We start from the raw sequence: 111786 nt of genomic DNA, 5'->3' as shown, positions 1-111786 counted from the left end.
GCACCAGTCGCGGGCGTTCAACTCCACCTCCGGCCCAGCCGCGGGGGCGATCGGTTCGACGGCGTCGTTCGGCGGTGTCTCCCCGGACGGCAACGTCTCCGCCGGACCGCTCGGCGGCGCCTCCGGCGAAGCGCTCGGGGGGCACTGCCGGGCGACCTCACTCAGCATCTCCGTGAAGGACGTGCCGGGCCGGGCGCCGGCGGTGTCAGCGGGGCTGCTCTGCGGTCCGCCGACGGAAGCCTTCTCGGTGCCGCAGGCAGTGAGCGTCAGTGCGGCGAGAGCTGACATCACGAGCATGGGCCTTGCGCGGCGCGGGGAACGGGTGGCCGTGGTGGTCGGGGCGGGGGTTCGTCTCATGCGCCAAGTCTTCGAGCCGGCCGTCGCCGCGACTTGAGTACGAATACTCAACCCGGCAGGGGCACTTGCTCAACCGCGAGGAGACTTGACCGGACTTCAGCGGGCGGGGTGCCCGGTGCTGTCGGCTGTTCGGCCGCCGGGTCGTGGGCGGCGGACGACGGCTCACCATCCGTAAGTTACCGGCCAGTTGGCCGGATGGGCTCGTATGTCGTACTGTTTCGCTGCGCCGGGGGGGCGAGCCGCCTTCCGGGCTGCGTGAATGGAACCGGGGGCGGGTCGATTCCGCCCGGCTGTGAACATAGGGGAGAATGTGGCTTTTCTTGCACCTCGGGTGAAGAAGGCGCTGATGACCGCGGCGGGGGCCGCGGTGCTGGTGATCGGAGCGCAGGGACAGGCGTCCGCGTCCTCCGACATCTTCGTCAGCTACGGCGCGGGCAGCGAGGGCTTCTGGACCGCCGACCCGTACCGCGACCTGACCGGTGACACCGTCATGGCCTGCGACAGCAACGCGGACGGCTGGGGGGTCCAGGCCGAGCTCGACATCAACCCCCTGCCCGGCAGCTTCAGCGCGGACCGCATCGCCAGCACGCGCGGCCACGCCTCCCCGTACTGCGACAAGCAGTCGGGGGACCTCAAGGAAGACACCCCCGTGTCCCTCCGGGTCTGCCTGGTGAAGGGCGCCGAGAAGAAGTGCACGCTGCCGAAGTACGGCAGCGCCTGACCTTCCCGCACGGGCACGGGACCGGTGCCGTGGGATGCCGGTCCCGGCCCGCGTGGGGAGTCACTCGTTCCGTGACCTGACGGAACGCCACGGTCAGTTGCCCGCAAGCGAAAGACGTCAGATCTTTCCGATGCCGAGCGTGGTCTCGCGGGGCAGCATTCCCGAGCCGAGGACCTCCAGCCACAGCGGGCCGAGGAGGTCGGCGAGCCGCGCGGTGTCCTCAGCGCCGAGTGCGCGCCAGGGGGCGGCGGCCAGTTCGTCGGTGCGGCGCTCGACCTCGGCGCGCAGGGCGCGGCCCGCGTCGGTCGCGCCGCCGTCGGCGTCCAACAGCCCCCGCACCACCAGCCGTTCACGGGCGGCCGCCCACTCGTGCGCGCTCCAGCCTCGGCTCGCGAAGACCTCGACCGGCGCCGCGCCGATCGCGGCGAAGGACACCAGCGCCTCCACCGGGTCGAGCCCCGCGGTCAGCAGAGCGGCGAGATGGCCGTCCCCTCGGTGCTCCCGCAGGATCGTCGCGGCCTGCCACAGCACGAGGTGGGGCTCCCGGGACCAGGGCAGCTCGGCGTTCGCGGCGGCGAGCGGGCGGCCCTCGGTGTGTGCCACCTCGGCCGCCCGGCGGGCGAGCGCGGCCGCCTCGGCGAGATCAGGAGTGTCCGTCCGGTCACCGAGGAGCGCACGGTACGCCCGGTCCACGCCGCGCGTCCGGGCCGCGAGCACCTTGTCCGGTGCGGCGACGTCCCAGGCCGCGGGGATGTGCTCGGCGACCATGCGCGGGCTGAAACTGTAGAAGGCCGAGGTCACTTGACCGGCTCCGGGCGCCCCTAGCGGCGCCGCCCGCAGGGCGAAGTAGCTCGGCCAGCGCTCAGTGGTGTCGTAACCGAGCGCCGCCACTTCTTCGATGACCTCGGGGGCGTAATAGAGGACCGCGTGCAGAGGCTCCAGGAGGTGCCACATCTGCCGTACGCGTCCGTCGTCGTTGCTCATGTGGCGATCCCTCTTCCCGCGGCTCCGCACATCTTGTCACCGACTAGATTCCCTTCGGCGACCGAACTTGTCAACGTCTAGATTGCGCGTAACCTGCTGGGCATGACCGCTGAACGCGCCTACCATCACGGCGACCTGCGACGGGCCGTGCTCACCGCGGCCCTCGACGTCATCTCCGCCGAAGGGCCGGGGGCCCTGTCCCTGCGCGACCTGGCACGCCGCGCGGGCGTTTCCCACGCCGCGCCCGCACACCACTTCAAGGACCGCGCCGGCCTGCTCACCGCCATCGCGGCCGAGGGCTACGGCCTCCTGTCCGCCGAGCTCGGCGAGGCGGAGGACCTGCGCGGTCTGGGCGTGCGGTACGTGCACTTCGCCACCGCCCATCCGGCGCACTTCCAGGTCATGTTCCGTCCGGAACTCCTGCGCGCGGACGACCCCGAGCTCCTCGCGGCGCGCGAGCGGACGCGCAGCCGGCTCCGTGCGGCGGTGGAGGGCTACGCCGACGACCCGGCCATCGGTTTCATGGCCGCCTGGTCGATGGCCCACGGTTTCGCGACACTGCTGCTCTCCCGCAACCTGGACGGCCCCCTGGACGGGCGGGACCCGGAGGAGGCCTTCCGGGAGCTGACGTACGAGATGTTCGGGAGTACCGGGAACCCCCCGCCGCGTTGAACCGGCCGGCCGGGGCTGTTCTCGATCATCAGGCCGCAGGGAGCGGCATGCCGGCTTCTGCCGGTTCCGGCGAGGCCGGGGCGGGCGGTCCGGGCTCCGGCAGTTCCTGTTCCGTCCAGATGCACTTGCCGTCGTGGAGGTAGCGGGCGCCCCAGCGCCGGGAGAGGGCGGCCACCAGCTGCAGGCCGCGTCCGCCTTCGTCGGTGAACGCCGCGCGCCGGATGCGGGGCGTGGTGAGGCTGCCGTCGTACACCTCGCAGACCAGGGAACTGCTGCGCAGCAGACGCAGGCGGATGGGTCCCTTGCCGTGTCTGATGACGTTGCCGACCAGTTCGCTGACGATCAGCTCGGTGGTCATCAGGCAGTCGTCCAGCCCCCAGAGGGCGAGCTGTTTGCGGGCGTACTCGCGGGCCTGTCCGGCGGCGGAGGGATGTTCCGGAAGGTTCCAGGACGCGATGTCCTCGGGGGCGGTCGAGCGGGTGTGGGCGATGAGCAGCGCCGTGTCGTCGCTGGTCTGCTCCGTGTCGGGCAGCAGGCCCGAGATGACGAGGTCGCACAGGCGTTCCAGACGCCGCTCCGCCGGGTCGTCGCGGTGCCCGGCCGGTCCGGCGAGGTCGTCCCCGAAGTACGTCGTTCGCGTCACCGCGTGCGCAAGGGTCCGCTGGAGTTGGGCCAAGCCCTGGTCGATGTCGCGCGTGGGCGATTCGACCAGTCCGTCGGTGTAGAAGACCAGCAGGCTCTCCTCGGGCAGGTGCAGTTCGTGGAGCTTGAACGGGGGCACGGCCGCGCCCAGTGGCGGGTCGGCCGCGAGTTCGGGGCAGCGCACCGCGCCGTCGGGGGCGACGACGACCGGCGGGGGGTGGCCGGCCAGGGAGAACGAGCAGGTACGGGCGACCGGGTCGAAGACGGCGTACAGGCAGGTGATGTAGCAGTCCTCGCCGAGGTCGCTCGTCAACTCGTTGAGGTGGTAGAGGAGTTCGTCGGGGGGCATCTCCAGGTCGGCGAGAGTGCGTACCGCGGTGCGGAGACGGCCCATGATGGCGGCCTCGGTGATGCCGTGTCCCATGACGTCGCCGATCACCATGGCGACGCGCTCGGCGGACAGCGGGATCACGTCGTACCAGTCGCCGCCCACCTTCTCGCCCTTGCCGGCGGGCAGATACCGGGCCGCGGCGCGGACGGCGGGCAGGCGGGGCAACGCCCTGGGCAGCAGGCCGCGTTGGAGTTCCTGCGCGCGGGCGTGTTCCACGTCGTACAGGCGGGCCCGCTCCAGGGCCTGGGCGAGCAGTCCGCTCAGGGCCAGGATCAGGTTCCGCTCCTCGTCGCCGAAGGAACGCTGCTGCGTGAACGAGATGACGCAGCATCCGATGGGACGCCCCGAGGCGATCAGGGGCGCGAAGACCCATGCGTGCTTCGGCGACGCGTCCGTGAGGAACTTGGCCTCCGGGTAGAGCCGGAGGTACTCGGCCTGGGATTCGACGAAGCGAGGTGTGCCGGTGCGGAGCACGGCGGCGACCGCGGGGCTGGCGGACAGAGGGGAGAGCCGTGTGCCGACCACGTCGATGAAGCTCTGGGGGTAGCCGACGCAGCCGATCAGGCGCAGCCGGTCCTCGTCGAGGGCCTGCACGAGGAGCCCGTCGGCGCCCAGGGCGGGCAGGACGCGCTCCTCCACGACCCGCACCACGTCCGCGGCGGTGACGGCCTTGGCCAGCGCGGCGGTGACCTCGCTCATCCGGACGGGACGCTCGGCCGGGCCTCTCCCGGCGGCCTCGGCGGCCGGACTCCCGAAGGCGTCCACCGTGGGGGTCGTGACGTCGGACAGGTGGATCGCCAGGCCGCCGCCCCCGGACGCGGGGACCAGCCGCACCTGGTGGAGACGCTGATCGGCCGGCGAGTGGGCGAGGAAACCGACCGGCTGCCCCTCGGCGACCGCCCGCCGGCACGGTCCCTCCAGTCCGGGCAGACGGCCCGCCGGCCCCTTCCACAGGACGGTGCCGGCCAGCGGCGCGCATCCGTCGCCGAGCAGTCGTTCGGCTTCTTCGTCGGCGAAGACGATCCGCCAGTCGTCGTCGACCGTCAGCAGACCCTCGGGCATGCCATCGGGCATGCCCAGGACGGGGAACGGCTCCAGGCGGGCGGCGACCCAGGTCGCGAGGGTCCGCAGGAGGGAGCGCTGCGTCGGGTCCGGTCCCGCGGGCCCCGCCGTGAGGACGGAAAGCGCCCCGACCGGCCCGTCGGGTCCGGACAGCGGCACCGCGGCCGTGCCGTAGGCCCCGGCTATCGCGCTGTCCCCGGCGGTCCAGACGTACGCGTCGCCGCGCACCGCACGCGCGGGTGCGGCCCGATCGTCCAGCCGCAGCTCCGCCCACGCCTCGACGCTCGGAGCATCGAGCCCGCTGACGGCCACCAGCCGCAGCCCGTCGGCAACGCGACGGTGCGCCAGCGCGCCCAGCCCGTCCACGCACGCCGTCGCCTGCCGCAGGGCCAGGCTCAGCGTCCGCGACCTGGACAGCTCCTCGTTGGCGGGCATCTCGCCTCCTGCCGGTCGCGGATCCGGGCTGCCCTGCCGCTGCCCTGCCGAGCTGCTGTGCACGGATCACGCGATTTGACCTCGGTATGAACACAAACAGACTAGTACCGCCCATTTTGAGTGTGTTGTGATCAAGCCGTCGCGGCTTCCTCATGCCTTCCGGGTCGCGGCCGCCTCGTGGAGGAGGGTGGTGAAGGTCCGGGCGGCCGGGGTGAGGGAGTGGTCGGACATGCGGACCAGGAGGATGCGGCGGACCGGGGCCGGGGGCTGGAGGGGCAGGGCGGTGACGCCGGGGCGCGTGCCGTCCAGGGCGAGGGTCGGAGCGAGGGCGACGCCGATGCCGGCGGCGACCATGGCCTGGGCTTCCTGGTAGTCGTGGGCCTCGTAGGCGATGTGAGGCTCGAAGCCGGCGGCGCGGCAGCCGCGGACGAGTGCTTCGGCCACCGGATGGCGGTCGGCGCGGGTGATCCAGGGATCGTGGGCGAAGTCGGCGAGCGAGGCGGAGTCTCGGCCGGCGAGGGGATGGCGGTCGGCGACGAGCAGGGCCGGCGGGTCGTCGAGGAGCGGGGTGATGGCGATGTCCTCGCGGTCGATGCGACTCCAGTCGTAGTCCCACATCAGCGACATCTCGATCTCACGGTTCTCCAGCATCGTCCAGAGCCCGGCGATGCGGGCGCTGCGGACGGTCAGCCGTACGTCGGGATGGGCGTCCCGGAAGGCGATCACAGCCTGCGGGAGGAGCGAGGCGCCGACGGTGGGGAACGTGCCGATGCGCAGGGTGCCCGCGCGCAGGCCGGCGAAGTCGGCGAGTTCGTTCTCCGCGGCCCGCAGTTCACGTTCGATCCGCTGCCCCCGTTCGGCCAGCGCGCGCCCCGCGTCGGTGAGGGTCACGCCCCGGGCGTGACGTTCGAGGAGGGGCTGGCCCGCCTCCGCCTCCAGGCGGCTGATCTGCTGCGACACCGCTGACGGGGTGTAGCTGAGGGCGCGGGCCGTCGCGGTGACCGAGCCCCGCCGGGCGACCTCCGTGAACAGCAGGATGCGCCGGACGTCGAGCATGCCACCACCTCCAGCGTTCACCACAGCTTAATAGCCATGCAGATTTCCGAGATTGTACTTCACGCTGCCGTAACCCACCGTGGAGGAACCCCGCACGGCGAGACCGTCGGCGGACCCCCCTTTCCACGTCCGTGAGGAGTCGGTTGTGCTGCGTCTGATGGGCGAGATGATCCGCGGAGGAACCAGCAAGTGCTGGATCTTCGAGCACGGCGACGTGGCCGCCACGGGCGTGGACGTCGACACCCTCCTGCTCGCCGCGTTCAACGCCGCCGACCCCCGCCAGATCGACGGAGTGGGCGGCGCCTCGTCCACCACGTCCAAAGCCGCCGTCGTACAGGAGTCGACGCGGTCCGGTGTCGACGTCGAGTACGCCTTCGCGCAGGTCGGCATCGGCGACGAGCGTGTGGAGTGGGCCAGCAACTGCGGCAACTGCGCCAGTGCCGTGGCCCTGTACGCCGTCCACCACGGTCTGGTGCCGATCACGTCGGACACGACCACCGTCCGCATGCTCAACGTCAACACCGGCGCCCGCCTCACCGGCACGATCCCCACGCCCGCCGGTGTGGCCCCCGAGGAGGGCACGGCCGTGGTGCCGGGCACCTCGGCGCCGGGCGTGCCGGTGCTGCTCGGGTTCCAGGACCCGGCGGGATCGACGACCGGGCGGGCCCTGCCGACCGGCCGGGCGCTGGACGAGCTGGCCGGCCCGGCGGGTCCCGTCGAGGCGTCCCTGGTGGACGCCGGCGCGCCGGCCGCGCTGTTCGAGGCCAAGGCGTTCGGCCTCGACGGCACGGAGTCCGTCACCGCGTTCGCTCCCGCGGTCCCCGCCCTGACCCTGCTGCGCCGCCGGGCGGCGCTGGCGATGGGTCTGGCCCGCGCGGGCGATCCGGTCAGTCACGCGGTGCCGAAGGTGGGCGTCGTGGCCCGCCCCGCCCCCTATCGCACGTCACATGGCACACTCGTCGACCAGGACGAGTACGACCTGGCCGTCCGCATGGTCTCCATGCACGCGCCGCACCCGGCGATCGGCCTGACCTCCGCCGTGGCCCTGGCCACGGCAGCCGCCACCCCCGGCACCCTCGCCCACCGCGTCGCCCGGCAGACCGCCGACGGCACGCTGCGACTGGGCACCCCCGCCGGCGTGATCACCACCCGCGCCGTGCCCGCGCCCGGGAGCGCGTCCCCCACGGTGCTGCTGCACCGCGCCGCCCGGCGTATCGCCCGAGCCGAACTCCTCGTCCCCGTTCTGGAAGGACGCCCCGCATGAGCCGCAACGAAGCCGCCCCGGGTACCGTCACCGCACCGCCCGGCCGTGTCCGCCGGACGCTGTCCCACCTCTACGTGCAATGTCTGGTCGCCGTTCTCCTCGGCGCCGCCGTGGGCTGGCTGTGGCCGTCCGTCGGCGCCGAACTCAAGCCGCTCGGCGACGGGTTCATCGCGCTGGTGAAGATGTTCATCGCGCCGGTCGTCTTCTGCACGGTCGTCCACGGCATCGCCTCCATGGGCAACGCCCGCGCGGTCGGCCGCGTGGGCCTGAAGGCCCTGGTCTACTTCGAGGTGCTGACCACGGTGGCCATGGTGATCGGCCTGGCCGTCGTCAACGTCGTCAAGCCGGGCAGCGGTCTGCACATCGACCTGTCGACCCTGTCGACGGAGGGCCTGCCGCCGGAGGCGACCGCGACGCACGAGGGCTTCGCCGGGTTCCTCCTCGGCATCGTCCCCGACACCCTGGTCAGCGCCCTGACCGGCAACGAGATCCTGCCGGTGCTGCTGGTGTCGGTGCTGTTCGGCTTCGGCCTGCACGCGAGCGGGGAAGCCGGGCTGGGCATCGCCGGGGGCATCGAGAAGTTCTCCACGGTCCTGTTCACCCTGATCCGCTGGGTCATGCGGCTGGCCCCCGTCGGCGCGTTCGGCTCGATGGCGTTCACCATCGGCAACTACGGCCTGGGCACCCTGCGCCATCTGGCGCTGCTGGTCGGCTCGTTCTGGCTCACCGCGCTCTTCTTCGTCCTGGTCGTCCTCGGGACGGTGATGCGCCTGAACGGGCTGCGGCTGCTGCCCTTCCTCCGTTACATCAAGGAGGAGCTGCTGATCGTCCTGGGCACCTCCTCCACCGAGCCGGTCCTGCCGCGCATGATGGCCAAGCTCCAGCACGCGGGCGCGTCGAAGCCGGTCGTCGGCATCACGCTGCCCGCCGGGTACTCCTTCAACCTCGACGGCACCGCCATCTACCTGACCATGGGCTCGGTCTTCCTCGCCCAGGCCCTCGGCATCGACCTCAGCCTCACCCAGCAGCTGACCATGCTCGCCGTCATGCTGCTCACCTCCAAGGGCGCCGCGGGCGTCACCGGCTCCGGCTTCATCGCCCTGGCCGCCACCCTCAGCGCCGTGCCCCATGTCCCGGTCGCCGCCCTCGCGTTGATCTTCGGCATCGACCGGTTCATGTCCGAGGCCCGCGCCCTGACCAGCCTGGTCGGCAACGGTGTCGCCACCCTGGCCGTCGCCCGCTGGGAGGGCGAGCTCGACGAGGACCGCGCGAAGGCCGTGCTGCGCGGCGAGATCCCCTACGCCCCCGCCCCTTCCGCGGCGACGGCCGAGCCCGGCCCGAAGACGGCGCCCGCACCGGCCCTCGACCCGGTCCCCGCGGCGAGCTGACGTCCCCCTGCGGGCGGGCCGGCCGGGAGCGCACGCTCCGGGCCGGCCCGCCGCACGCAGGAGGCAGGGGTTCACCGCTGTCCGGCCGCCGCACGGCCGGTCGGTGCGATCGGTCACCATGACGGCATGGACGTACCCGAACTGCTCGAAGCGGCAGGCCTTCTGATTCCGGAAGGGGCCGCCACCGCGAACGCGATCACCGTGAGCGACGTCTGGGACTACCTCGCCCACGACGAGTGGGAGGTCGCCCTCGGTCTGCTGGAGGAACTCGGGGACGACCGCCCGCAGCCGCCGGCCTTCTGGCGGACGCTCGCCGAAGCGGCCGAGCAGCTCCGTCTGGAGCGGAGTGCGGCCTGGTGCCGTTGGCGCTGCTCCGAGACACGTCAGGGTGTGGTGCGAGCGGAGCTGACGCTCCGGCCGGCCGGCTCGACGTTCCGCAAGGGGCCCGTCCCCGGCCCCGGCGTGCTGCGGCCCATGTGGGACATCGGACGCCGGCTGCCCACCGGGGAGGCGTCGCTGTGCATCGGCGGTCTCTGGGTGGAGTGCACGCCCTTCCTGAAGCTCGGCGAGCGGGCCACGGTCCGCATCGTCCCTCTGACGCCCTCGCTGTGGACGGACGTCCACGTCGGCCAGGAGATCACCATGCACGAAGACCGAACGGTGACCGCCGGCGCCGTCGTCCTGGAGGTCCGGCCGCCGGCGGTCGGCGCGCCGGGCGGCTGACGGGCGCACCGCCTCCGCGCGTCGAGCGGAGGCGGCGGAATACCGCGCCGCCGGACCTGGTTGTCTGCCGCGAAGGAGGTCACGAGTGGACACGACATACGAGGCGGCGTACGACTCCGCGTACTACGCCCACGGGACGCCGGCCGAGCGGTGGGAGCGGGCGCAGCTGTTCTTCGCGGCGAAGGAGTACGCCGCCGCGGCACGCGTCCTCGCGGGGCTCGTCGAGGAGGCGCCGGAGGAGACCGGGCCGCGGCTGCTGCTGGCCCGCGCCTACTACCACTCGGCCCAACTGCGGCGCGCGGAGACCGAGTTGCGGGTGATCGTAGAGCGTGACCCGGTGGAGGGGTACGCCCGGCTGATGCTGGGCCGCACCCTGGAGCGGCAGGGGCGGCACGCGGAGGCGCGACCGCATCTGCGTCTCGCCTCGGCGATGGCGGGCGACTTCCCGGAGGTCTGACATACGCGAGGGCGGCCCGGCGGTGGACTCCACCGCCGGGCCGCCACACGTGTGCGGGCGTCTCAGACCGCCGTCCGCCGCCCCCGCCGGTGCGCGATCTCGCCGAGGACGACGTCCACGACGAGGAACGCGGCCAGCGGTATCCCGAGCAGCGGCACGAAGTAGCCGAGCGCGGCGATCACCGCCATCAGCGGGACGAGGACGTACGGCGGGACCTGCGCCCACGCGCCGCGCGGGATCGGCCGGCCGAAGGAGTTGCCGCGGCCGCGCTGCCACCACATGCGGTAGCCCCAGACGATGAGCAGGATCAGCGCCAGCGCGAGCAGCATCAGGGCGATCTGGTTGACCAGGCCGAACAGCACCCCGGTGTGCAGGTCGATGCCCCAGCGCGTCAGCTTGGCGAGCACCGGATGGTCGTCGAACCTGAGCACGTCGGTGACCTCGCCGGTGGACGGGTCGACCGCGACGGCGTCCTGCTTCGTGGGCCAGCTGCGCTGCACCTGCTTGACGACGTACGCCGACCCGGCGTCCGCGGGCGGCACGATCTCCACCGGGTCGCCCAGGCCCTCGGCGCGGGCGGCGGCCAGAACCTTGTCGAGGCCGACGCCGTGCTCGCCGTTGCCGCCGTCGCCGCCGGCGGCGTCATGGCCGGCGTGGTCGCCTCCGCTCGCCGCCGCCGAGATGGACGGCGTGGCGCCGCCGAGCGAGGAGCGCAGGTCGTCGATGCTCGTGCCTGCGTACTGCGACCAGGTCAGACCGGTGGCCGACAGGAAGAGGAAGCCGGCCGCGGTCCACACGCCGACCGTGCCGTGCAGGCCCAGGGTGCGCCGACGGCCGCTCGTGCCGCGGACCTTGCGCAGGGCGCGGCGGCGGGAGAACCACAGCACGAGGCCGCCGCCCGCGATCACCCACAGCCAGCTGGCGGCGAACTCGCTGTAGAGGCGGCCGTTCTCACCGAGGTGCAGGTCGCGGTGGAACTCGTCGATCCAGGTGCGCAGCGGCAGCGCGCCGGTCGAGCCGTACTGTTCGAGGCCGCCGCGCACCTCGGCGGTGTAGGGGTCGACGAACACGGCGAAGGTGTGGGTGGCGGCCACGCCCTCGACGCCGGAGAGCATGACGCGGGTGGTGGCGTCGTCCTCCGGGGAGGGCCGCACCGCCGTGACCGTGCCCTCGGGGTACGCCTTGCGGGCGGCGGCCACCTGCTCGGAGATCGGCCGCTCGGTCCCACCGGCCGGCACGGTCAACTCGTGGGCGTAGACGAACTTCTCGACTTGGAACGCGCCCGCGTACAGGAAGCCGGTGACGGCGGCGACGAGCAGGAAGGGGGCGACGAACACACCGGCGTAGAAGTGCAGTCGGAGCACCAGAGGGCGCAACGGTGCCCAGGGGCCACGGGGCTTGGGTGCGGGCGCCGAGGACTGCGGGGCCTCGTCCGTGGTGTGCGGAGGTGCGGTGGACATCGGCGGGCTTCTCCGGGGGTCGAGTACAAGTTCGAGGGCACGGTCGGCGAGGTGATCGGCAGACACGCCGTCGGCCGTGACGTAACCAGTGGTCGGGCCGGGGACGCGCCGAGTTCCCGCGCGCCGAAGTGACCTGCGTCACAAGGGAGTCGAGCCGTGGCATGCTGGTGTGATGGCATCTCCCAGCCCCCGCGCTCCCCTTGCCGAGCGGGTCGAGGAACTCCTCGCCCCCGGCGGCCCGTTGCCCATCGTCGCGGCCGGCGACCCGGTCCTGCGCGCCGGCGCCGAGCGCTACGACGGCCAGTTGGGCCCCGCGTTGCTGGCCCGCTTCGTGGAGGCGCTGCGCATCACCATGCACGCGGCGCCCGGGGTGGGTCTGGCCGCGCCGCAGGTGGGGGTGGGGCTGCGGATCGCGGTGATCGAGGATCCGGCGCCGGTGCCCGAGGAGGTGCGGGTGGCCCGGGGCCGGGTGCCGCAGCCGTTCCGGGTGCTGGTCAATCCGTCGTACGAGCCGGTCGGGAGCGTCCGCGCCGCGTTCTTCGAGGGCTGTCTGAGCGTGCCGGGCTGGCAGGCGGTGGTGGCCCGGCCCGCCGAGGTGCGGCTGACGGGCGCGGACGAGGCCGGCCGGCCGCTGGACGAGGTGTTCGGCGGGTGGCCCGCCCGTATCGTCCAGCACGAGACGGACCACCTCGACGGCGTGCTCTACCTCGACCGGGCCGAGCCGCGCTCGCTCGCCGCCAACCAGGCGGTGCTGGAGCGCTGGGCGCAGCCCACGCCGGAGAAGGCGGCGCGGGAGCTGGGCTTCGACCTGCCCTGAGGCCCCGTCACCGATGCGACCTGCCCTGAGGCCCCGTCACGGGGTCTCAGGCGTCCCGGAAGGCCTCCAGCAGGCGCAGCCACACCTCGCTGATCGTCGGGTAGGACGGGACGGCGTGCCACAGCCGGGAGAGGGGGACTTCTCCGGCGACCGCGACCGTGGCCGAGTGGATCAGTTCACCGACGCCGGGCCCGACGAAGGTCACCCCGCGCAGGATCTCCCGTTCCAGGTCGACGACCATGCGGGCGCGGCCCTTGTAGCCGTCGGCGTACAGGCCCGCCCCGGCCACGGAGGAGAACTCGACGTCGACGGCGCGGACGCGGTGGCCGGCCTGTTCCGCCTCGGCGAGCGAGAGGCCCACCGCGGCGGCCTCGGGGTCGGTGAAGACGACCTGCGGTACGGCGTGGTGGTCGGCGGTGGCGGTGTGCGGTCCCCACGGTTCGCCGTCCTGGCCGGTGCCGGGGGCGGGCGCTCCGCCGGCGCGGGCCGCGATGGCGGCGCCGGCGATCCGGGCCTGGTACTTGCCCTGGTGGGTGAGGAGGGCGCGGTGGTTGACGTCGCCGACGGCGTAGAGCCAGTCGGTGCCGTTGACGCGCAGGCTGTCGTCGACGGACAGCCAGGAGCCGGGTTCCAGGCCGACCGTGTCGAGGCCGAGGTCGTCGGTGCGCGGGGCGCGGCCGGTCGCGAAGAGGATCTCGTCGGCCTCGAAGCGGTCGCCCTGGTCGGTGACGGCGACGACGACGCCGTCCTGCCGGGTGACCGACTGCACCGAGGCGCCCGTGCGCAGGTCGACGCCGGCTTCGGTGAGCGCCTCGGCGACCAGCTCGCCCGCGAAGGGCTCCATGCGGGGCAGCAGGCCCTTGCCGCGGACCAGGACGGTGACCTCGGAGCCGAGGGCGCGCCAGGCGGTGGCCATCTCGACGGCGACGACGGAGCCGCCGACGACGATCAGGCGGGCGGGCGCGGTCTTGGCGCTGGTGGCCTCCCTGCTGGTCCAGGGCCGGACGTCCGCGAGGCCGGGCAGTGGGGGCAGCTGGGCGCGTGTGCCGGTGCACACCGCGACGGCGTGCCGGGCGGTCAGGGTCCGCTCGCCGCCGTCGGGCGCGGTGACCGTGACCGTGCGTTCTCCGGAGAGGCGGCCGTGTCCGCGGTAGAGGTCGGCGCCGATGCCGTCCAGCCAGGCGACCTGGCCGTCGTCGTTCCAGCCGGAGGTCTTGTGATCGCGGTGGGCGAGGACCGCCGCGGTGTCGAGGGGGCCGTGGACCAGGTGGGCCAGGCCGGGCACGCGGCGGGCGTCGGCGCGGGCGATGACCGGTCGCAGCAGGGCCTTGCTGGGCATACAGGCCCAGTACGAGCACTCGCCGCCGACGAGTTCGCTCTCGACGACCGCGGTGGTGAGGCCGGCCGCGCGGGTGCGGTCGGCGACGTTCTCCCCCACGGGTCCGGCCCCGAGCACAACCACGTCGTACAGGTTGGTTTCCGTTTCCGTCATGGGGTCAGTCTGGTGGGTGGTGTGCGAGGTGGCCACACGGGTAGGGGCGCGGAATATCCGACCGGCCGGCCGCGTTGTGCGGGCGGCTTCACCCCATGTCAGGACGCACCCTGGCAGAAGACACCGGGAAGAGGTAACACGCCATGAGCAGCACCGTGGAGCTCACCAAGGAGAACTTCGACCAGACGGTCCTGGAGAACGACTTCGTCCTGATCGACTTCTGGGCGACTTGGTGCGGGCCGTGCCGTCAGTTCGCGCCGGTCTACGAGCAGGCCGCCGAGGACAACCCGGACCTGGTGTTCGGCAAGGTGGACACCGAGGCGCAGCCGGAGCTGGCAGCGGCGTTCGGCATCCAGTCGATCCCGACGCTGATGATCGTCCGGGACCGGGTCGCGGTCTTCGCGCAGCCGGGCGCGCTGCCCGAGTCCGCCCTCACGGACGTCATCGGGCAGGCCCGTGAGCTGGACATGGACGAGGTCCGCAAGTCGATCGAGGAGCAGCAGGCCGCACCCGAAGGCCAGTGACCTCGGGACGGCCGCCCCTCGCGAAGGGTGCGGCGGCCGCCCGAGCCGCCTGCCGGCACGTCGTCTCTAGAAGGGGTACGGCGCCACGTCGCCGCGTACCGTCGTCCAGCGCACGTCGGTGAAGGCCTCCAGGTTGGCCTCGCCGCCGAAGCGGGCGCCGGTGCCGGAGGCGGCGATCCCGCCGAAGGGCGCGACGGCCTCGTCGTTCACGGTCTGGTCGTTGATGTGGACGATGCCGGTGGGGATGCGCTCGGCGAGGTCGAGTCCGCGGGCGGCGTCCCTGGTGACGATGCCCAGGGAGAGTCCGTAGGAACTGGCCGCGGCCAGGGCGGCGGCCTCGTCGGGGGTGCTGAAGGCGCGCACCGGGGCGACGGGGCCGAAGACCTCCTCCGCGTAGGCGGGGGTGTGGTCGTCGACGCCGGCGAGGACGGTCGGGCGGTAGAAGCGTTCCTCGTGCGTGCCGCCCGCGGCGAGCTTGGCGCCGGCGGCGGTGCTGGCCTCCACCAGGCCGTGGACCTTGGCGAGTTGGCCGTCGTCGATGAGCGGGCCGAGGTGGACGTGCGCGCGGTGCGGGTCGCCGACGGCGAGTGACTCCGCCTTCGCGGCGAGCCGTTCGACGTACTCCTCGTAGAGCGAGGCGTGCACGAGGTGGCGGCCGGTGGTCATGCAGATCTGGCCCTGGTGGAAGAAGGAGCCCCAGGCGGCGGTGGAGATCACCGCGTCGAGGTCGGCGTCCTCCAGCACGACCAGGGCGGAGTTGCCGCCGAGTTCGAGGTGGGCGCGCTTGAGGTGGCGGCCGGCGGCCTCGCCGACCGCGCGGCCGGCCGCGGTGGAGCCGGTGAAGGAGATCACCGGGACGAGCGGGTCGGCGACCAGGGCCGCGCCGGTCTCCGCGCCGCCGGGCAGGACGTGCAGCAGCCCTTCGGGCAGTCCCGCCGCGGCGAAGACGGCGGCCAGGGAGAGGCCGCCGCAGACGGCGGTGCGCGGGTCGGGCTTGAGCACGACGGCGTTGCCGAGCGCGAGGGCGGGCGCGACGGAGCGGATGGACAGGATCAGCGGCGCGTTGAACGGGGATATCACGCCGACGACGCCGACCGGGACCCGCCGGGTGTACGACAGCCGGGGCGCCTCGCTGGGCAGTACCTGGCCGGCCGGGCGGGAGGCGAGGGCGGCGGCCTCGTAGCACTCCTGGGCGGCGACGTGGAGCTCGAAGTCGGCCTTGCCGGGGACGGATCCGGACTCACGCACGATCCACTCGCGCAGTTCCCCGGCGTGCTCGGTGAACAGGTCGCCCGCCTTGCGCAGCACGCCGGCGCGGACGAAGTGCGGCAGACGGGCCCACTCGGCCTGGGCGGCGCGCGCGGCCTCGGCGGCCGGGGCGACGTCCGCGGCGTCGGCCAGGGCGACCGTGCCCAGGGTGTCGCCGGTGGCGGGCTCGGTGACGGTGTGCCGGGGGCCGGACAGCGCGCGGGGCTGCCAGGACGTGGGGTCGAGCAACGGCATGAAGGCTCTCCGATCAGTGACCCGCGGGACTCACTCGGGGAGCTGAAGTCCCGTGTAGTTCGCCGCCTGTTCGGCGGCCGCGTGGCGGGATGAGGTGATCCGGCGCAGCCGTGCGAGCTGCATCCGGTGGTCGAACGCATCCCCATCTAGTTGAGCGTGCAACATCCTAGTCATGCGCGGGAGAAGTACGGTGCCTTCCGTACGCGTTCCGGACAGGGGCGTGGTCGCGTCGACGGCCGTGTCCGTGACCGGAGTCGGACCCCGCACCTGCGCGGTGTCCGTGGATCAGGTGGAGTCGCGGTGCACCACCGTGGCCTCGAAGAGTTCGTGCGACTCGGGCGCCGCGCCGGGGTTGCGGACGGCCCGGTCGACCAGTTCGGCGAGGTCGCGTCCGGAGGGCAGCGCGATCCGGACGGTGCTGAGCCGGGGGCGCAGCAGCCGGCCGAGCATCAGGTCGTCGGCGCCGATGACCGCGGTGTCCTCGGGGACGCGTACGCCCTCGTCCTGAAGGGCGCGCATCAGCAGCATGGCGTACTCGTCGTTGTAGGCGTAGACCCCGTCGACCCCGAGGGCGGCCCAGCGGGCGGCGAGCGCCGCCGCGGACTCCTCGGTGTGCGCGAGGGGCAGCTCGACCACGGTGGCGTCGGTGCCGTCGAGCGCCTCGCGGGCGCCGCGGAGGCGGGGCCGGGAGAACATCTCCAGGCCGCGTTCCCGGGGGACGACCACGCCGATGCGGCGTCGGCCGCGGGCGTGGAGGTGCCGGGCGGCGCTGCGGCCGACGCCCGCGTGGTCCAGCAGCAGCGCGTGGGCGCCGTCGACGGCCTCGGAACCGACGGTGACGACGGCCCGGGCGCCGGAGCGCTTGAGCACCGCCACGCCTTCGGGACCGAGCCCGGGGCCAGGGACCAGGACGGCGACCGGCCGCAGCTCGGCCCAGGCGCGGGCGGCGTCGTCGCCGCGCATCCCGTCGGCGCCGTACTGCACGACGATGTAGTCCAGGCGGCTGAGTGCGCCCTGGAAGTCGTGCACGAACTGGCTGTAGAGGGGGCCCGCCGGGACGGGCGGGGCGGGCATGAGGACCATGCGGCTGTGCCCGGCGCGCAGACTGCGGGCGGCCGCGTGCGGCACGTACCCGAGGTCCTTGGCGGCCTGGTGGACGCGGCGGCGGGTGGGTTCGCTGATCCGTACGGCGCTGGTGTTGTTCAGCACGTAGGAGACGGTCGCGCGGGAGACGCCGGCCAGGCGGGCCACGTCGGCGCTCGTGGGTACGGAGCCCGGCGCCGGCGATCCCGGCACGGGCGCGTTCGGTAATTGCACCATGACGAGCGCATTTTGACAGAAGCGGTCACTCCGCGACCCGGCGGGTCCGCATGGGTCCCGCCGGACTCCCCACGGAGGGAAGGCATATGACGTCCGGTCAGCTCCCGGTGACCCGGTCGACCAGGTCGCTCCAGCCGGCCTCCAGCCGCTCCTGCGGCATCCCGCACTGGCGGGTCAGGTGGTGGATCAGGACCGGGTTGAGGTAGCCCAGCAGCGTGTGGGCGAGGAGTTCGGCGTCGGCGCCCGGGACGGCCTGCCTGAGCAGCAGCACGACATGGCCGTGGTGCAGACGGCGCACCCCCACCGAGTACCTGCGCTCCGCGCCCGGCTCGGCGGCCAGCTGGAGGTCCAGCTCGTCGGCGGCGCGCCGCAGCATGGCCACGCCGAACGCGCGCAGCCGCTCCACGGGCGGCGCGCCGGGGCCCAGCGGCGGGGGGCCGGTGAGGAAGGCGGCCTGGAACTTCCTCTCGGAGTGGTCCAGGAGTGCCGTCAGGAGTCCGGTCCGGTCGCCGAATCGCCGGAAGACGGTTCCCTTGCCGACGTTCGCCGCGGCGGCCACGGCCTCCATGGTCACCGCGGCGGCGCCGTGCTCGGCGATGAGGCGGGCGGCCGCGTCCAGCAGCCGGGCCCGGTTGCGGGCCGCGTCGGCGCGCAGACAGGGCTCGTCCTCGGCCGGTCCGAGCTGCAGCAACTCGGGCTCGCCGGTGATCTCCTCGGGACTCGGGAAGGGGGTGAGAGCGGCGGACATGAACTCAGCGTAAAGCACCGGGAATGAAACTGGACCGCGGTCCGGTTATGGTGGTACAACGATAAACGGACCCCGGTCCGGATCGTTACGGCAATGTTTCAGCCTCTGGGAGAGTCAGTCATGTCTGTTCGCATCCTCGCGCTCGTCGGCAGCCTCCGCGCCGGTTCGACCAACCGCCAGCTCGCCGAGGCGGCCGCCAAGCTCGCCCCCGAGGGCGCCGAGGTCGAGCTCTACGAGGGCCTGGCCGAGATCCCCTTCTACAACGAGGACATCGACGTCGAGGGCAGCGTCCCCGCCGCGGCCGCCAAGCTGCGTGAGGCCGCCCAGGCCGCCGACGCCTTCCTGCTCTTCTCGCCGGAGTACAACGGCACCATCCCGGCCGTCCTGAAGAACGCGATCGACTGGCTGTCCCGGCCCTACGGCGCCGGCGCCTTCGCCGGCAAGCCCGCCGCCGTGGTCGGCACCGCCTTCGGCCAGTTCGGCGGCGTCTGGGCGCAGGACGAGGCCCGCAAGGCCGTGGGCATCGCCGGCGCCCGGGTCATCGAGGACCTCAAGCTGTCCATCCCCGGCTCGCTGACCCGCTTCGCGGAGACCCACCCGGCGGACGACGCCGAGGTCGCCGCGCAGCTGACCGAGGTCGTCGCCCGTCTGCACGGCCACGCGGGCGAGGTCGCGGCCGCCTGAACGGCGTGACGGCGCGGCACAGCCGTGGAAGGGCCCGGGAACGCCTCCGGGCCCTTTTCCGTTTCCGGTGACGGGGAACGCCTCCAGGCCCTTTCCGGTGCCGGGGAACGCCTCCGGGCCTCGTCCCGTTCTCGGTGACGCCGCCGCGGTGTCCTGCGCGGTCACCCGCCGGACGGCGGGCAGCTCCCGCCGGACGGCGGCGGTGCGGCGGGCGGCACCGGGCGAATGATGGGTCACGGAAAGCCACCGGCGGCACCGGCCGTCGGGGCCGTGAGCCGCGTGAGCCGACGCGTGCGTCCACGAGTCTGCGCGTGTCCGTGTGACGCGGCGCGTGTCGTGTGAGGAGAAGCCATGACGTCCACCCCGCCGCCGTTCGACCCGGAACTCGCCGCCGCGTTGGAGCTGATCAAGGACGTGATCCAGCCCGGCATGAACCCGGAGGACATCGACGCCGTCCGCCAGGGCCCCGGCATCGCGCTGCTGGCCGACCTGGACCTGACCCAGGGCGGCGCGTTCGAGGCCGAGGACCGGACGGTGCCGGGGCCCGAGGGCGCGCCCGACGTCTCGCTGCTGATCTGCCGCCCCGCCTCCCCCGCGCCCGACCGCCCGCGCCCCGTCGTCTACCACGTGCACGGCGGGGGCATGGTGCTCGGCGACAACCGGGTCGGCGTGGACGTGGCCCTGGACTGGGCGCGCGAACTGGACCTGGTCGTGGTGTCCGTGGAGTACCGGCTGGCACCGGAGAACCCGCACCCCGCGCCGGTGGAGGACGTGTACGCCGGGTTGCTGTGGACCGCGGAACACGCCAAGGAGCTGGGCGGGGACCCCGAGCGGATCGTGATCGCCGGGGCGAGTGCGGGCGGCGGGCTGTGTGCCGCGCTCGCCCTGCTCCTGCGCGACCGGCGGGGGCCGCGCCCGCTCGGCCAGCTGCTGATGTGCCCGATGCTGGACGATCGCAACGACACGCCCTCCGCCCGTCAGATGGCGGGCCTCGGCGTCTGGGACCGCACGGCCAACGAGACCGGATGGGGCGCCCTGCTCGGGGCGGAGCGCGGCGGCCCCGGCGTCTCCCCGTACGCGGCGCCGGCCCGCGCCGAGGACCTGTCGGGACTGCCGCCCGCCTTCCTCGACGTGGGCTCCGCCGAGACGTTCCGCGACGAGGTCGTCGCCTACGCCTCCCGGATCTGGCAGGCCGGCGGGGTGGCCGAACTGCACGTGTGGCCGGGCGGCTTCCACGGCTTCGACGGCTTCGCCCCGCAGGCCGCGCTCTCCCGGACGGCCCGCACGGCCCACGTCGACTGGCTCCGCAGACTGCTGGCGGAGTAGAGCGTCCGGCCGGCCCCGCAGGTTCGGCGCTCCCGACGGCGGGGCGGTCGCACCCCTCCTGCTCCGGGGAGACGTGGCGCATGATGACCGTATGAAAGAGCTGGCCGGACGGCTGACAGCGCTGGATCCCGACGCCGGCGCCGCCGTGCGGGTGATCGCCTACTTCGACCGGCTGGCCGAGGCCCGGGCCGGGGTGGAGGCGCTCGTGCGCGGGGCCGCCGTGCTCGCCGGGGTCCCCGCGCGGCTCGTCGACGCCGAGCGGCGGGTGCGGGTCCGGGTGGAGGCCGACGGCGCACGGCGGGACTCGGCCTCGCCGCCCGACGCCGGCTGGCCCTCGGCCGGGCTGACGCCGGGCGGGTCGCCGGCGCTCTGGCTGGAGCGGACCGGGGCGGCGCCCAGCGTCGTCGACGCCGTGATCCTGGAGCGGGCCGCCGGCGCGATCCGGCTCGTCCTGGACCGTACCCGCGGCCGGGCTCCGCTGGAGGACCCGGCGCTGGTCGAGACGCTCCTGGACGCGACGGCGTCCGACGCCGCCCGGCTGCGCGCGGCCCGTGCGCTCGGTCTCGACCCCGCCGCGCCGGCCCGTGCGCTGGCCACGCCCGACGGGCGGCCCCGCGTGCTGCCCGCCACGGCCGGTGGGCCGGTGGCGTCCACGGGGCGCGCGGGTGTCGGCCCGGCCGTCGCCGTGCTCGACCTGCCCCGCTCGTGGACGGCCGCCAGCACCGCGCTGCGCTTCGCCGCGGAGGGCACGCCGCAGGATCCCGGCCCACGGGTGGTGTACGCCGACGAGCTCGGCGGGCTCGCCCTGCTGGCCGACCTCGCGGCGCCCGGGGCCGAGACCCCGCCCGATGTGAAGGCCCTGGAGGCGGCCGCCGTGGACGCTCCGTGGATGCTGGCCACGCTGTACGCCGTCACCGCCACGACGAGCCTGCGGGCGGCCGCCGCCGAGATCACCGTCCACCACTCCACGCTCCAGGACCGGCTGACCCACGCCGAGCACCTGCTGGGCTGGCCGGTCCGCAGTCCGCAGGGCCGTCTGCGTCTCCACCTCGCGCTGACGATGCGCCGGCTGCTGACGCGACCGTAGGCGACGAACTCTCCCGGCAGGCCTCGCTGGTCAGGGAGCGGGGCGCAGGCCCGTCCCGCCCGCGCGTCAGGTGGGGTGGAGCAGGAGGAGGGCGATGTCGTCGCTGCGGGGCGCTGAGCGGCGGGCATGGTGGACGATGCGGTCGGCGAGGGCGTCCATGGCGCCGGGTCGGGCCCGGGCGAGCTCGCGGGTGAGGTCCTCGACCGCGTCGTCGAGGTCGATGCCGGGCGCCTCGACGAGTCCGTCGGTGTAGAGGACCAGGACCGAGCCGGGCGGCAGGCGCACCTCGGTGGACGTGTAGCCGGCGTCGGGGTCGATGCCCAGCAGGAGTCCGGGCGGCGGGCGCAGGACCTCGGCGCCGCCGTCGGGGCGGCGCAGCAGTGGCGGCGGGTGCCCGGCGGCGGCCAGGCGCGCGCGGTGCTCGGCGAGGTCGAGGTGGACGTAGAGACAGCTGGTGAAGAGCCCGGGGTCGAGGTCGGTCAGCAGCCGGTTGGTGCGGGCGAGCACCTCGTCGGGAGGCGCGCCGGCGGTGGCGTGGACGGCGGTGCGGACTTGGCCCATGAGGGCGGCGGCGCTCACGTTGTGCCCCTGGACGTCGCCGATGGCGGCCGCCGCGGTGGCGTCGCCGAGCGGGATCAGGTCGTAAAAGTCGCCGCCGACGTCCATGCCGCGGGTGGCGGGGAGGTAGCGGGCGGCCACCTCCAGGCCCCGGACGCGGGGCAGCGTGTGGGGCAGCAGACCGGCCTGGAGGTCGTGGGCGAGCCGGTGCTTGGTGTCGTAGAGCCGGGCCCGGTCGAGGGCCTGGGCGATGAGTCCGGCGGTGGAGCTGAGGGCGGCGCGTTCCTCCGGGGCGAAGGGGCGGGGACGGTCGTAGGCGAGGACGAGCGAGCCGACGGGGCGTCCGGAGGTGATCAGGGGCAGGAAGGCCCAGGCGCCCATGCCGTCCTGGTGGACCGCGGGCGGATACGCGCGCCTCAGGTCGGCGAAGCTGGCGAAGAAGGCGGGGACGCCGGTGGTCAGGGCGTGCACGGCGGGGGTGTCGGAGGTGAGCGGGGCGGCGTCGAAGCGTTCCATGAGCTCGGGGGTGTAGCCGCGGTGTCCGATGATGTGCAGCCGGCCCTCCTCCGCCGTCATCAGGGCGAGGGCCCCGGCGCCGAAGGCGGGCAGGACCTGGTCGGCGACCTGGTCGACCACATCGCGTACGCCGACGGCCTCGGTGAGCGTGGCCGCCAGATGCATCAGGTGGTACAGCGTCGCCGCCCGCCCCGGCGTGGCGGGGACCTGCGCACGCGGCCGGGGCGGGTCACCGGCCGGAGCGTGGGCGTGCGCCGAGTGCGCGGGGTTGATGCGCACGCTGATGCCCGAGGCGTCCGGGTCCAGACGGAAGGAGAGCCAGCGGTCCGGTGGGCGCAGCGCGATGAAGGACACCGGCTCCCGGCTGAGCACGGCCGCCCGGTAGCTGTCCTCGGCGGTCGGCTCGTCCAGCCAGGGCAGGGCCTCCCACGGTTTGGCGCCCAGCAGTCCCGTGACGTCGGCGCCGAGCAGGGCGGCGGCCCCGGTGCTGACGAAGGTGACCCGGCCCTGCACGTCCAGCGAGCAGCATCCGCCGGGGACGCGCTCGGCGAAGTCGACGGCCGCCTGCGCCTCGTCCGGCCCCGCGGTGCGGGCCCGCGGCGCGGGCAGCATCGACGGCTCGGCGGCGGGCCGCATCGGGCGGCCGTCGGCGGCGGCCCGCCGCAGGCGCCGGCCCAGACGGTCGCAGACGGTCCCGATCGCCTCCCGTTCCGCGGGAGTGAGCTGGGGCGGGTGCGCGGCGGGCCACTGCAGGACCAGGCCGCCCCAGGCGTCCGCGCCGGTGACGACGGGAGCGGCGGCGAGCGCGAAGCGGTACGGCACGACGAGCGCCAGGCGCGGGTAGCGGCGGGCCAGTTCCTCCCGGCCGCTCACCCACACCAGTCGTCGCTCGCGCACGGCGTCGGACACGGGCGAGGCCGACGCCAGGGGCACCTGCGCCCAGGACCGGGAGATGTCCCAGGGGACGCCGCCCAGCACGGCGAGCCGCAGCACGTCCTCGCCGGCTTGCAGCAGGTACAGCGCGATGACGGAGGCGCCGGTCCGGCGGGCGGCCTCGACCAGGCAGGGCTTCAGCGCCTGCGGACCGCTGTCCCGGCCGACGGCGCCGGCCTCCGGCACTGCGTCACCCTCGTCCCCCATGTACGGACCATAAGCCCGTGGCGGAGCGGCGGCATCCGGTGCCGGGGGCGGCGTGACGCGGGCGGAGCGGGGCGGGGTCCCGGCCGCGTCGACACCGCGTGGGGCGTTCCGCCTCCCCCCGGCAGACGTTACCGTTCGGTAGACAACGCGCTCCCGGAGGTGTCCCGCAATGACGCTCGACCGTTCCGCAGGCCTGGTGGAGACCGCCCGCGCGCTGGCCGCGGGCGAGGTGTCGTCCCGCACGCTCGTCGAGCGGTCGCTCGCCAGGATCGAGGCCACCCAGGACTCCCTGAACGCCTTCCGGATCGTCCGCGCCAAGGCCGCGCTCGCCGAAGCCGAGGCGGCCGACCGGGAGCTGGCCGACGGAGTGCGCAAACCGCTGCTCGGGGTGCCGGTCGCGGTGAAGGACGACATGGACGTGGCGGGCGAGCCGACCGCCTTCGGCTGCCGGGGCGAGCACCCGGCGGTCGCCGAGGACGGAGAGGCGGTACGGCGGCTGCGCGCGGCCGGCGCGGTCATCGTCGGCAAGACCAACACCTGCGAGCTCGGGCAGTGGCCGTTCACCGAGGGTCCGGCCTTCGGCGCGACCCGCAACCCGTGGAGCACCGGGCACACCCCGGGCGGCTCCTCCGGCGGTTCGGCGGCGGCCGTGGCGGCGGGACTGGTACCTGCCGCGCTCGGCTCGGACGGGGCCGGCTCGGTCCGCATCCCGGCCTCCTGGACCCATCTCGTCGGCGTCAAACCGCAGCGCGGGCGCATCTCCACCTGGCCGCGCGGCGAGTCGTTCCAGGGCATCACCGTGAACGGCACCCTGGCCCGGACCGTGGCCGACGCGGCCCTCCTCCTGGACGCGGCGAGCGGCAACCACGAGCGGGACCCGCACCGGCCGCCCGCCGTCGAGGCCTTCGCCGCGGTGGGCCGCGACCCCGGCCGGCTGCGCGTCGCGCTCGCGCTGAAGCCGCCGTTCACCGCGGTGCCGGCCCGGCTGCTCCCCGAGGTCCGCGCCCGCGTCGTCGAACTCGCCGAGAAACTGGCGGGGTTGGGGCACTTCGTCGAGGAGGCCGACCCGCCGTACGGGCAGATCGGGCTGGCCTTCGTGCCGCGGGCGACCGCGGGGATCGCCGAGTTCGTCACCGAGTCGCCCTTCCCCGCCCTGCTCGACCGGCGCACCCACGGCGCCGCCCGCCTGGGCCGGCTCCTGGGCGGCGCACCGCTGCGGGCGGCGCGGCGCGCGGAGGCGGTCCTGCACCGCCGTATCGGCGGCTTCTTCGACGGGTACGACGTCGTCCTCGCGCCGACCACCGCCGCGCCGCCGCCGCGGATCGGGGCCATGGCGCGGCTGAGCGGGTTCGCCACCGACCGCGCGATGATCGCCGCGTGCCCGTACGCCTGGCCGTGGAACGTGCTGGGCTGGCCCGGCGTGAACGTGCCGGCGGGCTTCACGCCCGGCGGGCTGCCGGTCGGGGCGCAGCTCCTCGGCCCGGCGAACAGCGAGCCGCTGCTGCTGTCGCTCGCCGCGCAGTTGGAGGCGGAGCTGCGCTGGCACGAGCTGTGGCCGCCGCGTCCGGAGCCGGAACCGGCCATGGACGTCACGGCCGGATGACCACGTTCCTCACGGCCGGATGACCACGTTCCGCCCGTACGCTGGCCGTATGGACGATGCGTCGATGGTCGGGCTGATGGGGCGGGTCACCGGGACGGTCGGGCCGGGCCTGGTGGGCGAGGTGATCGTCCGGGTGCGCGGCGGCGCCGAGCACTTCCTCGCCCATCCGGCGAACGGCGCCGGCCGCATCGCGCCGGGCACGGTGGTGATGGTCGTGGAGTATCTGCCGCCGAGGACCGTCTACGTGACACAGGCGTACGACGGCTGAGCCGCTCGCGGCGTGTTCGGGCAAGGCGGTCGTCAAGACTGCGACAAGGATCCGTCAGCGGCTTCATAACGGGCTCGCGCAGGCGCACACTCCCTTCGTTCGGCGCTGACAGGGCGCCATTCGAAGGGGGCGTATGCCGATGTTCATCGGCGTCGTGGCAGGGGCGGCGGTCGTCGCCGTCCTCGTGCTGATCGGTCTGTTCAAGATGATGTGGCGGGTCGCGGAACCCAACGAGGCACTCGTCATCTCCGGCTCCACCCACCGTACGGAGGGGCTGGAGGCGGGGATGGGCTTCCGGATCGTCACCGGCAGGGGCACGCTGGTGCTGCCCGGCGTGCAGGTGGTGCGCAAGCTGTCGCTGGACCTCAACGAGACGGAACTGCACGTGGATTGCGTCACGCACCAGGGCATCCCGCTCAAGGTGAGGGGCGTGGTCATCTTCAAGGTGGGCGACGACTTCGTGTCCATCGCCAACGCGGCGCGGCGGTTCCTGGACCAGCAGAAGCTGATGTCGGAGCGGGTGCACAACGTGTTCGCCGGTCATCTGCGGTCCATTGTGGGCGGGTTGACGGTCGAGGACATGATCCGCGACCGGGAGAAGCTCACCGGGCAGACGCGGGCCGCGTGCGGCACGGAGATGGAGAAGCTGGGTCTGATCGTGGACTCGCTGCAGATCCACGAGATCGAGGACCCGACCGGGTACATCCAGAACCTGGCGATGCCGCACGCGGCGGCGGTGCAGCGGGACGCGCGCATCGCGCAGGCGGAGGCCAACCGGCTGGCCACGGAGGCGGAGCAGCAGGCGTCGGCGCGGATGGCGGAGGCCACCCGGGACAGCGAGATCCTCCAGGCCGGCTACCAGGCCGAGCGGGACAAGGCGGCCGCGGCGGCGCGCCAGGCGGGCCCGCTCGCCGAGGCGGGCGCCCGTCAGGAGGTCGTCGTCCAGGAGACCCGGGTCGCCGAGCTGGAGGCGCACCGACGCGAGCAGCAGCTCCAGGCGGACGTCCGCAAGCCCGCGGACGCGAAGGCGTACGAGAAGCGGACGCTGGCCGAGGCCGAGCGCGACGCCCGCATCTCGGCGGCGCAGGCCAAGGCGAGGGAGACGGAGCTGGCGGCCGCGGCGGAGGCGACGCGGGTCAAGGCGGCCGCGGGCGCCGAGGCCGAGGCGACGAAGTCGCGGGGCGCGGCGACGGCGGCGGCGACCCGGGCCACCGGTGAGGCCGAGGCGGCCGCCGCCCAGGCCAAGGGGCTCGCGCAGGCCGAGGCGGCCCGGGCGAAGGGCCTCGCGGAGGCGGAGGCGATCAAGGCGCGCGCCGCGGCCCTCGCGGAGAACCAGGAGGCCGTCGTCGCCCAGCAACTCGCCGAGAACTGGCCGGAGATCGTCCGCGCGGGCGCGTCCGCCTTCGGCAGCGTGGACAACATGGTGCTGCTGAACGGGGCTGACGGCATGGCCGAGTTGTTCGCCAAGGCGCTCACGATGGGCGGGACGGGTCTGGGGCTGGCGCGTCAGCTGCTGGCGTCCATGAACCAGCCCGGGACGGCCGCACAGACGGCCTCCCTCAACGGCGTCCCCGCGCCTGCGGCCCCGCCGTCAGGGCAGAAGGTGCCCGTGGACGGAGTGTGACACGTCGCGCCACGGGGGCCGCCCAGCGCCCGGAAAGGGGCACGGCCTAGGGTGCCCCCGTGAGCGCCTTCACCGATGAACACGTCCCCGGCCGTTCCGGCCCCTCCGCCACCACGGAGGCCGACCCCCGTGAGGTCGGCCGGGTGCGCACCGAGTACTCCCCCGCCCACGACGGCGACCCCGATCCGGGCGAGATCGTCTGGACCTGGGTGCCCTACGAGGAGAACGACGGGCGGGGCAAGGACCGGCCGGTGCTCGTCGTCGCCCGCGAGGCGGCCGGGACGTTCCTCGCCGTGCAGTTGTCGAGCAGGCGCCATGACGGGGACCGGGAGTGGGTGCCGATCGGGAGCGGGCCGTGGGACCGGTCCGGGCGCGAGTCGTGGGTGGACGTCGAGCGGGTGCTGCGCCTGCACGAGGGCGGCATGCGCCGCGAGGCCTGCGCCCTGGACCGCATGCGGTTCGGCCTGGTCCGCCGCCGCCTCCACGAACGCTACGGCTGGACCTGAAACGCCTGCTCGAAGGCGCCCAGCGCCCGCTGTCCCGGCGTGCGGTCCAGCACGGCGAACACGATCTGGCCGAAGGCCCGCTCGAACCGGCCGCCGGGGCCCAGCAGCGCCCGGAACGCGGCGGCCACCTGCGCGGGGTCGTTGCGGAACACCCCGCAGCCCCAGGCGCCGAGGACGAGCCGGTCGTAGCCGTACGCCACGGCCGTCTCCAGCACCCGCTCGGCCCGCACGGCCAGCGCCCCCGGCAGTTCCCCGGCCCGCTCCGGTTCCGTGCGCAGCACCACCCCGGCGTTCGGCGCGGCGGCGGCGAGGAAGCCCACGGTGCGGGGCTCGTCCAGGAGCCGGCCCCGGTCGTCCCGGAAGACGGGCACCGCCGGCGCGTGAATCACCCGGTCGGAGTAGAACGGGTCCCGGTGTGCCCGGTGGTGGTCGTAGAACCCGCGGGCCTGGAGCAGACATGTGTGGAGCGCCGAGGCCCGGCAGAGGGCCTCCTCCTGCGCCTGGGCGCCGTTGAGGTAGCCGCCGCCGGGATTGCGGGCCGAGGCGAAGCCGAGCACGGCGACGGACGCGCCCGTGCCCTCCGCCTGGTCCGCCCCGTCCGTCAGGCGGCGGGCGGCCCGCAGGCTGCTCTCGCCGGTGACCTCGATGTGCGGCCGCCGGGCTCCGGCGGCGGGCAGGGCGGAGGCGGGGAGCGGGACCGGGCCGGGGCCGGTCATCCGGGTCCCGGCCCGCGCGGCCTCGACGGCCGCCGCCAGCGGCACCTCGCGTCCGTCGGACGCGCGGTAGGAGCCCGCCGCGACGATCTCCTCCGTCTCGCGCGCGATGCCGCGCAGCCGCGCGCTCATGGCGCCACCCCCGTGGACGCCACAGCCGCGGGCCGCGCGGCAGCCCGCGCCCCGCACCTCTCCCCCGTCGTGCTCACGCACGCATCGTCAGCGATGCTTGACGGGTGGTGCAACCGGGTTTTCCGGGCAGGTGAACTCCTCGACGACAACCGCGCGAACGCCCCGGAAACATCACGGAAGCAGAGGTTCCCGGTCACCGATGCCCCGATTTGCACCCTTGTGCGAATGAGCGCGAGGGTCTTGGGTGGGACGAGTGATGCCGGTCGGGCCCACACCGACGCCCGACCGGTGGCATGGTGGAATCTCAGGAGGATCCTGGCATGTCCGACATATCAAGCGCCTCTTCGCTGGGCGACTGTACGCAGCCCCTCGGGCCCCGTACGCCGCTCACCGAAGCGGAGGTCGAGGCCCTGGTGAGGGGCATCTGCTTCAAGACCGGACCGCCCCGCACCCTCGGGGTGGAACTCGAATGGCTCGTCCACGACGCGCGTGAGCCCCGGCTCCCCGTGACCCCCGAACGACTGGAAGCGGCCTACGCCGCTCTGCGCCCCCTGCCCCTCCGCTCGGCGCTCACCGTCGAGCCCGGCGGCCAGCTGGAGCTCAGCTCGCAGCCCGCCGCCTCCCTGACCGAGTGCGTGAACGGCCTCCGCGCCGACCTGGACGCCGTCCGCGCGGTCCTGCGCCGGGAGGGTCTGGCCCTCGCCGGGTCCGGCACCGACCCCTGGCACCCGCCCCGCAGGTTCCTGCACGAACCCCGCTACGACGCGATGGAGACCTGCCTGGACCGCACCGGTCCGGCCGGCCGGGCCATGATGTGCTCCTCCGCCTCCGTCCAGGTCTGTCTGGACGCCGGCCACGAGGAGCCCGGCCCGCTGGGACACGGACGGCGCTGGCGGCTGGCCCACACCCTGGGCGCGGTCCTGGTCGCCGCGTTCGCCAACTCCCCGCTCCTCGAGGGCGTCCCCACCGGCTGGCGCTCCACCCGGCAACTGCTGTGGACGCGGATCGGCCCCGGCCGGGCGGGCGCCCCCGCGCCGGACGCCGAGCCGCGCGCGGCCTGGGCCCGGCACGTGCTGGACGCCCCGGTGATGTGCGTACGGCGCGAGCACGGCCCCTGGGAGGTGCCCGACGGGCTGACGTTCCGGGAGTGGACGCGGACGGGGTCGCCCACCCGGGCGGACCTCGAATACCACCTGTCCACGCTGTTCCCGCCGGTCCGCCCGCGCGGTCATCTGGAGCTGCGCATGATCGACGCGCAGCCCGGCGACGACGGCTGGATCGTGCCGGTGGCGGTGACGGCGGCCTTGTTCGACGACCCGGAGGCCGCCGAGAGCACCTACCGCGCGGTGAAGCCGCTGGCGGAGCGGGGGATGTCGATGCCCGCCCCGCACAACCCGCTGTGGACCGACGCGGCCCGCGACGGGCTGGCCGACCCGGAGCTGCGGGAGGCCGCCGTCGCCTGCTTCACGGCGGCGCTGGAGGCGCTGCCCCGGCTCGGCGCGGCGGACGCCGTGCTGGACGCCGTCGCCGCGCACCTGGACCGCCACGTCCTGCGCGGCCGCTGCCCCGCCGACGACCAGCTCGACCGACTGCGCGGCACCGCCCGCGCCCACGGGAAGGACACCCCCGCATGACCGCCCCGGCCTACCGGTCCCCCGCACCCCGGTCCCCCGCGTCACGGGCCTCCGACGGCGAGGCGCTGCGCGAACGGGCGCTGACCACACTCGTCGCGGCCCGCGAGCGCACCACGCTCCTGACCACCTGCGTGGAGGACCCCGACCTCACCGCCCAGCACTCCCCGCTGATGTCCCCGCTGGTGTGGGACCTCGCCCACATCGGCAACCAGGAGGAGCTGTGGCTGCTGCGCGCGGTGGCCGGCCGGGACGCCATACGCCCGGAGATCGACGGCCTGTACGACGCCTTCGAGCACCCGCGCTCCGAACGGCCCTCGCTGCCCCTGCTGCCGCCCGCCGAGGCCCGCGCCTACGCGGCCGAGGTGCGCGGCCGGGCCCTGGACGTGCTGGAGTCGGCCGACTTCCACGGCACCCGGCTGACCGAGGCCGGCTTCGCCTTCGGCATGATCGCCCAGCACGAGCAGCAGCACGACGAGACGATGCTGATCACCCATCAGCTGCGCACCGGCCCGCCGGCCCTGACCGCCCCCGACCACGACCCGGCCCCGCTGTTCACCGGCCCGGCCGAAGTCCTCGTCCCGGGCGGCCCGTTCACCATGGGGGCCACCGCCGAACCCTGGGCGCTGGACAACGAACTGCCCGCGCACGAACGGGAGGTGGCGCCGTTCCACATCGACACCACTCCGGTGACGAACGCCGCCTACCAGGCGTTCATCGAGGACGGCGGCTACGACGACGAGCGCTGGTGGGCACCGCGGGGCTGGGCCCATGTGCGCGCCCACTCCCTGCGGGCCCCGCTGTTCTGGCGCCGTGACGGGAAGCAGTGGCTGCGCCGCCGCTTCGGCGTCACCGAGGTCGTCCCGCCCGACGAGCCGGTGCTGCACGTGTGCTGGTACGAGGCGGACGCCTATGCCCGCTGGGCCGGACGCCGGCTGCCCACCGAGGCCGAGTGGGAGAAGGCGGCCCGCCACGACCCGGCGACGGGCGGCTCCCGGCGCTACCCGTGGGGCGACGCGGACCCGGGGCCCGAGCACGCCAACCTGGGCCAGCGGCACCTGCGCCCGGCTCCCGCGGGCAGCTACCCGCAGGGCGAGTCCCCGCTCGGCGTACGGCAGTTGATCGGGGACGTGTGGGAGTGGACGGCGAGCGACTTCCAGCCGTACCCGGGCTTCCGGGCGTTCCCGTACAAGGAGTACTCGGAGGTGTTCTTCGGGCCCGACCACAAGGTGCTGCGCGGCGGTTCCTTCGCGGTAGACCCGGTGGCCTGCCGGGGCACGTTCCGCAACTGGGACCTCCCGATCCGGCGGCAGATCTTCGCCGGCTTCCGCACGGCCCGTTCGGGGGCCGTCTGATGTGCCGTCACATTGCTTTCCTGGGCGAGGAGTCGCCGCTCGGCGCGCTCCTCGTGGATCCGCCGCACGCTCTGTACCGGCAGTCCTGGGCGCCCCGGCGGCAGCGGCACGGCACGGTCAACGCCGACGGTTTCGGCGTGGGCTGGTACGCCGAGGGCGATCCGGCGCCGGCCCGCTACCGCCGGGCCGGACCGATCTGGGCGGACCTGTCCTTCGCCGACCTGGCGCGTGTCGTGCGCAGCCGGGCGCTGCTGGCCGCCGTGCGCGACGCGACGCTGTCCGGCGCCGACGCGGAGGCCGCCGCGGCGCCGTTCGCCGCCGGGTCCTGGCTGTTCAGCCACAACGGGGCGGTCACCGGCTGGCCGGGCTCCCTGGCGCCGCTGGTGCGGACCCTGCCGGCGGTGGACGTGCTGTCGATGGAGGCCCGCAACGACTCGGCGTTCGTGTGGGCGCTCGTCCTCGCCCGGCTGCGCGCCGGGGACACCGGGGCCCAGGCGCTCGGCGACACCGTTCAGGAGGTCGCCGCGGCGGCGCCCGGCTCCCGCCTCAACCTGCTGCTCACCGACGGCCGCACGATCACCGCGACGGCCTGGGGCGACACCCTCTGGTACCTGACGGGGCCCGGCCGCACGGTCGTCGCCTCCGAGCCCCACGACGACGATCCGCACTGGCAGGAAGTCCCTGACCGGACCCTGCTCACGGCGACCCGCACCGAGGTCCTGCTCACCCCGCTGAAGGACCCGGGAGCGGACGCCGCGATGGCACCATCCGAGGAGGCCGGCACGTGAGCCCGTTCCAGATCACCCGCACCCTGCCGAAGGACGCCACCGGCGCGGCCCTGCGGGCCGACGTCCTGAGCGGCCTGACCGCCACCCCGAAGACCCTGCCTCCGAAGTGGTTCTACGACGCGCACGGCAGCGAACTCTTCGAGCAGATAACCGAGTTGCCCGAGTACTACCCCACCCGTGCCGAGCGGGAGATCCTTCTCGACCGCGCTGGTGAGATCGCCGCCGCGTCCGGGGCCCGCACGCTCGTCGAACTGGGCTCGGGGTCCTCGGAGAAGACACGCCATGTGATCGACGCGCTGACGGGCCTGCGCGCCTACGTGCCCGTCGACGTCAGCGAGAGCGCCCTCACCGGGGCGGGAGAGGCGCTGGCCGCCGAGCGGCCGGACCTGGAAGTCCACGCCCTCGTCGCCGACTTCACCGCCCCGTTGACGCTGCCGGACACCCCCGGCCCGCGCCTGCTGGCGTTCCTCGGCGGCACCATAGGCAACCTCCTCCCCGACGAGCGGACCGTGTTCCTGGACTCGGTGCGCGCGCTGCTGGCGCCGGGCGACGCACTGCTGCTCGGCACCGATCTCGTCAAGGACGAGGAGGTGCTTGTCCGGGCGTACGACGACGCGGCCGGGGTGACGGCCGCGTTCGACAAGAACGTCCTGAGCGTCGTCAACCGTGATCTGGGCGCCGACTTCGACCCGGACGCCTTCGCGCATGTGGCGCTCTGGGACGCGGAGAACGAGTGGATCGAGATGCGGCTGCGCTCGCTCGCCGAGCAGACCGTGAAGATCCGCGCGCTGGACCTGGCGGTGGACTTCGCGGCCGGCGAGGAACTGCGCACGGAGGTGTCGGCGAAGTTCCGGGAGGACGGGGTGCGCTCCGAACTGCGTTCCGCCGGGATGGAGTTGACCCACTGGTGGACCGACCGTGAGGCACGTTTCGCGCTGTCGCTCAGCGTGGTGCGCTGAGCGACAGCACGGCGAGCGGCCGGCCGTCGCGCGTGCGGCGGCCGACCGCGGTCAGCGCTGCGGGGCCGCGGGCGGTTCGGCGGCGGCCGCCGCCGAGCCGTTCGCGGTCTGCGGGGCGGCCGGGGCCTGAGGGCCGTTCGGGGTCTGGGCCCCGACCCCCGGCCCCGGTTCCTGCGGCGCGGCAGGGGCGAGCCGGCCGTCGTCACCGGCCCCGTCCAGGCAGTCGACGAAGTCGACGAAGTCGGACCGCTCCAGGGCCCCTTCGGCGACCACGAACTCGTTCTCCGGGTGGCTGCGGAGCACACACATGTCGTAGCGGGCGACCGTCGGGACGGTGCCCTGCTCCCCGGTCGACCGGTACTCGTGACGGCCGACCAACTGGCAGGACTCGTAGCGCACCAGCGGCCCCCGCGGTCCCACCGTGTAGCGGTGGGCGCGGACTTCGGGGGAGAAGGCCTTGAAGGCGAGCCCGGTGTCGTCGCAGTCACTGAAGTGGACGGTGCCGCCGCGCCACGCGCTGTCGATGATCCGCACGTCCGGGTTGCGCACCTCGAAGCGGATGTCCTGGGCGTGGAAGCGCTGCACCGAGTCGTGGTGCCCGGCTACGGGGAAGCGGAAGAACGTGCTGGCGGTGCCGTACTCCGGGGTGGGGCGCGGGCGGGTGCCGGTGATGATGTACGAGCCGCCCCGGCAGGTGATCGACCCTCCGTAGGGGAACTCCAGGAAGTTGCCCCACTCGTACTCCACCTTCATGTCGGTGAACCAGTAGTTGAGGAACTGGTCCTGGACGTTGGGGTCCGTCTGGCCGCGCCCGGTGACGCCCGAGTAGAGGAACGCCTTGCGGTAGGCGCCGCCGACGCGGCAGGCCTCCCACCGCATCTCGGAGTTGGTGTTGGTGCCGTCCAGGGCGATGCCGTACTCCCACTCCCCCATCCACTCGCACTCGGTGAACCGGTAGTCCTGCGCCTGCCCTGTGGAGTACGAATTGAAGAAGGACGCGCCCGGCGTCGCCGAGCGGAACTGCATGCGCTCGAAGGACACGTTCGACCAGATGTCGTCGTTGCGGCACAGGTAGGAGCCGGGCCCCTGGGCGGGGCGGAAGACGAGCGTGGTCATGCGTTTGCCCGCCCCCGAGAAGCGCAGACCGCTGGCCGGGCCGAGCGGGGGCGCTCCGTCCATCAGGGCGTGCGGGCGGGTGATGAGGTACTCGCCCGCCGGGATCTCGATCACGACGCGCCCCACCCCGCGGGTGATGCGGGCGGCCGCGACCGCGTAGGCGGTCATGAACGCCGCGCTGTCGTCGGTGCGTCCGTCGCCGACCGCGCCGAGTTCGGCCACGCTGATCACCCGTGCGCGCCGCACGGCGGCGGGGACCTCCCGCCCGATGGCGACGAGGTCGGGCGGTGCTCCGGGGCGGTGGCCCGGTCCGGCGGCGGCCGAGGCGCTCGTGGCGGTGAGGGCCGTCGCGGCCACGACGGACGCCCCGCCACGCAGAAGTTGCCGACGGCTGACAGGGGACATCCCGCCTCCCCGTTCTGCCATAATTGCCTTCTTTCCAGCGATTTGGTGACAAAGGTGGGAAATGACCGAGTTTGCTGAGGTGCTCAGACATCTGTCGGCGGCGCAGAAGCCCGCGAAGGGAGTCTCGCTCTACACCCGGTTCGTCAACCGTCCGGCCGGCCGGGTACTGGCCGCGGTGGCCTACCGGGCGGGGGCCACGCCCAATCAACTGACCGTCCTCAGCGCCCTGTTCACCTTCCCGGCCCTAGCCGCGGTGGCCCTCGTGCCGCCCGGGCCGACGATGGCGGTCTGCGTCGGGGCGGCCCTGGCCGTGGGGTTCGTCCTGGACTCGGCGGACGGTCAGCTCGCCCGCGGACAGCGCTCGGGAAGTCCGGCGGGCGAGTGGCTCGACCATGTCCTGGACTGCGTCAAGATCGTCGCCCTGCACCTGGTGGTGCTGGTGTCGTTCTACCGCTTCTTCACGCTGCCCGACCCCGTCTTCCTGCTGGCACCGATGCTCTTCGAGCTCGCGGCGGTGGTGATCTTCTTCGCCGGGATCCTGACGGAGAAGCTCAAGCAGCGGAACCCCGGGCAGGGACCGCCGCCTTCGCCCCGGGCGCTGCGCTCCGTGCTGCTGCTGCCGGTCGACTACGGACTGACCTGCCTGGCGTTCCTATTCCTTGGACGTCAGGACGTCTTCCTTGCGGTGTACTGCGCGCTGCTGCTCGCCCATGTGGTGTTCATGGCCGCCTTTCTCGTGAAGTGGTTCCGGGAACTGCGCTGAGGGGGACGGCGGTTCGTGCGCGGAGAGCAGTTTCAGCGCTCCGCGCAGCAGGGTGCTGGAGGTGTGCGCGGTGTACGGGAAGTAGACGACCTCCACGCCGACCTGCGCGAAACGGCGTTCGTACTCCTCCCACTTGGGCGTCCCCTGCCAGTCGTCGCCCTTGAAGATGACGTGGAAGCCGAGCCGCTTCCACGTCTTCAGCTTGTCGACCTCGGACTCCACGACGACCTCGTCGACGTAGCGCACGCTGCGGACGATGTCGACCCGCTCGGCCAGCGGGACCACCGGGACCTTGCCCTTGAGCCGCACGGTCAGGTCGTCGGAGGTGACCCCCGCAACGAGGCGGTCGCAGTGCCGGCGCGCCTCCCGCAGGATGTTGAGGTGCCCGATGTGGAACAGGTCGTAGACGCCGGGCGCGAATCCGATGCGCGTCATCGCGTCTCACCGGCCTGGCCCGCGGTGGCCTGCTCACCCGGTGCGGACGACTCGTCCTGCGCCGCGGTCTCGTCCGGGGCGTTCTGCGACGGTCCGGCCGCCGCCCGCTGCGCGGGCTTCGGCGCGGTCGCGGTCACCGTGCGGGACTTGCCCGAGGTGTTCGTGCCGTCCGTCACCTCGATCGTGTACTTGTGGGCGGCGCCGTCGCCGACCGTGTCGGTGTAGGTCAGCCGCGGGCGGTCCCAGTAGGTGGAGGCCTGCGTCTTGCGGCCGACGAGCTTGCCGTCCCGGTAGACGCGGTACGTCAGTGAGGCGTCGTCCCGGTCCCAGGCGGCGATCCAGGTCAGGGTGACCCGGCCGGGGTCGATGTCGGACACGCCGAGGGAGGGGACCGCCGGCGCGCCGGTGTCGCGGGAGCCGAAGCGGGCGATGCCCTGCTGCGGTTTGTCGTTGACCCGGGTGAACTCGCCGCCGACCCACAGGTGGCCCTTCGAGATCGCCAGGGCGCGGGGGCCGACCTGCTCGCCGAGGCCGTCGTTGGTGTCGGGGAACCAGTGCAGGATGTGCCGGTCGTTCAGCGACTGGGCGAGCAGGTGCTGACGGTCGCCGCGCTCGGGGAAGCCACCCGGCGTCTCGTTGCAGTCGTGCGCGTGGGAGGCACTGAACAGGATGCCCTTCCAGGGGATCAGGGCCTGGGTCGCGCCGCGGCAGGTGTCCTTCCACACCATGGTGCCGTTGGCGAGGAGTCCCGCGATCCGGCCGTCGAAGATGCCCGGCCCGTGACCCTCGGCGCCCACATAGAAGCGGGTCTTGTCACGGGCGATCGCCTTCACCGACGACTGGTAGGGGAACCAGCCCGGGTAGGCGAGCAGCGTCTTGCCGGTGGCCGCGTGCAGGGCGACCAGCGAGCGGGCGGGCCGGCCGTTGACGGCCTCGAAGTCGCCGCCGACGAAGATCCGGCCGTGCGAGGCGACGGCCGACAGGGCGCGCACCGGCTGGTCGATCTGGGCCTTGAAGGGCAGCAGCGCGCCCTTGGTGGTGACGGCCGCGATCCGGTTCCTGACCTGGTTGTTGACCTGCCCGAAGTCGCCGCCGAGGTAGACCGTGCTGTCGGTGGCGTCGATGGCCCGCACCGTGGCCGACACCGACGGCCGGAAGTCCTTGCGCAGGCCGCAGCCCGCCGTGTTGAAGGCGACGGCGCTGTTCGCGGGCGAGGAGCCGACCTTGTTGAAGGAGCCGCCGACATACAGCACCTTGCTGTCGGGGGAGACCTTCAGGGCCCGCACGGTGCGGCCGAGGCCGGTGAACTGCGGGGCGCAGGGCAGCAGTCGGCCGGTCCTGGAGTCGAACGCGGCGAAGTTGTGGCGGGGCACCTCGCCCTGGCCCGGCGCGGCTCCCGGCGGGCGTACCGAGTCGAAGGTCCCGCCGACGTAGACGACGCCGTTCGCGGCGGCCATCGACCAGACGATGCCGTCGGTCTGCCAGGTGTCCAGCAGGTCGGCGGAGACCGGGGGCGTGATGTCTGCGGCCACGGCGAGGGAGACGTCCAGCAGCGCGGTGGTGCAGGCGAGGACCGTGACGGCGGCAGCCCGGTTGACCGGTTTCGTACGGAGCTTTCTCAGGTGCAAGGGGAACCCCGGATGGCAGTGGTGTGAGTGGTACGAGGGGAACGGCGCCGCTGGGTCCGTCCGGACGGTGCGACCGTGTCCGGTCTCATGCGGCGCGGCGACGCAGCACTCCGACCAGTTCGCTCACCCTCAGCGACGTCCGATAACGCCACAAAGTAGTAGCAAATACACACATTCCCAAGACCATCCCGACGGCGAGTCCTGACGGTGTGTCACCTGCCGCCATTCGTCCGGTGCCCGCGGCCACGGAGACGACCAGTCCGATGATGACGGCGTTGGTGTAACCGCCGTCGACGGTGCTGAAGCCGAGTCTGCGGCGGACCAGGACGGCGGCCGTCACGTTCTCCACGACGATGGCCGCGCCCCAGGACACGGCGGCGCCGAGCACGCCCCAGGCCGGCACGGCGAGCAGGCCCACGGTGAGCTGCACCCCGAACGCGGCGGCGGTGACGGCCAGATGCCAGGTGCTGCGGCCCGCCATCAGCAGCACGGTCTGGGCGTTGCCGACCGCCACGTTGACCATGGAGGCGGCGCACAGCACCGCCAGGGCGGGCGCGCCGACGGCGAACTCCGGCCCGAAGACGGACAGTACGGTGCGGGGGAAACCGGCCACGAAGAGGAACAGGGGCCAGGAGAAGAGCACGATCCAGCCGGTGGAGACGCGGTGCAGATGGTGCGCCTCGGCCACGTCGTCGACGGCGAGCAGCCGGCTCATCTCGGGGGCGACGGCGAGCCGGACGGCGAGCTGGACGAGGGTGCAGGCGGTGACGACGCGTCCGATGGCGGTGTACACCCCGGCCTCGTCGGCGGTGGTCATGGCCGACAGCAGCAGCACGCCGACCCAGACGGCGCTGATGTCGAAGACGGAGGAGACCGCGCGGGGCGCGGCGAAGCCCCAGAAGGCCCGCCAGGACACCGCGGTCCGGGGTCCCGAGCGGGGCGGCGGGGCGGGGCGGGCGGCGCGGCAGCGGCGCAGGGTGGCCCAGGCGGCCACGAAGCCGGCCAGGGTGGGCAGCAGCCAGGCGGCGGCCAGGGAGAGCAGCCCGGGCGCGAGGAAGGCCACGGGGAGGGCGAGCAGCATCCGCAGCACCGGTTTGCCGATCTGCTCCACGCCGACGAAGGGCACCACGGTGCCGTAGCCGCGGGTGGCGCCGAGCAGGATCATGCCGACGGTCGCGGCGGGCAGGAACAGCCCGAAGAGGCGCACCAGGGCGACGGCGTCCGCCGGGGGGAGGTCGGGCAGCAGCAGGGTGGCGACGGTGGGCGAGAGCACCAGCGGGACGGCGGCCGCGGTGGAGGCCGCGGCCGCCGGCAGGACGGCCGTGCGCAGCAGCGCGCCCACCGAGCGGCCGTCGTCGACGGCCAGGTCACGGGGGACGAAGCGGACGAGCCCGGTGTCGGCGCCGAGCTTGCAGGTGTTGCTGAGGATGGTGAACAGGGCGACGCCGGTGAAGACGGCTCCCGCCCCGCTCGCCCCGACGGCCCGGGTGATCAGGCCGACGAGGAGGAAGGAGAAGACGGCGTTGCCGAGGGAGCCGGCCATCCCCCACCAGCCGCCCCGGGCGGCCGCGGCCACCCCGCTCGGGGCCGTGGCCCCGGAGCGGGCGGTCGCGGTCGCTTGGGGGGCGGTCATCGGTGGGAGGCCGTGAGCGCGCCGTCCTGTGCGGGGAGTTCCATGGAGGAGGCGTCGACGTGCGACGCGGGGGCGTACTTCGGGCGGCGGCGCAGGACGCGCAGCCGCCGGCGCGCGCGACCGGCGTCGAGGACGGCGCCGAGGAGCCGTCCGCCGGAGCACTCGACCAGCTCCTGCACCTGCTTGAGCTCGTCACGGCGGGTGCGGTCGAGGTTGACGACAACGATGACGCCGTCGACGCGCTGGGCGATGGCGAGCGCGTCGGCCTGGGCGAGGAAGGGACCGGCGACGACGACGGTCGAGGAGTCGGGCTCGGTGAGGCGGCCGGCCTCGGCCGTGGTGATCCGGCGGGTGCGCGGGGAGGTGACGCCGCTCGAGGAGAAGGCGAGCCGGCCGGCGACGTCGGCGTCGACGAGGACGCTCCCGGCGGGCAGGAACGCCTCCTCCAGGGTGGGCGCCTCGTACGGCATCAGCGGCAGGTGTCCGGCGAGGTCGGAGGTGTCGGGAGCGGCGTCCAGCAGCAGGACGTCGTCGCCGTTCTCGGCGAGGGCGGCGGCCAGGTTGGCGCCGACCTCCTCGACGGCGCCGCCGCGCCGGGGCGACACGACGAGGATCTGGCCGGGGCCGGAGTGGCCGCCGAGCTGCCGGAGCCGGAAGGCCAGGGCCCGGTAGGCCTCGGTGCGGGCGCCGCCGGAGCGGCCGACGGTCAGCAGCGCGTCGTTCCCCGGGTCGCCGGAGGGCAGGATGCCGAGGACCGGGGCGCGCAGGGCGGCCTGCACCTCGCCCACCGACCGGACGCGGGTGTCCAGCGCGGAGCGCACCCAGGCGAGCACAATGCCGAGGAGGAGTCCGCAGGCCAGCCCGAGTCCGAGCAGGGTGCGCAGACCGGGCCCGGCGGGCATGACCGGGACGGCGGCCCGGCGCACGACGTCGCCGCCGTCGGTGTCGCGGGAGCGGATGTCCAGGACGCGCTTCTGCAGGTTGTAGAGCTGGTTCTGGGCGGCGGGCTTAGCCGTGTCCTTGTCCAGCTGCTCCTTCGCCAACCGCTGGTTCAGCACGAGAATCTGCTGGTCCAAGGCCTCGGTGGCGCGTTGGACGGTGGCCTCGTTGCGCGTCTTGCGGTCGGCGAGGTAGGCCTCGGCGAAGGCGTTGGCTCCGCGTGCGGCGCGCTCGGGGGCGCGGGCGGTGAACTCGAAGCGCAGCACCTGCGACTTCTGCGGGTTGGTGACCCGCAGCCGGGCGCCGAGCGTGCCGGCGTCGCTCGCGGGCCGGCCCAGGACGCGGGCGGCGCGCTGGGCGACGGCCGCGCTGGAGGCGATCCGCTGCTCGGTGCTCATGCTGACCTGGTTGTCCGCCGAGACGCCGACCGAGCCGAAGGGGTCGGCGGTGGAGCGTACGAGGACCTCGCTGGTGGAGGAGTAGGTGTGGGCGCGTTCCAGGGACAGGGCGGCGCCGCCGGCCAGTCCCAGCAGGACGCCCAGCGAGATCAGGCCTCGGTGGCGCAGGAGCCGGCGCAGTTGGTCGCGTAGCTGGTCCGGCTCGTCGTACCGGTCGTCGAGATGGATGGGGCCGGTCACGGGTGCCCTCCTGTTCCGGGGATCGATGCTTGACGGATGGGTGCGCTCGGCACCGCCGATGAGGGAAGCCGGGATGCCCGGGCGGTGGGGGTGCTGATGAGCAGCGGGATGACCACCAGCAGCGTCAGCGGGCCCGCGATGCCGAGCAGGCTGCCGCGCAGGAAGACCATCTGGTAGAAGGCGAAGGCCGGGATCAGGAGCGCGGCGACGGTGCCGCGCCGCTCGCGCAGCCGGTGACGGATGTCGTCCACCCTGCGTCCGGCCATGCCGAACAGGCAGAACACGATCACGACCGCCAGCGGGCCGCCCCACAGGTAGCTCTCGATCCACAGGGGGGCGGAGAGGTTGAGGAACTCGTATCCCGCGTAGTCCGCCAGCGTCTTGCCGGTGTCGTCCGGTTTCCCGGGCCACATCGAGCGCGGGACCATGAACAGGGGCGGGCCGAGCACGTCCTGCGGGGAGAAGCCGTACTCCCCCGCGTAGTCGAGGCCGGTCTGCACCTGCTGGAAGGCGTCGTAGTCGCCGTTGCCGGTGAACTGCTCGGCGAGGGAGACGACGGCGACCTCCTCGCGGTCGCTGTAGCGGAAGTAGTCGCTGTAGGGGAAGACGAACAGCAGGGCGGCGAGCAGGCCGGCGGCGGTGACGCGGAAGGCGCGCGGCCGGGTCAGCCTGGGGACGGTGAACACCAGGGCGAGCACGACCATGCCGGCCCAGAACCGGGGTTTGCTGATGGGGTTGTTGACGACGACGTTGAGCACGATCAGCGCCGGCAGCAGCAGCCAGCGCACACCGCGCAGCCACCTGTCGCCGCCGGCGGCGCGCGGGATGCGCAGCAGGCCGAGCAGCGCCCAGAAGGCGGGCACGGACAGTGACCAGCTGATCAGGGACTGCATGAAGGCGTCCTGGCCGGCGCTCGCGGCGCCGACCTCGGTGATCGCCTGGCGGCTGGTGAAGTAGGCGGCCAGCCTGCCGGGTTGGGCCGAGATCAGCAGGGCCGAGCCGGCGAGGGCGAGCGCGCACAGCGTGAGCAGCCGCCAGGGGGTGACCCGGCGGGACAGCAGGCGTTCCAGGAGTCCCGGCGGGGCGGGGACCGGGCGGGCGGCGAGGTTCCTCTCCCGCCGGGCGGCGAGGGAGGTGCCCGCGCTGTAGGCGAGGAGACCGAGTTCGACGACGGCCACGGCGGCGACGGCGGTGCGCTCGCCGCTGCGGTAGGGCCAGGGGTAGACGTCGGCGGCGAGCATCGCCACCGGTGCGAGACCGAGCCAGATGTAGGCGAAGACCCAGAAGCCGAAGGCGACGAGTCGCACCGTGGGCGCGGTGAGCACCCGGGCGAGCGCGCCGCCGGCGTGGACCACGACGACGGCTTGGAGGGCGAGGGCGACCGACATCCGCGCGGGCTGCGCCTGGAGGATCAGCCCCGGCAGCAGAACGATCAGCACCACGGCCCAGAGGGAGACCGCAGCCACACTGCGGACGCGAGCGTCCTGCATCCCGACCTCTCTGCCGAGCGAGTATTCAGGCTGAAACATCACTGAAAGATATATAGCGCCCATACCTCGCTATTCGTCCCAGGCGCGCACGAGACATCCACTTCGGCGCGGTTGTCCCCGAACAGAGTCATCGGGTGATTGCGGGCGATCCGGCGGCGCGCCATTTGTCTAAAATCATGACAAATCTGCATAACTTGTCGCGCAGGTCTCACCGCCTGATCCCCCATCACATCCCGGTGCCTTCAGAGGAGTTGCGCGCATGAGCAAGCAGGTCGACGTCGTCGTCGCCGGAGGCGGCGGATTCATCGGTGGTCATCTCGTGAGCGATCTCCTCGCCCAGGGGCTGACCGTCCGCTCCGTCGACATCAAGCCCCGCCACGAGTGGTACCAGGCCCACGAGGGCGCCGAGAACACGGTCGCCGACCTGTCGCTCCTCGACAGCGCGCGCGCCGCCGTCGAGGGCGCCCGCACGGTGTACATGCTGGCCGCCGACATGGGCGGCATGGGCTTCATCGAGAACAACAAGGCCGCCTGCATGATGTCGGTGCTCACCAGCACCCACATGCTCCAGGCCGCGCACGAGGCGGGCGTGGAGCGCTACTTCTACTCCTCCTCGGCGTGCGTGTACGCCGCCGCGAAGCAGACCGACCCGAATCTCACCGCGCTGCGCGAGGAGGACGCCTACCCGGCGCAGCCGGAGGACGGCTACGGCTGGGAGAAGCTGTTCTCCGAGCGGATGTGCCGCCACTACGCCGAGGACTTCGGCTTCGCCACCCGTGTCGCCCGCTACCACAACGTGTACGGCCCGCACGGCACCTGGACCGGCGGCCGGGAGAAGGCGCCGGCCGCGGTGTGCCGCAAGGTGGCCGAGGCGGCCGTCTCCGGGGAGCACCGGCTGGAGATCTGGGGCGACGGGCAGCAGAGCCGTTCCTTCATGTACATCGACGACTGCGTCCACGGCAGCCAGATGATCCTCAACGGCGACAGCGGCGTCCCGGTCAACCTCGGCTCGTCGGAACTGGTGACGATCAATCAGCTCGTCGACATCGTCGAGGAGATCGCCGGCGTCCGCTGCGAGCGCACCTACCGGCTCGACGCCCCGCAGGGCGTGCGCGGCCGCAACTCCGACAACACCCTGATCCGCGAGATCTACGGCTGGGAACCGTCCGTGGCCCTCGCCGACGGCCTGGAGAAGACCTACGCCTGGGTCTACGACCAGGTCAAGCGCTCCCACCAGTGACGCGCGCCGACACCGACGAGAAAGGCGGCGGGGCAAGCGATGAGGATCCTCGTCCACGACTACAGCGGCCATCCGTTCCAGGCCCAGCTGAGCCGGGAGCTGGCGCGCCGCGGTCATGACGTCGTCCACTCGACGTGCACGGCGTACGTCTCCGGGAAGGGCGACCTCGTCTCGGACACCCCGGGGCTGCGCTTCGCCACCATCGGCGACGGCACCGCGCTGCGCAAGCAGGCCTACTTCCGCCGGCTGCGCCAGGAGACCCTGCTCGGTTTCGAACTGGCCCGCCAGGTGCGGCGCGAGAAGCCCGATGTGGCGATGCTGTCCAACCTGCCCATCCCGGTGCTGGTGGTGGCGGCGGCGGTGCTGCGGCGGATGGGCGTCCCGTGGGTGCTGTGGCACCAGGACGTGACGGCCGTGGCGCTGCGCAACTTCGCCGCCGCCGACGTCGCGCGGGCGATGGGCGTGGCCGCGAGGGTGTTCGGGGCGGGTGAGAAGTGGGCGGCGCACCGGGCCGCGGCGATCGTGGTGATCGCCGAGTCGTTCGTGCGGGTCCACGAGGAGTGGGGCACCGCCGGCAAGGTCACCGTCATCCCCAACTGGGCGCCGCTGGACGAGATCGTCCCGGTGGAGCGGGCCAACGCCTGGTCCGCCGAGCACGGCCTCGACAGGGCGCGCACGGTGCTGTACTCGGGGACGCTGGGCCTCAAGCACAACCCGGAGCTGCTGGTGCGGCTGGCCGAGCGGCTGCGGGAGGAGGGCGCACCGGTGCGGCTGGTCGTCGTCAACGACGGTCCGGCCGTGCCCGTCCTCAGGGAGGCCGCCGCCGCCCGCGGCGTGGAGCTGACCCTGCTGCCCTTCCAGCCCTACGCGCGGCTGCCCGAGGTGCTGGGCTCGGGCGACGTGCTGGTCGTGCTGCTGGCGGCGGACGCGGGCGAGTTCTCCGTGCCGTCCAAGACGCTGTCGTACCTGTGCGCCGGGCGGCCGGTGCTCGGTCTGATGCCCGCCGACAACCTGGCCGCGCACCTGCTGCGGCAGGCGGGCTCGGCGGTCTTCGCGCCGGAGGAGTCCTCGCTCGACGAGGCCTGCGCCTGGGTGCGGGACGTCCTGGCCGATCCGGCGCGGGCCGAGGCCCTGGGCAAGGAGAGCCGCGCCCTCGCCGAGCGGGAGTTCGCCCTGGAGGACTGCGCGTCCCGCTTCGAGGACATCCTCCGCTCGGTGCACCTCACTTCGGCGCGCTGAACCGGCCGCGCGCACTCGGGCTGCCGGCCGCCTCAGTTGCCTGAGGCGGCCGGCAGCCCGCGTGTGTCACCGGCGTCGCGGCCGGTCGCCGTAGACGCCTTCGAGGCGGTCCACCACGGCGCGGATGGAGAAGACCTCGTCGATCGCGCGGCGTCCGGCGTCGGCCAGACGGCGGCGCAGGTGCTCGTCGAGAAGCAGCGCGGTCACCGCGTCGGCCAGCGACTCGGGGCTGCCGTCGGTGACCGACGCGGCCTCGCGGCGCTCCAGTTCGGCCGCGATCCCGCTGCTGTCCGTGCACACGACGGGAGTTCCCTCGGCGAGGGCTTCGAGCACCGTCATGGGAAACGGCTCGTGCACGCTCGGCAGGACGTAGACGGCCGCCGAGCGGTAGGCCTCGATGGCCGCCGCGTGGTCGAGCGCGCCGCCGTAGGAGACGACGCCGGTCAACCCCCGTTCCGCCACGAGCCTGTTGACGGCGGGGAGCGAGCCCTCGTCCGCGCCGTAGAGCGTGAAGCGGGCCTCGGGGATCTCCTTGTGGACCAGGGCGGCCATCTCGACGAACGCCTCGGGGCGTTTACGGGGGTGCAGCCGGGCCAGGAAGATCACCCGGTGCCCCTCCCGGGGACGCCGCGCGGCCTCGTCGGCCGAGGTGCGCAGTCCGTTGGGCAGGGACAGCAGCGGAGGCCCGCCCGGTCCCAACACCTCGCCCAGCGCCCGCCGTTCGCGGTCGGTCAGCACCAGGCAGCAGCGGGCGCGGCGCAGCAACGGCACATACAGGCGGTCGAAGAGCCGTGCGGCGCGACCGGCCCGCGGTTCGACCATGCCGTGGGTCTGGGCGACGAAGTCGGCGCGCCGCAGCCGGGCCACGGTGAGCGCGGCGAGGGAGACGAGGTCGCGTCCGGTGTGCAGGTGGACGGTGTCGGCGCGGCCCATGGCCCGCCACAGGTCGCGCAGCAGCAGCGGGTGCATCATGCCGAGCAGTCCCCGGCTCGGTACGACGGACCGGGCCGGGCGGGAGACGAAGGGGACGGCGCCGATGTGTGAGGCGGCGCGCTCGCGTCCCCGCCACAGCGAGACCAGCGTGACGTCGTGGCCGCGGGCGGCGCACTCCTGGAGCTGTGCGACGGCGACGCTCGTGGGGCCGCCGAAGGCCCCGTCGTCGCTGACGAGGGTGACCACATGGACGAGTCTCATGACGCGACTCCCTCGACGGGGGCGTAGGCAGAGGTCGTGGAGGAGGCGGCGGCGAGGACAGCACCGGGGGCGAGGTCGCGGTGGGCGACCGCGCCGGCGCCCACCACCGCGCCCCGGCCGACGGTGACGCCGCGCAGCACGACCGCCCGGGCGGCGACCCAGCTGCCCGGCTCCAGCCGGACGGGCGCGTTGTCGAACTCGAAGGTGGCCGAGCGGCGCAGATGGCTCCCGGTGCACAGCAGTGCGCCCTGCGAGACGCAGCAGTCGCTGCCGATGGTGACCGGTTCGAGGTTGAGGATCCAGGCGTCCTCGCCGATCCACACGTCGTCGCCGACGTCCAGTTTCCACGGCCAGTGGACGCGCACCCCCCGGCGGATCAGCACCCGCTCCCCGACGCGGGCGCCGAAGGCGCGCAGCAGGCGCGGCCGCCAGCGGGCCGGGAACCACCACTTGGTGAAGAGCAGATGGGAGGCGGCGTACCAGGCGGCCTGGTACGCCGTCGGGCGCCCTTTGTCGTATCCGGCGCCGGTGAAGCCGCGCAGGGAGCGCGGCGCGGGTGGCTCGGTGTGTGCCATGACGGTGTCCCTTTCCGGGGGCCCAAGACGTCCACGTCCGCGATCCTTCACGCCCCCCGGGAGGGATCACCCGCGATGGCCGCGTGTTGGCGGCAGACTTGCCCGGATGGCGGATGTGGCCCCGGCGGGGGCCACATCCGGCTCGGGGACCTTCAGTAGGCGCCCTGGCCGTCGAGCACGGCGCGCAGGGTTCGGGCCATGACGTTCATGTCCCCGGACAGCGACCAGTTGTCGACGTAGCGCAGGTCGAGGGCGACCGTCTCGCGCCAGGAGAGGTCCGAGCGTCCGCTCACCTGCCACAGCCCGGTGAGGCCCGGCTTGATGCTCAGCCGGCGCATCTCGACGTTGTTGTACTTGACGACCTCCTCAGGGAGCGGCGGGCGGGGACCGACCAAGGACATGTGGCCGAAGAGGATGTTGAACAGCTGGGGCAGCTCGTCCAGCGAGTAGCGGCGCAGCACACGTCCGACGGGGGTGACGCGCGGGTCGCGGCGCATCTTGAACATGTGCCCGTCGTTCTCGTTCTCCGCCTCCAGGCCGACCTTGAGGCGGTCCGCGTCGACGACCATCGTGCGGAACTTCCACATGGGGAACGGCTCGGTGTTCCGGCCGACGCGGGTCTGCCGGTAGAGGACGGGGCCGGGCGAGCCGAGCCGGACGGCGAGCGCCAGCACGACGAGCAGCGGCGAGAGCAGGGCGATCAGCGCGAGCGCGCCCAGCCGGTCGACGGCCGACTTCACCACGGCGTGCACGCCGCCGCGCGGGGGCGGGGCGATGTGCAGCAGGGTGAGTCCGGCGGCCGAGGTGAGCCGCACACGGCGGCGGGCGACCTCGACGATGCCGGGCAGGACCATCAGGGAGCGGCCCTGGTCGTGCAGCATCCAGGACAGCCGTCGAACGCGCTCGCCCGACATGTGCCGGCCCGGCGCCACGAAGACCAGGTCGGCGGCGAGCTCGTCGGCCGCCGCGAGGACGGCCGCGGCGTCCGCGTCGGGCGCCTCGGGGGCCTCGCAGGGCAGCCGTACGCACACCGGGACGCCGGAGCTGACCTCGCCGTCGCCGACCGGGCAGGCTCCGACGATGACGTACTCGTGGTCGGTGCGCTGGGCGAGCTGCTCGACCACGGCGTCGATCGTGGGGCTCTCGCCGACGACGACCACGTGGCGCAGGGCGCGGGCGTCCCGGCGGGCGGCGAGCAGATGACGGTGGATCGCCTTCTGGCAGACGCCGGTGAGGACGAGCGCGGGGATCAGCGCCGTGAACGCCTCGGCGGGCACGCTGTCCAGTCCGCAGACCACGCGGAGCGTCGCCAGCGCGCCGACCAGGACGAGCCAGTCCCGTATCACCGCCCTGAGGCCGCCTCCGTCGCCCCAGGCCGCTGGGGTGTACCGCTTGCTCATCACCCCGATGAGCGGCCACAGCAGGGCCGCGGCGGCCGCCAGGCGCAGCGGGTGGGGCTCCTGGACCTTCACGATCGTCGCGGCGACCGGCAGCGCCGCGCCGAGGAAGTCCACGCAGACCGAGAGAGGGACGTACCAGCGCGCCCGCGTCTCCTCCCGGTGGACGGGGCGGGGCGCCAGAGGTACCGGCGCCTGCCGGGACATCGCGATTCTGAATCGCCGCATGGTCTCCTTCAAACCCCCAGTCACGGAGAGCGGGCGGGAGCGCGCGGACCGTCGACGCGCGCAGCCGCACCCTGACATCGTGATCCTTATATCATCCGATACATAGGAATATCGGGCTTTGAGGTCCTCACTCTCCGTGGCTGACGCGAAGGGCCGACGTCTCGCGCTCCCGGGCGACTTGGGGCACGGTGGTGACAGCCGCAGTCGCACGTGCGGCCGTCGAGAGGAGCACCCGATGTCGAACCACACCTACCGGGTCACGGAGATCGTCGGCACCTCGCCGGACGGCGTGGACCAGGCGATCCGCAACGGGGTCACCCGGGCCTCGCAGACCCTGCGCAACCTGGACTGGTTCGAGGTGACCCAGGTGCGGGGGCAGATCGAGGACGGCGACATCGCCCACTGGCAGGTGGGACTGAAGGTCGGCTTCCGCCTGGAGGGCTCGGACTGACGCCCGCCCGCCGGGCGGTGCGACTCAGGTACGCCCCTCCTGCTCCTGCGCCACACGCAGCGTGACCGAGGGGAGCGTCCAGCGCGCCCGCAGGACGGCGAAGCCGGCGCGCTCCGCGTCGTCGCACACCTGCTCGTCGTCGTCGACCAGGATCCGCACCTCCCGGTCGCGGCCGAGCCGGCGCAGCACGTCGAGCTTGGTGCGGCGGGCGGGCCGGCGGTCGTCGTCGCGCCGCATGTACACCCGCCCGTCCGGCAGGCCGTGCCGGGCGAGCCACTCCAGGGTGTCCCGCCGGCAGCGCTCGGGCCGGCCGGTGAGATAGACGACCTCGCACTCCCGCGCGCTCTCCACCGCCAGCGCCACGCCCTCAGGGATCGGCGGGTCCTGCGGCGCGGCCGCGAAGAAGGCGTTCCAGTCCCGCGGCCGGCGCTCCAGGAACCGCTGCCGGTGGGAGGTGTCGGCGAGGGTGTTGTCCAGATCGAACACGGCGAGCGGCCGGTTCCTGCTGTCGGTCACCTCACCACCTTAGATGCCGGGGAATCACAGCGGTCCTCCCGTGTTGGACAAGGGGTGAGCTCTGTGATCGAAGGCGTTCGATTCTCCGTGCTGGACCGCTCCCGCGTCCGGGAGGGGCATTCCGCCGGCGCGGCCCTGCGGGACACGGTGGCCCTGGCCCGGGAGGCGGAAGCACTCGGCTTCCACCGGTTCTGGGTGTCCGAGCACCATGGCGTGCCCGGTGTCGCCGGTTCCGCGCCGACCGTCCTCGCCGCCGCCGTGGCCGCCGCGACGACCACCATCCGCGTCGGCACCGGCGGGGTCATGCTGCCCAACCACCGGCCGCTGGTGGTGGCCGAGCAGTTCGGGGTGCTGGAGTCCCTGTTCCCCGGCCGGATCGACATGGGCCTCGGCCGCTCCGTCGGCTTCACCGACGGCGTGCGCAGGGCCCTCGGGCGCGGCAAGGACGACGCCGAGGACTTCGCGGCCCAACTGCGGGAGCTGCTCGGCTGGTTCCGGGGCACGTCCCCGACGGGTGTGCACGCGCGGCCGTCCGAGGGATTGTCCGTGCCGCCGTTCGTGCTGGCGATGGGCGAGGGCGCGCGGATCGCGGCGGAGGCCGGGCTGCCGATGGTCGTCGGCGACCTGCGCGACCGCGACCGCATGCGGCGCGCCACGGACCTGTACCGGGAGCGCTTTCGCCCCTCCCCGTGGGCGTCGGAGCCCTACGTCGTCGTCTCGGGCACGGTCGCCGTCGCCGGGACGCCCGAGGAGGCCCGGCGGCTGCTGGTGCCGGAGGCCTGGTCGATGGCGCACTCCCGCACCCACGGCGTCTTCCCGCCGCTGCCGCCGGCCGAGCGGGTCGAGGCGCTGACGATGACCGCGAAGGAGCGCGGTCTGTACGAGGCCGGCCTCGCCGGACACATCGCGGGCACCGAGGAGCAGGTCGCCGAGGAACTCCGGACGGTGCTGAAGGAGACGCAGGCGCAGGAGGTCCTCGTCACGACCAGCACGTACGACCGGCCCGCACTGCTCGACTCCTACCGCCGGCTGGCCCGCCTCGTGCGCCCCTGAGAGGTGGATTCACCCGTCCGAGTCGTCGGCGGCCGTACCGCCGCGGGAGCTCCGGCGGCCGCCCCCGGCCATGCTCACCAGCTGTCCGAGACCCACGGTGACGGCGGCCACCACGCGCACCCAGCGCGGCCCGCCCCGCGCCGCCCACACCACGCACACGCACCCGCCGACGACGAGCACGAGCACACACGACAAGACGAACACGGCCACGCCGTCCCCCCAGCTTCCTCACGGTCCGCGCCATCCTCGCAGACGGCCCGCACGAGTCCGCGCCCGGCTCAGCCGCTGCTCGCGCCGGCTCACCTGCGGCAGCTCGTTCTTTCCCCTGTCCACGCGCCGCGCACCCGGGCCCCCGCCTCGGCGGCGAGTCGTCTGCGGTCGGGGTGGGCGCCCGGCTCGATCACCGGCAGCACCTCCACCTCGGCGACCAGCCCGCGGGCCGTCGCCACCCGCCACAGCGAGGCGAGCAGCGGGTCGTCGCCGACGAAGGCGGGCGTCGTGCTGGCCGCGCCGCCGCGGGCCCGGTAGCGGATGCGCACCGGCTGGACCGGCGCCCCGGCGTCCAGCGCGGCCTGGAAGACGGCCCGTCTGAAGCGCCCCTGGTCCCGGCCGCACCAGGTGCTGCCCTCGGGGAACACCGCGACGGCCCGCCCGGCGCGCAGCTCCCCGGCGATCCGGCCGACCGTGCCGGGCAGGGCGCGCAACCGGTCGCGCTCGATGAACAGGACGCCCCCGCGCGCGGCGAGCGCCCCCGCGAGCGGCCAGCGCCGGATCTCGGCCTTGGCCAGCATGCGGGCCGGGCGGACGGCGGCCAGCAGCGGGACGTCCAGCCACGAGATGTGGTTGGCGACCAGCAGCAGCCCGCCGGCGGGTGCGGCGGCGCCGCGGGTGCGGACACGGACCCCGGCCGCGCGTACGATCGCCCGGCTCCACGCCCGTACCGCGCCGGCCGGGATCCGGTTCCGGAGCGGGGACAGGAGGGCCCCGGCGAGAACGAGCAGCGCCACCCCCGTGAGCCGCGCCGCCGCCCGCGGCACGGCGGCGAGCAGCGCCACGTCGTGGGCGGCGGCCTCGACGCACGCCCGTGGGGTGCAGGGCGCGCCGGGCAGCCAGACGCTCATCAGGCCGGGACGAGGGAGAGGAAGTGCCGCAGGTAGCGCGGGTCGACCCGGCGCATCGACAGCAGCACGTAGAGGTCGGCGACGCCGAAGTCGGGGTCGTGGGCGGGCTCGCCGCACACCTGCGCGCCCAGGCGCAGGTAGCCGCGCAGCAGGGCGGGCAGTTCGGTGCGGGCGGGCGGCGTGACGCCGGCCGGCGGCGTCCACGGCAGCAGCGGCCGGACCCTGAACTCGGCCGGCGCGAGGTGCTTTTCCCGCACCCGGCCCCAGACGCCCGCGGCGAGCGCCCCGCCGTCGGCGAGCGGGACGGAGCAGCAGCCGGCGAGCCATTCGTGGCCGCGGTCCACCATGTAGCGGGCTATCCCGGCCCAGATGAGCCCGATGACGGCGCCGTCGCGGTGGTCGGGGTGCACACAGGAGCGGCCGACCTCGACGAGGGCGGGGCGGATGCCGTCCAGGCGGGTCAGGTCGAACTCGCCCTCGGAGTACAGCCGTCCGGCGACCGCGGCGCGCTCCGGCGGCAGCAGCCGGTAGGTGCCGACGACCTGGCCGGTGGCCGTGTCGCGCACCAGCAGGTGGTCGCAGCAGTCGTCGAAGGGGTCGACGTCCAGGCCGGGCCGGGGAGAGGAGAGCAGGGCGCCCATCTCCCCGGCGAACACGTCGTACCGCAGCCGCTGAGCGGCCCGCACGTCGTCTTCGTCGCGGGCCAGGCTCACGCTGTAACGGCCGGGTGCCACGTGCTGCGGGGGACGGTCGAGCGTGGAAACGCCGGTCATGGCTCACTCCAGGGACGGGCCACTACGGGGACGGTGGCGTACCCCTCGTTTCTCCCGATCCTGGTTGGCGAGCACATGACCGACGCCGAGAGCCCGCATGTGGGAATGCTGAACCCCAGGCGACCGCGACGCCTCAGGGGCGCGGGGAACCGCGCGACCAGCCCCCCACAGCCCGCGCCCCTGCCGCGCTACCGCCCGGCCTTCCGCACGGCCCGCAGCCACTCCCTGTTCATCCCGGTGATCGACGCCAGCGGAATCCCCTTGGGACAAGCCACCGCGCACTCGCCGGCGAGCGTGCAGCCGCCGAACCCCTCCTCGTCCATCTGCGCCACCATGTCCAGCACCCGCGTCTCGCGTTCGGGCGCCCCCTGCGGCAGCACGCCCAGGTGGTTGACCTTGGCGGAGGTGAACAGCATGGCCGCGCCGTTGGGACAGGCGGCGACGCACGCCCCGCACCCGATGCACTCCGCGTGCTCGAAGGCGAAGTCGGCGTCCGGCTTGGGCACCGGCGTGGCGTGGGCCTCCGGCGCGGAGCCGGTCGGCGCGGTGACGTACCCGCCGGCCTGGATGATCCGGTCGAGGGCGGACCGGTCGACGACCAAGTCCTTGATGACGGGGAAGGCCGACGCCCGCCAGGGCTCGACGTCGATCGTGTCGCCGTCGGCGAAGGAACGCAGGTGCAGCTGGCAGGTGGTCGTCCGCTCCGGGCCGTGCGCTTCGCCGTCGATGACGAGCGAGCATGCTCCGCAGATGCCCTCGCGGCAGTCGTGGTCGAAGGCGACCGGGTCCTCGCCGCGCAGGACGAGGTCCTCGTTGAGCGTGTCGAGCAGTTCCAGGAAGGACATGTCGGGCGAGACGCCGTCCACCTCGTACGTGGACATCGCGCCGTCGGCGTCGGCGTTCTTCTGCCGCCAGACGCGCAGGGTGAGCTTCATGCGTAGCTCCGCTGGGTGGGGTGGACGTACTCGAAGACCAGGTCTTCCTTGTGCAGGACGGGGGCCTCGCCCGGGCCGGTGAACTCCCAGGCGGCCGCGTAGGCGAACTCGTCGTCCTTGCGGGCGGCTTCGCCGTCGGGAGTCTGGGACTCCTCGCGGAAGTGGCCGCCGCAGGACTCGGCGCGGTGCAGCGCGTCGAGGCACATCAGCTCGGCGAGTTCGAAGTAGTCGACGAGGCGGTTGGCCTTCTCCAGCGACTGGTTGAACTCCTCGCCGGTGCCCGGAATCCTGACGCGCCGCCAGAACTCGTCGCGGATCCGGGGAATGCGTTCCAGGGCCTTGCGCAGTCCTGGTTCGGAGCGGGCCATGCCGCAGAACTCCCACATGAGCTCGCCCAGTTCGCGGTGGAAGGAGTCGGGGGTGCGGTCGCCGTCGACGGCGAGCAGCAGGTTCAGCCGGTCCTGGGTATCGGCCAACGCCTCCTGTACGTCCGGGTGTTCGCCGGTCACCTCGTCCTGGGCGGGGATGCGGGCGAGGTAGTCGTTGACGGTCGCCGGCAGCACGAAGTAGCCGTCGGCCAGGCCCTGCATGAGGGCGGAGGCGCCGAGGCGGTTGGCGCCGTGGTCGGAGAAGTTGGCCTCGCCGATCGCGAACAGGCCGGGGACGGTGGTCTGGAGGTCGTAGTCGACCCACAGTCCGCCCATCGTGTAGTGCACGGCGGGGTAGATCCGCATCGGCACCTCGTACGGATCCTCGTCGGTGATCCGCTGGTACATGTCGAAGAGGTTGCCGTACTTGGCCTCGACCGCCCCACGGCCCATGCGCTCGACGGCGTCGGCGAAGTCGAGGTAGACGCCCTGCCCGCCGGGGCCCACTCCCCTGCCCTCGTCGCAGACGTTCTTCGCGGCGCGGGAGGCGATGTCGCGCGGGACCAGGTTGCCGAAGGAGGGGTAGACGCGCTCCAGGTAGTAGTCGCGCTCGTCCTCGGGTATCCGCTCCGGCGGACGGGTGTCGCCCTTCGCCTTCGGGACCCAGATCCGGCCGTCGTTGCGCAGCGACTCGCTCATCAGGGTCAGCTTCGACTGGTGGTCGCCGGTGCGCGGGATGCAGGTGGGGTGGATCTGGGTGAAACACGGGTTGGCGAAGTACGCGCCGCGCCGGTGCGCCCGCCAGATCGCGGTGGCGTTGGAGTTCATGGCGTTGGTGGACAGATAGAAGACGTTGCCGTAGCCGCCGCTGGCGAGGACGACGGCGTCCGCGAAGTAGGTGTCGATCCTCCCCGTGACCAGGTCCCGGGCCACGATCCCGCGGGCCCGCCCGTCGACGACGATCAGGTCGAGCATCTCGGTGCGGGGGTGCAGCTCCACGTTCCCCGCGGCGATCTGGCGGGACAGCGCCTGGTACGCGCCGAGCAGCAGTTGCTGGCCCGTCTGGCCGCGGGCGTAGAAGGTCCGCGAGACCTGGACGCCGCCGAAGGAGCGGGTGTCGAGCAGACCGCCGTACTCGCGGGCGAAGGGCACACCCTGCGCCACGCACTGGTCGATGATCTCGACCGAGATCTGCGCCAGCCGGTGCACGTTGGACTCGCGGGCCCTGAAGTCGCCGCCCTTGACGGTGTCGTAGAACAGCCGGTGCACGGAGTCGCCGTCGTTGCGGTAGTTCTTCGCCGCGTTGATGCCGCCCTGCGCGGCGATGGAGTGCGCGCGGCGCGGGGAGTCCTGGTAGCAGAACTGGACGACGTGGTAGCCCTGTTCGGCGAGGGTCGCGCCGGCGGACCCGCCGGCGAGGCCGGTCCCGACCACGATCACGGTGTGCTTGCGGCGGTTGGCGGGGTTGACCAGCCTGGCCTCGAACCGGCGCTTGTCCCAGCGTTCGGCGACGGGACCGGAGGGGGCCTTGTCATCGACGAGGGGCTCGCCGGTGCGGTAGTCGGCGTAGTCGGTCATGTCAGCTCACCACTTCGGTCATGACGGCCACGGGTACGGCGATGAAGCCGGCCGTGAGCAGCAGCGCGAGGACGTTCGCCGCGGTCCTCAGCGCGCGGTCGCGACGGCGGCTGCCGACGCCGAGGGTCTGGGCGGCGCTCCAGAAGCCGTGCCGGACATGCAGGCCCAGCGCGAGCATCGCCGTGATGTAGACGGCGTTGCCGTACCAGGTGGAGAAGGTGTCCACCACGTTCTGGTAGGGGCGGCCCTCCTGGAAGCCGCCCGGGTGCACGGTCCCGGTGGTCAGGTCGAGGATGTGCCACACGATGAACAGGGCGAGGATGATCCCGCCCCAGCGCATGGTGCGGGTGGCATAGGTCGTGCGCGCCTTGCGGTGCACGTAGCCGACGGGGCGCGCCTTGATGTCGCGGCGGCTGAGCTGGTACGCGGAGACGGCGTGCGCGACGACCGCGAGCAGCAGGACGATCCGGACCAGCCAGAGCGTCCACTCGTAGTGCATGAACGGTTCGCCGACCGTGCGCAGCCAGTGGGCGTAGTGGTTGAACTCGGCCGCGCCGAAGAAGATCTTCAGGTTGCCGATCATATGGACGACCAGGTACAGCAGCATGATCACGCCGCTGACGGCCATCACCGTCTTCTTGCCGACGGAGGAGTCCCACACGGTGCGTGCCATGGACGGCCGTCGGTCCGACCGCGTTGCCAGAGCCATGGGTCAGACGCTAGAGCGCGCTCCCCCGATCGGTCCAAGACATGGTCCGGTTCGTTTCGATAGGGTGCGCCTATCATGGCGGCGTGCAGTTCCAGCAGCTCCAGTACTTCGTGGCGGTCGCCGAGACCCGGCACTTCACCCGGGCCGCGGCACTCGTCCATGTCGCGCAGCCGTCGCTCTCCCAGCAGATCCGGGCGCTGGAAAGGGAGTTGGGGGCTGATCTGTTCCTGCGGGCGCGCGGCAACATCACGCTCACCGACGCCGGCGAGGCGCTGCTGCCGCTGGCCCGCCGCATCCTCGCGGACGCGGAGACGGCGCGCCACGAGGTACGGGAGCTGGTGCAGCTGCGGGGCGGACGGGTGCGCCTGGGGGCCACGCCCAGCCTGTGCACGGGTCTGCTGCCGGACGTGCTGCGCGCCTTCCACGACCGCTATCCCGGCGTCCGGCTGCTGATCGAGGAAGGCGGCTCCCACGACCTGGTGCGACTGCTGGCCCGCGGGGCGCTGGATCTCGCGCTGGTCGTGCTGCCGCTGCCGTCGCCGTCACCGGCGCTGACGACGGTGGAGCTGCTGCGGGAGGACCTGGTCGTGGTGTCCTCCCCCGAGGCACCCGAGCCGGGGGGCGGCGGCGGGCGGGCGGTGCGCATCGCCGACCTGGAGGGAGAGCGCCTGGTGATGTTCCGGCACGGCTACGACCTGCGGGAGCTGACCGTCGCCGCGTGTCGCTCCGCCGGGTTCGAGCCGGACTTCGCCGTGGAGGGCGGGGAGATGGACGCGGTGCTGGGTTTCGTGCGGGCGGGGCTGGGGGTGGCCGTGGTGCCGCGGATGGTGGCCGCGGGGGCGGGGCGGGGGCTCCGGGTCACTCCGTTGGCTCGGCCGGGGCTTCACCGTACGATCGCGCTGGCGCACCGTAGCGATGTGGCTCCGCCTCGGGCTGCTCGGGAGTTGCAGCGGATGTTGTTCTCGCGGTGAGAGTGCGGTGCGGTGCCGGGACACGCCGTATCGGGGTTGCGCCGTCGCGGGGTGCGGGTCGTTGGTGGCTGGTCGCGCAGTTCCCCGCGCCCCTAGGGCGTTGCAGTCCCGCTGGTCGCGCCCGCGCGGCGGGGCCGCAGATCGGCACAGCGCCGCGCCCCTAGGGGGGTGCAGTCCCGCCGGTCGCGCCTGCGCGGCGGAGCCGCAGATCGACACAGCCCCGCGCCCCTAGGGCGTTGCAGTCCCGCCGGTCGCGCCCGCGCGGCGGAGCCGCAGATCGACACAGCCCCGTGCCCCTGGGGGGTGCAGTCCCGCCGGTCGCGCCCGCGCGGCGGGGCCGGAGATCGGCACAGCGCCGCGCCCCTAGGGGGGTGCGGTCCCGCCGGTCGCGCCTGCGGGCGGGGCCGCACATTGGTGCAGCCCCCTGTTCCTGCACGCAGTGCTCAGGGGGTGTCCGGGGGGACCGGGGTGCCCTGGTGGTAGTACATGCGCCAACCCGTCGTCTCGTCCTGCTTGCGCCAGAGGGAGGTGCGGCGGGCCCTTCGGCCCTCGAAGTGGGTCTCGTAGGTGAGCTGTACCAGGCCGGGGGCCAGGACGACGCCCGTGATGGCCGACGGGTCGTAGCGCGGGCCGTCCGCCGAACTGCCCTCGTGGTCGGGCAGCCAGGACATCATGTCGTCGTAGGTGTAGCGCCGGCCGGAGGAGCCGACCTCGACGAACTCCGGGTCGAGCAGGCGCTGGTAGCGGTCCTTGGAGGAGCGCACGGCCGGGTCCAGCAGGCTGAGTTCGCCCCGGATCGCCTCGTTCACGTCATCGGATTCCTGAGTCACCCGCACATGATCACCCGTGACCGGGGCGCCCCTCAACCGAGTTGTGCGCTCACCCCGTCGCGTCCACCAGCGTCAGTTCGTGCAGGCGGTCCGGCGGGCCGGGGCGGGCGTAGTACCAGCCCTGGGCCGTGTCGCAGCCCAGCAGCCGGAGCTGGTCGGCCTGAGCGCCGGTCTCCACGCCCTCCACCGTGACCGTGAGGTCCAGACTGTGGGCGAGGGAGACGATCCCGTCGACGATCTTCAGGTCGACGGGGTCGGCCGGGAACTGCTGCATGCTCTGGGTGAAGGAGCGGTCCAGCTTGAGGACGCTGACCGGCAGCCGGCGCAGGTTGGCCAGGTTGGAGTAGCCGGTGCCGAAGTCGTCGAGGGCGATGTCGACGCCCATCTCGGCGAGCCGGCGCAGCGGTTTGAGCAGGTCGTCGTCGGCGCCGATCAGGGCGGACTCGGTGACCTCCAGGCACAGCGCCCGCGGTTCGACGCCCGCGCGCTCCAGGATGTCGACGGTGTCCTGCACCAGCCCCGGGTGGGTGAGCTGGCAGGGCGAGAGGTTGACGTTGACGCGGAGCGGGCCCGTCAAGCCGTCGCGCTCCCGCCAGTCGCGGGCCTGGCGCACCGACTGCTCCAGCACCCAGCGGCCCAGCGGGACGATCAGCCCGGTGTGCTCGGCGAGCGGGATGAAGCGGTCGGGGCCGAGGACGCCGTGCTGCGGGTGCAGCCAGCGCACCAGGGCCTCCGCGCCGCGCACGCTGCCGTCGCCGAGGTGGACCAGCGGCTGGTACTCGATGAAGAACTCGCCCCGCTCCAGCGCGGCCGGCAGCGCGGTGGTCAGTCCGTGCCGGGTGATGGCGCGGGCGTCGGCCTCGGGGTCGGCCAGCTCGAAGCGGTTGCCGCCCGCCGACTTGGCCCGGTACATCGTGATGTCGGCGCTGCGCAGCACCTCCGCCGGGCTGCGCTCCCCCGCGCAGCCCTCGACGATGCCGATGCTGCCGCGCACGGTCAGCTCCCGGCCCTCGATGCGCACGGGCGCGACCAGGGCGTTCTGGATGCGCGCGGCGAGGTCGTCGACCTCGCGGCGGGCCTCGGGCCCGGTGGTGAGCGCCACGAACTCGTCGCCGCCGAGCCGGGCCACCATCTCGCCCGGCGCGGTCGCGCAGCCCTGGAGGCGGTCGGCGACCTCGACGAGCAGCCGGTCGCCGGCCGCGTGGCCGAGGCTGTCGTTGATGGTCTTGAAGCCGTCCAGGTCCAGGTAGCACAGGCCGAAGCGCTGCTCGTCCCCGGCGGCCAGCACCTTCTCCAGGCGCTCGAAGAACAGGGTGCGGTTGGGCAGCCCGGTGAGGGCGTCGTGGGTGGCCTCGTAGCGCAGCCGCAGGTTGAGCAGGCGGCGCTCGGTGGTGTCCTCCATCAGCGCCAGCTGGTACTGCGGCTCGCCGTCCGCGTCCCGCAGCAGGGAGACCGTCAGGTTGGTCCACAGCGCGGTGCCGTCGGGCCGGTAGAACGCCTTCTCCACGTGGTAGTGCTCGCGTTCGCCGCGCACCAGCTCGTCGTAGAGCCGCCACACCTGGGGGGCGTCCTCCGGGTGGGTCCACTCCCGCACGTTGCGTCCGCGCATCGACTGCTCGCCGCCGCCGAACATCCGCAGCATCGCCCCGTTGACCTGGAGGACGTTGCCTTCGAGGTCGGCGATGCCGATCCCTATCGCCGCGCCCTCGAACACGGCGCGGAAGCGGGCCTCGCTGGAGTGCAGGGCCTGCGCCACCACGCCCTGCGCCCGCAGCGCGGCCTGGGCGATGGCCTCCTGCTCGGCGAGCGTCCGCTCGCGCAGGGCCTGGGCGAAGCCGGCCGCCATGGCGTGCTGGAGCCGGGAGCAGCGGCTGCGCAGATCCTCCGGCGGGCCGCCCCCGCCGCAGTACAGCACCAGGTAGGCGTCGACGCAGTCCAGGCTGCGGCTGAGGGCCTCGGGGTCGGTGCAGTGCGCGTCGACGAGCGCGGCGCCGACCGCCCGGCCGGTCCCGGCGTCGAAGGTCCTGGCGTGCAGCGCCCCGCTCAGCCGCCGGGCCAGCGGCAGGAGCCGCTCCTCGAACTCCGCCCTGGTCAGCGACGTCGAGGTCACCGGGAACACCGCCCGGCTCCAGATCGTCGCGAACCGCCGCAGTCTGTCCTCCGGCCCGTCCGGCTCGGCGGTCACGAGGTGCGTCCCACGCCGGCGAACCCGGAGAAGGCGTACGGGTCCTCGTCCTCCGGTGCTGTCTCCGGCCGCCAGAGCGGCGGCGGCACCAGTCCCGGTTCCACCATGTCGTACCCCTCGAAGAACCGCGCGATCTCGTCGCGCGAGCGCATGATCAGCGGGTTGCGGATGTCCTCGTACACGTCCACCGCGCCCTCGGCCCGCTGCTGCGGCAGCGGGATCCCCTCGTAGGAGGCGTGCGTGAGGACGAGCAGGCTGCCCGGCGCGAGCGCGCCGGCCAGCTCGGCGACCGCCGCGTACGGGTCGTCCTCGTCCTCGACGAAGTGCAGTACGGCGACGAGCAGCAGCGCCACCGGCCTCTCCAGGTCCAGGAGCCGGCCCACCTGGGGGTCGGCCAGGATCTCCCGCGGCTTGCGCAGGTCGGCGGCGACGACTGCGGTGTTCTCGTCCCCTTCCAGGACCGCCTGACTGTGCGCGACGGCGACCGGGTCGTGGTCGACGTAGACGACCCGGGCGCCGGGGTCGGCGGCCCGGGCCACCTCGTGGACGTTGCCGTGGGTCGGTATGCCCGAACCGACGTCCAGGAACTGGGTGACGCCCTCGCCGATCGCGTGGCGCACCGCGCGGCGCAGGAACGCCCGGTTCGCCTGCATGATCTTCGGCAGTCCCGGCATGAACTCCATGGCCCTGCGGGCCGCTTCCCGGTCGACCTCGAAGTTGTGCGAACCGCCCAGGTAGTAGTCGTAGATCCGCGAGACACTGGGCACGGAGACGTCGATGCTCCGGGGGGCCCAGGCGGGACGGTCCATCTATCTCTCCAAGGCGTAGGCGATCCGGTGTTCGAGCAGAGGCTACTGATCGCCTGCCAAACGGGCGAGCGGAAACGGAAATTGACCATCCGTTCCCGGTCACTGCCTGCGGCACGTGCCGCGACGGCACGTCCTGCCGGAGTCCCGCGTCCCGCCCGTCGCAAAGTACCCCAAGGGCGGCGCGCCGGACAGCACAAGGGTCCGCCCCCTCCGTGCGGCGCGGAGGGGGCGGACCGGGGGCCGGACGTGCCGGGCGCAGTGTGCGGGATCAGCCCTGGGGAGGCGATCTCTACTGCTTGGGCGCGCCGACCAGCTTTCCGTCGGGGGCCACGGCGTACCACGTGCCGCCCACACCCTGGCCGTTGATGTCACCGGGGGCCTTGTCACCGGAGAAGGTGTAGATGGGCGAGCAGTTGACCGTCATCTGCTGGACGCCGTCGGACCGGGTGAAGTTCATCAGGCCCTTCTTCTGCACGCCCTGGGTGTCGTTGGCCTCGACCGGGGCGACGACCGGCCACTTCTCCAGGCAGGCGCCGTTGCAGTTGGAGACGGGCTTGGGCCAGGCCTTGTCCTTGAGGAAGCGGTAGACCGTCATGCCGTTCTTGTCGACGACGATCTCACCGAGGTTGGGGTCCTTGCGGACGGACAGGCCCGGCAGGGCGGAGTCGGCCTTGGCCTTCTTGCCGTCGGGGGCCAGCGCGAACCACTTGCCGCCCACGCCCTGGCCGTTGGTGTCGCCGGCGTTGGCGTCCTTGGCGTAACGGTAGACCGGCCAGCCGTCGACGGTGAGCTGCTTGCTGCCGTCGGAGCGGGTGACCTCGCCGAGCAGCGACTTGTCGATGCCGTCGCCGGCGCTCGCGTCGTCGGCGGAGACCGGCGGCCACTTCTTCGCGCAGTCGCCGTCGCAGTTCGACTTCGGCGGCTCGGCCAGGTCGGCGTCGAAGCGGTAGAGCGTCATGCCGTTGCCGTCGATCAGCACCTTGCCGAGCTCGGCGTTGGCGGAGACGGCCAGCTCACCGGCGGAACCCTGCGCGTTCGCGCCGGTCCCGGCGCCGGCGGCCGCGCCGGTGCCCACGCCGCCCGCGACGGCCGGGGCACTGGTGCTGGGGCTGACGCCCGCGCCGACCCCGCCGATCCCGGCGCCCACGCCCGCTATACCGCCCGCCGGTGCCGTGACGCCGACGTTCTGACTGGACGCCGCCGAGCCGTCTTCCTGACCGCACGCCGTCGTCAGCGCCAGGACGGTCACGGCGCTCGCCACGAGTGAGGCGCTCCGCCAGGAGGTCTTCATCGTCAACAACTCCCCGATCATCACAAGGGTGTTGCAGCGCCCTGCTGCGCCGCCGCACGGCCATGGGTACGCACGGGGGTGGTCGTTGTGTTCAAACGCAGCACAAATTTCTTTTCGCCGCCTGTGACGGGCCCCCTTCAGGCCGGCGCCGGGATCGCCCGGACGACCACGGATTCGTACGCGTGTGCGGTGATCCAAACGGGCGAGCGTCACGGACGAATGCACAGGAAGCGGAACTTCCCTCGTTCGAGGCAATCGCCCTCGCCCGCGGGCGTGCGCCGCGTGGAAGGCCTCATGATCTCCGACGTGCATGGACCCCGAACGCCCCGCTCCGCGCCCGCCGCCCGGATTCTCGCCCTGGTGACCACGGTGTGGCTCCTCGTGGGCGTGCCGGCCGGGGTCGCCGCGGCCGACGCGTGCGCGTACGCCTCGACCGGACCGGACGGCGCCGTGGCGGTGGCGGTCGCGGGCAGCCATGCGTGGCCGGCCCCACCGGGGTGCCCGACACCGCCCCCGCCGGAGCCCGAGCCCGAACCGGAACCGTCCTGCTCGCCGACGCCGCCTCCCGAACCCGCGCCGGAGCCCGTCCCCGAGCCCGAGCCGGTCCCGCTCCCGGAACCGCCCCCTCCCCCGAAGGCCCGCCCGACGCCCCCGCCCGCACCGCCGGCGCCGAGACGCCCGGCGCCGGCGCCACCCACGCCCGCACCGCCGATGCCACCGCTCGCGCCGGCACCGCCGCCCCCGCCGCCGCCGAAGCCGGCGCCCCGACCCCCCGCTCCCCCGGTGACCCCCGTGCACTACCCCGCGTACCACGCTCCGGCGCACCAGCGGCCCGCCCGCGGCGGCCGGTCACCGGTCACCTATCTCCTGCTCGTCGCCCTGCCCGCGGTGATCGCCGTCGCCGCGCTGCGGCCCCGCTGACGCCCGCCCTGGAGGCTTCTCTTGCCGGAATGGCTTGTTCTCACCCTCGCGATGCTCGCCGCCTGCGCGGTGGTGGTCGTCATCACCCTCGTCCGGCACCGCAGGGCGGCCGAGGACGAGGACCCCTCCGAGACCCCGGACGTCATCGAGTACATGACGATGTGGATCGGCGTCGTCTACGCCATCGTCCTGGGTCTGGCCATCGCGGGCGTCTGGGAGGCCCGCAGCGCCGCCCAGGACCACGTCCAGGCGGAGGCGCAGGCGCTGCACGAGATCTCGGAACGGGTGCGGGTGTACCCGGCGGACGTCCGTGACCGGATTCGAGCGGATGTCAACGCCTATGTCGGACACGTCGTCACCACCGAGTGGCGGAGCATGGCGGACGAGGGTCAGGTGACCGCGCGCGGCGACGCGCTCCTGCGGCAGGTCCGCGTGGACGTCACCGACTACCGGCCGGCGTCCGACTTCGAGGCGCAGGCCTACCAGCCGCTCCTGGACCAGATGGCCGCGGCGGACCAGGCGCGCAACTCCCGCGCCGACTCCACCGGGCCGACCATGCCCGGCGTGGTGTGGTTCGGGCTGATCGTCGGCGGTGTGATCACCATCGGCATGATCTTCGCGCTGCAGATCCGGCGCACCGCCCGGGAACTGGTCCTGGCGGGGCTGTTCTCCGCCCTGATCGCCTTCCTGCTCTTTCTGATCTGGGACTTCGACGCCCCTTACAGCCGGGGCGTCACCGCCTCGGCCGAGCCCTTCCTGTATCTCTTCCCGGGCGCCGGGAACTGACCCGACGTCCGGCAGGGGACGGCGGCGGACTCCGCGCCGCCGCCGTCCCCTGCCGCGGGGGACGGCGCGCGGTGCTCAGGCCCGGCGCTCGGCGCGCCGGCGCATCCAGAACAGTCCGCCGCCCACGACGGCCGCGGTGACGAGGCCGCCGCCGACGGCGACGTCGGTCGGGGTGGCGCCGTCGGAGGTGCTGCCGCCGAGGCCGCCGCGGACGCCGCCGATGACGGAGAAGGCGGCCGGGTTGCTCAGGGTGCGTCCGTTGCAGTTGATGGTGATGCCGTGCGGCCCGGGGCTCGCGTTGATGTCGACGGCCGCCACGCCCTTGGAGGACCCCCTGACGCCGGGGAACGGCGTCAGGTTGGCGATCCGGAACGCGCTGGAGCTCATGGTGCCGCCGGTGGGGCAGCCGTCCACGGTGATGGTCAGCTGACCGCCCCGGGCGATGACGCTGGGCAGGGCGAGGATGTTGCTGGGGGTGCTGGGGCTGATGGGGATGCCGTCCCGCGCGACGGCCGCCGGGGCGGCCGTCGAGAGAGCGGCGGCCACGGCGGCCGAGACCGCCGAGGCCCGCAGAAGACGAGTCGTACGCATGTGCTCCTCCGCGGAAGGCGTCCCGGGACCCGTCCCCGGTCTGTCGGCGAGTGAACGCCTCCCGAATAGACCCTCAGATGCCGTGCGGGCAGCCGCATTTCGGCGATGGTCCGTCCCGGTGAGAGGACACGCCGGGCGAGATACGCCCGAACGGATATCGCCGCAGGTCACGGACCGTCAGAAATTTCCTCCCGGCCGGACCTCGGATGGCGCACGCGAAATCCGCCCGCCACCCGTTCGCTCCCCGCCCCGTCGCCGGTTTCCCGGACGGCGCTTAGCGTTGCCGTACACGCGCTGTCGTGTGCGCGAAAGGACGTGGCGACGGCCGCGCCGGAAGGGGATGGCGAATGTACGGGTACGGGCTGTCCACGGAGGAAGAGGAGGAGCGGCCCAGGAAGCGCGCGCCCTGGGGGGTGATAGCGCTGGTGCTGCTGACCGGCCTCGCGCTCATCCGCAACGGTTCGGGCGAGTTCGACATGGGCCCGCCGCAGCCCGCTTCGGCGGCCGCCGCCGATGCCGGCGCCCAGAGCGTCCTCGGCGGCGCTCCCCAGGCGCTGCCGTACGCCGAGCCGGACCGGGTGCGCATCCCCGCCATCAGCGTCGACGCCCCCGTCATGGCGGTCGGTCTGGACCCGGACGGCTGGGTGGGCGCGCCGCCGCCCGAGGACCCCAACCTGGCCGGCTGGTTCACCGGCGCCGTCTCGCCGGGCGAGAAGGGGACCGCCGTCGTCGTCGGCCATGTCGACAACCACCAGGGGCCGGCGGTGTTCTACGGGCTGGGCGCCCTGAAGCAGGGCAACCGTGTGGAGATCCCGCGCCGGGACGGCAAGACCGCGGTGTTCGAGATCTACGGCGTGGAGGTGTTCGCGAAGAACGACTTCCCCGGCGACCGGGTGTACGCCTCCAAGGGCGCGCCGGAACTGCGGGTGATCACCTGCGGCGGCGGTTTCTCCAAGGCGAACGGGTACGACGGCAACGTGGTCGCCTTCGCCCGCCTGGCCGAGGTCCGCTGAGCGAGTCCCCGGCCGGGCGGGCGCGCCCGGCGAGGTCCTGGGCTATGCCCAGGTGCGGCGGGGCACGGTGAGGTGGTAGCCGGAGTCGAGGAGCCGCGGGAGGTAGTCGCGCAGGGCGTGGACGCTCGCGGTGCGGTCGCCCCCGGCGTCGTGCGAGAGCACCACGACGCCGGGGGCGGCGCCGTCCTCGACGCGGTCCACGATGGTGTGGGCGCCGGGGCCCGCCCAGTCGAGGGTGTCGAGCGTCCAGGCGAGGGGCTCCATGCCGAGTTCGGCGCCGAGCTGGAAGGCGGCGCGGTTCCAGGCCCCGTAGGGGGCGCGGAACCAGCGGGGGCGCGCGCCGTAGGCGTCCTCGATGACGTCGCAGGTGCGGGACATCTCGGAGCGGATGCGGCGGCGGCTGAGCCGGGTGAGGAGAGGGTGGGACCAGGTGTGGTTGCCGACGACGTGGCCCTCGTCGGCCATCCGGGCCAGCAGGCCGGGGTGGGCGGCGGCCATCTCCCCGCACACGAAGAACGTCGCGGGGACGCCGTACTCGGCGAGGGTGTCCAGGATGTCGGGGGTGTAGCGGGGGTCGGGGCCGTCGTCGAAGGTCAGCACCATGGTCCGGCCGCGGGCGGGGACGCTGAGCAGCGGGGCGTGCCGCACGGGCGGGCGGCGGGGCGCGGTGGGCGGCGGGCCGTCTCCGGTGAGCGGCTGGAGGCGGTGGGCGGAGGGCTTCGCCGGCGGCCGGCGGGCGGGGGCGCCGGCGGCGGGAGGGGCGGGGCGGCGCGGCGCGTCGCCGGAGTCCCCCGGGAACAGGCCGGCCGCGCCGGCCGCCCCGGCGGCGGCGACCCCGGCGATCAGCAGCCGGCGCCGTGTGAAGAACTGATCCTTCTGCATGCCCCATCAGTCGCCCGTCCGGCGCCCGACGCTCTCCAACGACACCGCGCCGCCCGCCGATTCCACCCGCCCGGCCCAGCGTCGGGCGGCATCGTGGGCGCGGTGCGCCGCCACGCTGGACGACCCCGGCGGGTCCGGCGCGGGCCGGGTGTGGATAGCCTCGGGGCGTGACGGAGCATCGGGAACAGGGATTCGAACGGGGCACGGACGGGCCGAAGGTGATCGTGGCCGGCGTGGACGGCTCCGACTCCTCCCTGCGGGCCGCCGCCTACGCGGGGGGTCTGGCGCGGCGTCAGCACGCGCTGCTCGCCGTGGTGTACGTGCAGCCGGTGACGGCGGCGGGCGCGGTGCTCGGGGCGCCGGTCGCGGAGGTCTCCGAGGAGATCGCCGAGGACATCGTGGCGCAGATCAGGGAGGCCGCCGAGCGGCACCGGGGGCTGTTCGAGGTGCGCTGGGAGTTCCACACGTTCCGCGGCGACCCCTACTCGGGCCTGGTGCGGGCCGCGGACGAGCTGAAGGCCGACGCGGTGGTGGTGGGCGCCTCGGAGCAGGCCGGCCACCGGCTGGTGGGCTCGGTGGCGGTACGCCTGGTGAGGGCGGGGCGCTGGCCGGTGACGGTGGTGCCGTAGAGACGCTGCGTGGCGGCCGCTGCCCACGCGGCGGCCGCTCACCACGCGTGGTCTACCCCGCCGTCAGTCCCTGCTGGGCCGCTCCGCGGCTGAGGACGACGCTGCGGATGCGGTCGCGGACGCCCTGGACGTCGGCGCCCCGGGCGAGGGCCTCGTCGAGGTCGACGGTGCGGCCGGCGTCGAGGTCGTAGACGTACGGGACGAACGCGGCCTTCGTCACCTCCCAGCGGCCGCCGGGCCGGGCGGGCCGGGTGAAGGTGAAGCGGGCCACGCTGGACTGGCCGGCGCGCGGTTCGGGCAGGCCGCCGCGGAGCATCTGGCCGGCGATCTGGTCCCCCATGCCGTACACGACCCAGGTGCCGTTGACCTTCTCGTACGGCTGCGGGACATGGGCGTGGGTGCCGAGGATGAGGTCGATGTCGGGGCGGCCGCCGGTGCGGGAGGCGGTGAGCGCCTTGACGAGGGCGATCTGCCGCCGGTCCGGCGTCTCCTGCCACTCGGTGCCCCAGTGGAGGGAGACCACGACCACGTCGGCGCCCGCCCGGCGGGCGGCTCTGGCGTCGGCGACGATCCGGTTCTCGTCGATGCGGCTGACGGTCCAGGGGCGGTCCGGCGGCACGGGGTTGCCGCCGGCGTCGTGGGTGTAGGCGAGGTGGGCGACGCGCGCGGGCCCGGCGGGCAGGAGGGTGACGCCGTTCGCCTCGGCCTCGGTGCGGGCGGTGCCCGCGTGCCGTACGCCGACGCCGTCGAGGGCGTCCAGGGTGCGGCGGACGCCGTCGGGGCCGTCGTCGAGGCTGTGTTCGGAGGCGGTGGAGCAGCCGTCGTAGCCGGTGGCGGCGAGGGCGTCGGCGATCTCGGGCGGGGACCTGAAGGGGGTTTCGCCGCTGTAGGCGCCGTTCGCGCCGTACACGGTCTCCATGTGGCACAGGGCCAGGTCGGCGCCGGAGACGAGGGCGCGCACGCCTTCGAACATGGGGCGGAAGTCGTGGCCGGTCCCGCCGGCGTCGGCGTGGGCCCGTTCGATGACCGAGGTGTGCGGGACGACCTCCCCGGAGGCGACGAGGGTGAAGGTGCGGGCGGTGGCGGTGGGGGCCGGCCGTCCGGCGCGCGCGGCGGGCCGGCGGGCGTCGGCCTGGCAGGCGGCCGCCGCGGTGAGGACCCCGGTCAGGACCAGGGCCACCAGATGTCTGCGGCCGATCACCGGATCACCCCGTTTTCCATGAATTGTCATATGTGAGCACGTATTACTAGTAATTCATGTACGGGATACGTAGGGTCCGGCACTCCCGGCGTCCGGCGCGATGCGCGCGATCGGCGTAGCCCGGACCGTTCGTCGAACCGTTCGTCGACGCGATCGACCGTCCGTCGCAGACCCGTGTGCGCGGCCTGTCCCTTCCGGCCGGCCTGGGGTGGCATACGGCCATGACGGCACCGGCCACCCTCATCGCCCCGACGACGACCGCCGAGCACGAGCTCGCCGCACTCCAGCGCGAGCACGGCAGGCCGCTGTTCGCGCTGCTGCTGAGGCTGTGCGACGGCGACCGCCAGCGCGCCGAGGACCTCGTGCAGGAGACCCTGGTGCGCGCCTGGCAGCACCCCGAGGCGCTGCGCGCCGACGCGTTCGACTCCGTCCGGCCCTGGCTGCTCACCGTCGGCCGGCGGCTAGCGATCGACGCGCGGCGGGCCCGGCAGGCCCGGCCGGCCGAGGTCGGGGACGCGGTGCTGGAGAACGCCCCGGTGTGCGCCGACCACGCCGAGCGGGCCGTCGCGACCCTCGATGTGCGCGAGGCTGTGAAGACCCTCACTCCGGAGCACCGTGAAGTCCTGGTGCTGGTGTATTTCCAGGGGGCCAGTGTGGCGGAGGCCGCCGAAGCCCTCGGCATTCCGCCCGGTACCGTGAAGTCCCGCGCGTACTACGCGCTGCGCGCCCTGCGCCGGGTGCTACCGGGATACGCGGCCGACCTGGGCTGAAACCCACGGACGGGTCAAGCCTCCGTAAAGCGCCTTGCCGAGGGCCCCTGTTGAGTAATCGGGTGTCCTTATCCGTGTTCCCGAGGGGGCCCGTCGCCCCGGGCCCCGGCATCGGGTGACGCGCTCGCACCGGAGGAAGGCAGGAAGGGATGCAGCACAGAGGTCATCAGAGCACGGACGGCGCCGACGGCGAACTGACCGTCCCCATGGCCTGGTTGTACGCCGAGTACATCGCCGACGAACTGCTGCGGACCGGCGATCTGATGCCGCCGACGTCCTTCGAGTTCCGTGCCGGGCGCGACGCTCTGGCGCTCACCATCTTCCTGTCCGACACCGACGGCGAACTCTCCGGCATCCGGGTCGTCACCCAGCTGGAGACCTGGCTCTCGCTGACCGCCTACGACCAGCCGTGGCAGGACTGGGTGGCCGAGCGGATGGCCCAACTCACCCTGCTGGCAGCCGAGTCGGACGCTCCCGCACCAGATCTCGAACTGGCCGCGGCGGCCTGGCGCTGGCTGGAGGAGACCGAGCTGCTCGCCCCCGACCTCAACGCCGTGCCGGGCGGCCCGCCGGGGGCCGGCGAGGACGAGGGACCCAAGGTGTGGACCCCTGCGTGGCAGCTCGGACTGCCCCTCGGCCATCTCGCCATCCATCTTTTTTAGATTCCGACCAATCCGCGGGCCCGGCCGCTCCGAATGACTGGGTCACGATTTGGTACGGGCCTTGAGTGATTCGGCTGCCGGGTGCGTACCGGTGGGAGCAAGGAGTAACCCCACTGGCACCCAACGGCACGAGGTTTCGGCATGAGGTCCCTGGAGAGGCATCGCGACGTCGCCGCGTACGCGCTCGGCGTGCTGGACGAGGCGGAGGCCTTCCGTTTCGAGGACCACCTCATGGAGTGTCCTCAATGCGCGGCACAGGTCACCGAGTTCGGCCCCACCACCCGGCAGATGATGCTGTACCGGCGGGCGACGCCCCGCACGGTGCACCCCTTCGCCGGGCCCGGCCCCCGGATGCTCGACAAGCTCCTGGCCGAGGTGGCCACCCGGCACCGGGCCGTCCGCCGCCGGCTGCTGTACGCCGTCGCCGCCTCGGTGGTGATCGCGCTCGCCGCCCCCGCGCTGGCCATGACGGCGGGCGGCGGCGGGGACGACTCGGTGCGGGTCGCCGCCACCGACGAGAAGACCGGCGTGTGGGCCGAGGTCACCATCGAGGACGAGGTCTACGGCAGCCACGTCGAGCTGAAGGTCAAGGACGCGGCCGGACCGCGCGCCTGCCACCTGGTCGCCATCGGCCACGACGGCACGGAGGAGACCATCACCAGCTGGACCGTCCCCCGGCAGGACGCCCGCCCCAACACGATGCAGGGCGGCGGCGCCCGCCATCCCGACGAGGTCGCCTGGTACGAGGTCCGCACGATGTCCGGCGAGCCCCTGGTCCGCCTGAACGGCAAGTAGCCCTGGATCAGGGCCAGTCGAAGCCCCGGACGCGATTTGCGGCCGTCCGGGCGACGGCGGAGACTGGTGTGAGGGACGCGGAGCCGTCGTCACGCCTCACCGCCACCGGCGATCCGGCCCCGCGCCGCCACCCCGCGAGCACCTTGCCGAGAAGGGGCTGTCCGGTGGAGAACACCCTGCGGATCCTCCTGACCGAGGAAGGCGCCGACGCCGAGGACGTCGACTGGCTGACCGGCTGTCTGCGGGAGGAACTCCTGCGACTCGACGTGGACGACGTGAGAGCCGTCCCCGGCGGCGAGCCCCCGCCCGGCGCACGGGCCGTGGGCATCGACACCATCGGCGCCCTCCTGGTGAGCCTGGGCAGCACCGCCGGCGCGCTGACGCAGGTGCTGAGCGCCGTCCGCGCATGGCGCGCCCGCTGCGGCGAGTCCCGCCCCTCACTCAGGCTGACCATGGACGACGACGTCCTGGAGATCTCCGAGGCGACGACCGAACAGGTGACGGAGGCCTTCGACCTGTTCGTCCGCCGCCATTCCACCGCCGGGACGTGAACACTCCATGGACCGGCCCCGGCATGCCCTGATCGTCGCCAACGACCGCTATGAGGACGGGGGGCTGCGGCAGCTGAGGGCGCCCGCGCAGGACGCCGTCGCGCTCGCGGAGGTCCTCGGCGATCCCCAGGTCGGCGACTTCGACGTGGACGTGCTGAGGAACGAGCCCGCGCACGCCATCCGGCGGACCGTCGAACGCTTCTTCTCCGACGGCCGGCGCGACGACACGCTGATGCTGCACTTCTCCTGCCACGGCCTGAAGAGCGAGTCCGGCCACCTGTACTTCGCCGCCCGCGACACCGAACCGCGGCTGCTGGAGGCCACCGCGGTCTCCGCCGCGTTCGTCCGCCACTGCATGACCCGCACCCGGGCCCGCCGCACCGTGCTCTTCCTCGACTGCTGCTACGGCGGCGCCTTCTCGCGGGGCTCCTCCAGCGTGCGGGCCGGGGGCGACCTGCACGTCCTGGACTCCTTCGCCGGCGAGAAGCTGGGCGGTGGCCGGGGCTGGGCCGTGATCACCGCCTCCGACGCCATGGAGTACGCCTTCGAGGGCGCCGAACTGGCCGAGGGCGCCGCCCCGCGCCCCTCCCTGTTCACCCACGCGGTCGTCGAGGGCCTCACCAGCGGCGAGGCCGACCTCGACGCGGACGGCGAGATCTCCCTCGACGAACTGTACGAGTACGTCTTCGACCACGTACGGCAGCGCAACCCCCACCAGACCCCGGGCCGCACCGTCGACATGCAGGGCGACGTGTACCTGGCGCACAGCCGCCGGCGGCGCGTCGTGCCCCGCAAGATCCCTCCGGCGCTGCGTGCCGCGATGGAGGACCCGAACTTCTACGCCCGCCTGGGGGCCGTCGCCGAGCTGCACACGTGCGTGGAGAGCCCCGACCTCTCCCTGGCGCTGGGGGCGCGCCTGGCCCTGGAGGAGATCGAGCAGAACGACATCCGGGTGGTCGCGGACGAGGCGCGGCGGGCCCTGGCCAGGACCGAGCTGCGGAGCGACCCGGTACGGCTGGACTTCGGCCGGGTGCCGCAGGGCTCGGCCGCGCCGCACCGCGGCGTCCAGCTGCTCGGCCCGCCGCTGGCCCGGAGCTGCACCGCGCATCCCGCCGGCGACTGGATGCGGACCGAGGAGACCCGCGAGGGGCTGGACGTGAGCATCGACACGTCCACGCCGGGTCGTCTCGTCGGCGACCTCCTGCTGAAGGGGGCCGCCGGCGAGGCGGTACTGCGCGTCGAGGCGGAGATCCAGCCGACCCAGGCGCCGCCGCCCGCACCTCCCACCCCTCCCTCGCCGCCCCCGCCGCCCCCGCCTGCGCAGTCGCCGCCCACCGTGTCGATGCCGACGGCCTCGACGGTGTCACCGGCCTCGCCCGCGGCACCCGGGCGGCCGCCGCACCCGCCGGCGACGCCCCCGCCCACGACGCCCCGGCCGGCGGCGCCGCGCTCCTCCGCGCGCGCCCCGCTGCTCGCGGGCGCGGCGCTGGTGCTGGCCCTGGTCTCCGTGGGCGCGGTGGTGCGGGCCGGCGTGAAGGCCAAGGCCGCCGCCGATCTCAGACGCCAGGGCGGAGACCTCGGTGAGCACCTCGGCGCGTTCGGCATCGCGACGACGCTCGCCGTCGCCCTGGCCACGGCGGTGGGCGCCCTGGTCCTCGGCGCGCTGGCCCGGCACGCCCTGACCGCGCCTCCCACCCGACGGCCTCCGTCGGCGCCGGGCATGACGCGGTCGCTGGCGTGGACGGCGAGACTGCCGGCGATCCCGGCGCTGATCCTGGCGCTGCTGGCGGTGGTCGCGTATCCGATCGTCAACAAGTACTGGTGAGACCGACTGGACTCGACAGCGGCCCTCCAGGGTCGCCGCGCGCTTCTCCGCGTCCGCAACGCCCATGGCCGGCGGCGGACGGGGGCAGCTCCCCTGGAGGCTCGCCGCCAGGCGGATGGCGTCAGTCCGGTTGCTGTAGTGGCGCTGGGTTCCCCGCCAGCGGGCGCCGGCGGGTTCAGCCGAGGGCGCGGTCGAGGTTGACGGCTGCGCTGATCAGCGAGAGGTGGGTGAACGCCTGGGGGAAGTTGCCGAGTTGTTCTCCGGTCCGGCCGATCTCCTCGGCGTAGAGGCCGACGTGGTTGGCGTAGGTGAGCATCTTCTCGAAGGCCAGCCGGGCCTCCTCCAGGCGTCCGGCGCGGGTGAGCGCCTCGACGTACCAGAAGGAGCAGATCGAGAACGTGCCCTCGGCGCCGTGCAGGCCGTCCGGGCTGGCCTGCGGATCGTAGCGGTAGACCAGCGAGTCGGAGACCAGATCCGAGGTGAGCGCATCGAGGGTCGAGAGCCACTTGGGGTCGGTGGGCGCGATGAACTTGGCCATCGGCATCATCAGCACGGACGCGTCGAGGACGTTGCTGCCCAGCTCTTGTGCGAACGCCCCGCGTCCGGCCGACCAGCCCTCGCGCATGATCTGGCGGTAGATCGCGTCCCGGTTCCGCTGCCAGCGCGGGAGATCGGCCGGCAGGCCGCGGCGGTTGGCCATCCGGATGGCACGTTCGAGCGCCACCCAGCACATCAGCCGCGAGTAGACGAAGTTCTTCCGGCCGCCCCGCGTCTCCCAGACGCCCTCGTCGGGCTGATCCCAGTGGTCGCAGAGCCAGTCCGCGACGGCACTGACCTCGTCCCAGTGATCGCTGCTGATGGGCTGCCCCCACTTGTCGTAGAGGTAGACGGAATCGATCAGCGCTCCGTAGATGTCCAGTTGGAGCTGACCGGTGGCGGCGTTTCCCACCCGCACCGGAGCGGAGCCCAGGTGCCCCTCGAGGTGGGAGAGCTCGGACTCGGGCAGGTCTCTGCGCCCGTCGATGCCGTACATGATCTGCAGCGGGCCGGTGGGACCGGTGCCCCGGGCGATGCCCCGGTCGGAGAGGAATCCCATGAACGCCTCGGCCTCCGAAGTGAAGCCCAGGCGGAGCATGGCGTAGACACAGAAGGCCGCGTCGCGGACCCACACGTACCGGTAGTCCCAGTTGCGCTCACCGCCGACCCGCTCGGGCAGGCTGGTTGTCGGCGCGGCCACGATCGCACCGGTCGGCGCGTAGGTGAGCAGCTTCAGCGCCAGCGCGGAGCGGTGCACCGTCTCCCGCCACCGGCCGCGGTAGCGCGAGCGGCCCAGCCAGTGGCGCCAGAACCGGACCGTCGCCTCGGCTTGCGCCTGCGCCTCGGCGCGCGGGCAGGCCAGTGGGTGGACGTCGTCGCTGATCCGGTCGAGGGCGAAGACCATGGATTCGCCCTCGCGGAGTTTGAAATGCGACCGCACGTCCGTGCCGTCGCTTTCGAGGGGCGCGGTGGAGGTCAGGGCCAGCGAGAGCGACGGGGACTCGAAGACGGCCTCGTGGGCTAGGGCGCGTGCGGTGTGCGGTTCGGCGCCGTAGCCGAATCGGGGGGCGATCCGCGCTCGGAAGGGCAGGGTGCCCCGGACGCAGACCACCCGCCGGATCAGCCGGTGCCGGGCTTCCTCGCTCGACTCGTCGGCGACCGGCATGAAGTCCTGGATCTCACCGACGCCGTCGGTGGCGTAGAACCGTGTGATCAGCACGTTGGTGTCGGGGAAGTAGAACTGGCGGGTGCGAGCAGGGACGTCGGCGGCGAGCTCGAACGATCCGCCCCGGTCGGCGTCGAGGATGGACGCGAACACGCTCGGTGCGTCGAAGCGCGGGCAGCAGTACCAGTCGATGGTGCCGTTGGTCCCGACGAGCGCGGCGGTGCGAAGGTCACCGATCAGGCCGTGCTCGGAGATCGGCACGTAGCGCGAGTCGTCCAGTTGCCCGAATCCGTTCCCGAACTCCATGCCGGCCTCCCTACCGTTTCGTTTCAGGGAGAAAGAAGACCTTGCATTTCATGGTAGGTCGCCCCGGTTACTTCAGCAGACGGGACATCCTGCGGTCCGCCAGTGGCTTTCCGCCCGTCTGGCAGGTGGGGCAGTACTGCAGCGAGGAGTCGCTGAAGGAGACCTCGCGGATGGTGTCGCCGCAGACCGGGCAGGGCTCGCCGGTGCGGCCGTGGACGCGCAGGCCGCTCTTCTTCTCCGCCTTGAGCCGTCCGGCCGCCAGGCCCCGTGAGCGTTCGACGGCCTCGGTGAGCGTCGTGCGCAGCGCCTCGTAGAGGACGTGGACCTCCTCCGGGGTGAGGGAGGCGGCCAGTTTGAAGGGGGACATCCGCGCGGCGTGCAGGATCTCGTCGCTGTAGGCGTTGCCGACGCCGGCGATCAGGCTCTGGTCGCGCAGGGCGCCCTTGAGCTGCCGGCGTTCGCCCGCGAGGAGGCCGGCGAAGCGCTGCTCGTCGAAGTCGGCGGCGAGCGGGTCTGGGCCGAGGCGGGCCACGCCGGGCACCTCGCGCGGGTCCCGGACGAGGTGGACGGCGAGGCGCTTCTGCGTCCCGGCCTCGGTGAGGTCGAAGCCCTCGCCGGTCTCCAGGGCGACCCTGAGGGCGAGCGGGCCCTTGCCCGGCCGGGGCGGGCCGTCGGGAAGGCGGTCCTTCCACTGCAGCCAGCCGGCGCGGGCCAGATGGGTGACGAGGTGCAGGCCGTCGTCTGTCGACAGGTCGAGGAACTTGCCGTGCCGGCGCACAGCGGTGACCCGGCGGCCCTCGACGGCCGTCAGCGGCGGGTCGTAGGTCTTCAGGACGCTGATCGCGACGGGCAGGACGCGTACGATCTCGTGGCCGACCAGGTGCTCGGTGAGGAAGTCCCTGAGCGCCTCGACCTCGGGCAGTTCCGGCATAGGTCCAGAGTGCCACCGCAAGGCCGGGTCCTCAGGTCCGCTCCGCGCCCGGCGGGACGTCGAACTCGCACCACACGCACTTGCCGCCGCCGCGCGCCTCCACACCCCAGGCGTCCGCGAGCAGGTCGACCAGGAGCAGGCCGCGCCCGGAGACGCCCGACACGCCCGCCTCGCGGCGGCGCGGCAGGGCGCTGGAGGAGTCCTCGACCTCGACCCGCAGCCGGCGGCCCTCGCCGACGAGGACCCGCAGGGTGACGATCGCGGCCCCCTCGGTGTGCATCAGGGCGTTGGTGACGAGTTCGTCGGCGACCAGTTCCATCTCGTCGGAGCGCTCACCGCCGCCCCAGGCGCGCACGGCGGCGCGGATCATGTGCCGGGCACCGGCGAGGGCCTCGGGGTCGCCGGGCGCGACGTGCTGCTGGAGCCGGCCGCCGCCGGGCGGGGTGTCCGCGCCGCGCCTGCGCAGCAGCAGAAGGGCCACGTCGTCGTCCCCGCCGCGTTCCTCGGCGACCTCGATGAGCCGGTCGGCGAGTCCTCGTACGTCGGCGGGGCCCTCGGCGATCAGCTCGATGAGGGCGCGCATGCCGTCGTCGAGGTCGGCGCCGGGCTGTTCGACCAGCCCGTCGGTGCACAGCAGCAGGGTGTGCCCGGGGTCGAGTTCGAGGGTGGTGACCGGGTACTCCAGGCTGCGGAACTCGGCGGACAGGCCGAGCGGCATCCCGCCGGGCACGGAGACCCGCCGGCAGACGCCGTCGGCGCCGCGGACCAGCGGGTCGATGTGGCCGGCCCGCACCATCTGGACCACTCCGGTGGACAGGTCGGCCTCGGCGTACAGGCAGGTGGCGAAGCGGTCGGTGTCCAGTTCGTGCAGGAAGACGGAGGCGCGCGCCATCACGGTGGCCGGGGTGTGTCCCTCGGCTGCGTAGGCGCGCAGCACGATGCGCAGCTGGCCCATGACGGCGGCGGCGTGGGTGTCGTGGCCCTGGACGTCGCCGATGACGGCGCCGACCCGGCCGCCCCGGGAGGAGTCGCCCCCGGGCAGCGGGATCAGGTCGTACCAGTCGCCGCCGATGTCGCGGCCGAGGGAGCCGCCGATGGTGGCGGCGCGGTAGCGGACGGCGACGTCGGCGCCGGGCACGCTGGGGATGCTGCGCGGCAGCATGGCCTGCTGGAGGCCCTGGGCGATGTCCTTCTCCTGCTCGTAGAACATGGCCCGTTGCAGGGACTGGGCGATGCTGCTGCCGAGGGCGACGAGGATGTTGCGCTCCTCGGGGGTGAAGCCCTCCCGGTCGCTGTAGAGGAGGCCCACCGCTCCGATCGGCCGGGCCTGGACGATGAGCGGCAGGTAGGCGGCCGAGGTGATCTCCAGGTCGGTGAGGTGCGGCCACAGCCTGGGGTAGCCGGCGGCGAACTCGTCCGGCGACTCGATGAAGCGGGGGGTGAGGGTGCGCACGACCTCGCTCATCGGGTACGGCTCGTCGATGCCGGTGACGAGGGTGCCGGGCACGAAGCTGCCCTCGGGGCCCTCGGCGATCAGCCGGATGCGGCCGGCCTCGACCAGGCCCATGACGAGGCTGGTCGCGCCCAGGTGGGTGAGGCCGTGGGTGTCCTTGAGGACGTCGATGACGTCCTGCACGGTTCGGGCGTGCGCCAGGGCGGCCGTGGTGAGCTGGACGACGTTGGTCTGCTCGCGCCGTGCGTCGTCCAGGGCGGCCTCGTCCCGGCGGGCGGCGAGGTCGCGCAGTTCGTCGGTGGCGTCGCGGACGATGCCGATGATGCGGCGGGGGCGTCCGGTGTCGTCGCGCCGGATGTAGCCCTGGGTGTGGGTCCAGCGCAGCCGGCCGTCACGCAGCCGCATCCGGAAGTAGACGCCGTAGTTCTCGCTGCCGTCCTTGATGGCCTGGGCCACCAGGGCGTCCAGGCGGATGGCCTCGGCCGCCGGGATGCGCGGGGCCAGGCTCTCCGGCCGGCCGTCGTATTCGTCGGGACGCACGTCGAAGATGTCGTGGGCGCGGGCGTCCATGTGGAACAGCCCGGCGTCCAGGTCCCAGTCGAAGCCGCCCATGCGGTTGAGGGCCAGGATCGGATCCGGGTGGGTGGGCCAGTCGTTCGGGAGGGACAGCTCGCTCGCTCCCCGATCAACCATGGGCCTACCTTGCCAGCATTTGTCCGAATCTTCGAGTGGGGTGGGGCAACGTCCCGGCTTGCGCGGGCCCGGGCCCCGGGTTACCCAGGCCCTGGCGAGGAACACGCGCCGTGAACGGGGGCGGGCGGGAAGAAGGGAGCCGTACGGCCGTGGACTGGTTCACCGCACCCGAGTACTGGACGAGCCGGCTGGTCTTCCAGCGGGCCCTGGCCGGCGTGTACCTCGTCGCGTTCCTGACGGCGGCCCTGCAGTTCAGGGCGCTGATGGGCGAGCGGGGGATGCTGCCGGTGCCGCGCTTCACCGGGCGGGTGCCGTTCCGGCGGGCGCCGAGCCTGTTCCACTGGCACTACTCCGACCGGTTCTTCGCGCTGTGCGCCTGGACGGGCTGCGCGCTGTCGGCGGCGCTGCTCGCAGGGCTGGACGGCTCGCTGCCGCTGTGGGGCGCGATGCTGCTGTGGCTGGCGCCGTGGGCGCTGTACCTGTCGATCGTCAACGTCGGCCAGACCTGGTACGGCTTCGGCTGGGAGTCGCTGCTGCTGGAGACCGGGTTCCTCGCGGTGTTCCTCGGCAACGACGAGGTGGCGCCGCCGGTGGTGGTGCTGTTCGGGCTGCGCTGGATCCTGTTCCGGGTGGAGTTCGGCGCCGGCCTGATCAAGATGCGGGGCGATCCCTGCTGGCGGAAGCTGACCTGCCTGGACCACCACCATGAGACGCAGCCCATGCCGGGCCCGCTGAGCTGGTTCTTCCACCATCTGCCGAAGCCGCTGCACCGGGTGGAGGTCGCCGCCAACCACGTCACCCAACTGGTCGTGCCCTTCCTGCTGTTCACGCCCCAGCCGGTGGCGACGGCGGCCGCCGCGCTGATGATCCTCACCCAGCTGTGGCTGGTGCTGTCGGGCAACTTCTCCTGGCTGAACTGGATCACCGTGGTGCTGGCCGCGCCCGCGCTCGCCCTGCCCGCCGATCCGCCGCCCGTGCCCGAGGCCCCGCTGTGGTACGTCGTGGTGGTGCTGGCCGTCGCCGCGTTCCTGCTGTTCCTCAGCCACCGCCCGGTGCTGAACATGCTCTCCCGGGGGCAGGTCATGAACCGCTCGTTCGACCCGCTGCACCTGGTCAACACCTACGGCGCGTTCGGCAGCGTCAGCCGCGTCCGCTACGAGGTGGTCGTCGAGGGCACGCTCGACGAGACGCCCCGGGAGGACTCCGACTGGCGGGAGTACGAGTTCCGGGGCAAGCCGGGCGATCCCCGGCGCTGGCCGCGCCAGTTCGCCCCCTACCATCTGCGGCTGGACTGGATGATGTGGTTCGCCGCGCTCTCCCCCGCCTACGCCGGCTCCTGGTTCGGCGCGCTGGTGGAACGGCTCCTGGAGGGCGACCGCGACACCCTCAGACTGCTGCGCCGCTCACCGTTCCCGCCCGGCACGCCCCCGCGTCACGTCCGCGCCCGTCTCTTCCGCTACCGGTACACGACCTGGCGCGAACTGCGGGAGACCGGGGCCTGCTGGGAGCGCACGTTCGTGCGCGAGTACCTGCCGCCGACCCGGCTGTCGACGACGGTTCACCGGCCGTAGGGCGTGTCTCGCAGGTCCCGTCGTACGGCGCGGTGTCGGAGCGGCGGATGGAGGGCGGCGCGGCCGAGGGTGGTCACCGGGCGGTCGGCGGGCGCAGCCGCAGGCCCTGCACGCCGCCGTCGACGGCGAGGGCGGTGCCGGTGGTGGCGCCGGACAGAGGGCTGGCCAGGTAGGCGATGGCGCCGGCCACCTCGGCGGCGCTGACCAGGCGGCCGAGGGGCTGGCGGGCCTCCAGGGCGGCGCGCTCGGCGACGGGGTCGTCGGCGGCGTCGAGCAGCCGGGATACCCAGGCGGTGTCGGCGGTGCCCGGGGTGACGCAGTTGACGCGGACGCCCTCGCGGACGTGGTCGGCGGCCATGGCGAGGGTGAGGGAGTACACGGCGCCCTTGGCTGCGCTGTAGAGCGCCCGTTGGGGCAGTCCGGCGGTGGCGGCGATGGAGCAGGTGTTGACGATCGCCGCGTGCGCGGAGCGGCGCAGGTGCGGGAGGGCGGCGCGGGTCACCCGGACCATGCCGACGACGTTGACGTCCAGGACGCGGTGCCACTCGGCGTCGTCGTTGTCCTCGACGGTGCCCAGGGCGCCGACGCCCGCGTTGTTGACCAGCACGTCCAGCCCGCCCAGTTCGGCGGCGGCGGCCGTGACGGCCGCGCGCACGGAGGCGTCGTCGGCGAGGTCGGCGCGGTGGCCGGACAGCGGCGGCTTGACTCCCGTCGGATCGAGGTCGAGGACGGCGACCCGGGCGCCGCGCTCGGCCAGCAGTTCGGCGGTGGCCCGGCCGATGCCGGAGGCGCCGCCGGTCACCAGGGCGGCGATCCCCTCGAACTCGCTCATGCGTGCCATGCCGCATGGATACCAGACCGGTGGTGCGCCGCGACACCCTGCACCGGCAGAGGCGGAGGAACGGTTCGCCCCGGCCGGCCCCTCTCGACGGGACGCGGGGCAGCGGGCACAGTTCTCCCCACACGTACTCGCGAGTAGCACCGGGTGCCGCGCGAGGGCACCGCACATCGAGGGAGCGCCAGTGACCGAGTGGGCCGGACGGACCGCCGTGGAGATCGCCGCCGCCGTACGGGAGAAGCGGGTCACGCCGCGTGAGGCGGTGGCCGCGCATCTCGCCCGGATCGAGCGGCTGGACGGCCGGATCGGGGCGTTCCGTGTGGTGCGGGCGAAGGCCGCGCTCGCCGAGGCCGACGAGGTGGCCGCCCGTGCCGACCTCGCCGAACTGCCGCTGGCCGGAGTGCCGGTGGCGGTCAAGGACAACCTCGCCGTACGCGGTGAGGCCACCCGGGTCGGCTCCGCCGCGACGCCGGACGCGCCCGCCGGGGAGGACCATGTCACGGTGGCCCGGCTGCGCGCGGCCGGCGCGGTGGTCGTGGGACTGACGAACGTGCCGGAGCTGTGTGTCTTCGGCACCACCGAGGGCGTCCACGGCGTCTCCCGCAACCCCTGGGACACCTCGCGCACGGCGGGCGGCTCGTCCGGCGGCAGCGCGGCGGCGGTGGCCGCCGGGATGGTTCCCCTCGCGCTCGGCAACGACGGCATGGGCTCCCTGCGCATTCCGGCCGCCAACTGCGGCCTGTTCACGGTGAAGCCGGGGCACGGGGTGGTGCCGGCGGGGATCGGCGAGGGCGACTGGTTCGGGATGTCGGAGAACGGCCCGCTGGCGACGACGGTGGCGGACGCCCGGCTGATGCTGTCGGTCCTGGCCGACGCCGACACCGACGCAAGGACTGGGACCGGGGCCGGAGCCGGCGTCGCCGGGCCCGGGCGGCGGGAGCCGCGCCGGATCGCCGTCTCCGTGCGCAGTCCCCTGCCCGGCGTCTCGGTGAGCGGTCCGTACGTGCGGGCGGCGCGCGAGGCGGCCGGGGCGCTGACGGGGGCCGGTCACCGGGTGCGGCGGGCCGATCCGCCGTACCCGCTGTCGCTGGGCCTCACCTCGCTCGCGCACTGGACGGCGGGCACGGCCGTGGACGCGCAGGGCCTGGACTCCCGGCTGCTGGCCCGGCGCACCCGGGTGCACGCGGCCGTCGGCCGCCGCTTCCTGGCCGGGGTGCGCGGCGGGACCGCGCGGGAGGAACTGCGCCGCCGGCTGGAGCCGTTCTTCGCCGAGTACGACGTGCTGCTCACGCCGGCGCTCGCGCGTCGCTCGCCCAAGGCGGGGCCGTGGCACGAGCGGGGCTGGCTGAGCAATCTGCTGGTGAACACCAACTACTCGCCGCTGACGCCGCCTTGGAACCTGACCGGCTGGCCCGCTGCGGTGGTGCCGTTCGGGACGCTGCCCTCGGGGGCGCCCACCGCTGTGCAGTTGGTGGGGCGGCCCGGCACGGAGAGCGAACTGCTGGCGCTGGCCGAGCAGTTGGAGGAGCTGCGGCCCTGGACGCGGATGGCGCCGCTCACTTGAGTCCACGCGGGCCGCAGGGGTGTGGCGCACGCACACCCCTGCGGCAGGCGATCGCGAGATCCCGTCCGGGTCAGTCGACGCTGGGCAGGATGTGGGGCTCGGCGAGGTCTTCCTCGTAGCCCGCCAGACGGATGGGGGCGGAACGGGCCCACACGTCGAGGCTTCCGAGTTCTCCTGGCCGGCGGCCCGCGCGCTCCGTGCGGTCCTTGGGGCGCTGCTCGCGATTCGTCGTATCCGGTGTCACCGCGCACTCCTTATGTGTCGGGTCACCCTCGGGGCGTGCCGGCCGCTTCGCCGTCCGCCGGTCGCGTCCCGGGGGCTGTCTGAAGGCAGTCAAGGACGCGGTGGCGCCGGTCTACTCGAAGGGGTGCAGGGCCGTGATGAGCCGGCTGTCCCATGACGGACCGTGGGTGTGGGTGGCACTCCGTGTTGCTGTCCGTCCGCTACAGACTAGCCAAATGAGCGGGGGGCCGCTCGATAGCGCTCGAAGTTTTGGGGCAAACATGGCCGTCGGGCCCTGTCGCCCGCATACGAACGACGTCCCTGGAACCGCTCCGGCGCCCGCCGGGCCTCACCCGAACGGTCTACGCGGGCGACGTCCGGCGGGTGCGGGTCACCACTTGCCGGGCGCGTAGTCCTTCAGGAAGACGCCGTACACGTCCTCGCCCTCCTCGCCGCGGACGACCGGGTCGTAGACGCGGGCCGCGCCGTCGACCAGGTCGAGCGGGGCGTGGAAGCCCTCCTCGGCGAGGCGCAGCTTGTCGAAGTGCGGGCGCTCGTCGGTGATCCAGCCGGTGTCGACGGAGGTCATGAGGATGCCGTCGGTCTGGAACATCTCCTGGGCGCTGGTGCGCGTCACCATGTTCATCGCGGCCTTGGCGGCGTTGGTGTTCGGGTGGCCGGCCCCCTTGTAGCCGCGGCCGAAGACGCCCTCCATCGCGGAGACGTTCACGACGTAGGCGCGCCCGCTCGCCGCCTTGCGCGCCGCGTCGGCCATGGCCGGGCGGAGCCTGCTGATCAGGATGAACGGCGCGGTGTAGTTGCACAGCTGGGTCTCCAGCAGCTCCACCGGGGAGATCTGCTCGATGGTCTGCACCCAGGTGTTGGTGTCCACGACGTCGGGGACCAGGCCGCCCGCGTCGATGGCGGTGCCGTCGAGGTGCCGGGCGACGCTGGCGTTGCCGGCGACGAGGGCGAGGTCGGCGACCTGCTGCGCGTCCATGCCGCTGGTGCCGAGCGGCAGCGCGGCGAGGCCGTCGACCGCGCCGGAGTTGAAGGCGCCGATGACGTGATGGGCGGGCAGCTCGCCGGCGGGCAGCGGGGCGCTCTCGCCGTCGACCAGGGCGGCGTAGGCGGTGGGCAGGCGCCGTACGGTCTGCGTGGCGTTGTTGATGAGGATGTCGAGCGGGCCCGCCTCGGCGACCTGCTCGGCGAGGGCGACGGCCTGCGCCGGGTCGCGCAGGTCGATGCCGACGACCTCCAGGCGGTGCATCCAGTCCGCGGAGTCCTCCATCGCCTTGAAGCGGCGGATGGCGTCCTTGGGGAAGCGCGTGGTGATCGTGGTGTGGGCGCCGTCGCGCAGCAGCCTCAGCGCGATGTACATGCCGATCTTGGCGCGGCCGCCGGTGAGCAGGGCCCGCTTGCCGGTGAGGTCCGCGCGGGCGTCGCGCTTGGCGCGGTTGACGCGGGCGCAGTCCGGACAGAGCTGGTGGTAGAAGTAGTCGACCTCGACGTAGCGGGTCTTGCAGGTGTAGCAGGAGCGCGGGCGCTGGAGTATCCCCGCGACCCTGCCCTCCTCGGTGACCGACGAGGGCAACAGGCCCTCGGTCTCGTCGTCGATGCGCTGGGCGGAGCCGGTCGCCGTGGCCTCGGTGACCGCCTTGTCGTGGGCGGTCTTGGCGGCCCGGCGCTCCTGGCGGCGGCGCTGCTTGACGGTGCGGTAGATCCCGGCGGTGGCCCGGCGCACGGCGATCGCGTCGGGGTGGTCGACCTCCAGCGTGTCGAGCTCCTCCAGCACGGAGAGGCAGACGGCGAGTCGCTCCGGGTCGATGCCGGGGCCGTACACGACCTCGTCCACGACCGCGTCCGTGATCGCCGAGCCGTGGCCGTCCTCTGTCACCGTCATCGCGCTGCGTTCCCTGCTCACCCGCGCGGCGCTCCGACCGAGGCCGCTGTCGAATGCGGAAGTGTACGGAGCGCCGGGCCGCACCTCCAAATGGGCGAAGGGCCCCTCAGGGGTCGCAGGCCGTGATGAGCGTGCGCAGTTCCTCCGACAGGGCGCGGGCGAGGCGGTCGAGGTCGGGGACGGCCTCGGCGTCCGCGACGAGGCCGTAGTGGACCCGGCCGCGGTAGGTGGAGATCGCGACGGCGAGGGACTGGCCGCGGGCGAGGGGGGCGTAGGGGTAGACCTCGGTGACCGGGTTGCCGCCGAGCTTCAGGCCGAAGCCGGGCAGGGGCACGCTGGTGACGAGGATGTCGAACCAGAGCCGGGCCGCCTGGCCGACCAGGGGGCCGCCGAGCCGGTGGCCGAGGGCGGGCACGTGGTCGGCGAGCAGGGCGACGGCGCCCGCGCCCCGGTTGGGTCCCGCGTCCTTGTTGCGGTCCATCGCGGCGCGCACCACGCCGAGCCGGTCCAGCGGGTCGCTCTCGTCGACGGGGAGCCGCATCAGGTATCCGGAGAGCCGGTTGCCCTGCGGGTGGGCGCTGCGCGGGCGGCGCCGGGAGACGGGGATGAGCGCGCGCGGGGCGACGCCCTCGCTGCCGTCGCCGCGCTCGTCGAGCCAGCGCCGCAGGGCGCCCGCGACGATCGCGATCAGCACGTCGTTGACGGTGCCGCCGACGACCTTGCGGATGCGGTGCACGTCGTCGAGGTCGAGGACCACGCCGGCGGTGCGGCGGGTGCCGGTGGGCGCGGCGGTCAGCGCGGCGGTGGAGCGCATGCCGAGGGTGTGCACGGCGACGGAGGCGCCGATGTCGAGGGCGCGGCCCACGTCGGACAGCGCGTCGCGCAGCAGGTCGGGCAGCCGGCGCACGTCAGGCAGCAGGCCCCGGGGCGGCTCGGCGGGGCGGGGCCTGCGCTCGGGCAGGTCCATGGGGTCCAGGATGGCGGCGGCGAGCGTCAGGGCGCGCAGGCCGTCGGCGAGGGCGTGGTGGAACTTGAACAGGACGGCGAAGCCGCCGCCCTCCTCCCCCGGCAGCACATGGGCCTCCCAGGGCGGCCGCTCGCGCCGCAGCGGGCGTTCCATGAGCCGGCCGGCCGCGGTCTGGAAGTCGGCGGCGGGCGGATGCAGCACCACGTGGTCGCCGGGGTCGAAGGCGGGGTCGGGCTCGCGGACCGCGCCCCCGAAGGCGGGCGGCTGCCACACGTCCCGGATCCGCATGCGCAGTCCGGGCACGGCGGCCGCCCGGGCGGCGAGCAGATCGGCGGCGTGGGCGGCCGCGGTCGGCGAGGACGCCGCGAAGACGCCCAGCGCGCCGAGGTGCATGGGGTGTGCGGGGGACTCCAGATTCCAGAACGCCAGGTCGAGAGGTGTGAGCGGATCGGTCAAGGTCTTGCCTCTCGTCGAGGACGGATGGGCAAGCAGTCAACAACTCTCGGACGATCACGGTCAAGCATGATCGCACTACCCTCGGTTAACACCGCATTACGTTCACGACACCTGACGGCCCTTGCCCAGGGCGATCACGCCTCCTTGCGACACGGTGTACAGCTCGGCGTCGCGTTCCGGGTTCACCCCGATGGTCGCGCCCGGCGGGACCTCGACGTTCTTGTCCAGCACCGCGCCGCGCACCACCGCGCCCCGGCCGATGTGGACGTTGTCGTGCAGCACCGAGCCCTGCACCACCGCCCCCGGATCGACGAGGACGCCGGGCGAGAGCACCGAGCGGGTGACCTGGCCGCGGATCAGGCAGCCGGAGCTGATGATCGACTCGCTGGCGATGCCGCCGGCGTTGAAGCGGGCCGGGGAGAGCTGGCCCGAGTGGGTGTAGATCGGCCAGCTGCGGTTGTACAGGTTGAACGCCGGGCGCTCGGCGATCAGGTCCATGTGGGCGTCGTAGTACGCGTCGAGCGTGCCGACGTCCCGCCAGTAGCCCTGGTCGCGGGTGGTCTCCCCGGGCACGTGGTTGTCGCTGAAGTCGTAGAGCTGGGCCTCGCCCCGGTCGGTGAGCTGGGGCAGGATCGAGCCGCCCATGTCGTGCACGGACCGCTCGTCCTCGGCGTCCCGCTGGAGCGCTTCGATGAGGGCCTTGGTGGTGAAGATGTAGTTGCCCATGGAGGCGAACACGCACTCGGGGTCGTCCGCGAGGCCGGGCGGGTCGGTGGGCTTCTCCAGGAACCGCTCCACCGTCTGCCCGTCCGAGCCCGGGGTGATCACTCCGAAGGCGGAGGACTCCGACTTCGGGACGCGGATGCCTGCCACGGTCACGCCCGCCCCGCTGTCGATGTGCTGGGCGAGCATCTGGCGCGGGTCCATGCGGTACACGTGGTCCGCGCCGAACACGGCCACGTACTCGGGCCGTTCGTCGTAGACCAGGTTCAGCGACTGGAGGATGGCGTCGGCGCTGCCGAGGTACCAGCGCGGGCCGAGCCGCTGCTGGGCCGGGACGGGGGTGATGTAGTTGCCGAGCAGGCTGGACATCCGCCAGGTGGTGGTGATGTGCCGGTCCAGCGAGTGCGACTTGTACTGCGTGAGGACGCAGATGCGCAGGATGTCGGCGTTGACGAGGTTGGACAGCACGAAGTCCACGAGCCGGTAGGTGCCGCCGAAGGTGACCGCTGGTTTGGCGCGGTCGGCGGTCAGGGGCATCAGGCGTTTGCCCTCTCCGCCCGCCAGGACGATCCCGAGCACCGAAGGCCCACCACGACGCATGGCCGCTCCCCTCACCCTGCTTTGATCGACGGCTGCCCCCGGGCGGGGGAGCTAGGACTGCTTGAGGATCTCCTCGTACAACCGGACGGTGCGCCGGGCCACGGCGTCCCAGCCGAACTGTTCCACCGCGCGGACCCGTCCGGCCTCACCCATACGGCGGGCTCTCCCCGGGTCGCCGAGGACCTCGTCCAGCGCGGCGACCAGGCCCGCCTCGAAGGATGCGCCGCCGTCGGCCGCGCCGTGCACGGCGTCCACGCCGTCCGGGGGGACGAGCACGCCGGTCACGCCGTCCTCGACGACCTCCGGGATACCGCCGACCCGGGAGGCGACGACGGGCGTGCCGCACGCCATCGCCTCCAGGTTGACGATGCCGAGCGGCTCGTACACCGACGGGCACACGAACACGGCCGCGTGGGTCAGCAGCTGGATCACATCGGGGCGCGGCAGCATCCGCGGGATCCAGTGGACGCCGTCCCGGGACCGGCTCAGCTCCTCGAACAGCTCGCGGAACTCGCGGTCGATCTCGGGCGTGTCGGGTGCGCCCGCGCACAGCACGACCTGGGCCGCCGGGTCGATGCGCCGGGCGGCGCGCAGCAGGTGGGGCACGCCCTTCTGCCGCGTGATGCGGCCGACGAACAGCACGAACGGCCGGTCCGGGTCGAGGCCGATCCGGCTGAGCGCGTCGGTGCCGTGGTCGGGCCGGTACAGGGCGGTGTCGATGCCGTTGTGCACGACGTGCACCCGCTCGGGGTCGAGCGCCGGGTAGCAGCCGAGGATGTCGTCGCGCATCGCGCCGGACACGGCGATCACGGCGTCGGCGGCCTCCACGGCGGTCCGCTCCGCCCAGCCGGACAGGGCGTAGCCGCCGCCGAGCTGCTCGGCCTTCCAGGGGCGCAGGGGCTCCAGCGAGTGCGCCGTCACCACGTGCGGGACGCCGTGGAGCTGCTGGGCGAGGTGTCCGGCGAGGTTGGCGTACCAGGTGTGGGAGTGGACCAGCTCGCGGCCTTCGAGGGCGGCGGCCATGGCGAGGTCGACGGAGAAGGTGCGCAGCGCGTCGTTGGCGCCGTCGAGCGCGGACCAGGGGCGGTGACGGCGCACCCCGGCCGCCTTGTCCTTGGCGGAACCCTCGCCCCAGCAGTGCACGTCGAGGTCCACGAGCTCCCGCAGTTCGCGGGCGAGGAACTCGACGTGGACGCCCGCGCCGCCGTACACATCCGGGGGATACTCCCGGGTCAGCAGTCCCACACGCACCCGGAACCCCTATCTCTGAAGCGGCCGGTCCCTTTCATGGTCACTCAGACGGGCCGCGCACGGAAGAGCGCGGGGGTCGTGTGAAGCAACAGTCGCCGCACAGGCCTCCCTGGGGCACCCGGTAGTACAGGCAGCAGCTGCGGCGGCGGAAGGCGGTGCCGGTGAGGGTTCCGGCGCCGGTCGGGGTTCCGGCGCCGGTGAGGGTTCCGGCTCCGGCGAGCAGGGGGTGGGTGAGGAGTTCGGCGGTGAGGGCGCGGCCTCGGACGGCGACGTCGTCACGGCCGTGAGCCCGTGCCCAGCCGTCCAGTTGACGGGCCGCGCCGGCCAGCGCGGAGGCGGCGTTGCCCCGCAGGAGGCCGGGGGCGACGGGGCAGCGGGCGCGCAGGGCGGCCGACAGGGGTTCCAGGTGACCGTCCAGGACGGCCGCGGCGAGGCTCGCGGCGTCGCCCGGCCGGGCGTGGACCTGAGTGAGGAACAGGTCCTCGGGGGCACTGCCGTCCGGGTCCCAGCGCAGCAGCCGCGCGTCGAGGTCCGGCAGCGCGCCGTACAGGGCGGCGCAGCCGAGGGTGACCGACCAGAGCCGGGCGGCGAGCCCCTGATGGGCCACGGAGGCGGCGATCCGGGCCTCGGGGGCGCGCAGGGCGTGGGCCACTTTGCGGAGGCGGACGGTGAGGGGGTCGGCGTCGGGGTCGAGGGGCGGGGGCGTGCGGTAGGCCTGCGCCAGGGTGGGGGGCGGCGCTGTCGACTTCGCGGCCGTCGCCGTCGCGGCTGTGCGCAGGGCGAAGAAGGGCCCGAGCGGGTGCAGGGCGGCGAGGGCGGGGTCGAGGTCCACGACGTGCAGTACTACCAGCAGCGGCGCCGGTGGCACCTAGGGTCGCAGGGGGTGATGATGAGGGGTGACCCTGAGTCCTCCCCCACCCTGGGGAGGACGGTAATCCCGTAGTACTCCATCGGCAGTATGACCCATTGAGTGCTCAGGGACGACGACGGGAACAGATCGGCACGGCAGTGTGTTCTTCATGAGAGCCGACCCTTCGCCGCGCCGGGCCCCGAGCCCCCGCCTCACGCAGAGGAGCCTCTGATGAGCGCCCTCGCGTTGTCCGTGCTCCTGTCCCTCGTGTCCGCGGTCGCCTACGCGGCCGGGGCCATCGTGCAGGAGCGCGTCGCGGAGTCCTCGCCCGCCGGGCAGTACGCCCCGCTGCGGCGGCCGGGCTGGTGGGCGGCGGTGGCGCTGAACGGCAGCGGCGGACTGCTCCACGTGGTGGCGCTCGCGTACGGGCCGCTGAGCCTGGTCCAGCCGCTGGGCGCGCTGACGATCGTGGTCGCGCTGCCGATGGCGGCGCTGTTCGTGGGGCGCAGGGCCGGGGCCACCGCGTGGCGCGGCGCGATCATGGCGACGGTCGGCCTCGCGGGTCTGCTGTCCCTGGTCGGCGCGGCGGACGCGCAGTCGCTGAACACCGCCCAGCGGGTCGGCGCGGCCGTCGTCACCGGCGGCGCGGTGGCGGCCCTGACGGCCGCCGGGCGGGCCGCTCACCGGCACCCCGCGGTGCGCAGCATGCTGCTGGCGACCGGCGCGGGCGTCGCGTTCGGGATGTCGTCGGTGTTCACCAAGACCGTCGCGGTCGACTGGTCCGACGGCGTCTCCGCGGGCGACGTGCCCTCCCTGGCGGTGATCGGCGTGCTGGCCACGGCCGGCATGCTGCTGTCGCAGGCCTCCTACCGGGGCGCGGGCCTCGCGGCCCCGCTGGCGACGCTGACCGTGGTGAACCCGGTGGTGGCGGCGGCGGTCGGCATCACGATGTTCGGGGAGACGTTCCGCTACGGCTCCATGGGCACCGCGCTCGCCATGGGCTGCGGCGTGGTGGCGGCGGGCGGCCTGATCCTGCTGACGACGGAACGACTGGCGGCGGAGCAGCGGGAGGCCGCGCCGGTGGAGGTTCCGGTTCCGGGGGCGGTGGAAGGCGTGCGGTCGGTGACATTGGAGCCGGCCCCGGTGGCCGCGTTCGTACCGGAGCCGGTGGCCGCGCTCTCGCCGGCGCAGACCGCCGTACCGGAGCAAGTGGCCGCGTTCGTGCCGGAGCCGGTGGCCGCGTTCGTGCCGGCGCAGGCCGTTCGGGAGCCGGTTGCCGCTTTCGCGCAGACGCCGGCCGTACCGGAGCCGGTGGCCGTCGGCGTTTCCGACAGCCCCGGCCCCGCCGGGCTCCCGCCCCTGTACGGGCCGTTCTACGGCGGCACCTACGTCAGCACGTCCCCCGGCGCCCTCGTGCTCGACCGGCACCGCGTCCGGGTCAAAACCTGACGCCGCGCGCCCGCAGATAGGCCACGGGGTCGACGTCCGACCCGAAGCCGGGCCCCGTCCGCACCTCGAAGTGCAGATGCGGGCCCGTGCTGTTGCCCGTGGAGCCGGACCGGCCGATGCGCTGGCCGGCGCCGACCGACTGCCCGTCCCGTACGGAGATCGCCGAGAGGTGCGCGTACTGCGAGTAGTGGCCGTCGGCGTGCCGGACGACCACCTGGTAACCGAAGGAGCCGCCCCAGCCCGCGCTGACCACGGTGCCCGAGGCGACGGCCTTGACCGAGGTCCCCGTGGGCACCGGGAAGTCGACCCCGGTGTGGTAGCCCTTCGACCAGGAGGAACCGCTCGCGTGGTACCGCGTTCCGAGGCCCGCGCTGACGGGAGCGACGACGGAGTGCCCGGCCGACGTCGGCGTCCTGTGCTCCGGGGCCTTCCTCGACGGAGCCGAAGGGGCCCTGTCCTTGCGGGACTTGCCGGCGGCCGGAGCCTTGCCCTTGCCCTTCCCCGCGGCGGACTCCCTGGCCTCGGGAGCCTTGTCCCGGGCCGGGGCCTGACCGTTGAGTCTCAGCCGCTGACCGGGGACGATCAGGTCGGGATCGGCTCCGACGACGGACCGGTTGACGGCGTAGAGACGCCGCCAGCCGCCCCGTACGTCTCGTTCGTCGGCGATACCGGAGAGGGTGTCGCCGCGCACGACCGTGTACATCTCGGCCCTGCCGGCCCGCGACTGGGGCGTGGACTGCGGCTGGACGTCCTTCAGTGAACTCCCCGCGGACTTCTTCGACGTCTTGGCGGTCTTGGACGCCTCGGCGGTCTTGGACGTCTCGGCCGTCTTCGCGGTCTTGGCCGCCTTGGATTCCGCCGGGGCTCCGGCCGGCCGGATGTCGGGGGCGCCGCCGCCCCGCTTCAGCCCGGCCCGCACGGAGCAGGCCGGCCAGGCGCCCGGCCCCTGGACCTCGAGCACCCTCTCCGCGACCGCGATCTGCTGGTCCCTGGTGGCGAGGTCGGCACGCGCCGCGTACCGCGTGCCGCCGAAGGCCTCCCAGGTGGACTGGGTGAACTGCAGCCCGCCGTAGTAGCCGTTGCCGGTGTTGATGTCCCAGTCGTTGCTCGACTCGCACGCGGCGACCTTGTCCCAGGTGTCCACGTCGGCCGCTTCCGCGACGCCCGTGCCCAGGAGCGGGATGGCCATGCCGGCGCCGCCCGCCGTCACGGTGAGCGAGGCCCGGTTGATCCTGTTCGGCTGATACCGGCGGTGCCGACCGCGTACGGCCATGGAGGTCCCCCTCGACATTGCGTCAGGAGCGGCAAAAGTAAAGGCGGCCAACAGGCCATGACAAGACGAGTATCGGCCGCCCTGTCTCAACTACGCCGGGAGAAAACGCTGTTGTGGGATCCGTGGGGCGGGCGGGGCGGCGGGGCGCGATACGGGACCGGTCCCGGGAAGGGAATTCGGTCCGTCTCCCGGCCCGATGACGCGCGTCGCAGACGTGCGCGGGGCTGCCCGGGGCGTCAGGATGGGCGGCGGGACCGGGGGGACCGGCGGGCGGGACGACGACCCGGGCAGCCGGCGCCGGCCGGACCCGCCAGCACATGATCCTTATCGTTGAGGAGCCAACCGTATGAGCACGTCAGCCCAGATCGGTGTCACGGGACTCGCGGTGATGGGCCGCAACCTCGCCCGTAACTTCGCGCGCAACGGCTACACGGTCGCCGTGCACAACCGGACGGCGGCGCGGACCCACGCGCTGGTGAAGGAGTTCGGCCACGAGGGCGAGTTCGTGGCGGCCGAGACCGCCGAGGAGTTCGTGGCGGCGCTGGAGCGGCCCCGCCGGCTGGTGGTCATGGTGAAGGCCGGCGAGCCGACCGACGCGGTGATCGAGGAGTTCGCGCCGCTCCTGGAGCCCGGTGACATGATCATCGACGGCGGCAACGCGCACTTCGCGGACACCCGCCGCCGGGAGCGCGAACTGCGCGAGCGGGGCATCCACTTCGTGGGCACCGGCATCTCCGGCGGCGAGGAGGGCGCGCTGCACGGGCCGAGCATCATGCCCGGCGGCTCGCCGGAGTCGTACGCCTCGCTCGGTCCGATGCTGGAGAAGATCTCGGCGAAGGCGGCCGACGGGGCGCCGTGTGTCACGCACGTCGGTCCGGACGGCGCGGGACACTTCGTGAAGATGGTCCACAACGGCATCGAGTACGCCGACATGCAGCTGATCGGCGAGGCGTACCAGTTGCTGCGGGACGTGGCCGGCTACTCCCCCGCGCAGATCGCGGAGGTCTTCCGGACCTGGAACACCGGGCGGCTGGACTCCTACCTGATCGAGATCACCGCCGAGGTGCTGTCGCACGTGGACGCGGCGACCGGGAAGCCGTTCGTGGACGTGGTGGTGGACCAGGCCGAGCAGAAGGGCACCGGCCGCTGGACCGTGCAGATCGCGCTGGACCTGGGCGTACCGGTGTCCGGTATCGCGGAGGCCGTCTTCGCGCGGTCGCTGTCCGGTCACGCGGCGCTGCGCGAGGCCTCGCGCGGCCTGGCCGGACCGAAGGCGGCGACGCTGGACGAGGCGGAGGCGGGGGCCTTCGCCGACCGGGTGGAACAGGCGCTGTACGCCTCGAAGATCGTGTCGTACACGCAGGGCTTCCACGAGATCGCGGCGGGCAGCGAGGAGTACGGCTGGGACGTGGACCTCGGCGCGGTCTCCGCTATCTGGCGGGGCGGGTGCATCATCCGGGCGGCGTTCCTGGACCGGATCCGCGCGGCGTACGACGCGCGGGCGGACCTGCCGAGCCTGCTGTCGGACGAGACCTTCGCCTCGGAGATCGCCGAGGCGCAGGACGACTGGCGTGAAGTGCTCGTCGCCGCGACCCGGCAGGGCGTGCCCACGCCGGGGTTCGCGGCGGCGCTGGCGTACTACGACGCGCTGCGCGCGGAGCGGCTGCCCGCGGCGCTGACGCAGGGCCAGCGTGACTTCTTCGGGGCGCACACCTACCGCCGGGTGGACCGGGAGGGCGCGTTCCACACGCTGTGGGGCGCGGACCGGTCCGAGGTCGAGGCGTAATCCGAGGTCGGGGCGTAAGGAGGGCCTTCGGCAAGAGGGCCTTCGCGCCCCTCACGTCAAGGGCGGGCCCGGTTCCGGAGTGGGGACCGGGTCCGGGCCCGGGGGGACCGGCGACGGGTCGGGGACCGGAGGGATCGGTGACGGATCCGGGGCCGGAGGCGGCCCCGGGTGGGGCGGGGCCGGGGGCGGCCCCGGGTGGGGCGGGGCCGGGGGCGGCCCCGGGTGGGGCGGGGCCGGGGGCGGCGTCGGGTCCGGGCCGGGGGGCGGCTCGGGCGGCGGCACCGGGGTGGGGTACGGCTCGGGTGCCGGCGTGGGTCCGGGCGGTACGGGGTCGGGCTGCGGGTTCGTCATGGTGTCCTCCGGCCATGGAGTGAGCGTGGCTCTGGACTCCTCCCCCGCGTACCCGGGGGCGGCGCGGACAGTCACCCGGTGGTGGCAGCGGGTACGCCCGGGCGGGCCCGCCCGCTTGCCGCGCCGGGGGCCGGGTCAGAAGCGGCCGGGGTGGGCGCGCAGCCAGTCCTTCGCGGCCTCGAGGAGGGCCGGATCGGCTGCCGGGGCCTCCTCGGGGTGCCGCTCGGCCCACTTCACGACGTACGGGCACAGGGGCGCGACGACGACGTCCTCGCGGGCGGCGACGGCGTACAGCTCGCGCGCCAGCGAGCCGGCGATGCCCTTGCCCTCGTGGGCCGGCTCGACGATCGTGTGCACCGGGACCAGGGCGCGCCCGGGCGATTCCAGCACGAAGTACTCGATGCGGCCGACGACTTCGTCGCCGTCGCCGAGGGCTTCGAGGCGGCCGGCCGCACGGTCGTCGCGGATCCGGATGTCGCTCATGGGCACGCTCCTGGTGCGGGGGTTCAGACGGACACGGCCTGCGGACTGCGCTCCTGGTCGGAGCCCGGCACCGGCTCCGAGGGGTCGGCGCCCAGGGCGACGATCCGGTTGTCGCGGTCCACGTGCACGACCCGGGGCCGCAGGGCACGCGCCTCGGCGTCGGTCACCTGAGCGTAACTGATGATGATCACCAGGTCCCCGGGGTGCACGAGATGCGCGGCGGCCCCGTTGATCCCGACGACACCGGAGCCCCGCTCCCCCTCGATGACGTACGTCTCCAGCCGGGCCCCGTTGGTGATGTCGACGATATGGACGAGCTCACCCGGCAACAGGTCGGCGGCGTCCAGCAGATCGGCGTCGATGGTCACGGATCCCACGTAGTGCAGGTCGGCCTGGGTGACGGTGGCTCTGTGGATCTTGGACTTGAACATGGTGCGCAGCATTTTCAACTCCTGGAAGACGGCTCCCTGCCTGCTTTGTGCAGGTCAAGGGCTGGGCCCAGCCTATATCCGTCCACTGGAGGCACATCGAGATCTGGGTCACGTCGGCGTCGACGCAGAGGACGCGGCCGCGGCCGCCGGGTGGCCGCGTCCCGAATCGTTCACGGCGCGCCGAGCAGGCGTTCCGCGTTGCGCAGCGTGTGCCCCGCGACCCGCCTGCCGAGGGCGAGGCCGGCCACGTCGGCCGAGCGGGTGTGGATGCCGGAGTAGACGCGGGCGTCCTCGTTCTCCTGGGACAGCTGACTCCAGGCCGTGTATGTGCGCGTCACTCCGGGGGCGGTGGGGCTGGTCAGCTCGAACGGTGCGGTCGACGGCCCGGTGAGCCCCGTGAGGATCGTTTCCGCCGCGCCCGAGTAGGTGTTGTGGCCGCTGGGGTAGTCGGGGTGGGCCGGCGTGACGTGCAGCGGCGTCCAGTCGGGGTCGGGGTCGATCGTGCCGGTGCGGATGGCCGTGACGGGGCGCCAGCGCAGGTACGCGTACTTGGTGTCGGAGGTGGCGATCTGCGTGTCCACCAGGGCGATGTGGAACAGCGCCACCAGCGCGGCCCGTGCGGGGACGGAGCGTGGCGACCGGGCCAGGGCGACCCTCAGCGGCTCGGTGTACAGCGTCAGCGAGGAGCCCAGCCAGAAGGTGGCGGTCTCGGTCTGCAGCGCTGTGCGCACGGTGCTGTCCACGGCCCCGTACGCCCGTACCTCGGCCAGGTCGGCACGGTAGCGCGCGGAGTCCAGGGCGGGCGGTGCGGGCAGCCGGTACTGGTCGGGGCCGTTCAGCACGAAGGGCCTCGCGAGCCGGTTGCCGTACTGTGCGGCGGGGGCGTAGGCGGGCGGCGTCGGCTGCCACACGCCGGGAGCCGCGGGCGGCACGGTGAACGGCGCGTTGACCGAGGCCGGGTCGAGACCGTCGCCCTCGCGGGAAGCGAGAGCCAGCCGTGCCTGGCGCGCGCCGGCCGCCACGCCCTTCGACTTGGCCGGCCCGTCCGGGACGCGGTCCAAAGTGGTGCGCAACGCGGCATCCAGTTCCTGGGTGCGGGACGGGACCAGGGCCAGCAAGGCGTCGTGTACGGCGGACGCCAGGGCCGCGTCCTGGAAGTCCCTCCGGTCGACGCCGGGCGGCACCTCGCGGGTGGCTCGGGTCGCCGCGAGCCAACTGATGGCCCAGGTACGGTTGTTGGTGATCTGAGTGGCAGCGCCGGCGGCCGCGATGGTGGCGGCTGTCAGGTCGTACCAGTCGAGCGCCACGGACGGGCGCGACGTCTGTTCGTCCGCCACGGCAGCCGTGGCGGACGGGACGGTGACGGAGGCGGCCAGCAGGGCGGCCGAGCCCAGCGTTCGCAGGGCGGAGCGGCGGGTGGTGAGCGGGCGCACGGGTACTCCCTCGCGGATATGCGGTGACTGCTGTTGACCGGGGCGCAGGTGAGGGTCAGCTACACAGCGCGGCGGCGACACGCAGCAGATCGACGGCGCGCCGCCGGGTGAACCGCAGGGAGATCGGCATGCCGGGGACGCTATCCAGGCCCCAACCCCTGGTCAACCAAGGGAGGTTGCCCGCCTGACATTGCAACGACGGCTTCGCGTCCCCGCCATACGCCCGTTACCCGAGTACCTTTCGAGACGAGGCGACGGCTCGTCTCTCGACCTTGACGGGCGACCACGTCCGTGGGCAGGGCCGGCATTGACGTACGACAAGAGCCCTCCGTACGATCACGAACGGCATTGAGTGTCAGCGTCAAGCCCTGGCTCGCTGACCGGCAACCCTCCCGCGCGGTGGGGTGCTCCAGGTGAAAGCCCGGCGGGATCACCGACGATCTCCGCAAGCGCGTGGCCTCGTGACCGGGGCCGGAAAAGTGGAGGGCCGGTATGCGGCACGGTGGTGACGTCAGTGCCCGCTTCGCCGGCGCCACCGTGTTCTCCCGGCTCTCGCGTCGGCGCCACATCGACCTCAAGCGCTCGACCAGCTGCCTCTGTCAGGCCTGACGGCCCCTTCGCCGCCGCCGGTCGTAGTCCGGCATGCGCCGGTCGTCACCGCACCCGCCTGTGGCTGACCCCCGCTCCGCCCTGATCCCTGTCTGCACAGCGCCGCCCCGCCACCGGTCTTGTACCGGCTCCGGGGCCGCACACCCCTGCACGGTCGTGCTGTACAGCGCCTCCATGCCTGGTGACACGAGTAGGAGAACCCTCCGTGAACGCACTTTCGGCTTTCAGAGCCCCCCGCTGGGCGACGCTCGCCGCCCTGCTGACCACCAGTGTTCTGCTGACCGCCTGCGGTTCGGGCGACGACTCCGGCAGCGGAAGCGGCCTGCCGGCGTCCGGTGGCACCCTGACCTTCGCGGTGGGTTCCGACGCCGGCTGCGTGGATCCACAGCAGGTCGGCAGCAACGAGAGCATCTACTCGGTGCGTCAGACCGTGGACTCGCTGACCGACCAGGAGCCCAGGACCGGCAAGATCGTGCCCTGGCTCGCCAAGAGTTGGGACATCAACGCCGACGCCACGGAGTTCACCTTCCACCTGCGCTCGGGCGTCACCTTCAGCGACGGCTCCCAGCTGACCGCGCAGGTGGTCAAGGACAACTTCGACGCGGTGCCGAAGCTCGGCGCCCTCGGGGTCCTCGCCCAGGGCTATCTCAGCGGCGTCAAGAGCACCGCCGCGGTGGACCCGCTCACCGTCAAGGTGACCTTCAAGCAGCCCAACGCACAGTTTCTCCAGGCGACTTCGACCCACTCGCTGGGCATCGAGTCGTCGGCGAGCGTGAAGAAGACCCCGCAGCAGAAGTGCAGCGACGGTGTGATCGGGTCGGGTCCGTTCGTGCTCAAGCAGTACGTCCAGAACCAGTCGATCACTCTGGCCAAGCGCACCGGATACGACTGGGGCTCCTCGCTGTGGTCGAAGAAGGGCGAGGCCTACCTGGACAAGCTGGTCTTCAAGGTCGTCCCCGAGGCGGGGGTGCGGGCGGGCAGCCTCCAGTCCGGGCAGGTGGACGCGATCAGCAGCGTCGGCAAGGCCAATGAGGCGGCACTCGGGGGCGGTCAGGTCACCCTGCTGCGCCGGGCCAACCCCGGCGTGGTCTTCGGGCTCGGCGTCAACAACTCGCGACCGCTGCTCAAGGACGTGAAGGTGCGTCAGGCGATCCTGGCGGCCATCGACCGCAAGCAGATCGCCGACACCGTGTTCCCGACCGGCACTCAGTCGGCGACCAGCGTCCTGGCGCACACCACGCCCGGCTACGCCGACCTCTCCTCGGACCTCGCCTTCGACGCGGCCAAGGCGAAGTCCCTGCTGGAAGCGGCCGGTTGGAAAGCCGGCAGTGGCGGCATACGCGCCAAGGACAGCAAGAAGCTGAGCCTCACCATCAGCTGGTTCCCCAACGCCGCCACCAACCAGCCCGCACTGGAACTGGTCCAGCAGCAGCTGAAGGCCGTCGGGATCGACGTGGTGCTCAAGCAGGGTCAGGTCAGCCAGTTCGCCACCACGCTCCAGGGCGGTGACTTCGACCTGGTGTGGAGCAACGTGACCCGCTCCGACCCGGACATCCTGCGTACCTCCTTCTCCACCCGGCTGGCCAACTTCTACCGCCTGCCCGCCACTTCCCTGGACACGGCGCTGTCGGGCCAGGCCGCGACCACGGACACCGCCAAGCGCGAGCGGCTGGTGGACGAGGCGCAGAAGCTGATCGTGCGGAATGCGTACAACGTTCCGGTGGTGGAACTCCAGACCCAGCTGGCCGTGTCGAAGAAGGTGCACAGCCTCGACTTCGACTCGGGCAGCCGCGTCCAGTTGCACGACACCTGGATCGGCTAGCCCATGGGCGGCTATGTGATCAAGCGACTGGCACAGGCGGTCGGGGTGCTGTGGGCGGCGTACACGGTGTCGTTCCTGGTACTGAACTGGCTGCCCGGTGACCCGGTCACCGCGATGGCCGGTGCCGGGATGGACTCGGGGGACGTCGACCCGGCCCGGCTGGCCGCACTGCGGCACGAGTACGGCTTCGACAAGCCGGTGCTGGTGCAGTACGCCGACCATCTGGGACGCGCGGTGAGCGGGGACTTCGGCGACTCGGTCGCCACCGGCCGCCCGGTCACCTCGACGCTGGCCGACGCGCTGCCGCAGACCCTCCAACTGACCGGTGCCGCTCTGCTGTTGGCGATACTGCTCGGCGGTGGTCTGGCCGTACTGGCGACCTGCACCGCCCGGCGCTGGCTGCGGCAACTGCTGTTGTCGTTGCCGCCGCTGGGGGTGTCCGTCCCGACGTTCTGGGTGGGGCTGCTGCTCGTCGAGACGTTCTCCTTCCGGCTGCACTGGTTCCCCGCGTTCGGCAACGACGGCCTGAAGGGGCTGGTGCTGCCGGCCCTGACACTGGCGGTCCCGACCGGCGCGCAGGTCGCGCAGGTGCTCGCCAAGAGCCTGCTCACCGCACTGGACCAGGCGTATGTGGAGACCGCGCGGGCCAAGGGCGCCGGCCGGTGGCGGGTCCATCTGCGGCACGCGCTGCGCAACGCGTCCCTGCCGGCGCTGACGGTCGTCGGCCTGCTGGTCGGGCAGTTGATCGCCGGTTCGGTGGTCGTCGAGACGGTGTTCTCCCGCGACGGCCTCGGGCGCGTGACCGCGGCCGCCGTCACCGCCCAGGACATCCCTGTGGTCCAGGGGGTCGTGGCCTTCGGGGCGCTGGTCTTCGTGACGACGAACCTCGTCATCGACCTGGTCTACCCACTCCTCGACCCGCGGATCGTGGTGGCCTCGGGCAGAAGGGCGGCACTCGCATGAGCCAGAGCCTTGTCGACGACCCGGCCGAGGCGGCGCTGGGACTCGCCCGCCCGGTCGAGGCGGGGTCGGAGCCGGGACGCCGCGTGGATGTACGGCGGCTGCTGCGCTTCGTGGTGCGCCGCCCGGGTCTGCTGCTGTCGGTCGTCGTCCTCGTGCTGGTGGCGCTGGCCTCGTTCCGGCCCGGCCTGTTCACCTCGCAGGACCCGCTGAAGGGCGTGCCGTCCCAGAACTTCCGCGGCCCGAGCGGCAGTCACTGGTTCGGCACCGACGAGCTGGGCCGCGATGTGTTCTCGCGGGTCGTCCATGGTGCCCAGCTGTCCCTGAAGGCCACGCTGATCGCGGTGCTGGTGGCGTTCGTGGTCGGCGGACTGCTCGGGGTGGTCGCCGGGTTCGTGGGCCGCTGGGTGGACGACGTACTGATGCGCTTCGTCGACGTACTGCTGTCCATCCCCGCGCTGTTCATGTCCCTGGCCCTGGTCACCGCGCTGGGCTACGGCACGGTGAAGGTGGCCGTCGCGGTCGGCATCGCCAGCGTCGCCTCCTTCGCCCGGGTCGCCCGCGCGGAGGTGCTCCGAGTGCGGCAGGCGGTGTTCGTGGAGGCCTCGCGTGCGAGCGGGGCGCGCTGGTACTCGGTGCTGGGCCGGCATGTGCTGCCCAATGCGGCGGGCCCGGTGATCGTCCTGGCCACCCTGGACTTCGGCTCCTCCATCCTGGCCGTCTCCGCCCTGAGCTTCCTCGGCTACGGCGCTCCCCCGCCGGCCCCGGAGTGGGGCACGTTGATCTCCGACGGCCGCAACTACCTCGCCAACGCCTGGTGGCTGACCGCACTGCCCGGCCTGGCGATCGCCGCGACCGTGCTGGCCACCAACCGCATCGCCCGCGCGCTGGACGGCGAATGGTCCCGGCAGCCATGACCGACGAACGTGAGAACGGTGACGACGTGACCACACCACTGCTGGAGATACGCGGCCTGTCGGTGTCGTACCGCACCCGGGGCGGCACGATCCCGGCCGTCCGGGGCGTGGACCTCGACGTGTGGCCGGGACAGGTGACCGCGGTCGTCGGCGAGTCGGGCTCCGGCAAGAGCACCACCGCGCACGCGATCACCCGGCTCCTGCCGACGAACGGCCGTATCGACGCAGGCACGGTCCGTTTCGGCCGGCACGACCTCGCCGCCCTGTCGGAAGCCGAACTGCGCACCGTACGCGGAGCACGGATCGGACTGGTCCCCCAGGACCCGACCGTCTCCCTCAACCCGGTCAAGCGGATCGGCGACCAGGTCGCCGAGGTGCTGCGCATCCACGGTCTGGCGACCCGCCGATCGGCTCCCGCCGAGGCGGTCGCCGTCCTGGACCGCGCCGGACTGCCCGACGCCGCCCTCCGGGCCCGGCAGTATCCGCACGAACTGTCCGGCGGCATGCGGCAACGCGCCCTGATCGCCGTCGCCATCGCCGCGCAGCCCGAACTGATCATCGCCGACGAGCCCACCAGCGCGCTCGACGTCACCGTCCAACGGGTCATCCTCGACCATCTCCAGCGCCTCACCGAGGAGTCGGGCACCGCGGTCCTGCTCGTGACCCACGACTTGGGGGTCGCCGCCGACCGGGCACAGCGGCTGGTGGTGATGTCCCAGGGCAAGGTCGTCGAGGCGGGCCCCACCCGTGACATCCTGGCCGACCCGCAGGACGACTACACCCGGCACCTGCTGGCCAGTGCGCCGAGCCTCACCACCGCCCGGCCCCGCACGCCGGTCTCCAGCCCCGGGGCGCAGACGGCGCCCCTGGTGGAAGTCCGCAACCTGGTCAAGGAGTTCAGGCTGCCCCGCGCCGGGGACGGGCTCCGCACCCTGCGCGCCGTCGACGACGTCAGCCTCACCCTCCACCGGGGCCAGACCCTCGCCCTGGTCGGCGAGTCGGGCTCGGGCAAGTCCACCACCGCCCGCCTGGTGCTCCGCCTCGCCGACGCGACCGCGGGACAGATCCTCTTCGACGGCACCGACGTCACCACCGCGCGTGGCGCCCGGACAAGGCAGCTGCGCCGCCGCGCCCAACTCGTCTACCAGAACCCCTATGCCTCGCTCGACCCGCGCTTCTCCATCGGCGAGGTGATCACCGAGCCGCTGCGCGCCTTCAAGGTCGGCGACCGCGCCTCCCGACTCGCCCGTGCCCGCGAACTGCTCGACCGGGTGGCCCTTCCCTCCGCCGCACTGGAGCGCCGGCCGACGGAGCTGTCCGGCGGACAGCGGCAGCGCGTGGCGATCGCCCGAGCGCTCGCCCTCTCCCCCGACCTGGTGGTGTGCGACGAGCCGGTCTCCGCCCTCGACGTGTCCGTGCAGGCCCAAGTCCTGGACCTGCTCGCCGAGTTGCAGACCGACACGGGGGTGGCCTACCTCTTCATATCGCACGACCTGGCCGTCGTACGGCAGATCGCGCACCAGGTCGCCGTGATGCGGACCGGCCGCGTCGTCGAGACAGGCCCGCCGGAGGAACTGTTCACCCGCCCTCGCCACGAGTACACCCGCGAACTGCTCGCGGCGATCCCCGGCGGCCGTGCCCCCTCCTCCGCTCCCGAGACCACCACGAGCCGAGGGCCAGCGTCATGAGCACTCCCACCATCACCTCGTCGGCCTTCCTCACTCCGGGCAACTTCGCCGACGACGACCCTTGTACGGGCCTGGAGGAGACCCTCCAGCTGTTCGAATACGGCGAACGGCTCGGGTACGACGGGGCCTGGATTCGCCAACGCCACCTCGAGCACGGCGTCGGTTCCGCCGCGGTGTTCCTCGCCGCGGCCGGCCAGCGCACCGAGCGGGTCGAGTTGGGAACCGCAGTCATCCCTATCGGGTACGAGAGCCCCTTCCGCCTGGCCGAGGACCTCGCACTGGCCGACGTGCTCTCCCGCGGCCGCCTCCAGGTCGGCTTCAGCACCGGCATGCCGCACGCCGCCTTCGACAAGAACTGGGGCGGCCCCGTCTCCGTCCACGCCGACGGCTCCGTCTTCGCCCTGCGACTGCTGCCGGGGCAGAACGCGGAACCCTGCGCGTCCTCGTCTCGCTGAAGCGCCTCTGAGACGACAGGTCCGTCCGGACAGCCTCTGGGCGGACGACCGAACCACCTGACGGCCAGGAGCGTGGGCCTCGACTCGCGGTGACGGTGTAGGCGCGGGCGATGCAGCGCATGCCGTCGCTTACCCGCTCTGAAGGCCGTGCGAGCGGGCAGTGGCCGGCTGGTCTACGTTGTACGCCGTATGGCCCAGAGGGTGGTCCGGCCGCGGCACTACCACGGCCGGACGATGTCGCTTCAGGTCCGGGTCCCCACGGTGGAACTCGGTAACAGCCACCCATCGTGGACGGCTTCGGGTGGGAACCCGCTGGGGACACCGCATCCTCTCGTAGCAACAGCGGTAGAGGGGGTGGAAAGCGACGGCCGCCTCTCAGGCGTTCTCGTCGTGGATCCGCGCACCCAGATCCTCTGCCCACCCCAGCGCCCACGCCTTGAGTTCTTCGATCTGCGGGGAGGTGAGCCCGTACGCGGTGTAGTCCTCATCCTCGTACCAGTCCGCGCCGATGAGCCGGTCCCGGAGGTCTTCGAGGCTGAACTCGTCGTGGGCGCGACGGCGGCCCAAGGATTCGAGGTCGGCGGTGGAGCGGTGGCGGGAGGCAGCCTGGACGTCGATGAGGTCGCGGACGGTGCCGCGGTCGGCGAGGGCACGGACCTTGGTGCCGATCACGTCATCAAGGGAAAGAACGGGGCCGTAGGGGGTCTGAGCGGGAGGGGCCCAGAACGCCTCCTTGAGGACGTCGACCTCGCACTCCTCGCCGGTGTCCGGATCGGTGACGAGGAAACGGCCGCTGAGCGGATCAGTCCGGACGTGCGTGGTCCGCCATCCGCGCGCGCTGAGACCTGCTGTGAGCGAGGCGACGATCTCCTGCATCGGAGCGGGATTTTCGGTGGCGACGTCGAGGTCGCGGCTGAAGCGTTCGACCAGGCCGTGGGCCTGCACGGCGTATCCGCCGGTGAGGACCAGAGGGTAAGGGGAGCCGATGTCGAGGATGTCGGCGAGGAGACGCTCGTGGAGCGGAGTGAGCTTCACGCGGCGGTCGTGTCGGCTGGAGCGGTGCGGAGCAGCTCGGGGAAGGCATCCTCCCAGACCTCGCGGATGTAGGAACTGACCAAGCGCCGCAGCACGGGCCACTGCTCGGTGAGCAGCCGGTGGTGCAGGAGTGCCACCAGGTCCTCGCGCAGTCCTTCGGCGAGGACGGTCCGGTAGAGCGTCATGCGGGACTTCGGACGGTCCAGGCTGTAGCTCGTCCGCCCGGACCAGACGATGTGGAGCGGCAGGTCCACGTTGCCCTCGACGGGGCCGGCCAGCTCCTGCAAGCACTCGGGCAGTCGGCTGCGGTAGCGGTCGCGCAGCACCTCGGCGCGGGGGGCGGTGATCGTCGGGTCCATGCATCCAGTATCGCTGTTGGGAACCAGCGGCATGGCGGATACGGGGCCCCTGTCGTACCTACGGGTCGGGCGCCGCCCGCCCCTCCCTCGGACATCTCACTCAGTGACCGCTTAGCGCATCACGGCCCACCCGTGCAGGCCTCCTGGAAGACGGTTTCCTGCCGCGTCGAACTCGAAGATGTCCAGGAACATCGGTCGACTCTCAGGACAAGGCTCTCCACCTGCACTTTCACGAGATCCTGGCTGCCGTGACAGCGCTGATCCGGCATTCGGCTGCAAAAGCGGGAGCGGTGACCGCGTCGGTGCTGGGCCGGACTCGTGAGGATGACTTCCTTCTGCCTCGGTCACCGCCCTGCGCAAGCGCCCCCCTCCAGCGGTGGGTGCCCGGAACCGCGGTGCTCGCGTCTCAGCCGCTGCTCTCGGTACTTTCACTCGTGTCGGTGATCTCGACGCGTCGCGGCTTTGCGGCGTCGGCCTTGGGGACGGTGATGCTGAGCACTCCGTCCTTCATCTCCGCCTTGATCTTTTGGGTGTCCAGTTCTCCGGGCAGCCGCAAACGGTGCTCGAAGGCTCCGACGCGGCGGGTGCTGCGGCGCAGGACGCCCTTGCGTTCCCGCTCCTTGATCTCTCCGGTGACCACGAGTTCCGGACCGTTGGCCTCCACGTCGATGTCCTTGCTCTTCACACCGGGGAGTTCGATCTCTACGTGGAACGCGTCCTCGGACTCCGACACGTCCGCGAGAGGCGTCCACGCAACCGCGGGTGCCGCGCCCACCGTCGACTCCAGCAGGCCGCTCATCTGGCTGAGCAGTTCGTCGAACTCGACCAGGGGATTGACAGGGGTGGGTGCCCAGACGGGCCTTTCCTGCAGGCCGCCACCTCGGTGGCGCCGGACGGGCGTGGCCATCGCCATCGCCTCCTTCGTCCTTCTCGTGATCTCATCGTCCGCCGTTCGTCATGCGAGCCACGCGGACTCCTTGTGGCGTATGCGTGGGGAGACGTCCGAGTGGCCCGCGACGGCTGACGTGCCCGTGGTGCCGGGTACGGCCGAGTGGCCCAGGTGCCGGTGCACGAAGTGGATCGCCATCGCGCCCTCACCGGCCGCGGAGGCCACCCGCTTCACCGAGCCGCTGCGGACGTCCCCTACCGCGAAGACCCCGGGCAGGCCGGCCTCCAGGGTCATGCACGAGCGCCCGCGGCCGTGCCACACCTCGGGGCAGGCGCAGGCTTCCTGGGCCTGCGGCCCGGTGAGGACGAAGCCGCGGGAGTCGAGGGCGATGGTGCCGGCGAGCCACTCGGTGTGAGGTTCGGCGCCGGTGAAGACGAACAGGCTCCGTACCGCGAGCCGACGGTGCCCGCCCGTGCGGTTGTCGACCACGTCGAGCTCCTCCAGCACTTCCTGGCCGATGACCTCGGTGACCTCGGTGTGCAGCATGACCTCCACCCTCGGATGGCGCTCGACCTGGTCGATCAGGTAGCGGGACATGTTGGCCTCGAGGCCGGCTCCTCGGACCAGCAGGTACACCTTCGGCGCGTACCCGGCGAGGAACAGCACCGCCTGGCCCGCCGAGTTGCCTCCGCCGACGACGGCCACCGGGTCGGTGCGGCACTGCTGGGCCTCGTAGACGGTCGCCGAGTAGTGCACGCTCGTTCCCTCCAGGCGTTCGATGCCGGGCACCCGGAGCCGGCGGTAGCGGGCGCCCATGGCGAGGATGACGGCGCGGGCGGCGATCTCGCTGCCGTCGGCGAACGCCACGACGTAGTGGTCGTCGTCCTTGGGGTGGAGGCCGGTCGCCTCCAGCGGAAGGCTGATCCCGGCGCCGAACTTGTCGGCCTGGAGCACGGCGCGTTCGGTGAGTTCGGCGCCGGAGATGCCTGATGGGAAGCCGAGCAGATTCTCGATGCGGGACGACGTGCCGGCCTGGCCGCCGGTGGCCATCGCTTCCACCACCGTGGTGCTCAGGCCCTCGGAGGCGGCGTACACCGCGGCGGCGAGGCCGGCGGGTCCGGAGCCTACGATGAGGACGTCGCTGTGACGGTTTCCGGCGGGCAGTGACGGCAGGCCGATGAGCCGGGCCAGTTCCGCGTTGCTGGGGTTGCGCAACAGGGTGGTGTCCCGCCAGATGACGAGTGGTGTCTCCGCCGGTCCGACGCCGAAGCGGCGCAGCAGCTCCTCGGCCTCCTCGTCGGTCTCCAGGTCGATCCAGCGGTGCGGGAGCCGGTTGCGGACGGCGAACTCGCGCAGCCGTCTGGTGTCGGGCGAGTAGCGCGAGCCGATGATGCGGAAGCCGGCGCCCTGCCCGACGAGCAGCGCGCGACGGCACAGACAGGCGCGCAGCACGACGTCCCCGATGACGGGGTCCTGGGACACCAGGTGGCGCAACTGGTCCAGGGAGACGACGAGGACCTCGCCCGGCTCCCTGGCGACGGCGGTGTAGAAGGCCACCTGTCCGTGCAGCAGACCGAGTTCGCCGATGAAGCGACCGGGGCCGTGCACGCGCAGCAGGTGCTCCTCGGGAGTGCCGTAGTCCTCGACCACGGCGACGCTACCGCTGAGGACGACGAGGAACGTCTCGCAGCGCTCCCCTTCCCGGATCAGCACCTCGTGCGGAGCCATGCTCCGGCGTTGCCCGTGCTCCGCCAGTCGTGCTGTCTGGTCCTCCGTGAGGCGTGGATACGCGCCGTGGATGTCCGGGGTCTCCCAGAAGGCGACCTCGTCGGTCTTCTCCGGCACGGGTTCTCCGCCCGGCAGCGGCTGGTCGCCGGACATCAGACGAACGCCTCGTGAACGAAGCACCAGCGCCAGTCCTCGCCGGGCTGGAACGACTGCACGATCGGATGAGCGTCGGCAGCTGCGTGCCTGCGCGCGTGCTTGTTCGGCGAGGAGTCGCAGCAGCCGACGTGCCCGCAGGTCAGGCAGAGCCTCAGGTGGACCCACGGGGAGCCGAGCGCCAGACACTCCTGACACCCTTCCGGGGTCAGCGGCTGGACCGGCCGGACAAGCGCGAGGTGGGGGTCTGCATGCAGGGTCATACGGATCACCCTTTCCGGGCGGTGATCGACTGTTCCACCCACTGGCGCAGGGCGGGTGCGGGCGCCGCCCCCGCCTGCCGGGCGACCGTCTCGCCCCGGTCGAGGACCAGCAGTGTCGGTACGGCCTGGACCCCGAAACGCTGCGACAGGCGCGGGTTCTTGTCGACGTCGACCTTGACGAGTTTGATCCGGCCGGCGAGATCGGTGGCGACCTTCTCCAGTGCGGGGCTGACCATGCGGCAGGGGCCGCACCAGGTGGCCCACAGGTCGACCACGACGGGGACGTCGGCCCGCTCGGCGACCTCGGCGAAGTCGTCGTCGCCCGCGTCCACCATCCACGGCAGAGGCTGCTTGCAGTGGCCGCACTTGGGGCGGCCCTCCGCCGCCACGGGCACCCGGTTGGTGCGCCCGCAGTGGGGGCATGTGACGGTCGTCGCCTGCATGGTGCTCATGCCGCCCGCGCTCCTCTCACGTCCTCGGGCTGGTCGTAGGTGACCACCAGCTCTCCGTGTTCGGCGTCGACGCGGACCGTCGCGCCGTCCTGGACGTCACCGCGCAGCAGGGCGCGCCCGACCATCGTCTCGACCTCATGGGAGATGTAGCGCCGCAGCGGCCGGGCCCCGTACACCGGGTCGTAGCCCTGGTGGGCGATCAACTCACGGGCCGCCTCTGTGAGTTCGACGGTGATGCGGCGTTCGGCGAGGCGGCGGCGCAGTTCGTCGAACTGCAGCTCCACGATCCGCTCGATCTGCCGCTCGCCGAGCGGCTTGAACAGCACGATGTCGTCGACGCGGTTGAGGAACTCCGGGCGGAAGTGCCCGCGCAGCTCGCCCATCACCAGGGCGCGCGCGTCCGGCTTGATCTCGCCCTCGGCGGTGGCGCCGTCGAGGAGGTGCTCGGAGCCGATGTTGGACGTCATGATGATCACGGTGTTGCGGAAGTCGACCGTGCGGCCCTGGGAGTCGGTGATCCGGCCGTCGTCGAGCATCTGCAGCAGGGTGTTGAAGACATCGGTGTGCGCCTTCTCGATCTCGTCGAACAGCACGACCGAGTACGGCTTGCGGCGTACGGCCTCGGTGAGCTGGCCGCCTTCCTCGTAGCCGACGTATCCGGGTGGTGCGCCCATGAGCCGGCTGACGGTGTGCCGCTCCTGGTACTCGCTCATGTCGAGGCGGACCATGTTCTCCTCGGAGTCGAACAGGGCCGCCGCGAGGGTCTTGGCCAGCTCGGTCTTCCCGACGCCGGTGGGGCCGAGGAAGATGAACGAGCCGATGGGGCGGCGCGGGTCGCGGATGCCGGAGCGGGCGCGGATGATGGCGTCGGCGACGAGTTTGACGGCCTCGTCCTGGCCGATGACGCGCTCGCGCAGGATCTCGTCGAGGCGCAGCAGCTTCTCGCGTTCGCCCTCCTGGAGACGGGCGACGGGGATGCCGGTCCACGCGGCGACGATCTCGGAGATCTCCTCCTCGGTGACGACCTCGCGCAGCAGCCGGTTCTGTCCTTGTTTGGCGGCCAGTTGCTCCTCCTCCGCGGCGAGCCGGCGCTCCAGGTCCTGGAGGCGGCCGTAGCGGAGTTCGGCGGCGCGGTTGAGGTCGTAGGCGCGTTCGGCCTCCTCCGCCTCGTGGCGGACCTGCTCCAGTTCCTGGCGCAGCTCCTGCACACGGCGGATGGCCTGCCGTTCGGCCTCCCACTGGGCGCGTTTGGAGTCGGCCTCGCCCCGCAGGTCGGCCAGTTCCCTGCGCAGCTCCTCCAGGCGGGCTTTGCTGGCGGGGTCGGTCTCCTTGGACAGGGCCGCCTCCTCGATCTCCAGGCGGGTGACGCGACGGGTGATCTCGTCCAGTTCGGCGGGCATCGAGTCGATCTCGGTACGCAGCCGGGCGCACGCCTCGTCGACGAGGTCGATGGCCTTGTCGGGCAGGAACCGGTCGGTGATGTAGCGGTGGCTGAGGGTGGCCGCGGAGACCAGCGCGGTGTCCTGGATCTTCACGCCGTGGAAGACCTCCAGGCGTTCGCGCAGTCCGCGCAGGATGGAGATGGTGTCCTCCACGCTCGGCTCGTCGACCAGGACCTGCTGGAAGCGGCGTTCGAGGGCGGCGTCCTTCTCGATGTGCTTGCGGTACTCGTCGAGGGTGGTGGCGCCGATCATGTGGAGTTCGCCGCGGGCGAGCATCGGCTTGAGCATGTTGCCGGCGTCCATGGCCCCTTCGGCGGCGCCCGCGCCGACGACGGTGTGGAGTTCGTCGACGAAGAGCAGGATGCGTCCCTGGGCGGCCTTCACCTCGGACAGCACGGCCTTGAGGCGTTCCTCGAACTCGCCGCGGTACTTGGCGCCGGCGACCAGGGAGCCCATGTCGAGAGCGAACACCGTCTTGTCGCGCAGGCCTTCGGGGACGTCGCCGCGAACGATGCGCTGGGCCAGGCCCTCGACGATGGCGGTCTTGCCGACGCCGGGATCGCCGATGAGGACCGGGTTGTTCTTGGTCTTGCGGCTGAGGATCTGGGTGACGCGGCGGATCTCGGCATCACGGCCGATGACCGGGTCGAGCCGCCCGGACCGAGCCTCGAGGACCAGGTCGCGGCCGTACTTCTCCAGCGCCTCATAGGCAACTTCGGGGTTGGCGGAGGTGACGCGCTGGTTGCCGCGGATCTGGGTGAGCGAGCTCAGGAACGAGTCCCGGGTGACGCCGTGCTCCTTGAGGAGGCGTCCGGCGGCGGTGGCCGAGCCCTCCTCGGCCAGGGCGAGCAGGAGGTGCTCCACGGACACGTACTCGTCCTTGAGGCGTTTGGCCTCCCGCTCGGCGGCGTCGAGCAGGCGGGACAGGCGCTGGGTGACGAAGACCTGGCCGGGTGCAGCGCCGGGACCGGTGACCTTCGGGCGGCGGGAGAGTTCCTGGCGCACGGCCGCGCGCAGGTCGTTCGGGTCGGCGCCGGCCTGTTGCAGCAACCGTGGGATCAGACCGTCCTCCTGATCGAGAAGCGCGAGCAGCAGGTGTTCCCCGTCGACCTCGGTCTGCCCCATGCCGACGGCCGCGCTCTGGGCCTCCTGGAGGGCTTCCTGGGACTTCTGGGTGAGACGGTTCATGTCCATGGGGGTGATTCCCTCCTCGTGCCGGCGCGGCGCAGGGCGGCTTCCAGCATGCTGATGCGGTCCAGCAGGTCGAGCACCAGGCCGATGGATGCGTAGTTGAGGCACAGCCCGGCGCGCAGCCGCTGGACGCGGGCGAGGGCGGCCGGTGCCGTGGGTTCGAACACCAGCCCTCCGGAGGCGTCGCGCTCGGCCTCGACCAGGCCCAGAGCGACGAACCGGCGGATGAGGTCGGGATGGACGCCGGAGCGGCGGGCCACGGTCTGCAGAGAGAGTCTGGGCACCGGCACGATCGCGTACCGGACGCGTGCCGGTGCGGGAGCCGTCGGCCGGGACGCCTGGCGCGCCGCGGCGCGTGGGTCACTCATCGTGTCCTCCTGGGGTCGAACGAGGAGACGGCGGCGAGCTCCTCGAAGAGTGCGCGCTCCCGGTCGCTGAGCCCGGACGGCACCATGATCCGGAGCTCGGCGTAGAGGTCGCCGTTCGTGCCGCGCGGGTTCGGCATGCCCTCACCGCGCAGCCGCAGCCGCCGGCCGCTGGAGGAGCCCGCCGGCACGCTCACCTTCGCCGTCGCCCCGCTCGGCGTGGGCACCGGAACCGTCGCGCCCAGCGCGGCCTCCCACGGGGTGACCGGAAGCTCCACGTACACGTCCCGGCCGTCGAGGCGGAACTGGGGGTGCGGCTGGATCCGCACCCGCAGGTACAGGTCCCCCGCGGGGGCGTCACCGCTGCCCCGGCCGCCCTCGCCCGCCAGCCGGATACGCTGCCCGTCGGTGACACCCGGTGGCACGTCGACCTCGTACCGCCGCGGCTGCCCCGTGGGACCGGCGAGCGTGACGGTGCGACGGCCTCCCCGGTAGGCCTCCTCGACGGTGAGCGGCAGTTCGGCCTCCTGGTCGGCTCCGGGGACACGCATCCGTCCGGCGCCCCCGAAGAACGAGCCGAACAGGTCCTCGACGTCGACGCCCTCCGCGCCGAAGCCGCTGGTGCCGTACCGCACCCGGGGGCCCTCCCCGGTGGACCAGCGGAAGCCGCCGCCGGGTCCCGCGCCGGCACCGACCCGCTCCTCCCAGTCCTCGGGAACCTTCCGGAAGTCCTCGCCGAAGCGGTCGTAACGGGCCCGCTGGTCGGGGTCGGACAGGACACTGAAGGCCTCGTTGATCTCCTTGAACCGCTCCTCCGCCGCGGGGTCCTTGTTGACGTCCGGGTGGTATCTGCGGGCCAGCTTGCGAAACGCCCGCTGGATCTCGTCCTTGTCGACGTCTCGCGGGACCCCGAGGACCTCGTAGAAGTCGCGTGCCATGGCCGCTCACTCCCGCTTGGCGACGGTCACGGCGGCCGGCCTCAGCTGCCGCTCCGCCTCGCCGTAGCCGGGGCGCAGCACCTGCGCCACGGTGTTCGGTTCGGCGTCGGGGTCCTGGACCACGCCGACGACCTCGTGCAGGGAGGGGTCGAACGGGACGCCGGTCTCGGCGTGACGCTCGTAACCGAGGCGTTCAAGGACGGACACGGCCTGGTCGCGCACGGCGCGGACCCCCTCGACGATCGCACCGGGGTCGGAGCCCGCGTGGTTCAGGGCCAGTTCGAGGTTGTCGACGACGGGAAGGAAGGCCGCCGCCGTGCGGGCGCGTTCGACCGCGCGCTCCCGGTCCAGTTCCCTGGCGTGCCGCTTGCGCAGGTTGTCCAGATCGGCGAGAGCACGCCGCCAGCGGTCCTCGACCTCTTTCAGCGCGGCCGCGTACTCGTCCTCGGCCCCGGCCGGACCGGTGGCCGCGTCGGGGCCCGGTTCGGCCTCCGTGGTCGGCGGCGCGGGCTCGGGCAGGTGGCCCGTCGGCGGTTGCACGGCGCCTTCGGGCGGTGGGTCGGACGATCGGTCCTGGGGAGGGATCGGCATGGCGGGTACCTCAGCCCTTGTCGAACTCGGCGTCGATCACGTCTTCGTCGGCGCCGGCACCGCCCTGCCCGGCACCGCCCTGCCCGGGACCGCCCTGCCCGAAGCCGTCCGGCCCGGTGGCGTCCGACGGACCACCCGCCGCCGCGGCTCCGGCCTGGTGGGCGGCGAGCCCGGCGTAGACCTGCTGGAGTTCGGAGATCAGCGGCCTGACCTTGTCCACTCCGGCCTCGTTCTTGACCGCGTCGCGGGCGTCCGCTACCAGCATCTCGGCTCGCGCCTTCTCGTGCGCGGGCGCGGCGTCGGCCAGTTCGTTCAGACGCTTCTCGACCTGGTAGGCGATCGCGTCGAGTTCGTTGCGGGCGTCGACGGCCTCGCGGAGCGCCTGGTCCTGGCCCCGGTTGCTCTCGGCCTCCTGGACCATGCGTTCGACCTCGCTCCGGTCCAGGTTGGAGCTCTCGCTGATGGTGATGCCCTGTTCCTTGCCGGTGTCCTTGTCGCGCGCGCTGACGTTGAGGATGCCGTTGGCGTCGATGTCGAAGGTGACCTCGACCTGCGGTTCGCCCCGCGGCGCCGGCCGGATGTCGGTGAGCTGGAACCGGCCGAGGACCCGGTTGTCGGCGGCCAGCTCGCGCTCGCCCTGGAGGACGACGA

General features: G+C 73.1%; 103 protein-coding genes, 2 pseudogenes and 1 riboswitch (2 of these 106 cut by a window edge). Of the genes and pseudogenes, 44 read left to right on the top strand and 61 right to left on the bottom strand.

Translation table 11 applies throughout. The features are described 5' to 3' along the window. A protein-coding gene (locus tag ACFYXA_RS05120) for a hypothetical protein (protein ID WP_389028247.1) crosses the window boundary here: on the bottom strand, window positions 1-357 show its 5' portion. Its footprint begins 255 nt before the window's first position; 357 of the gene's 612 nt are visible here — the first part of the coding sequence; the start codon lies at window positions 355-357; its stop codon lies beyond the left edge, outside the window. Between the two features lie 346 nt (window positions 358-703). Here ACFYXA_RS05120 and ACFYXA_RS05115 point away from each other — a divergent pair, with 346 nt between their 5' ends. Continuing rightward, a complete protein-coding gene (locus tag ACFYXA_RS05115) occupies window positions 704-1078 on the top strand; it encodes a hypothetical protein (protein ID WP_352247571.1) in 375 nt (124 codons plus the stop codon). A 117-nt stretch (window positions 1079-1195) separates the two neighbouring features. On the opposite strand, the gene ACFYXA_RS05110 is transcribed toward ACFYXA_RS05115, so the two are convergent. After that, the gene (locus tag ACFYXA_RS05110) at window positions 1196-2062 is read right to left on the bottom strand and encodes a hypothetical protein (protein ID WP_389028245.1); all 867 of its coding nucleotides are present in this window, start codon (window positions 2060-2062) and stop codon (window positions 1196-1198) included. A 102-nt stretch (window positions 2063-2164) separates the two neighbouring features. Between ACFYXA_RS05110 and ACFYXA_RS05105 the strand changes: the two genes are divergently transcribed. After that, window positions 2165-2734, top strand: coding sequence for a TetR/AcrR family transcriptional regulator (locus ACFYXA_RS05105; RefSeq protein WP_389028243.1), 570 nt, complete (start codon window positions 2165-2167; stop codon window positions 2732-2734). 28 nt (window positions 2735-2762) lie between these two features. Here the strand turns inward: ACFYXA_RS05105 and ACFYXA_RS05100 are convergent, their stop codons facing one another. Both ACFYXA_RS05100 and ACFYXA_RS05095 read right to left on the bottom strand, forming a co-directional pair. Further along, window positions 2763-5264, bottom strand: a complete 2502-nt coding sequence (locus ACFYXA_RS05100; RefSeq protein WP_389028241.1) for a SpoIIE family protein phosphatase — start codon at window positions 5262-5264, stop codon at window positions 2763-2765. Between the two features lie 150 nt (window positions 5265-5414). Then, on the bottom strand, window positions 5415-6320 hold the full coding sequence (locus ACFYXA_RS05095; protein ID WP_351098433.1) for a LysR family transcriptional regulator: 906 nt from the start codon (window positions 6318-6320) through the stop codon (window positions 5415-5417). A 145-nt stretch (window positions 6321-6465) separates the two neighbouring features. Here ACFYXA_RS05095 and ACFYXA_RS05090 point away from each other — a divergent pair, with 145 nt between their 5' ends. The 4 genes from ACFYXA_RS05090 to ACFYXA_RS05075 all read left to right on the top strand — a co-directional run bounded on the left by ACFYXA_RS05090 (window position 6466) and on the right by ACFYXA_RS05075 (window position 10152). Then, window positions 6466-7584: a PrpF domain-containing protein gene (locus tag ACFYXA_RS05090; RefSeq protein WP_389028239.1), complete on the top strand. Its 1119-nt coding sequence runs from the start codon at window positions 6466-6468 to the stop codon at window positions 7582-7584. Further along, window positions 7581-8972 (top strand): C4-dicarboxylate transporter DctA, encoded by a 1392-nt coding sequence (dctA, locus tag ACFYXA_RS05085; protein WP_352247577.1) that lies wholly within the window; start codon window positions 7581-7583, stop codon window positions 8970-8972. Before ACFYXA_RS05090 ends, dctA begins: the two co-directional genes overlap by 4 nt. A 126-nt stretch (window positions 8973-9098) precedes the next feature. Next, the gene (locus tag ACFYXA_RS05080) at window positions 9099-9695 is read left to right on the top strand and encodes a hypothetical protein (protein WP_352253582.1); all 597 of its coding nucleotides are present in this window, start codon (window positions 9099-9101) and stop codon (window positions 9693-9695) included. Window positions 9696-9780: 85 nt separating this feature from the next. Continuing rightward, a complete protein-coding gene (locus tag ACFYXA_RS05075) occupies window positions 9781-10152 on the top strand; it encodes a tetratricopeptide repeat protein (protein WP_352253580.1) in 372 nt (123 codons plus the stop codon). A gap of 62 nt (window positions 10153-10214) precedes the next feature. Here the strand turns inward: ACFYXA_RS05075 and ACFYXA_RS05070 are convergent, their stop codons facing one another. After that, window positions 10215-11612 (bottom strand): PepSY-associated TM helix domain-containing protein, encoded by a 1398-nt coding sequence (locus ACFYXA_RS05070; RefSeq protein WP_389028236.1) that lies wholly within the window; start codon window positions 11610-11612, stop codon window positions 10215-10217. A 172-nt stretch (window positions 11613-11784) separates the two neighbouring features. Between ACFYXA_RS05070 and ACFYXA_RS05065 the strand changes: the two genes are divergently transcribed. After that, window positions 11785-12429, top strand: coding sequence for a peptide deformylase (locus ACFYXA_RS05065; protein WP_389028234.1), 645 nt, complete (start codon window positions 11785-11787; stop codon window positions 12427-12429). A gap of 46 nt (window positions 12430-12475) precedes the next feature. Here ACFYXA_RS05065 and ACFYXA_RS05060 read toward each other — a convergent pair whose 3' ends face one another. After that, a complete protein-coding gene (locus ACFYXA_RS05060) occupies window positions 12476-13921 on the bottom strand; it encodes a dihydrolipoyl dehydrogenase family protein (protein ID WP_389028232.1) in 1446 nt (481 codons plus the stop codon). Window positions 13922-14064: 143 nt separating this feature from the next. Here ACFYXA_RS05060 and trxA (ACFYXA_RS05055) point away from each other — a divergent pair, with 143 nt between their 5' ends. Then, complete coding sequence (gene trxA, locus ACFYXA_RS05055; protein ID WP_351098425.1) at window positions 14065-14445, top strand: thioredoxin; 381 nt, start codon at window positions 14065-14067, stop codon at window positions 14443-14445. 66 nt (window positions 14446-14511) lie between these two features. On the opposite strand, the gene ACFYXA_RS05050 is transcribed toward trxA (ACFYXA_RS05055), so the two are convergent. The 4 genes and pseudogenes from ACFYXA_RS05050 to ACFYXA_RS05035 form a co-directional block, all read right to left on the bottom strand. Further along, window positions 14512-15948: an aldehyde dehydrogenase family protein gene (locus ACFYXA_RS05050; protein WP_389028229.1), complete on the bottom strand. Its 1437-nt coding sequence runs from the start codon at window positions 15946-15948 to the stop codon at window positions 14512-14514. Between the two features lie 30 nt (window positions 15949-15978). After that, window positions 15979-16122, bottom strand: a pseudogene (locus ACFYXA_RS05045) (4-hydroxybenzoate 3-monooxygenase); the annotation flags it as partial. A 111-nt stretch (window positions 16123-16233) separates the two neighbouring features. Further along, on the bottom strand, window positions 16234-17268 hold the full coding sequence (locus tag ACFYXA_RS05040; protein WP_389028227.1) for a LacI family DNA-binding transcriptional regulator: 1035 nt from the start codon (window positions 17266-17268) through the stop codon (window positions 16234-16236). Between the two features lie 97 nt (window positions 17269-17365). After that, complete coding sequence (locus ACFYXA_RS05035) at window positions 17366-18016, bottom strand: TetR/AcrR family transcriptional regulator (protein ID WP_389028225.1); 651 nt, start codon at window positions 18014-18016, stop codon at window positions 17366-17368. 120 nt (window positions 18017-18136) lie between these two features. Here ACFYXA_RS05035 and ACFYXA_RS05030 point away from each other — a divergent pair, with 120 nt between their 5' ends. The 3 genes from ACFYXA_RS05030 (at window position 18137) to ACFYXA_RS05020 (ending at window position 21113) form a co-directional block, all read left to right on the top strand. Next, window positions 18137-18700: an NAD(P)H-dependent oxidoreductase gene (locus ACFYXA_RS05030; RefSeq protein ID WP_351098419.1), complete on the top strand. Its 564-nt coding sequence runs from the start codon at window positions 18137-18139 to the stop codon at window positions 18698-18700. A gap of 351 nt (window positions 18701-19051) precedes the next feature. Continuing rightward, the gene (locus tag ACFYXA_RS05025; protein WP_389028221.1) at window positions 19052-20026 is read left to right on the top strand and encodes an alpha/beta hydrolase; all 975 of its coding nucleotides are present in this window, start codon (window positions 19052-19054) and stop codon (window positions 20024-20026) included. Window positions 20027-20117: 91 nt separating this feature from the next. Then, window positions 20118-21113, top strand: coding sequence for a helix-turn-helix domain-containing protein (locus tag ACFYXA_RS05020; RefSeq protein ID WP_389028219.1), 996 nt, complete (start codon window positions 20118-20120; stop codon window positions 21111-21113). Between the two features lie 66 nt (window positions 21114-21179). Here the strand turns inward: ACFYXA_RS05020 and ACFYXA_RS05015 are convergent, their stop codons facing one another. Further along, entirely contained in the window at window positions 21180-23327 is a 2148-nt protein-coding gene (locus ACFYXA_RS05015; protein ID WP_389028217.1) for a SpoIIE family protein phosphatase, read from the bottom strand. Window positions 23328-23496: 169 nt separating this feature from the next. Here ACFYXA_RS05015 and ACFYXA_RS05010 point away from each other — a divergent pair, with 169 nt between their 5' ends. The 4 genes from ACFYXA_RS05010 to ACFYXA_RS04995 all read left to right on the top strand — a co-directional run bounded on the left by ACFYXA_RS05010 (window position 23497) and on the right by ACFYXA_RS04995 (window position 27328). Continuing rightward, the gene (locus tag ACFYXA_RS05010; RefSeq protein ID WP_389028215.1) at window positions 23497-24930 is read left to right on the top strand and encodes an amidase; all 1434 of its coding nucleotides are present in this window, start codon (window positions 23497-23499) and stop codon (window positions 24928-24930) included. Window positions 24931-24979: 49 nt separating this feature from the next. Next, entirely contained in the window at window positions 24980-25198 is a 219-nt protein-coding gene (locus tag ACFYXA_RS05005) for a hypothetical protein (RefSeq protein ID WP_352253522.1), read from the top strand. Between the two features lie 133 nt (window positions 25199-25331). Then, the gene (locus ACFYXA_RS05000; RefSeq protein WP_352253520.1) at window positions 25332-26822 is read left to right on the top strand and encodes an SPFH domain-containing protein; all 1491 of its coding nucleotides are present in this window, start codon (window positions 25332-25334) and stop codon (window positions 26820-26822) included. Window positions 26823-26881: 59 nt separating this feature from the next. Further along, a complete protein-coding gene (locus ACFYXA_RS04995) occupies window positions 26882-27328 on the top strand; it encodes a type II toxin-antitoxin system PemK/MazF family toxin (RefSeq protein WP_351098415.1) in 447 nt (148 codons plus the stop codon). On the opposite strand, the gene ACFYXA_RS04990 is transcribed toward ACFYXA_RS04995, so the two are convergent. Further along, window positions 27313-28173 (bottom strand): TIGR02452 family protein, encoded by an 861-nt coding sequence (locus ACFYXA_RS04990; protein WP_389028212.1) that lies wholly within the window; start codon window positions 28171-28173, stop codon window positions 27313-27315. The two genes, ACFYXA_RS04995 and ACFYXA_RS04990, sit on opposite strands and share 16 nt — an antisense overlap. 320 nt (window positions 28174-28493) lie before the next feature. Between ACFYXA_RS04990 and egtA the strand changes: the two genes are divergently transcribed. Genes egtA through egtD form a run of 4 tightly spaced genes read left to right on the top strand, consistent with a single transcriptional unit; the run spans window position 28494 to window position 32906 of the window. Continuing rightward, the gene (gene egtA, locus ACFYXA_RS04985) at window positions 28494-29807 is read left to right on the top strand and encodes an ergothioneine biosynthesis glutamate--cysteine ligase EgtA (RefSeq protein WP_389028210.1); all 1314 of its coding nucleotides are present in this window, start codon (window positions 28494-28496) and stop codon (window positions 29805-29807) included. Then, window positions 29804-31159 carry an ergothioneine biosynthesis protein EgtB gene (egtB, locus tag ACFYXA_RS04980; RefSeq protein WP_352253512.1) on the top strand — a complete coding sequence of 452 codons (1356 nt, stop codon included), beginning with the start codon at window positions 29804-29806 and terminating at the stop codon, window positions 31157-31159. The genes egtA and egtB overlap by 4 nt, the downstream gene beginning before the upstream one ends. Beyond that, entirely contained in the window at window positions 31159-31947 is a 789-nt protein-coding gene (gene egtC / locus ACFYXA_RS04975) for an ergothioneine biosynthesis protein EgtC (protein WP_389028208.1), read from the top strand. Before egtB ends, egtC begins: the two co-directional genes overlap by 1 nt. Continuing rightward, on the top strand, window positions 31944-32906 hold the full coding sequence (gene egtD, locus ACFYXA_RS04970; RefSeq protein WP_389028206.1) for an L-histidine N(alpha)-methyltransferase: 963 nt from the start codon (window positions 31944-31946) through the stop codon (window positions 32904-32906). Before egtC ends, egtD begins: the two co-directional genes overlap by 4 nt. 51 nt (window positions 32907-32957) lie before the next feature. On the opposite strand, the gene ACFYXA_RS04965 is transcribed toward egtD, so the two are convergent. Continuing rightward, window positions 32958-34427 (bottom strand): glycosyl hydrolase family 28-related protein, encoded by a 1470-nt coding sequence (locus tag ACFYXA_RS04965; protein WP_389028204.1) that lies wholly within the window; start codon window positions 34425-34427, stop codon window positions 32958-32960. 61 nt (window positions 34428-34488) lie between these two features. On the opposite strand from ACFYXA_RS04965, the gene ACFYXA_RS04960 reads away from it, so the two are divergent. Then, window positions 34489-35190 carry a CDP-alcohol phosphatidyltransferase family protein gene (locus ACFYXA_RS04960; RefSeq protein WP_389028202.1) on the top strand — a complete coding sequence of 234 codons (702 nt, stop codon included), beginning with the start codon at window positions 34489-34491 and terminating at the stop codon, window positions 35188-35190. Window positions 35191-35193: 3 nt separating this feature from the next. Here ACFYXA_RS04960 and ACFYXA_RS04955 read toward each other — a convergent pair. The 5 genes and pseudogenes from ACFYXA_RS04955 to ACFYXA_RS04935 form a co-directional block, all read right to left on the bottom strand. After that, window positions 35194-35625: pseudogene (locus ACFYXA_RS04955) on the bottom strand (adenylyltransferase/cytidyltransferase family protein); the annotation flags it as partial. Further along, window positions 35622-37253: a fibronectin type III domain-containing protein gene (locus ACFYXA_RS04950; protein ID WP_389028198.1), complete on the bottom strand. Its 1632-nt coding sequence runs from the start codon at window positions 37251-37253 to the stop codon at window positions 35622-35624. The gene ACFYXA_RS04950 and the pseudogene ACFYXA_RS04955, both read right to left, overlap by 4 nt. Before the next feature lie 85 nt (window positions 37254-37338). Further along, window positions 37339-38886 (bottom strand): oligosaccharide flippase family protein, encoded by a 1548-nt coding sequence (locus tag ACFYXA_RS04945; protein ID WP_352252776.1) that lies wholly within the window; start codon window positions 38884-38886, stop codon window positions 37339-37341. Then, window positions 38883-40463: a hypothetical protein gene (locus ACFYXA_RS04940; RefSeq protein WP_352252778.1), complete on the bottom strand. Its 1581-nt coding sequence runs from the start codon at window positions 40461-40463 to the stop codon at window positions 38883-38885. Before ACFYXA_RS04940 ends, ACFYXA_RS04945 begins: the two co-directional genes overlap by 4 nt. Next, a complete protein-coding gene (locus tag ACFYXA_RS04935; RefSeq protein ID WP_389028195.1) occupies window positions 40460-41992 on the bottom strand; it encodes a hypothetical protein in 1533 nt (510 codons plus the stop codon). The genes ACFYXA_RS04940 and ACFYXA_RS04935 overlap by 4 nt, the downstream gene beginning before the upstream one ends. Window positions 41993-42212: 220 nt before the next feature. Here ACFYXA_RS04935 and ACFYXA_RS04930 point away from each other — a divergent pair, with 220 nt between their 5' ends. Together ACFYXA_RS04930 and ACFYXA_RS04925 are read left to right on the top strand one after the other, a co-directional pair. After that, window positions 42213-43193, top strand: coding sequence for an NAD-dependent epimerase/dehydratase family protein (locus ACFYXA_RS04930; RefSeq protein WP_389028193.1), 981 nt, complete (start codon window positions 42213-42215; stop codon window positions 43191-43193). Between the two features lie 39 nt (window positions 43194-43232). Then, complete coding sequence (locus ACFYXA_RS04925) at window positions 43233-44432, top strand: glycosyltransferase family 4 protein (RefSeq protein ID WP_389028191.1); 1200 nt, start codon at window positions 43233-43235, stop codon at window positions 44430-44432. A gap of 66 nt (window positions 44433-44498) precedes the next feature. Here the strand turns inward: ACFYXA_RS04925 and ACFYXA_RS04920 are convergent, their stop codons facing one another. From ACFYXA_RS04920 to ACFYXA_RS04910, 3 genes are all read right to left on the bottom strand, one after another. Beyond that, the gene (locus ACFYXA_RS04920; protein WP_389028189.1) at window positions 44499-45626 is read right to left on the bottom strand and encodes a glycosyltransferase; all 1128 of its coding nucleotides are present in this window, start codon (window positions 45624-45626) and stop codon (window positions 44499-44501) included. Further along, on the bottom strand, window positions 45623-46201 hold the full coding sequence (locus ACFYXA_RS04915) for a DapH/DapD/GlmU-related protein (protein WP_352252788.1): 579 nt from the start codon (window positions 46199-46201) through the stop codon (window positions 45623-45625). The genes ACFYXA_RS04920 and ACFYXA_RS04915 overlap by 4 nt, the downstream gene beginning before the upstream one ends. A 152-nt stretch (window positions 46202-46353) precedes the next feature. Next, window positions 46354-47826, bottom strand: a complete 1473-nt coding sequence (locus ACFYXA_RS04910) for a sugar transferase (protein WP_351336859.1) — start codon at window positions 47824-47826, stop codon at window positions 46354-46356. A 235-nt stretch (window positions 47827-48061) separates the two neighbouring features. Here ACFYXA_RS04910 and ACFYXA_RS04905 point away from each other — a divergent pair, with 235 nt between their 5' ends. Continuing rightward, on the top strand, window positions 48062-48277 hold the full coding sequence (locus ACFYXA_RS04905) for a dodecin (RefSeq protein WP_351096401.1): 216 nt from the start codon (window positions 48062-48064) through the stop codon (window positions 48275-48277). A 24-nt stretch (window positions 48278-48301) separates the two neighbouring features. Here ACFYXA_RS04905 and ACFYXA_RS04900 read toward each other — a convergent pair whose 3' ends face one another. Further along, window positions 48302-48793, bottom strand: coding sequence for a hypothetical protein (locus tag ACFYXA_RS04900; RefSeq protein ID WP_389028186.1), 492 nt, complete (start codon window positions 48791-48793; stop codon window positions 48302-48304). A 54-nt stretch (window positions 48794-48847) separates the two neighbouring features. Here ACFYXA_RS04900 and ACFYXA_RS04895 point away from each other — a divergent pair, with 54 nt between their 5' ends. Beyond that, the gene (locus ACFYXA_RS04895; RefSeq protein WP_389028184.1) at window positions 48848-49846 is read left to right on the top strand and encodes an LLM class flavin-dependent oxidoreductase; all 999 of its coding nucleotides are present in this window, start codon (window positions 48848-48850) and stop codon (window positions 49844-49846) included. Window positions 49847-49855: 9 nt separating this feature from the next. Here the strand turns inward: ACFYXA_RS04895 and ACFYXA_RS04890 are convergent, their stop codons facing one another. From ACFYXA_RS04890 to ACFYXA_RS04865, 6 genes are all read right to left on the bottom strand, one after another. Further along, complete coding sequence (locus ACFYXA_RS04890) at window positions 49856-50056, bottom strand: hypothetical protein (protein WP_389028182.1); 201 nt, start codon at window positions 50054-50056, stop codon at window positions 49856-49858. Between the two features lie 89 nt (window positions 50057-50145). Then, window positions 50146-50967, bottom strand: coding sequence for a lysophospholipid acyltransferase family protein (locus tag ACFYXA_RS04885; protein WP_352252797.1), 822 nt, complete (start codon window positions 50965-50967; stop codon window positions 50146-50148). Further along, window positions 50967-51740, bottom strand: a complete 774-nt coding sequence (locus tag ACFYXA_RS04880) for a GNAT family N-acetyltransferase (protein WP_389028180.1) — start codon at window positions 51738-51740, stop codon at window positions 50967-50969. Before ACFYXA_RS04880 ends, ACFYXA_RS04885 begins: the two co-directional genes overlap by 1 nt. A 188-nt stretch (window positions 51741-51928) precedes the next feature. Further along, window positions 51929-52675 carry a succinate dehydrogenase/fumarate reductase iron-sulfur subunit gene (locus ACFYXA_RS04875; RefSeq protein WP_352252802.1) on the bottom strand — a complete coding sequence of 249 codons (747 nt, stop codon included), beginning with the start codon at window positions 52673-52675 and terminating at the stop codon, window positions 51929-51931. Beyond that, window positions 52672-54621, bottom strand: a complete 1950-nt coding sequence (locus tag ACFYXA_RS04870; protein ID WP_389028178.1) for a fumarate reductase/succinate dehydrogenase flavoprotein subunit — start codon at window positions 54619-54621, stop codon at window positions 52672-52674. The genes ACFYXA_RS04875 and ACFYXA_RS04870 overlap by 4 nt, the downstream gene beginning before the upstream one ends. Before the next feature lies 1 nt (window position 54622). Further along, a complete protein-coding gene (locus ACFYXA_RS04865) occupies window positions 54623-55294 on the bottom strand; it encodes a succinate dehydrogenase (protein ID WP_389029070.1) in 672 nt (223 codons plus the stop codon). A 119-nt stretch (window positions 55295-55413) separates the two neighbouring features. Between ACFYXA_RS04865 and ACFYXA_RS04860 the strand changes: the two genes are divergently transcribed. After that, window positions 55414-56301 carry a LysR family transcriptional regulator gene (locus tag ACFYXA_RS04860; RefSeq protein ID WP_389028176.1) on the top strand — a complete coding sequence of 296 codons (888 nt, stop codon included), beginning with the start codon at window positions 55414-55416 and terminating at the stop codon, window positions 56299-56301. A 443-nt stretch (window positions 56302-56744) separates the two neighbouring features. Here ACFYXA_RS04860 and ACFYXA_RS04855 read toward each other — a convergent pair whose 3' ends face one another. The 4 genes from ACFYXA_RS04855 to ACFYXA_RS04840 form a co-directional block, all read right to left on the bottom strand. Beyond that, on the bottom strand, window positions 56745-57131 hold the full coding sequence (locus ACFYXA_RS04855) for a DUF4440 domain-containing protein (protein WP_389028174.1): 387 nt from the start codon (window positions 57129-57131) through the stop codon (window positions 56745-56747). A gap of 49 nt (window positions 57132-57180) precedes the next feature. Next, entirely contained in the window at window positions 57181-59316 is a 2136-nt protein-coding gene (locus ACFYXA_RS04850) for an EAL domain-containing protein (RefSeq protein ID WP_352252810.1), read from the bottom strand. Further along, complete coding sequence (locus ACFYXA_RS04845; RefSeq protein ID WP_352252812.1) at window positions 59313-60125, bottom strand: SAM-dependent methyltransferase; 813 nt, start codon at window positions 60123-60125, stop codon at window positions 59313-59315. The genes ACFYXA_RS04850 and ACFYXA_RS04845 overlap by 4 nt, the downstream gene beginning before the upstream one ends. Window positions 60126-60414: 289 nt before the next feature. Beyond that, complete coding sequence (locus ACFYXA_RS04840; RefSeq protein WP_352252815.1) at window positions 60415-61416, bottom strand: SCO0930 family lipoprotein; 1002 nt, start codon at window positions 61414-61416, stop codon at window positions 60415-60417. A gap of 792 nt (window positions 61417-62208) precedes the next feature. Between ACFYXA_RS04840 and ACFYXA_RS04835 the strand changes: the two genes are divergently transcribed. After that, window positions 62209-62337, top strand: a complete 129-nt coding sequence (locus tag ACFYXA_RS04835; RefSeq protein WP_389028171.1) for a hypothetical protein — start codon at window positions 62209-62211, stop codon at window positions 62335-62337. Window positions 62338-62358: 21 nt separating this feature from the next. After that, a complete protein-coding gene (locus tag ACFYXA_RS04830) occupies window positions 62359-63123 on the top strand; it encodes a hypothetical protein (protein ID WP_351096372.1) in 765 nt (254 codons plus the stop codon). A gap of 75 nt (window positions 63124-63198) precedes the next feature. Here the strand turns inward: ACFYXA_RS04830 and ACFYXA_RS04825 are convergent, their stop codons facing one another. Next, window positions 63199-63714, bottom strand: a complete 516-nt coding sequence (locus ACFYXA_RS04825; RefSeq protein ID WP_352253713.1) for a hypothetical protein — start codon at window positions 63712-63714, stop codon at window positions 63199-63201. Window positions 63715-64061: 347 nt separating this feature from the next. Between ACFYXA_RS04825 and ACFYXA_RS04820 the strand changes: the two genes are divergently transcribed. Next, the gene (locus ACFYXA_RS04820) at window positions 64062-64727 is read left to right on the top strand and encodes a class F sortase (protein ID WP_352253715.1); all 666 of its coding nucleotides are present in this window, start codon (window positions 64062-64064) and stop codon (window positions 64725-64727) included. Window positions 64728-64769: 42 nt separating this feature from the next. Here ACFYXA_RS04820 and ACFYXA_RS04815 read toward each other — a convergent pair whose 3' ends face one another. Further along, a complete protein-coding gene (locus tag ACFYXA_RS04815; RefSeq protein WP_389028168.1) occupies window positions 64770-65609 on the bottom strand; it encodes a polysaccharide deacetylase family protein in 840 nt (279 codons plus the stop codon). 167 nt (window positions 65610-65776) lie between these two features. Here ACFYXA_RS04815 and ACFYXA_RS04810 point away from each other — a divergent pair, with 167 nt between their 5' ends. Beyond that, complete coding sequence (locus ACFYXA_RS04810) at window positions 65777-66238, top strand: universal stress protein (RefSeq protein WP_351096364.1); 462 nt, start codon at window positions 65777-65779, stop codon at window positions 66236-66238. Window positions 66239-66290: 52 nt separating this feature from the next. Here the strand turns inward: ACFYXA_RS04810 and ACFYXA_RS04805 are convergent, their stop codons facing one another. Beyond that, window positions 66291-67439 carry a CapA family protein gene (locus ACFYXA_RS04805; protein ID WP_389028165.1) on the bottom strand — a complete coding sequence of 383 codons (1149 nt, stop codon included), beginning with the start codon at window positions 67437-67439 and terminating at the stop codon, window positions 66291-66293. A gap of 221 nt (window positions 67440-67660) precedes the next feature. Here ACFYXA_RS04805 and ACFYXA_RS04800 point away from each other — a divergent pair, with 221 nt between their 5' ends. From ACFYXA_RS04800 to ACFYXA_RS04780, 5 genes are all read left to right on the top strand, one after another. Further along, on the top strand, window positions 67661-68209 hold the full coding sequence (locus tag ACFYXA_RS04800; RefSeq protein ID WP_389028163.1) for a sigma-70 family RNA polymerase sigma factor: 549 nt from the start codon (window positions 67661-67663) through the stop codon (window positions 68207-68209). Window positions 68210-68358: 149 nt separating this feature from the next. Further along, entirely contained in the window at window positions 68359-68871 is a 513-nt protein-coding gene (locus ACFYXA_RS04795; protein WP_389028161.1) for a hypothetical protein, read from the top strand. 141 nt (window positions 68872-69012) lie between these two features. Next, on the top strand, window positions 69013-69666 hold the full coding sequence (locus ACFYXA_RS04790; RefSeq protein ID WP_389028159.1) for a zf-HC2 domain-containing protein: 654 nt from the start codon (window positions 69013-69015) through the stop codon (window positions 69664-69666). 164 nt (window positions 69667-69830) lie between these two features. Beyond that, window positions 69831-70217 (top strand): hypothetical protein, encoded by a 387-nt coding sequence (locus ACFYXA_RS04785; protein ID WP_389028157.1) that lies wholly within the window; start codon window positions 69831-69833, stop codon window positions 70215-70217. A 7-nt stretch (window positions 70218-70224) separates the two neighbouring features. Continuing rightward, entirely contained in the window at window positions 70225-72042 is a 1818-nt protein-coding gene (locus ACFYXA_RS04780; protein ID WP_389028155.1) for a caspase domain-containing protein, read from the top strand. 175 nt (window positions 72043-72217) lie between these two features. Here ACFYXA_RS04780 and ACFYXA_RS04775 read toward each other — a convergent pair whose 3' ends face one another. From ACFYXA_RS04775 to ACFYXA_RS04765, 3 genes are all read right to left on the bottom strand, one after another. Beyond that, window positions 72218-74050 carry a glycoside hydrolase family 15 protein gene (locus ACFYXA_RS04775; protein WP_389028153.1) on the bottom strand — a complete coding sequence of 611 codons (1833 nt, stop codon included), beginning with the start codon at window positions 74048-74050 and terminating at the stop codon, window positions 72218-72220. 67 nt (window positions 74051-74117) lie between these two features. Further along, complete coding sequence (locus ACFYXA_RS04770; protein WP_389028151.1) at window positions 74118-74981, bottom strand: Fpg/Nei family DNA glycosylase; 864 nt, start codon at window positions 74979-74981, stop codon at window positions 74118-74120. A 31-nt stretch (window positions 74982-75012) separates the two neighbouring features. Then, on the bottom strand, window positions 75013-77127 hold the full coding sequence (locus ACFYXA_RS04765) for a SpoIIE family protein phosphatase (RefSeq protein ID WP_389028149.1): 2115 nt from the start codon (window positions 77125-77127) through the stop codon (window positions 75013-75015). A gap of 149 nt (window positions 77128-77276) precedes the next feature. Between ACFYXA_RS04765 and ACFYXA_RS04760 the strand changes: the two genes are divergently transcribed. Then, window positions 77277-78698, top strand: coding sequence for a lipase maturation factor family protein (locus ACFYXA_RS04760; protein ID WP_389028147.1), 1422 nt, complete (start codon window positions 77277-77279; stop codon window positions 78696-78698). 73 nt (window positions 78699-78771) lie between these two features. Here ACFYXA_RS04760 and ACFYXA_RS04755 read toward each other — a convergent pair whose 3' ends face one another. Beyond that, the gene (locus ACFYXA_RS04755; RefSeq protein ID WP_389029067.1) at window positions 78772-79530 is read right to left on the bottom strand and encodes an SDR family NAD(P)-dependent oxidoreductase; all 759 of its coding nucleotides are present in this window, start codon (window positions 79528-79530) and stop codon (window positions 78772-78774) included. 190 nt (window positions 79531-79720) lie between these two features. Here ACFYXA_RS04755 and ACFYXA_RS04750 point away from each other — a divergent pair, with 190 nt between their 5' ends. Then, the gene (locus ACFYXA_RS04750; protein WP_389028145.1) at window positions 79721-81100 is read left to right on the top strand and encodes an amidase; all 1380 of its coding nucleotides are present in this window, start codon (window positions 79721-79723) and stop codon (window positions 81098-81100) included. 70 nt (window positions 81101-81170) lie between these two features. On the opposite strand, the gene ACFYXA_RS04745 is transcribed toward ACFYXA_RS04750, so the two are convergent. The 6 genes from ACFYXA_RS04745 to ACFYXA_RS04720 form a co-directional block, all read right to left on the bottom strand. After that, window positions 81171-81344 carry a hypothetical protein gene (locus tag ACFYXA_RS04745; RefSeq protein WP_351096346.1) on the bottom strand — a complete coding sequence of 58 codons (174 nt, stop codon included), beginning with the start codon at window positions 81342-81344 and terminating at the stop codon, window positions 81171-81173. A 369-nt stretch (window positions 81345-81713) separates the two neighbouring features. Further along, window positions 81714-83225 carry an SDR family NAD(P)-dependent oxidoreductase gene (locus ACFYXA_RS04740; RefSeq protein ID WP_351336808.1) on the bottom strand — a complete coding sequence of 504 codons (1512 nt, stop codon included), beginning with the start codon at window positions 83223-83225 and terminating at the stop codon, window positions 81714-81716. Between the two features lie 106 nt (window positions 83226-83331). Continuing rightward, window positions 83332-84648 carry a wax ester/triacylglycerol synthase family O-acyltransferase gene (locus ACFYXA_RS04735; RefSeq protein ID WP_352251651.1) on the bottom strand — a complete coding sequence of 439 codons (1317 nt, stop codon included), beginning with the start codon at window positions 84646-84648 and terminating at the stop codon, window positions 83332-83334. Between the two features lie 102 nt (window positions 84649-84750). Continuing rightward, window positions 84751-85971, bottom strand: coding sequence for a glucose-1-phosphate adenylyltransferase (glgC, locus tag ACFYXA_RS04730; protein ID WP_389028141.1), 1221 nt, complete (start codon window positions 85969-85971; stop codon window positions 84751-84753). Window positions 85972-86022: 51 nt separating this feature from the next. Beyond that, window positions 86023-87222 (bottom strand): glycogen synthase, encoded by a 1200-nt coding sequence (gene glgA, locus ACFYXA_RS04725; RefSeq protein WP_389028139.1) that lies wholly within the window; start codon window positions 87220-87222, stop codon window positions 86023-86025. Between the two features lie 40 nt (window positions 87223-87262). After that, window positions 87263-88054 (bottom strand): (2Fe-2S)-binding protein, encoded by a 792-nt coding sequence (locus tag ACFYXA_RS04720; RefSeq protein WP_389028137.1) that lies wholly within the window; start codon window positions 88052-88054, stop codon window positions 87263-87265. Window positions 88055-88303: 249 nt separating this feature from the next. Here ACFYXA_RS04720 and ACFYXA_RS04715 point away from each other — a divergent pair, with 249 nt between their 5' ends. Next, on the top strand, window positions 88304-89521 hold the full coding sequence (locus ACFYXA_RS04715) for a DMT family transporter (RefSeq protein WP_389028135.1): 1218 nt from the start codon (window positions 88304-88306) through the stop codon (window positions 89519-89521). Here the strand turns inward: ACFYXA_RS04715 and ACFYXA_RS04710 are convergent. Continuing rightward, window positions 89511-90794: a transglycosylase family protein gene (locus ACFYXA_RS04710; protein ID WP_389028133.1), complete on the bottom strand. Its 1284-nt coding sequence runs from the start codon at window positions 90792-90794 to the stop codon at window positions 89511-89513. The genes ACFYXA_RS04715 and ACFYXA_RS04710 overlap by 11 nt on opposite strands. Before the next feature lie 346 nt (window positions 90795-91140). Here ACFYXA_RS04710 and gndA point away from each other — a divergent pair, with 346 nt between their 5' ends. Next, on the top strand, window positions 91141-92580 hold the full coding sequence (gndA, locus tag ACFYXA_RS04705; protein WP_351096332.1) for an NADP-dependent phosphogluconate dehydrogenase: 1440 nt from the start codon (window positions 91141-91143) through the stop codon (window positions 92578-92580). Between the two features lie 486 nt (window positions 92581-93066). On the opposite strand, the gene ACFYXA_RS04700 is transcribed toward gndA, so the two are convergent. From ACFYXA_RS04700 to ACFYXA_RS04685, 4 genes are all read right to left on the bottom strand, one after another. Next, entirely contained in the window at window positions 93067-93414 is a 348-nt protein-coding gene (locus tag ACFYXA_RS04700) for a GNAT family N-acetyltransferase (RefSeq protein WP_351096330.1), read from the bottom strand. Between the two features lie 23 nt (window positions 93415-93437). Beyond that, the gene (panD, locus tag ACFYXA_RS04695) at window positions 93438-93857 is read right to left on the bottom strand and encodes an aspartate 1-decarboxylase (RefSeq protein WP_352251639.1); all 420 of its coding nucleotides are present in this window, start codon (window positions 93855-93857) and stop codon (window positions 93438-93440) included. 158 nt (window positions 93858-94015) lie between these two features. Next, entirely contained in the window at window positions 94016-95278 is a 1263-nt protein-coding gene (locus tag ACFYXA_RS04690; RefSeq protein ID WP_389028130.1) for a vanadium-dependent haloperoxidase, read from the bottom strand. A gap of 55 nt (window positions 95279-95333) precedes the next feature. After that, the gene (locus ACFYXA_RS04685; RefSeq protein WP_350839685.1) at window positions 95334-95408 is read right to left on the bottom strand and encodes a putative leader peptide; all 75 of its coding nucleotides are present in this window, start codon (window positions 95406-95408) and stop codon (window positions 95334-95336) included. Between the two features lie 214 nt (window positions 95409-95622). Continuing rightward, a riboswitch (SAM riboswitch) is annotated at window positions 95623-95736 on the top strand. Between the two features lie 34 nt (window positions 95737-95770). Between ACFYXA_RS04685 and ACFYXA_RS04680 the strand changes: the two genes are divergently transcribed. The 6 genes from ACFYXA_RS04680 (at window position 95771) to ACFYXA_RS04655 (ending at window position 101729) form a co-directional block, all read left to right on the top strand. Continuing rightward, window positions 95771-95887 (top strand): putative leader peptide, encoded by a 117-nt coding sequence (locus tag ACFYXA_RS04680; protein WP_317633591.1) that lies wholly within the window; start codon window positions 95771-95773, stop codon window positions 95885-95887. A gap of 205 nt (window positions 95888-96092) precedes the next feature. Beyond that, the gene (locus tag ACFYXA_RS04675) at window positions 96093-97709 is read left to right on the top strand and encodes an ABC transporter substrate-binding protein (protein WP_389028128.1); all 1617 of its coding nucleotides are present in this window, start codon (window positions 96093-96095) and stop codon (window positions 97707-97709) included. Window positions 97710-97712: 3 nt separating this feature from the next. Continuing rightward, window positions 97713-98672, top strand: coding sequence for an ABC transporter permease (locus tag ACFYXA_RS04670; RefSeq protein ID WP_352251631.1), 960 nt, complete (start codon window positions 97713-97715; stop codon window positions 98670-98672). Continuing rightward, entirely contained in the window at window positions 98669-99586 is a 918-nt protein-coding gene (locus ACFYXA_RS04665; RefSeq protein WP_352251629.1) for an ABC transporter permease, read from the top strand. Before ACFYXA_RS04670 ends, ACFYXA_RS04665 begins: the two co-directional genes overlap by 4 nt. Continuing rightward, window positions 99568-101274, top strand: coding sequence for a dipeptide ABC transporter ATP-binding protein (locus tag ACFYXA_RS04660; RefSeq protein ID WP_389028125.1), 1707 nt, complete (start codon window positions 99568-99570; stop codon window positions 101272-101274). Before ACFYXA_RS04665 ends, ACFYXA_RS04660 begins: the two co-directional genes overlap by 19 nt. Beyond that, window positions 101271-101729, top strand: coding sequence for an LLM class flavin-dependent oxidoreductase (locus ACFYXA_RS04655; protein ID WP_389028123.1), 459 nt, complete (start codon window positions 101271-101273; stop codon window positions 101727-101729). The genes ACFYXA_RS04660 and ACFYXA_RS04655 overlap by 4 nt, the downstream gene beginning before the upstream one ends. Before the next feature lie 375 nt (window positions 101730-102104). Here the strand turns inward: ACFYXA_RS04655 and ACFYXA_RS04650 are convergent, their stop codons facing one another. From ACFYXA_RS04650 to dnaK, 11 genes are all read right to left on the bottom strand, one after another. After that, entirely contained in the window at window positions 102105-102764 is a 660-nt protein-coding gene (locus ACFYXA_RS04650) for a nucleotidyl transferase AbiEii/AbiGii toxin family protein (protein ID WP_389028121.1), read from the bottom strand. Beyond that, window positions 102761-103123: a hypothetical protein gene (locus ACFYXA_RS04645; RefSeq protein ID WP_389028119.1), complete on the bottom strand. Its 363-nt coding sequence runs from the start codon at window positions 103121-103123 to the stop codon at window positions 102761-102763. The genes ACFYXA_RS04650 and ACFYXA_RS04645 overlap by 4 nt, the downstream gene beginning before the upstream one ends. 406 nt (window positions 103124-103529) lie before the next feature. Next, window positions 103530-104030: an Hsp20/alpha crystallin family protein gene (locus tag ACFYXA_RS04640; RefSeq protein ID WP_389028117.1), complete on the bottom strand. Its 501-nt coding sequence runs from the start codon at window positions 104028-104030 to the stop codon at window positions 103530-103532. Between the two features lie 48 nt (window positions 104031-104078). Further along, a complete protein-coding gene (locus tag ACFYXA_RS04635; RefSeq protein ID WP_389028115.1) occupies window positions 104079-105893 on the bottom strand; it encodes an FAD-dependent oxidoreductase in 1815 nt (604 codons plus the stop codon). After that, window positions 105893-106156: a UBP-type zinc finger domain-containing protein gene (locus ACFYXA_RS04630; RefSeq protein WP_352251623.1), complete on the bottom strand. Its 264-nt coding sequence runs from the start codon at window positions 106154-106156 to the stop codon at window positions 105893-105895. The genes ACFYXA_RS04635 and ACFYXA_RS04630 overlap by 1 nt, the downstream gene beginning before the upstream one ends. Before the next feature lie 5 nt (window positions 106157-106161). Next, window positions 106162-106608 (bottom strand): thioredoxin, encoded by a 447-nt coding sequence (trxA, locus tag ACFYXA_RS04625; RefSeq protein WP_352251621.1) that lies wholly within the window; start codon window positions 106606-106608, stop codon window positions 106162-106164. Further along, entirely contained in the window at window positions 106605-109244 is a 2640-nt protein-coding gene (clpB, locus tag ACFYXA_RS04620) for an ATP-dependent chaperone ClpB (RefSeq protein ID WP_389028112.1), read from the bottom strand. Before clpB ends, trxA (ACFYXA_RS04625) begins: the two co-directional genes overlap by 4 nt. Continuing rightward, window positions 109235-109609, bottom strand: coding sequence for a chaperone modulator CbpM (locus ACFYXA_RS04615; protein WP_389028110.1), 375 nt, complete (start codon window positions 109607-109609; stop codon window positions 109235-109237). The genes clpB and ACFYXA_RS04615 overlap by 10 nt, the downstream gene beginning before the upstream one ends. Further along, complete coding sequence (locus ACFYXA_RS04610; protein WP_352251615.1) at window positions 109606-110544, bottom strand: J domain-containing protein; 939 nt, start codon at window positions 110542-110544, stop codon at window positions 109606-109608. Before ACFYXA_RS04610 ends, ACFYXA_RS04615 begins: the two co-directional genes overlap by 4 nt. Before the next feature lie 6 nt (window positions 110545-110550). Beyond that, a complete protein-coding gene (locus ACFYXA_RS04605) occupies window positions 110551-111135 on the bottom strand; it encodes a nucleotide exchange factor GrpE (protein ID WP_352251613.1) in 585 nt (194 codons plus the stop codon). 10 nt (window positions 111136-111145) lie between these two features. Next, window positions 111146-111786, bottom strand: partial view of a molecular chaperone DnaK gene (gene dnaK / locus ACFYXA_RS04600; RefSeq protein WP_352251611.1) — the 3' end only. 1294 nt of this gene lie beyond the right edge of the window; only the last 641 of its 1935 coding nucleotides appear in the window; its start codon lies beyond the right edge, outside the window — the gene reads right to left on this strand; it ends in the stop codon at window positions 111146-111148.

The sequence above is a fragment of the Streptomyces sp. NPDC002566 genome, from assembly GCF_042889585.1.
GTDB lineage: Bacteria > Actinomycetota > Actinomycetes > Streptomycetales > Streptomycetaceae > Streptomyces.
Note: the sequence above shows the minus strand (reverse complement) of the source record. Positions and strands in the feature narration are given on the sequence as shown.

Coding starts and splice junctions, on each gene's coding strand:
- ACFYXA_RS04815 (WP_389028168.1), bottom strand. CDS start 65,609: ATGCAGAAGGATCAGTTCTTCACACGGCGCCGGCTGCTGATCGCCGGG.
- ACFYXA_RS04945 (WP_352252776.1), bottom strand. CDS start 38,886: ATGACCGCCCCCCAAGCGACCGCGACCGCCCGCTCCGGGGCCACGGCC.
- ACFYXA_RS04960 (WP_389028202.1), top strand. CDS start 34,489: ATGACCGAGTTTGCTGAGGTGCTCAGACATCTGTCGGCGGCGCAGAAG.
- ACFYXA_RS04790 (WP_389028159.1), top strand. CDS start 69,013: ATGAGGTCCCTGGAGAGGCATCGCGACGTCGCCGCGTACGCGCTCGGC.
- ACFYXA_RS04645 (WP_389028119.1), bottom strand. CDS start 103,123: ATGGACCCGACGATCACCGCCCCCCGCGCCGAGGTGCTGCGCGACCGC.
- ACFYXA_RS04740 (WP_351336808.1), bottom strand. CDS start 83,225: ATGACGGTGACAGAGGACGGCCACGGCTCGGCGATCACGGACGCGGTC.
- ACFYXA_RS04905 (WP_351096401.1), top strand. CDS start 48,062: ATGTCGAACCACACCTACCGGGTCACGGAGATCGTCGGCACCTCGCCG.
- ACFYXA_RS04615 (WP_389028110.1), bottom strand. CDS start 109,609: ATGAGTGACCCACGCGCCGCGGCGCGCCAGGCGTCCCGGCCGACGGCT.
- ACFYXA_RS05025 (WP_389028221.1), top strand. CDS start 19,052: ATGACGTCCACCCCGCCGCCGTTCGACCCGGAACTCGCCGCCGCGTTG.
- ACFYXA_RS04840 (WP_352252815.1), bottom strand. CDS start 61,416: ATGAAGACCTCCTGGCGGAGCGCCTCACTCGTGGCGAGCGCCGTGACC.
- ACFYXA_RS05070 (WP_389028236.1), bottom strand. CDS start 11,612: ATGTCCACCGCACCTCCGCACACCACGGACGAGGCCCCGCAGTCCTCG.
- ACFYXA_RS04825 (WP_352253713.1), bottom strand. CDS start 63,714: ATGCGTACGACTCGTCTTCTGCGGGCCTCGGCGGTCTCGGCCGCCGTG.
- ACFYXA_RS04880 (WP_389028180.1), bottom strand. CDS start 51,740: ATGACCGGCGTTTCCACGCTCGACCGTCCCCCGCAGCACGTGGCACCC.
- ACFYXA_RS04845 (WP_352252812.1), bottom strand. CDS start 60,125: ATGGACCGTCCCGCCTGGGCCCCCCGGAGCATCGACGTCTCCGTGCCC.
- ACFYXA_RS04660 (WP_389028125.1), top strand. CDS start 99,568: ATGGTCCCGGCAGCCATGACCGACGAACGTGAGAACGGTGACGACGTG.
- ACFYXA_RS04885 (WP_352252797.1), bottom strand. CDS start 50,967: ATGAGCGTCTGGCTGCCCGGCGCGCCCTGCACCCCACGGGCGTGCGTC.
- ACFYXA_RS04800 (WP_389028163.1), top strand. CDS start 67,661: ATGACGGCACCGGCCACCCTCATCGCCCCGACGACGACCGCCGAGCAC.
- ACFYXA_RS04925 (WP_389028191.1), top strand. CDS start 43,233: ATGAGGATCCTCGTCCACGACTACAGCGGCCATCCGTTCCAGGCCCAG.
- ACFYXA_RS04780 (WP_389028155.1), top strand. CDS start 70,225: ATGGACCGGCCCCGGCATGCCCTGATCGTCGCCAACGACCGCTATGAG.
- ACFYXA_RS04605 (WP_352251613.1), bottom strand. CDS start 111,135: ATGCCGATCCCTCCCCAGGACCGATCGTCCGACCCACCGCCCGAAGGC.
- ACFYXA_RS04920 (WP_389028189.1), bottom strand. CDS start 45,626: ATGAGACTCGTCCATGTGGTCACCCTCGTCAGCGACGACGGGGCCTTC.
- ACFYXA_RS04875 (WP_352252802.1), bottom strand. CDS start 52,675: ATGAAGCTCACCCTGCGCGTCTGGCGGCAGAAGAACGCCGACGCCGAC.
- gndA (WP_351096332.1), top strand. CDS start 91,141: ATGAGCACGTCAGCCCAGATCGGTGTCACGGGACTCGCGGTGATGGGC.
- ACFYXA_RS04910 (WP_351336859.1), bottom strand. CDS start 47,826: ATGCGGCGATTCAGAATCGCGATGTCCCGGCAGGCGCCGGTACCTCTG.
- ACFYXA_RS05000 (WP_352253520.1), top strand. CDS start 25,332: ATGCCGATGTTCATCGGCGTCGTGGCAGGGGCGGCGGTCGTCGCCGTC.
- ACFYXA_RS04775 (WP_389028153.1), bottom strand. CDS start 74,050: ATGGAGTTCGGGAACGGATTCGGGCAACTGGACGACTCGCGCTACGTG.
- ACFYXA_RS05035 (WP_389028225.1), bottom strand. CDS start 18,016: ATGTCCGCCGCTCTCACCCCCTTCCCGAGTCCCGAGGAGATCACCGGC.
- ACFYXA_RS04710 (WP_389028133.1), bottom strand. CDS start 90,794: ATGGCCGTACGCGGTCGGCACCGCCGGTATCAGCCGAACAGGATCAAC.
- egtB (WP_352253512.1), top strand. CDS start 29,804: ATGACCGCCCCGGCCTACCGGTCCCCCGCACCCCGGTCCCCCGCGTCA.
- ACFYXA_RS05020 (WP_389028219.1), top strand. CDS start 20,118: ATGAAAGAGCTGGCCGGACGGCTGACAGCGCTGGATCCCGACGCCGGC.
- ACFYXA_RS05115 (WP_352247571.1), top strand. CDS start 704: ATGACCGCGGCGGGGGCCGCGGTGCTGGTGATCGGAGCGCAGGGACAG.
- egtA (WP_389028210.1), top strand. CDS start 28,494: ATGTCCGACATATCAAGCGCCTCTTCGCTGGGCGACTGTACGCAGCCC.
- ACFYXA_RS04930 (WP_389028193.1), top strand. CDS start 42,213: ATGAGCAAGCAGGTCGACGTCGTCGTCGCCGGAGGCGGCGGATTCATC.
- ACFYXA_RS05030 (WP_351098419.1), top strand. CDS start 18,137: ATGTCTGTTCGCATCCTCGCGCTCGTCGGCAGCCTCCGCGCCGGTTCG.
- ACFYXA_RS05105 (WP_389028243.1), top strand. CDS start 2,165: ATGACCGCTGAACGCGCCTACCATCACGGCGACCTGCGACGGGCCGTG.
- panD (WP_352251639.1), bottom strand. CDS start 93,857: ATGCTGCGCACCATGTTCAAGTCCAAGATCCACAGAGCCACCGTCACC.
- ACFYXA_RS05110 (WP_389028245.1), bottom strand. CDS start 2,062: ATGAGCAACGACGACGGACGCGTACGGCAGATGTGGCACCTCCTGGAG.
- ACFYXA_RS04965 (WP_389028204.1), bottom strand. CDS start 34,427: ATGTCCCCTGTCAGCCGTCGGCAACTTCTGCGTGGCGGGGCGTCCGTC.
- ACFYXA_RS04935 (WP_389028195.1), bottom strand. CDS start 41,992: ATGTTTCAGCCTGAATACTCGCTCGGCAGAGAGGTCGGGATGCAGGAC.
- ACFYXA_RS04630 (WP_352251623.1), bottom strand. CDS start 106,156: ATGACCCTGCATGCAGACCCCCACCTCGCGCTTGTCCGGCCGGTCCAG.
- ACFYXA_RS05050 (WP_389028229.1), bottom strand. CDS start 15,948: ATGCCGTTGCTCGACCCCACGTCCTGGCAGCCCCGCGCGCTGTCCGGC.
- glgC (WP_389028141.1), bottom strand. CDS start 85,971: ATGCGTCGTGGTGGGCCTTCGGTGCTCGGGATCGTCCTGGCGGGCGGA.
- ACFYXA_RS04795 (WP_389028161.1), top strand. CDS start 68,359: ATGCAGCACAGAGGTCATCAGAGCACGGACGGCGCCGACGGCGAACTG.
- trxA (WP_351098425.1), top strand. CDS start 14,065: ATGAGCAGCACCGTGGAGCTCACCAAGGAGAACTTCGACCAGACGGTC.
- ACFYXA_RS04770 (WP_389028151.1), bottom strand. CDS start 74,981: ATGCCGGAACTGCCCGAGGTCGAGGCGCTCAGGGACTTCCTCACCGAG.
- ACFYXA_RS04700 (WP_351096330.1), bottom strand. CDS start 93,414: ATGAGCGACATCCGGATCCGCGACGACCGTGCGGCCGGCCGCCTCGAA.
- egtC (WP_389028208.1), top strand. CDS start 31,159: ATGTGCCGTCACATTGCTTTCCTGGGCGAGGAGTCGCCGCTCGGCGCG.
- ACFYXA_RS05080 (WP_352253582.1), top strand. CDS start 9,099: ATGGACGTACCCGAACTGCTCGAAGCGGCAGGCCTTCTGATTCCGGAA.
- ACFYXA_RS04610 (WP_352251615.1), bottom strand. CDS start 110,544: ATGGCACGCGACTTCTACGAGGTCCTCGGGGTCCCGCGAGACGTCGAC.
- ACFYXA_RS04755 (WP_389029067.1), bottom strand. CDS start 79,530: ATGAGCGAGTTCGAGGGGATCGCCGCCCTGGTGACCGGCGGCGCCTCC.
- ACFYXA_RS04640 (WP_389028117.1), bottom strand. CDS start 104,030: ATGGCCACGCCCGTCCGGCGCCACCGAGGTGGCGGCCTGCAGGAAAGG.
- ACFYXA_RS04635 (WP_389028115.1), bottom strand. CDS start 105,893: ATGTCCGGCGACCAGCCGCTGCCGGGCGGAGAACCCGTGCCGGAGAAG.
- ACFYXA_RS04915 (WP_352252788.1), bottom strand. CDS start 46,201: ATGGCACACACCGAGCCACCCGCGCCGCGCTCCCTGCGCGGCTTCACC.
- clpB (WP_389028112.1), bottom strand. CDS start 109,244: ATGGACATGAACCGTCTCACCCAGAAGTCCCAGGAAGCCCTCCAGGAG.
- ACFYXA_RS05100 (WP_389028241.1), bottom strand. CDS start 5,264: ATGCCCGCCAACGAGGAGCTGTCCAGGTCGCGGACGCTGAGCCTGGCC.
- ACFYXA_RS04870 (WP_389028178.1), bottom strand. CDS start 54,621: ATGACCGACTACGCCGACTACCGCACCGGCGAGCCCCTCGTCGATGAC.
- ACFYXA_RS04865 (WP_389029070.1), bottom strand. CDS start 55,294: ATGGCACGCACCGTGTGGGACTCCTCCGTCGGCAAGAAGACGGTGATG.
- ACFYXA_RS05010 (WP_389028215.1), top strand. CDS start 23,497: ATGACGCTCGACCGTTCCGCAGGCCTGGTGGAGACCGCCCGCGCGCTG.
- ACFYXA_RS05005 (WP_352253522.1), top strand. CDS start 24,980: ATGGACGATGCGTCGATGGTCGGGCTGATGGGGCGGGTCACCGGGACG.
- ACFYXA_RS04670 (WP_352251631.1), top strand. CDS start 97,713: ATGGGCGGCTATGTGATCAAGCGACTGGCACAGGCGGTCGGGGTGCTG.
- ACFYXA_RS04715 (WP_389028135.1), top strand. CDS start 88,304: ATGAGCGCCCTCGCGTTGTCCGTGCTCCTGTCCCTCGTGTCCGCGGTC.
- ACFYXA_RS04680 (WP_317633591.1), top strand. CDS start 95,771: ATGCGGCACGGTGGTGACGTCAGTGCCCGCTTCGCCGGCGCCACCGTG.
- ACFYXA_RS04990 (WP_389028212.1), bottom strand. CDS start 28,173: ATGAGCGCGCGGCTGCGCGGCATCGCGCGCGAGACGGAGGAGATCGTC.
- trxA (WP_352251621.1), bottom strand. CDS start 106,608: ATGAGCACCATGCAGGCGACGACCGTCACATGCCCCCACTGCGGGCGC.
- ACFYXA_RS05095 (WP_351098433.1), bottom strand. CDS start 6,320: ATGCTCGACGTCCGGCGCATCCTGCTGTTCACGGAGGTCGCCCGGCGG.
- ACFYXA_RS05060 (WP_389028232.1), bottom strand. CDS start 13,921: ATGACGGAAACGGAAACCAACCTGTACGACGTGGTTGTGCTCGGGGCC.
- ACFYXA_RS04820 (WP_352253715.1), top strand. CDS start 64,062: ATGTACGGGTACGGGCTGTCCACGGAGGAAGAGGAGGAGCGGCCCAGG.
- ACFYXA_RS04665 (WP_352251629.1), top strand. CDS start 98,669: ATGAGCCAGAGCCTTGTCGACGACCCGGCCGAGGCGGCGCTGGGACTC.
- ACFYXA_RS05065 (WP_389028234.1), top strand. CDS start 11,785: ATGGCATCTCCCAGCCCCCGCGCTCCCCTTGCCGAGCGGGTCGAGGAA.
- ACFYXA_RS05040 (WP_389028227.1), bottom strand. CDS start 17,268: ATGGTGCAATTACCGAACGCGCCCGTGCCGGGATCGCCGGCGCCGGGC.
- ACFYXA_RS05015 (WP_389028217.1), bottom strand. CDS start 23,327: ATGGGGGACGAGGGTGACGCAGTGCCGGAGGCCGGCGCCGTCGGCCGG.
- dctA (WP_352247577.1), top strand. CDS start 7,581: ATGAGCCGCAACGAAGCCGCCCCGGGTACCGTCACCGCACCGCCCGGC.
- ACFYXA_RS04655 (WP_389028123.1), top strand. CDS start 101,271: ATGAGCACTCCCACCATCACCTCGTCGGCCTTCCTCACTCCGGGCAAC.
- ACFYXA_RS04765 (WP_389028149.1), bottom strand. CDS start 77,127: ATGGTTGATCGGGGAGCGAGCGAGCTGTCCCTCCCGAACGACTGGCCC.